Here is a 100,107-nt window from a genome sequence, read left to right on the forward strand (position 1 = left end):
TTCCGGGTTCGGCCGTAACTCCCGGAACGCTGCCCAAGATAACGTCGAGCCGAAGGAGCATCAGCAAGGTGTCGATCGCAGACTTCAACTCGTCGAGCTGCCGGTACTGTTCGATGATTCCGGCTCGATCCTCGGCCTGACGAAAGTCCCGGAGCGTGCGGGCGCAGAACGCGAGCAGGTCCCGGAATTCATCGCCAGCCCGCCCTGCTACTGATGGAGCCACGTCGGGCCCCTGATTGCCGTCCATGATTCAAGTTTCCTGCGGAGGTCCGACATTTAACGGACAGCCAGAGGAGGGGGGGCGGACAGGCGGCGGCGGTGACTGACCCGGGCGGCGGTCTGTGGCCGTCGCATCAGCGGCGATACTGCTCTCTCGGGCACCGCCCGCCGCGACGGAGCTCAACCTCGCCGTGTGCTGCCGGGACCACGTCTGGCCCTGGTTGCCCTCCATGATTCAAGACTCCGCGCGACCTACGACATTTGGATCTACGCGGGCATGGGTGGACAACAAAGGCAGAGTTAGCTGGTCAAATTCCTCTGCCATCTCCAGATGAACCTGAGCCCACGCTGGGGCCAGCGGGCCAGCGAGCTGGCGCAGCGTCAGGTCGTCGTCGTCGTGGGGAAGTGGCCGCCGCGCCGCCGGGCGGTTCTCCCGGCAAGACTCTTGCTCGAAATCTGACTTCGGAGGAGGATGATCGGCACACTGGAGGAGGCCGTCGTGACGCAGCTTGGCAAGTTTGAAAAGTACCTGATCGAGGAATTTTTCGACGATTACCGTTCCGGCGCCATGAGCCAGCGCACGTTCACGCGCCGGGTGGCGTTCATCACGGGCAGCATGGCTTCGGCCTCGGCAGCGATGCTCCTGGTTAGCTGCGCGGCCGACGAGGTTCCCCGCAGCACGGACCCCATGCCGACGCCGGCACAATCCTCGCCGGGGACCGGCAGCGCGTCCGCGGGCGCCGTGCCAGGGGCCAAGAGCCCGCTGTCCGTCCCGGAGGGGGCGGCCGGACTCACCACGGCGACCGTGCAGTTCGCTGCGGGCGGCACCCACATCAGCGGCTATCTCGCCCGGCCCGAAAGTGGGACCGCCGGGCCGGCCGTGCTGATTTGCCACGAGAACCGCGGGCTGACGGCCCATATCCAGGATGTGGCCCGCCGCTACGCCAAGGCCGGGTACGCGGCGCTGGCCCTGGATCTGCTGAGCAGGGAAGGCGGCACCGCGGGCATGGACCCCGACGCGGTCCCGGGAGCTCTGACTCAGGCCGGGGCCCGGCGTCACGTCTCCGATTTCGCCGCCGGATTCGAGTATTTGAACACCCAAAAGTTCGTTGACAAGGGGCGGATCGCCATGAACGGCTTCTGCTTCGGCGGCGGTATCACGTGGCAGGCGGCGACTGCGATCCCTGGCCTTAAGGCGACCTCAGCGTTTTATGGACCCGCACCTGATCTGGACAAGCTCACGGCCATCAAGGCGGCTGTCTTTGGCGTTTACGCCGAACAGGACCAGCGGATCACCGGAGCCATGCCGACCCTCCGGGATGCCTTGGCCAAGACCGACGTCCGGCACGAGCTCAAGATCTATCCCGGCGTGGACCACGCCTTCCACAATGACACTGGGCCTCGCTACAACCAGGAGCAGGCCACCGCCGCGTGGAACGATACCCTCGCTTGGTTCGGCAAGTACGTGTGAGTGGCGTGGTCCCCCGGAACACGTCCCAGCCAGCGTGGGGCTGCTTACTCGCCCGAGGCAAACTCTGGCAGAACCCGGCCGCCCGCGTCCGGCGTCCCTTCGTGGGGGCCGCCCAACGCCTTTAACGCCAAGAGGTGTTCCATGAGGGCACGTTCTGGGTGGCCGGGATGTGCAGCAATCTGCTGGCGAAGCAACTCCCGGGCCCGGCGGTGTTCCGGAGCGGTGTCGTCCAGCACCGCGTCAATGATTCTGCTGGCCTGATGCTGGATGGCATCGGCAGATGCGGCTTGTTCCGCACCGGATACCAGGTCGTGCTGATCCCCTTCTTTGGGGCGTTCTGAAGTGGACGAGGGCTCCACCGACATGGCTATTCCTTCGATCATCGTCCCGGCTGAGTCCGGAACCGGCTTGCCGCCTTCCCCCCATCCCGGGCATGGTACCCGGACCCGAAGGCGGGCCACCGTGACAAACCATACAACGGCGCCGGGCCCGTCGACGCTAATTGAAGCGAAGTTTTCGTCAAGGTGATGCACAGGTTGCTGTGTCGCGTACCTCAAAAAGAGGCCGGCCACCGGCGGCACGGCATGAATCCACGGCATGTACTTGTGGTTGTCACCTGCCCGAAAAGACGTGGAAATACTGGCCGTGTAGCTTCGCACCAAGGAATCCGTTCGAAAGGTAGTACGCCATGCGTGTTGGATTGATCCGGGTGATGACGACGTCGGACCGACGCCTGCTCCACGCCCACGGGAAACTTCTGCAGGAAGCATTCGGATTTACCGTCACCTCCCGCTGTATTCCGGACCAGCCGTCCGGCGTCTACAACCAGGCGTCGCTCGATTCTGCAGCACCCAAGGTAGTCCAGCTGGCCCGGGAAATGGCCGGTGACGCCGACGCCCTGATTATCAGCTGCGCGTCCGACCCCGGGCTGGCCGGCGCCCGGGCTGCCGTGGACATCCCCGTCATCGGGGCAGGCTCCGCAGCCGCGGCCGCCGCACTGACCTTTGGTGGACGGATTGGGGTCCTTGGACTCGGCGCCCACGTACCGGGTCCGATCTCGGAAGCGCTAGGGGAGCGCATGCTGCTTATTGATGGGGAGGGGCGGGTCGAAACGCCCGACGCGTTCCTCATGCCTGCCGGGATCTTCGATGCCCTCGCCGCGGCGCACATGCTGGTTGACGCCGGCGCCGACGTGATCGTCCAGGCCAGCACCGGCCTGAGCAGCATCGGCATGGCGGACGTGCTCCGCCGTCGGCTCGGGGTTCCGGTCATCGACGCCGTGACGGCGGCCGGCTCCATGCTCGTCTCCGCGGTGGTGGCCCGGGAACTTCAGGAGGTTTGAGTCCCGCCGCCGGTGGCTGAGCGCCACCGGTCAACGACAAGACAGCCCCGCGCCCTGTTGGGCCGCGGGGCTGTGGGGTGCTGAGCCGGTCCTACTTGTAGACGCGGACCCAGTCGACCTGCATCTGCGAAGGTTTGGTGGCCGACCCGTCAGGGAACCAATCCAGCTGCAACGTCTGATGCATGCCCACGGAGGGCATGTGCGCGCGGTTCGTGTCGGAGAAGGTCTTCACGCCGTCGATGTAGCCCGTGATTCCGGTCGGAGTCCATTCCACGGCGTAGTTGTGCCACTGGGTTGTGTCGATCGTCTTGGCCGCCGTGGTTTGGAAGCTCGAGCCGCCGCAGGCGTAGTGCAGGAAGAATTTGATCTGCGTGGTGTTGGTGCTGCCCTCGGCGTAGTCGATCTCGGCGCAGTTGGGGGAGGTGTTGTTGTTGGGCCACAGGATCAACACGGGGTGGTACTTCGGGTCCCGGGCGCTGGTCCGCATGCGCGTCTCCCATTTGCCGTACTTCTGCTGTGCAAATTTTGCCGACATGCCGCCCGTAGTGCCGGCCGAGTTGCCGCTGACCGTGGCCACGCCATTGGCGACCGACCATGCCTGCGGGCTCCGCACACCCTTGCCGGCATGTCCGGTTCCCTTGAAGACGCTCCACTTGGTGGAGTCGGGGGCGCCGGCCTTGGAGAATTCGTCGCCTGCAACAACCGCACCCCAGCGCCGGGCGGTGGCGGCTTGCGACCCGCCGCCGGGCGCGGCGACGGCGGCCTTGGCCGCGGCGGGCGCGGCGGCCGGCGTCGAGCCCGTAGTGGCTGCCGCTTGTGCGGCGCCCGATGCTGGCGCGGCGCTGGGCGTGGAGGAAGGTGCGACGGCGGCTGCCGGTGCCGCTTCGACCCTGGGATCCGCCGTTGCAGCGGCGGTGCCGCCGACGGGTTTGGGTGCAGTGGGCTTCGCCGTCTTAGCCGCTGCGGCCGCTGCTGACGTGGAAGCCGCGGCAGGGCGCAGGGCCTGGGTGGCCGCTGCTGACGTGGAAGCCGCGGCAGGCCGCGGGGCCTGGGTGGCGCCGGAGGGTGCTGCCGCGCCGTCCGTGGGAGCGACGCTGCAACCGGTCAGGGTCAGTGCGCCCAAGCTCAACGCAATCGCTATTTTGTGGAACTGCGGTGTCATGAAGCGTGGTGGCTTCGACTCTGCGTGATTGAACTGTGCGTGATTGAACTGTGCGTGTTTGGACGGTGTTTTCTGGAACAACGGACCCCTCCGGGCTTTGTGGCGGGCGCTCACTACCGTCGCTGCCAGGGCGGCGAGTACGGGAAGCAACATCGGGCCCCTGCTGCCAGAGCATGGGCGAGCAGGCGCCGAACGGCGCAACCGGGCCCTGAGAAGGGGCGGTCCGGGGCCCTGCATTCGGGCCAGGCCTTCGCGGCCGGTGGCCTACGTTACCGGAACGTTACCTTGACCCGCAAACCTTCCGGGAAGGGTTCACGGCATTTTCCGGCGCCCAGGCGAAAGAATGGACGGGTGAGTGATGCTGGCAAATTCATCGACCTCTCGCTGCAGCGGGAAAGTTCCTGGCGCCGTGCGGACGGGCTGGCTTCGCGGCTGGAGATGGAGCCAGGAGGCAACGGCCTCCGGTTCTACGGCACGTCCATGGGTGCCGTGCGCGGGACCGTCCGGGACGCCGGCCGCCGCTATCCCGGGCTGTCACACGATGAAATCACTGCGCTGAGTTCCGAACTGTGGGGCTCGAAACCGGGGACAATGCCGGTTTTCGAGCGCAGGCAGGCCGCGGTGATCCTGCTACAGGCCAATGTGAAGCTGCTGACCAACTCCGACCTCACCCGGCTGGAGGGCTTCATCCGGGAGGCGCACGTGCGGGAGCTCGTGGATCCGCTCGCCGTCGACGTTGTCGGCCCGTTGGTGGGCGGGCTTGACCTTTTGGCCAGGGTGCGGGCTGACAGCGTGCTGGACCGGTGGATGCGCGAGCCCGATGCCTGGCTGCGCCGGGCCGCGCTGCTTTCGCCGCTGCAGGCTCTGCGCGCAGGTACGGGGGACTGGGACAGATTTGTCCGCCACGCCAATGCTGTGCTGGGCGAGCCTCAAGGGCCGTTCGACTCCCACGCCGACCTCCACGCCGACGCCGACCTCCACGCCGAGGGCGACGGCGCTGTGGTCCGGGATGCGGTTTCCCGCGTCCTGGCCGAGATGGCTAAGACAAGGCCGGAGCTGCAATTCACCGCCGCTGGAGAGTGACGACTCGAGTGCTGGCGCCAGCCCGGCCCGGCCCGGCCCGGCCCGGACCGTGTTCTGACTTGCGGACCTTCGGGCTTCCCGTCGTCCGGACTTTCAGACTTTCGGATCTCCCGGACCGCCGGGATCACCCGGTCCGACGGCGCTGCCGGCATCGCCGGATCTGCCGCCGGCATTTGCGGGCAGCGCGAATGTCCTCGCCGCCCGCGAGCCGGCGACGGCGCTCGCGGCTATGGTGACCAGCGCGCCGACCAGCAGGGCCGCAGCCTCGCCCGGGAGCAGGACCTGCAGCTGAGTGCCGATGCTCGCCGCCGCCACCGGCACGCCCAGTTGGGCCGCCGACAACACCCCGAGTGGCAACGGAAGCCCCAGGAACGCCAGGCCGGCGTGCGTCAGCAGGGTCCCGGCTCCGAGGGCCAGTCCGAGGGCAATCATCTCCGGATGCCCGGCAAGGTCTTTGAGTGTCAGTGACGCGCCCAGCCACACGAAGAACACCGGGCCAAGGAAGCCGTCACTGAGGGCGAACAGTTGCCGGGCCAGGCGCCTCGGTTCGCCGACGGCGGCCACCACCAGGCCGAATGAAAACCCTGCCAACATCACGGACACATTGCTCCACGTCGCGACTGCGGCCAAGGCGAAGAGGACGGCCAGTTGGCTCCTCAGCTCCAGGGCAAACTTGCGGCTTTCCGAGAGTCGGTGCATGCGCCCGTTGATTCCCCTGCGATCGAGCCAGCGCAGGACGAAGTAGAGCACCACCGCGCAGCCGGTCACTGCGAGCACGCCCAGTGCCGCGCGGCCTGCGTGGGGCGGGTCCACGAGGAGCGGCAACGCCACAATGCAGGCTAAGTCGGCGATGGCCACCTGCGCGGTCATGGCGATGACATGGGGTCCGCCGAGGCGCAGGGAATCGATGATCGGAAGGACCAAGGCGGCCGACGAGGACGCCAGCAGCACTGCGTAGAGGGGAGCATGTCCAGTTCCGAAGAGCAGGCCGATGCCGGTGGCGACCGCCACCGCTGCCGCTGCGGCCGCAATGGCCCGGCGGGAGCCATGGCCAAGGGCGGAGCGGATCTGCGGATCCCTCACGGGAACATGGGTTCCGGCCACAAACATCATCAGCGCGAATCCGATGTTGGCCAGCAGGGTAAACGTCGGGTCTGTGGGGTCCACGAGGGCCAGGCCTGAACGTCCGATCGCGATGCCGGCCAGCAGTTCGCCCAGCACCACCGGCAGCCGCCAGCGCACCGGCAGAGCCAGCAGGGGGCCAGCGAGGGCGACGACGGCAATCAGCGCCAGGGACAGGAATGTCACGGCTCGCCGCTGCTCTCCTGCGCCGGGCCTGACCGCCGCTCCACCACCGCGTAGGCCTTGCCGTCCAGGAAGGACCAGTCGTTGACAACCATGTACCCGAGCGCATCCACCCGATCATTGAGGACGTGCTCGTCGAAGCCGCCGTCGCGCGGTTCCGCGTCCCACGTCGTCACGCGGACGTCCTGGCCGTCCAGGATCAGCAGCTCGGTGTTGACGTCGAAATCTTCCTGGGGCTGAGTGCTCAGCTGGCAGATGGCGACACAGTGGCTGTTCATTTCGGGCCTCCGCTCAGGCGTGGTGCTGGTGGCATCATCCTACGTTCGGATGCGGCGCCGCCCCATGGGCAATTGCGGGACCGTACTGTGGCCGCCGTTACCTGAATGTGACATTTACATCCGGTTCGGGTTACGGTGGATAGGCGCCTGTTGTCTCCGATACGGGCGCTCCCCAGCCGATTGCCTAACTCTGCCGCGGCCCGGGGATAACTCGCATCAACTACCGGCAGAGACGGGGAAACCACATTTGGCCTGCTGATGACGCAGGTCTTGGGGTGAAGCCGCACAGTGCCCGCAGTGACGGGCCCGGGAGTGCGGCCGGGTGACTCCCATCCGAATCCGACAGCTCACCTCGCAGGCACTGGGAGAGGCTACACTCATGTCTTCAATCAATACTTTTGCGCGCCATGCCGCCGTCTTCGCCGCCGCATCCGGCCTGGTCCTCACCAGCGGAATGGCAGCCAACGCAGCTGCAGCACCTGCGCAGCGCGACTCCGCTCCGGCGTCCAAAGTGGACGTCAACGCGCTGGTCAGTGCGCCCGTCAACGCTGATTCAAGCGTCAAAATCAGCTTTGACCGCCCGGCGGTAGCTACCGTCGCAGCACCGGTGATCGAAAAGCCCGTTGCCGTGGCGACGGCTCCCGCCGCAGCCCCCGCCGCAGCCCACGCCGTTGCCCCTGCTGCAGCGCCTGCAGCAGCACCGGCCGCAGCACCCAAGGCAACCATCAAGGTGCAGTCCGCTCCGGCCGCAGGGCATGCCGCGGCGCCGGCTGCCGGCGGACGCAACGCCATCATGCTCTCGGCCGCCTACAGCCAGGTGGGCATCACCCAGGACTGCACCGCCATGGTGGAAAAGGCCCTTGGCGCCGCGGGCAAGCCCGTCGGTGACATCGGTCCCCGGGCCTTCCTTGGCCTCGGAACCGTCGTTTCGACCCCGAAGCCCGGCGACATGGTGGTCCAGTCCGGTCACGTTGGCATCTACGCCGGCAACGGCCAGGTGGTCAGTGGCGGGATGAACGGGAAGAACCAGACGATGGTCCACCCGCTGTCCTGGCTGACCGCGACCGGCGGCGTGACCTTCGTCCGCGCCTAAGCCGCACGGCCCCTTCCAGGGCTATACAGTCCGGAAAGACCGGCGATCGATTCCCTTGGGGGCAAATCGATCGCCGGTCTTTTCTGTGCATATGGTTCTCAGGGATTCACGCGCCCGGCCAACGGAAGCGTCAATTTCATGACCGTGCCCTCGGCACCCGTCGCGGCCACCTCGACGGTCCCCCCGGCAGCGACGGCGATCTCCCGGACCAAGGCCAGGCCGATCCCAAAGCTCCGCTGTCCCTGTGAACCGTCAGTGCTGGCGGTCCGCACGAAGCGGTCAAAGATTCGGGCCTGATCGACGCCGGTGATGCCGGTCCCGGTGTCCGCCACCGTGATGACGGCGCGGCTCTGCTCGATCGACGTCGTGATGGACACGCGGCCGCCCTCAGGGGTGTGGGCAAGGGCGTTGTCCGCCAGGGCCAGTACGGCACGGCGCAGTGCATTCTTCTCGATCCGGGCCAGCGGCCGGGCATCGGCCACGAAATCCAGGCGCACTCTGCGCTGGTCCGCGACCTGCTGGAGGCTCCCTGCGACGCTGGCGGCGGCGTCGGCAAGGTCGGCAGGCGGTGCGGAGCGGTCCGGGGCTTCCGTGGTTGCTGCGAGGAGGAGTTCGTTGACAATCCCGGTCAGCGTTGCTGCGTCCTCTCGGATCCTGGCAAGGTCTTGGCCTTGCCTGGAGCCGGGCACGGTGTTGCGCTGGGCAAGCTGGATCCTGGTGTCCAGGATGGTTAAGGGTGTGCGCAATTCGTGGCTCGCATCCTGGACGAAGCGCCGTTGCCTGGCCAGGGCATCACCGAGGGGGCGGATGGCGCTGCGCGCGCTGAGCCACCCGACGATGCCGGCCAGCAAGATTCCCGCCACCCCGGCGATGACCATGGCTTCGAGCACATCTTTGGAATCCAAGTATGCGTAGGCCATCCCGGCCGCCGCAGAGCCTGGCACTTCGGGATGGGCCAGTTGATTCAGGAGGTAAAGCGCCGTGGCGGCGAGCAGCCCGATGACCATGACCGCGCACGCGCCGCTGATCCGCAACGCGACCTTGAGCGAGGCCTTGCGCAGGATGGAGTAGTCCGGATTTCCGCCGGTTCCGCCGTTACTCATCAGCCTCGCCGATCTGGTAGCCGAGGCCGTGCACCGTGCGGATGACGGCCTTGGAGATCTTCCGGCGCAGGTGGTGAACATACGTATCGATCACGCCGGGCTGATCCGAGGCGTGGAAGTACGCCGTGAGGAGTTCGTCCCGGGTGAAGACGCGGTCCGGTTCTGCGGCCAGGGCTGCGAGTAGTTGGCCTTCTTTCGCCGTCAGCGACACCGTCTGCCCGTAGACGGAGCGGACTGTGCGCTGCGTCGGATCCAGTTCCCAGTTCCCGATCATCACCCGTGCCGGGGCCGGAGAAGTGAAGGTGCGCGTCAGTGCGCGCAGGCGTGCTGCCAGTTCGCCGGCGTCGAACGGCTTGGTCACGTAATCGTTGGCGCCGGCGTCCAGGCCCCTGACCTTTTCGTCGGCATCGCCCAGCGCGGTCAGGATCAGGATGGGAGTGACAATGCCCTTCGACCGCAGCGCCGCGATCAGGGCGATGCCGTCCATTACCGGCAGCCCGCGGTCGATCACCATGACGTCCCATGTCCCGGTGAGCCCGTGGTGGAGGCCATCACGGCCGTTGGTGACCAGCTGGATCCGGTAATCCGGGTCCAGGAGCTCGGCGATGAGCGGTCCCAGGACGGCGTCGTCCTCGACGAGCAGCAGGGACGGGCGGTCAGCGATAGTCATGTCAGCTATTCTTTCGCGGCCATTTCCTCAGTCCGCAGTCCATCCTCGGATTCCTGCGCCGTGTCGCCGGCGGCTGTGCCCGTGGTGACGTCGGAGACCCGACTGTTGCGGCGGCGCTTGAGTAACTGCACGGCCGCCGGCAAGACGGAGACCAGAACCATGGCCACCGCAATGACGTCGATATTCTTGGCGATGATCTCAAAATGTCCCAACCAGGTGCCAAGCAACGTCACGGAGCTGGCCCAAGCCACCGCGCCGATGACGTTCCAGAGGGTGAAGTACTTGTACTCGTAGCGCGCAATCCCAGCGGTGAGAGGCGCGAACGTCCTGACCATGGGGACGAAGCGGGCCAGCACGATTGCCGCCCCGCCGTGGCGGCGGAAGAAGTCCTCTGTGGTGGTCAGGTGCGCTGTCTTCAGGATCCTGGCGTCATCCTTGAACCACCGCCTGCCAAATTTCCGTCCCAGCAAGTAGCCGACCTGGTCACCGGCGACGGCGGCCGCGGTGACGACGCCGATCAGCACTGGCAGCGTCAGTTGTAGCTGCTGGTGCAGAAGGCCTGCGGTGAACAACAGCGAGTCACCGGGGAGGAAGGGAAAGAGCACGCCCGATTCGATGAAGACCATGAGTGCGATGACGCCCAAAGCGGCCGGACCCAGCCCGGCGAGCAGGCTTGCCGGGTCCAGCAGTGACGGTGTACCGGCGGCGTCGGCGGCCGGTAATAAGGAATAGACGTCCAAGGCGTGCATTCTCATTTCCTCTCAGGGTCAGGGGAGGGGATGGCAGACGGGCCACGGAGCCGCTCCGCCACCCTGGGTATGACAACGTTCCAGAGTCCCGTCAGCAGGACCACTGCGGCGCTCGCGGCCAGGAATGAAGCTGCGACATCGGTGGGGTAGTGGACGCCGATATACAACCGCGACCAGGCGACGACCAGTGCCATCGCCGCCGCCCCCACGGCGGTGACCTTGGCCCAGCGGGTTCCACGGGCCAGGAAGTACAGTGCGAAACCGACCGCCACCGCACAGGCCACATGGCCGCTCGGGAAACTGTCGGAGCCGTTTTCCGGAGCCAGGGGATCGAAGAGCAGGGCGGGGTTGGGCCGCTGGCGGGCAATGATGATCTTGAAGATTTCGCTGGCCACCCAACCGGAAGTTGCCACCAGGCCAAAAGCTACCGCCTTGAGGAGGCCGCCGCGGAACAGCCAGATGTAGAGGGCAGCGGCTCCAATCAGCGCGAGACCTGCCACCGGGCCAAAGATCACATTCAGGGCCATCGCGACGGCGGTCAGGGCGGCGAGGTGATGGTGGCTGAGGTCCTGGTCCACGCCGAGCTCGGTGGCGCTGAAGCCCGGGGTCAGCTGCGCGGCCAGGCCCAGTGCGACGACGGCGGCGGAGAGCAGGACACCCAGCAACAACCAGTGGCGGATCTGGGGGAGGGACCACAGGCGCGGCCCCGCGGCAGGACGGCCGGCGTCGGGACGGCCGCTGTCGGGACGGCGCTGCGCCATATCGCGGCTTGGTGCTGCATCGCGATTCACTGCTTCGCGTCTAACAGGGACGGGTCCAGTCATGGGTTCCTCCGGCTCGGGGCAAGGGGCGCCCGGTGAGGCACCACCTCCCACTCTCCCGCCCGGCGATTAAGAAACGCTTAAGAAGCGCAGCGGAATGTCGGCGAGATCCGCCCCGGCGTTGCGTCGCTGACTGGGGCGGAATAGGGGGCCCTGCCCTTGCGCGGGCAGCCGCCAGCGGGAAGAATGCTGGGAGTCCATGGCCCCACCGCGGTCAGTTACTTTCGGGGGAAGAACAAATGCCTGCGAACCATTTCAAGCAAATGCCCGGGGCCGGTCTGGATGTCTGAGCCCACGCCGCGCCACTACCGCTACGGCGCGCACCGGGCTGGAGGCGGATCCCACTCCGGCGCGCGGCCCCTCACCAGGCGTGCGGGATGGATCCGGCCGCAGCATCTGACCGCGGGCGCCGTCGCACTCGCCCTTGTAACCGCCGGTGGCGTCTACGCAGGCGTCCAGGCAGGGTTACCGGATCCGCCGGCCGCTGCTGCAACCGCTGTCGCCACCTCGACTGGGACCGCGGTCGCGCCCGCGCCAGTTACCGTCGCCAGCCGCACAGCTCCGGGAGCTGTGCCGCCGGCCACCGCCGCCGCCAGCCGGACAGCTCCCGCATCTGCCCCGACAGCTAAAGCCCCCGCCGTGCCCGCTGCCCCGGTCCGGGCCATCGGCCCCGGACTGGACGGCCAGATCAACGACATTATCGAGGACAACAGCGCTTACGCGGTGGGGGTGTCGCTGATCGATCTTTCGGACGGTGTGGTCCACGGCTACGGAGTCCAAGGCAATTTTGTGGCCGCCAGTACGGCCAAGATCCTTGCCGCGTCGGCGTATTACCACCTCGTGGAGACCGGCCGCGCCTCGCTGACTGCCCGGATGGGGGCCTCGACGGCCGGGGCCCAGATCCGCCAGATGGTCCAGCAAAGCAACAACGACTCGTGGGCGCTGATCCTCTCGGCGGTCGGCTATGGGCGCATTGCCGACTACGCCGCCTCGATCGGGATCACCTATGACTGCACGGTGAACCTGCTGGCCCCGGCAGAAATGGCCCGGACCCTCCAGCTGCTCTACACGGGACGGTTGCTCAATGCCGGCCACACCGCCCAGCTGCTGTCCTACATGCAGAACACCAATTTCGAGACGCTGATCCCTCCTGCGGTTCCACCGGGCGTCGGGGTCTTCCATAAGTACGGGCTGCTGTCCGGATACCTGCACGATGCCAGCATCCTGGTCAAGGACGGCCGGGCCTTCGTGTTCGTTGTGTACACCCGTGGCCTGAACTATTCGGACACGGGTCCCCGGACCCGGATCATTCAACAGCTCACCCGGACCGTGACCGCCGCCCTGTTCTGAGAGTACCGGTGGTTTTCAGGACCCGGCGCAGGACCTTTCGGTGGCCCTTTCGGTGGTGCCGTAGACGTCAGGGCTGACTTTATAGCCGTGGCGGTCCTGCGCCAACGCGCGCTTGTTGACGGCGGCCAAGGCGGCCGCATCCAGCGTCGTGGTGGAGTGGAGGTCCAGGAATTCCTGGCTGTCCCCACCGGAGGCCGTTACTTTGAAACTCCCCTCTCCGGCGCGGTAGTACTTCTGCTGATGGCCGGACGACGCCCCCTCGAGGGGGTTGAACTCGTCGACCTTCAGAATTTTGGCTTTCATGCTGACCACCTGGCCGCAGTCCAGGAAATCAATCGATGGTGCTGACCCCTCTGTATAGGGACCAAATTTTCTCGTGGGGTGCGCCGGCATGGCAATGCCGGCCCGCGCATTGTCTACTCCGGCGATGAACGTGCTGGGGGCGCCGGCAAATTTTCCGGATTCAAGCTCCTCCGGGTACTCGCCCAATAGCCAGACCGTCCCCTTCCTGGTCTGGGCAAAGAAGGCCAGTTCGGATTCTTCGAGGACGCCGTCGGAGTAGTCACGGTCCCACAGGACAACCGTGCGAACTCCATCCACCACCTTTGTCAGGTCCGTCACGATTGACACCACACGGTGCGTGTGGACCTCCGGCGGACTCGTGGTGAGGTCGGTGACCCTGCCAATGAAGTCGGATCGGGTTCCCGGATTCATGGGAAGCCAGATGTTATCAACCTTCGGCTCGTCCGGGAAAAAACCCGCCCTTAAGTCAGGGAGCGTGCCTGGGCCGCAGTCGGTCGCGGCGCCGGTGCTGGACTGGGCGGCCCCGACTGTGAAGAGTGACAGCGGCAACGCCAGAAGGCAACTGACTATGGCCATGCTTTTGCGGAGCATCGGATTTCCTTTGAGGCGTTACGGCGCTGTCTCTGTCCGCGGTCAGGCCGTGACCGGCCCGGCGGCAGCCTGTTCCCGCTCGCGTGTCTTCCTGGATTTGGCGAACCGGAGGTAGAGCGAGGGCACGATAAACAGATTGAGCAGGGTGGAGGTGATCAGGCCGCCCAGAATCACGACGGCCATGGGGTGTTCGATTTCGTGGCCGGGGATGTTGCCCATGACAACCAGGGGCACCAGGGCCAGCCCGGTGGCCAGAGTGGTCATGAGAATCGGCGACAACCGCTCGGCGGCCCCGCGCAGTACCAGCTCGCGGCCGAAGGTCTCGCCTTCATAGGTTTCCAGGTGCTGGCAGTGGTTGATGAGCAGGATGCCGTTGCGGGCGGCGATGCCCATCACCGTGAGGAAGCCAACGAGGGACCCAAGGGACAGGACTCCGCCGGTTATGTAGGCGGCAATGACCCCGCCGACCAGGGCCACCGGCAGCGTGAGCAGCGACAGGACTGCCAGCCGCCAGCTCCGGAAGGACGCCTGCAGCAGCAGAAGGATCAGGGCAAGTGCCGCCGTGGAGTAGATCATCAGGCGGTTCGTTGCCGCCTCGCGTTCGGTGTATTCGCCGAGCAGCTGCACGCTGTAGCCGGCCGGGAGATCCAGGCTGGCCAGGCGCGACTTCAGTTCGTTGGCCACCTTTCCCAAGTCCGCTCCCCGGGCCAGGAAGGATCCCACCTCCACGCGGCGGGATCCGTTAGTGCGGTCGATCTGGTTCGGCGTCGCCTGCAGGCTCACGTCGGCGACGTCGGCAAGCCGGACCCGCGTTCCACTTGGCGTATCGATGGGCAGGTCCTCGATGCTGGTGACGGACGAGCGGGTGGCCGGCGTGCTCCATACCTGGACGTCGTAGGCCCGGCCGTCCCGGAAGACGTCGCCGACTTCCTCGCCGGCTACGAGTGTCGCGGCCGCGCGCCGGACGTCCCCTGGTTTGAGTCCGTACTTCTGAGCCGCGGCCAGGTTAACCGTGACGGCGATCTGGGGGACTTCCACCTCCAGGGAGACATGCGGGTCCTCGGTGCCCTCAATCGAGTCCATGACGGCCTTGACCCGTTGCGCCTGTTCCCGGAGCGTCTTGAGATCGTCTCCGTAAACCCGGACCAGGATCGGCTCGCTGGCGCCGGTGATGACCTCTTCAATCCGCTCCTTCAGATAGGTCTGGACGTCACGGTGCAGCCCGGGGTAGCCGTTGACCACTTCCTCCACCGCGGCCACCGTCTTGTCGTAGTCGGCGTGGCGGTCGATGCTGATCCAGTGTTCGCCGGCGTTGACACCGACGATCTCGTCCGCGGCGAATGCCTGCCCGATGTGCGTGCCACAGTTCAGGACACCGGGGACCTTGAGAAATTCCTCGCAGCCGCGCTGGGAGATCCTGAACTCTTCCGCGGCAGAGGTTCCCGGTTCCGAGATCCAGTGCATCAGGAAGTCCCTTTCCTTGAACGTGGGGAACAGGGACGAGCCCATCAGCGGAGCGAGGACCAGGCCCACTACCGCCAGCACGCCAAAGCCTGCGTAGCCGATCCGGGGCCGGTTCATGGTCTTGGACAGGGCAGTGTGATAGCCGCGTTTGAGCACACGGACCAGCGGCGCGTCGCGTTCTTCCAGTTTGGCGTTGCCCAGCAAAATCAGGGCAAGGGCCGGCGTCACTGTCAGCGCCACAAGCATGGAGGCAAGGACAGCAAGGGTGTAGGAGACGGCCAGCGGCCGGAAGAAGACCCCGGTCAGCCCGTCCAGGAAGAAGATCGGTACGGCTGCGACCACAATGATCAGGGTCGCGTAGACGATCGGGCTACGCATTTCCAGCGAGGCTTTCAAAACCACCGATGCCGCAGATTCGTCACTGCCAGAGCCCTTAGCGGCCCCGGCACGCCGCTGCCGGAGCCGGCGCATGATGTTCTCGACGTCGATGATCGCGTCATCCACCACGACTCCCACGGCGATGACCAGACCCGCAAGCACCATCGTGTTGATTGCACTGGAGGTGAAATAGAGCACGAGTGCGGCTGTGAGCAGGGACAAAGGAATCGCGACGATGCTGATCAGGGCCGTGCGCCACTGGAACAGGAACGCGACGAGGATCATGACCACGAGCAGGCAGCCCAGCAGCAGCGCAATACTGAGGTTGGAGATCGCCTCCTCAACGAAGCTGGCGGGCCGGAAGATCGTGGTGTCGAAGTTGATGCCGCTCAGGCCCGGCTGCATCTCGCGGAGGGCCTCCTCTACCCCCTTGGTCACGTCCAGTGTGTTGCCCCACGGCAACTTCTCGACGATCAGCATGAGCCCGTGCCCGTTGTTGATCACCGCATCACCAATCAGCGGCTGGTGGTCCTCGACAACCTGGGCCACATCGCCCAGATGCAGCGCCACCCCGTCCTTTTCCCGAATGGTTACCTGGGCCAGATCAGCGGGAGTCTGGATCGGCTGGACGTGGCGGATCCCCATTCTCTGGGTCGGGCTGTCAATGAACCCACCGGTTCCGATGAACCGTCCGGGGGAGTATTTCAGCAGCCCGGCGTCGAGGGCGCCGGCGGTGACTTCCATGACCTGGTTGAGAGAGACGTTCTGGGCCTTGAGCTTGTCAGGTTCCACTTGGACCTGAAGCATCTGGAGCCGCTCGCCCCAGATGGCTACATTTGCCACCCCGGGGACCCGCAGCAGCCGGGCCCGGATGGTCCAGTAGGACAGCATGGACATTTCGATGAGCGAATGTTCCGAGGACGTCATGCCGATCTTCATCACGCGGCTGGTCGCAGACAGCGGCTGGAGCATCACCGGCGGGGCCGCCCAAGTGGGCAGCGCCGCAGTCACCGCAGCCATCCGTTCCGATACGAGCTGACGGGCGTTGAGCAGGTCAGTGCCCTGATGGAAGAGCAGCACGATCGAGGAGAGCTGGGGTACGGACTTGGACCGGATCTCGTCCAGGCCCGGCATGCCGCTCACGGCGGCCTCGATCGGCACACTGACGAGCTCTTCGACTTCCTGGGCGGTCAACCCCAGGCACGCTGTCTGGATTTCCACCCGTGGCGGGGCGAATTCCGGGAAGACATCCACGGACGCGGAACTCAACTGCAGGGAACCGAGAAGCATCACGGCGCACGCGAGGGTGACAACAACCGTCTTGAAACGGAGGCTGATCCCGATGAGCCAGCGCATGTCACTCAGCCGTATCGAATTCAGTGCCGAGAAGTTCCTCCGCACCCGTCGTGACCACCACGGTCCCTGCCGGCGGCCCGTCCGTCAGGACGGCAACGTCGCCGTTGATGCGCTGGACCGTGATGGATTGGCGGACGTAGACCCTAGGTTCAGGGTTGGTGTACACCCACGCCTTGCCCGAGCTGTCGTACAATATGGCCCCGTAGGGGACAGTGAGCTTCTTGGTCTGGGGATCGGCGGCAATCACGGCTGTCGCGATCCCGACCCGTTCGACGGCGTGCTCCGTGAGGGTGAGCCGGTGAAGGTCCGTGCCGGGGACTTCGGCGATCTGCGCCGGTTCGCCTTCGGACGGTGCGGCCTCCGGCGCCTGCGCGCAACCTGTGGCGGAGAACGCCAGGAAGACCGTTACGAACACCGCCACGATGAAAGTGGCCACCTTGTTGCCCCGCGACGATAGTGGGGAGTTCATGGTGCATCCTGGCTTTCAGTTGGTGCAGCGGTGCCCTCTCCGGTCCGGGTGCTTGGCGCTGGCTTCGGTTCGAAGCGCAGCAGCATAGCGGGCACAACAAACAGGGTGAAGAAGGTTGTTGTCAGCAGGCCGCCCCAGATGATCACGGCAAGCGGCAGGATAATTTCCGTTCCGACGACGCCGCCGAGGAGGACCAAGGGCACGAGCGCCAGGGCCGTTATCACGATCGACATCAGGACGGGCCCCAGCCTCTCCTTGGTTCCGCGGACCACCAGCGCGGGCCAGGGCGCCGAAGCATCTGTTGCCTGCAGGCTCCGGACCTGGCCTGTCAGCAGGAGGGCACCGCGGACGGCTATTCCCAGCACTGCGGCGAATGCGACAAGGGCCACCAGCGAGTTGACGCCGCCCGTGGCCTGGGCGGCCAGCACGCCGCCGGACAGTGCCAAGATCAGGCCGAGGAAGAGCGGGGCGGCGAGCCGCCAGCTCCCCGTCGCCGTCTGCAGTAACACCAGGATGCCGGCGGTGGCAACGGCAGCGAGCAGCCAGAGCCACTGGTAACTGTTTTGCTGCTGGGCGTATTGGGTGAGGATCTCGGCATGGTAGGAAATCGGGAACTGCATCTGCTGCAGCGCCGTGTCGATGTCCCGCTGGATGTCGCCCAGCGGACGGCCCTGGATCTCGGCCTTGACATCGACGCGCCGCGAGGTGTCGTCGTGCAGGATCACGGACTCGTTCCCGACCATGGTCACCTGCGCGACGTCGCCGAGGCGGGCGTGGCCGCCGTTGGGGGTGTCAATGATCAGGTTGCGGACGCTGTCAAGGCTGCTGCGGGTGGCCGCATTCCCCTTCACGATGACCGAGAAGACCTTCTGCTGTTCATAGAGGTTGCCGACTTCGATGCCTTGGAGCAAGGCGGCAGCCGCCCGCCGTACATCACCAGGGACGACGCCGGCCTTTTGGGCCGCGGCCAGGTTCACTTTGACCTCGGCGATCGGCTGTTCAGCGGGCAGGTCGACATGCGGATTGACCACACCGGCCGTGTGCTCAAGAATCTGTTGCACCTCCGCCGCCTTCTGCCGCAGAATCGTCGGGTCCAGTCCGAAGACCCGGACGGCAAAGCCGCTGTCCGCTTCTTCCCGGATCTGGTCGATGCGTTCCTGCGGATAGGTGGAGACTTTGCTGGTCAGGCCCGGATAGCCTGCGATCACCTGGTCGACGGCGGCGGCCGTGTCGGGGTAGGACGCGTCCGGGGCCACGGTCACCCACAGCTCGCCGGAGCTGACGTCGCCGACCTGATCCGAGGTGATTGCACGCCCGACGTGTCCTCCGACGTTTGCCACGCCCTGCACTTTGCGCAGTTCTCCGGCGGCCGCTTCGGTGATCCGGCTCATTTCCTGGTCCGACGTGCCGGCTATCGCGCTCCAGTGCACCACCAGGGTCTTGTCCGCCAGCACCGGAACTACGGGACGAGTCCCGGCCAACTGGGGTGCGAGCGCCAGACCTGCCACCGCCACCACTGCCGCGGCGGCAAATACCCACCGCGTCTTTTGCGTTAGGCGCGTTACCGTGCGGCCGTAAGCGCCTTGCAACCGCGCCAGCGAACGGCGTTCCGGCGCCTTGGAACCGCCAGGAAGGACGAATGCCAGGGCCGCCGTGACCGTCAGCGCAACAACCATCGAGACCACCAGCGCGAGCAGATAGCTCTGCACCAGGGGGCCGAACAGGGCGCCGTTCTCACCAGGGATAAAGAGCGCAGGCATGAGGGCCAGCGCCATGATCAGCAATGCGTAGAGGATTGGCGTCCGGGCTGCCCGCAGGGCGCCCGGGATCACCGAGTCGCGTCGGTCCTGGTCCTGTTCCGGGCCCTGAACCGGGACGTGGTCCTGGCCGGTGCCGGGACCGGCATCGGCGGATGCTGAATCTGCCCCGGCGGCAGCCCTGGCGGCGGCGCTGCGTGCCCGTGCGATTCCGTTCAGGTCCTCCGCAACGTCTCCCACGATGACTGCCAAAGCAAGCACCAGGCCGGCCAGGACCATGGTGTTCATCCCGGTGCCGCGCAGATCGAGCACCAGCGCTGCCGCGGTCAGCGACACGGGAATCGTGATCAGACTGATCAGGGCCGTGCGCCAGGAACGGAAGAAAGCACCGAACAAGGCAACGATCAGCAGCAGCGCGATCAGCGCAGCAACGCCGAGCGTACCGACCTCTTCGTCGATGAAGGAGGCCTGCCGGTAGACGCTGGTATCGATCGTGACCCCTGGCAAACCGGGTTGGAGCTCGCGGAGGACCTCGTCGACGCCCCGGGTCACGTCCATCGTGTTGGTCTCCGGGAACTTCTCGATGACCAGCAATAGCTCGGCCTCGTTGCTAAGCAGGGCGTCGCCGATCAGGGGCTGGTGGTCGGTTGCCACCGTGGCCACGTCCTTAAGCAGGAGCTTGCCGGCCGGACCCTGGAGGGGAACCTGGCCCAGGTCCTCCGGGGTGGTAATCGGCAGGACATGCTGGACGCCGATCCGCTGATGGCCCGTCTCGAAGAAACCGCCGGTGCCCGGTGTGGATGCTTCCAAGTAGCTCAGGGGCGACACCCACACGGAGTTGCCGGTGGTCTTGATGATCTCGTCAAGGGTGACTCCCTTGGCCTCGAGCCGCGCCGGGTCCACCAGGACTTGAAGTTGTTGGTCGCGCTGGCCCCAGATGGCCACGTTCGCGACCCCGGGCACGGCCAATAGCCCGGGCTTCATGGTCCAGCGGGCCAGGACGGACATGTCGATGGCGGACATGTTTTTGGAGGTCAGCCGGACCATCATGACCCGGCTGGTCGAGGACAGCGGCTGCATGAGCACGGGAGCTGCCGAAACATTGGGCAGTGCGCGCGCCTGGGTCAGCCGTTCCGAGACGAGCTGGCGTGCGCGCAAGATGTCGGTCCCCGGTTTGAAGACCATCTGGATCGACGAAAGGCCGGGCACGGATTTGGATCGTATTGCCTCAACCCAGGCCACCCCGTTCAGCAGGTCGGCCTCCATGGGGGAAGTGATGAGTTGCTCCACCTCGGCGGCCGAGAGTCCCAGCGCTTCCGTCTGGATCTCAACCTGCGGCGGGGCGAACTCCGGAAAGGCGTCCACGGACATGCTCGGCAGGTTGGTGAGCCCGAGGGCAAGGATTCCTGCCGTAGCGGCCAGGACCAAGAGCCTGAACTGCAGAGTCCAGCGCACGATTGCACTCATCATGGCCGTTACCCCGCATGCCGCACAGGGGTGCCGGGACCACGGAATTGACTCCGGCGTCGTCGGTAGCGTGGGCCGGTGGGGTGGGCCTGGGGAGTGGCCGGACCGTGCAGTCGCCCTGCCGCGGAAGCGGCTTCTGTAAATACGATGCTGACTGCTATTCCTGTGTGGCGAACTGCCAATATTCCATTCACGGCGCGGCTCCTCAACCTAAAGCCATAGCGCCCCCCAGCCGTCAAGAGCAATAATGATCTTCGGGCACACAGGCGTCAATAGAGATACAGGTGATCGCCATGAAAGCAGTCGCAGGGGACCGCATCATCATTCGGGGGCACACGGTCGAGTCCACAGACCGGCACGGCCAGATCCTTGAAGTGAGAGGGGACGATGGTGCGCCGCCGTACCTCGTCAAGTTTGACGACGGCCACGAGACGATCATATTTCCCGGCGGTGATTTCGTCGTCGAACGGCCCGGAAGCGGGCCCTAGAAACTCGACGAGCTCCCGGACCCGGAGAAGCTGCCGCCGCTGGACCCGTACCCGGTGGTGGTGGCGCCGCCGCCGCGCGCGCTGCTGACGCTGCTCACGCCGCTGGTGAAGCCGCTGTTGAAGCTCGGGACCGAGAAGAAGTAGTAGGACGGGTACACCGTTCCGAGGATGCTCGGCTCGTACGTGCGGCCGTATCTGGCCTTGGTCCCCGACTGCGCGCTGTCCATTTCCTGGCGCATGAGTCCGGCTTCTTTGTCATTGCGGGCATAGGCGTCGATCAAGGTGTCCGCGTGGTTCTTCAGGAGCTCCGAGAGGTGGGTCCGGGCGTCACGCAGCCGGTCCAACGCCGTCTCGGGTGTGATTGAGCCGTCCGCCAGTTCCGCCGACCAGCGCTCCACATCACGCCGGCTTTCATCGCGGAAGGACCGCAATGCCGCAGCCGTCGCCGAGGTTCCTTCGGCACGGCGCTGGCTGAGCAGGTTTTCCAGATCGTCCAGGTCACTGCAGAACGGTTCGAGCTGACGGTCCCATGCGGCGGGCCACGCTGAGCCGCGGTTGAGCAAGGCATTGGTATCGGCGATCACGTCGTCCAGTGCGTCGAGTTCGGCCGCGGCGTCGGCGTAGCTCCGGACCAGTTTGAGGTTGGGCCGGCGGCCCAGGTCCCCGCTGCCGAGGGCATGTACCTGGTTGGAAAGCTTGGTGGCAGCGTTGTACCGGTTCACAAATGTGCGGTGCTTCTCCAGGACGGTGCTTCCGTACCGGGACGACTCGGGAATGGTGCTGGCGTTGAGCTCGGTGACCTGCAGGTCCATGCTGACGTTGGCGTAGCTGGCGTCACCCCGTGCCAGTTCCTTCCGGCTGGACACCCGCGTCCGCCACCGCACGATCAGCCACGCCGCAGCCCCGCAGACCGCGGCGGCCACCACCGTCCAGGCCGTGACCAGGAAAGCCGTGGAACGGTACCACGGCTGGTTGATGAGTCCGGCGCCGCGGCGGATCCCGGCAATGGTGCCGTCGGTCCACTGCGCATCGCGGAGCAGCTCCTTGGAGGCGTTCTGGATGTCCTCGCGCTGTTCGGGGGAGACCTTCCGGTCCTCACCCATGTACGTCCCCACATGCCGGCCCACCGGATCGAGGGCGAAGATAAACAGCCCGTCCGCCCACTTCTGCCCGTCGGCGCTGATCCATTCTGGATGTTCGGTGCGGGCGAACCGCAGGACTTCCGCGTTCAGGTTGTCCGCGGCCGTGCCGTTGTACGTGTAGATCGCAACTTTGGTGGGCTCGTAAAAGTCGGTGGACCGCACCGCGGGCAGCAGCGTTCTTTGGTCCAACACGCCGGCGCGGTCTTCAACCATGACGGCGGTCGGCGTCACGGCGAGCGCCACGGAGGCTCCGCCGAGAAGGCCGGCCATCAGCACTACCAGGGCGGCGAGGGCCTTGCGCGTGATTCCCATTTTCCGAGCGTAGTGGCTGGCTCCAGCGGCGTCGACGCACACGCCGCCGCAACGGGGAGCTCGCCGTTGCATTAGCCGTCCTGCGAAGCCGACGCGCGGCAAACCGATGGCCTCTGGTCAGGCGATAGCGGCAGCGCTACTCTATTCCGTGCCGGCTCCCCGGCCGGCCACACCGATGGAGAAATCAGGGATGCACCATGGCTGGCAAATTTGAGGTCTACAAGGATAAATCCGGCGGATTCCGGTTCCGGCTCAAGGCCTCCAACGGCGAGGTGATCGCCTCCTCGCAGAGCTACAAGACCAAGGCGAGCGCCATGGGCGGCGTTGAGTCGGTTAAGAAGAACGCGGCCTCGCCAGTGGTCGATATGACGGAAGCGGCCGCCGAGACGGGATGAAACCGCAGGTCAGGTGTCCCGTTGGGCCGGCCACCGCCTAGGATTGCGGCATGTCTACCTATGAAGTTACCCGCAGCGCAGTCATTCCCGCACCGGCCCGGGACATCTATCCGCTGGTGAACAGCTTCCACGAGTGGACCAAGTGGTCCCCTTGGGAGGCCGTAGATCCCGCCATGGAACGGAGCTACTCCGGCAGCGAATCCGGCGTCGGCGCCAAGTACGCCTGGAGCGGGAACCGCAAAGCCGGCTCCGGCACGATGGAGATTGTCGATACCGCCGAGCCGCGCAACATCAAGATCCGCCTGGAGTTCACCAAGCCCTTCAAGGCGGTCAACCCCACGTCATTCACGTTCGTGCCCTCAGGCGACGGCACCCAGGTCACGTGGACCATGACCGGGGAGAACAAAGGCATCGGCAAGGTCTTCGCGCTGTTCATGAACATGGACAAGATGGTCGGCTCGGACTTCGAAAAGGGCCTGGCCTCGCTCGCGGGCGCCGTCGCACAGCGACAAGTCTGAAAAGGGATTCGCCGGACCGCCCGGTGACGGGTTCGTTATACCGGGACGGCTCGTAATACCGGGTGGTGCTGGCGGTTGGGGCCGTCAGGGTTGCCAGGCGGTCCGGACGAGTCCGGGGTGATGAATCCGGGCGACTTCCGGGTGGGCCCGCAGCCAGCCCTTGAGCACGTTGGCGCCGTAGGACGCGAGCATTGGATTGTCCGGATCATCCGTGATCCCCCGGGACCGGGCCGCAAGCGCGGGCGGAAGCGGCACCGGCTCAATGACGGCGTCGAGCCGGGGCGAGAAGAAGAAGGGGACCGTGTAGCGGTCGACTCCGGGCGGCGGCGCCTCGACGCGGTGAATGGTGGCCGCCAGGTAGCCCTGGGTGGCGACTTCGAGCATTTCCCCGAGGTTGACCACCAAAGCCCCCAGAGTCGGCTGTACCGGAATCCAGCTGTCGCTGCCCGGTGGGAGTACCTGCAGGCCGCCGACTTGGTCCTGGAGCAGCAAGGTGACGAAGCCGTAGTCCGCATGGGCGCCAACTCCTTGGGGCCCGGCGTCCGCGACGACGCCGCCGACGTAATGGACCAGCTTGGCCATCCAGGCCGGTGAGTCCCGGAACGGTTCATCGAAGTAGCCTTCCGGCAGTTCGAGGGACACGGCAATGGCGCTCAGCAATTCTGCGCCGACGCGGGACATGCGGTCCGCCCAGGCCATGCACACGGTGCGCAGTTCAGGCAGCGCCCGGTCCGGCAGCAGGTTCGGTCCCTGGACCAGCCAGTACGGCTGATCCGGCGGGTAGTCCTCGACGGCGGGGCGCTCGGGCCCGAAGTCGAGCTGCTCGCGGGCGTCCGGCCGTCCCTGGGTGATTTCGTGGCCCAGCCGCGTGTAGCCGCGGAAGTGGGGAGAAAGCCTGTTGTCCAGTTCGAGTCTTGACTCCAGCGGGAGCTCGAAGAACCGCCGGGTGACATCGAAGAGTTCGTCCACCTCGGCCGCAGAGGCTCCATAACCCGTCAACTGGAAGAAGCCAACTCGATGGGTAGCGTCGCGCAGGGCATCGATAAACGCCGGGTCAAACGTGCCGTCCTCCCGCCTGGCGGTACTCAGGTCCAGGAGCGGAATTGAATCCGATGGTGCGTCCATGAGTGCAAAGTACCACCGGCCATGCTCTCCCAGCCACAAGTCAGGGTCCTCCCGGGTTTTGTGGACCGCGGTGTGAGAGAGTGCAACTGCTGGAGCCGCCAATGCACACTGATCGGTCAATCAGAAAGCCGGAATCCATGAGCCGGAATGCCACGCAAAGTCATCGACGATTGGCCGTGCGGCTGCTTGTCGCAGCAGTCCTCATGGTGTCGGCTGCGGCGTGCGAGCCGTCGCCGCCGGCCGGCAGCCCGGGTCCCAGTGCCGGAGGCACAGCTCCCACCGCCGGGGGCACAGCTCCCAGTGCCAAGGGCACGGCCACCGCGGGGACGGGGTCGAAGCCCGGGCACGTGTTCGTGATCAATCTCGAGAACAAAGGCTACAACAAGGTGTGGGGCGCGGGCTCTGAGGCTCCCTACCTGTCGCAGACGCTTCGCAGCCAGGGTGTCCTGCTCTCCAAGTACTACGGGATCGCCCACAATTCGAACCCAAACTATTTGGCCCAGATCTCCGGCCAGGCATCCAACGCCATGACCCGCGACGACTGCCCCACCTACGCCGCGTTCGAGCTGACTGGGACCGACTCGCTGGGCCGGGCGGACGGCACCGGCTGCGTCTATCCGGCCTCGGTCCCCACGGTAGCGGGGCAGCTCAGCGCCGCCGGCAAGACCTGGAAGGGCTATATGGAGGACATGGGCACGCCGTGCCGTCATCCTGAACTTGGCGGGAAGGACAGCAGCCAGGGGGCCAAGGTGGGCGACCAGTACGCAACGCGGCACAACCCGTTCGTGTACTTCCAGTCCATCACGTCGTCACCGGAGTGCCAGAGCAATGTGGTGGACTTTAGCGAACTGCGCGGCGACCTCCAGTCCGTGTCCACCACGCCCAACCTGTCCTACATCTCGCCCAATCTTTGCAATGACGGCCACGACAACCCCTGCGTCGATGGCACCCCGGGCGGACTAGCCGCCGCCGACAGCTGGCTGAGCCAGCAGGTCCCGGCAATCCTGGACTCCCCGGCCTTCCGGCAGGACGGGATGCTGGTCATCACCTTCGACGAGTCCGAGGGCAAGACAGTTGGACCGTCAGGGCTGCTACCCGGAGGGACGGACGGCGGCAGGATTGGGGCACTGGTCCTCTCGCCGTTGATTACGGGCGGCACGACGTCGGACCGGGCCTACAACCACTTCAGCCTCCTGGCGAGCATCGAAGATGCATTCTCCCTCCCGCGCCTCGGATACGCCGGAGAGCCGGGCCTGAACAGCTTCGGCGGTGACGTCTTCAACGCGGGCTCCTAGCCGCCGAGCCTCCCGGGCATGACCGAACGGGCAGAACCGACCCGGCCGGAGCGGCTGCTAGCTCGCTGCCGGGGCCGCGCCGTTGCCGTTGGAGTCCTGGCCGTATTCGGCCGAGATCAGGATGGGAAGGTGGTCCGAGGCGCCGCGGGGCAGCGTTTCCACGCTTTCGATCTCGAGCCCCTGCGAGGTGGCAAAGTCGAAATGGCCCTTGAAGACTCTGTACCGGGTGTAGGTCCGGCGGTCACTCATTGTGAGGTCGTAACCGGCGTCCTTCATCTGCGCCGTCAGGGACTTGGTGAAGAACGGATAGTTGAAGTCACCCACCATCAGCGACATCAGACCGCCGCCCATGCTGAGCAGCTCCGCATGGGCGGCATGGATCTGGTTCCGCCGCAGGGAGTTCGACGCCGTCAACGGCGCCGCATGGAAGGAAGCGATGACGAGGCCGTGGTCGGTCTCGTTGTCGGTCACGCGCGTGCCGATGAGCCGCTCGTGCGCGGGGGCCAGGACCCTGTCGTGGAGGGACTTCTTCAAGGCAAACGTCTGCGTCTCGTAAGCAGTGAAGCGGTCCTTACGATAGTAGATGGCCAGGCCCAGCCGGTTGCCCCGGGTGGAGTCGGCAAGGTGGAGATCTCCGATGGTGTCCGGCAGATCCTCCGTGTCGCACTCTTGGAGGCACAAAGCATCAATCTCGAAATCGCGGGCCAGATCGACCAGCTCGCCGCTGGCCGCGTGCTTGCGGAGGTTGTAGCTGATGACTCTAAGCAGGGGGAGCACCTCTTCGGTGGATAGTGGTTGAAACCTCACCCGAGTCTACCCAGTCAGAGCGGATCGAGGGGGAATAAACGCCGCGCGCGTCCGGATCAGGGCCTCAAACACGGCGGCCCGTGCGGCCGCGGGCGCGGTGGTGTGGCAGGGGGCCGCCGGTCCGAAAGGATAGTGTGTTCTGGAATCACCAGCCACGCGAAAGGGCGGACGTTGACTGCTGCACAACCGGAACTTGCCGAGGGCGATTTCTATTACGAGACGTTGGGCGGCGGGCGGTTCCGCTCCACGATCCATGCCCAGGGTGCCTGGAACGAACACGAGCAGCACATGGCCCCCGCGTCCGGCATCATGGCAGACGCGCTGGCCAGGCATGAGCCCCGCGGGGACATGCGCATGGCGCGGCTCAGCTATGAAATCCTCGGACTGATCCCGGGCGGTGAGTTCGAGGTGGTGACCTCCACCCTCCGCCCTGGCCGGACCATCGAGCTGGTGCAAGCCGAGTTAGTAGCCGGCGGCCGCACGGCCATCCGCGCCACGGCCTGGCGGATGATCACCTCGGACACGTCCGCCATCGCGGCTTTCGAGGATCCCCGGATCCCCGCGCCGGAGGACTGCGAACCGTATGACGCCGCACGCATTTGGCCCGGCGGCTACATCGCCTCACTCCATATGCGGATCGCCGAGGGCCACCGGGCGGGCTCGGGGACTGTCTGGCTCCGCACCGACTACCCGCTGACCGACCAGGCGGACAGCGGCGACCTCGCCCGGCTGGTCGGCCTGGTGGACACGGCCAACGGAATCGCCGCCCGGGTCCCGCCGGGCAAGGGCAGCTATGCCTTCCCCAACCTCGATCTGCAGATCCACATGTACCGGCAGCCGGAGGGGGAGTGGCTGGGGCTGGACAACGAGGTCTCGTTCGGCACGGACGGGATCGGGCTGACCTCCACGGTGCTGCATGACCTCACGGGCCCGTTCGGCCGCGCCGAACAGATCCTGACGCTGCGCAAATCCTGACGCTGTGCAAGTCCCAGGCGGGTGCGAAGGTCCCTAGCTGGTGTGGAAGACGAGCCAGCCGGCCAGCGTGGCCAGTGCCGTCAGGGCGGCACCCCAGAGGATGTCGACAACAACCAGCCGCCAGGGCCACGTCTTGAGCGTGGCGGCATTGGTGAGGTCGTACGTGGCATACGCAAACGCGCCGAGGGCGGCACCGTAGCCGACGGCGCTGAGCCAGCTGCCGCCGTCGAGCGCTGGCCGAAGGGCAAAGAACACGATCCCGGCAATGTAGATCACGTAGAACACCACCGCGTACCCTAGATTGGGCTTGCTGGCCATCAGCTCACCAATCTGGCGGCGGTAGAACGGGTTCATCGTCTTGAGCCAGATGGCGTCGATGACGGCGAACGCGGCGGCTACGACGAGGAATTGCAGAATGACCATAAGGGAGCATAACAACATGCCGCAGGCGCCAGCCGGGCCCCGGACCCTGACGGTGGTCCGGCAGCAGGAATCACTCGGTGCCGCCGCCGACCTCGACTTCGCGCTCGAGCTCCTGCAGAAGATCAAATCCGGTTCGTTGGGCCCTACCCTGCGGCTTTACCGTCCCGTTCCCACGGTCGCTTTCGGGCAGCGCGACACCCACCTGCCCGGGTTCGAGGCAGCCGCCGAGGCCTGCAGGCAGCTCGGGTTCGAGCCCCTGGTCCGGAAGGCCGGGGGCCGGGCGGCGGCGTACCACCAGCGGACGCTCGTCATCGATCACCTGGAGCCAGATACAGACGCGATTGCCGGGGCCAAGGGACGGTTTTCGCGCTTTGGCGAACTGCTCGCCCGGGCGCTGCGCGACGCTGGGGTGGATGCCGGCGTCGGTGAAATTCCGGGGGAATATTGCCCCGGCGAGTTCAGCGTGCACGGCAGCGACCCGGAATTGCCGGAGCGCAGGATCAAGCTTGTCGGCACCGCCCAGCGGGTGGTCGCCGGCGGCTGGCTCTTCAGCTCCGTGATCGTGGTGGCGGACTCCGCCCCGATCCGCGCGGTCCTGGAGGCCAGTTACGCCGACCTCGGCCTCGAGTGGGATCCGGCGACGGCGGGCGCGGCCGACGACCTCGTGCCGGGCCTGGACGTCGACGCTGTTGAGGCTGCGGTGATCGCCGCCTACGGACGCTACGCCCCGCTCAGCCACGCGGAGTTCCCGAGCCTGCTTTGACTCCAGGGACGGCTCCTAACCGGACGGCGTTCCGCCGGTGCTGGCAAGGATGCTGCCCAGATTGCGGTATTTCGCCAGGCGCCGGGGGACCAGTTCGTCCACCCCGGTGCTGGCGAGCGTGGCGAGTTCGTATTCGATGGCCCGGCCAAGGCGCCGGCAGAAGGCCTGGGCTTCCTCGGCCGCATCGGGGCGTTCGTCCACGATGTGGTCCACGAGCCCGTTGGCGTGCAGCGATGCGACGTTGACGCCTTGGGCCTCGGACATGGCGGGGGCGAAATCAGTGCTCCGGTGGACGATGGCGCTGGCGCCTTCGGGCGGGAGCGGGGACAGCCAGGCGTGCTGGGCCGCGATGGTGCGGTCCGCGGGCAGAAGGGCCAGTGCCCCGCCGCCCGCACCTTGACCCAGCATCACGGACACCGTGGGCGCATTGAGCCCGATGAGGTCGTGCAGGGAGCGGGCGATCTCGCCGGCCAGGCCGCCCTCCTCGGCCTCTTGGGACAGGGCGGCACCGGCGGTGTCGATGATGGTAAGCAGCGGGAGCCCGAGTTCCTCGGCGAGGCGCATACCGCGACGGGCCTCCCTGAGGGACGCGGGCCCCATCGCCGACTGTGCCAATACGCTCTGTCCCATGCGCGTCGGCCGCGTCGGCCTGGGCCGGGTGTGGCCGATGACCACGCAGGATTGGTGGCCGAAACGGGCCAGGGCAAGTTGAAGGCCGGGGTCCTTTTCGCCCTGTCCGGTGCCGTTGAGCGGGAGCACGTCCCGGGCGCCGTGCGCCAGCAACTGCCGCACATCCGGCCGCCGGGGATCGCGGGAGATGCCGATCGATTCCCAGGCGCCGGCGCCGGACGGCTGCACGGACAGCGTCGCGGGTGCAGCGATCGGGGCCTGCGGGCCGGTGACCAGGATGCTCAAGGCGCGGTCGACGACGTCGGACAGCTGCCAGGGCGGGACCACCGCGTCAATCAGCCCTTTATCGAAGAGGTTCTCGGCGGTCTGGACGTTCTCCGGGAACGGGGCGCCGTGGACGGCCTCGTAGACCCGGGGTCCGAGGAAGCCGAGCAGGGCGCCGGGCTCGGCGGCGGTGATGTGGCCGAGGGATCCCCACGAGGCCATGACCCCTCCTGTGGTGGGATGGCGCAGGTAGACCAGGTAGGGCAGCCCGGCCATCCGGTGGGAGCGGACGGCGGCGCTGATCTTCACCATGGAAAGGAACGCGATGGTGCCTTCCTGCATGCGGGTGCCGCCCGAGGCAGGTCCGGCGAGGAGGGGCAGGCCTTCGCTGGTGGCGCGTTCGACGGTGTTGACGATCCGTTCCGCCGCGGCCTGGCCGATGGAGCCGGCGAGGAACCGGAACTCGCTGATGATGACGGCGACCCGGCGGCCGCGGATGAGGCCTTCGCCGGTGAGGACTGATTCGTCCACGCCGCTCTTGGCCCGCGCGGCGGCCAGTTCCTGCCGGTACTCGGGGCCGGGATCAGGGTCCGTGACGGGCGCATCCCAGCTCCGGTAGGACCCGGGATCGAGCACCGCGGCGATGAGTTCGGTGGCGCCCAGGTGCCGGACCTTCTGCTGGGTCAGCATGCCCGGTCACCGACCGTGCCGCTGGCCCTTGTCAGCCCGAGCCACCGGCGGATCTGGTCCCCGTCCTGGTCCAGCAGCGGCGGCGCAGTGTGGGCCTTCAACGTGGTTTCTGCGGTGTCGGCGGCGCTGAAGAACCGTAGCGGCGGGCCCGGCAGGCTCACGGTACCGAGAATTTTGTGGTCGACGTCGATCACGAGACCCTGCGAGTGGACCTGCTCCCATGCGTAGACTTCGTCCAGGCTTCTGACCTTGCCGGCGGGGATGCCGGCGTCGTTGAGTTTGGTCAGCAGCGGCTCCGCCTCGAACTCGGAGAACACCCGCTCCACTTCCTCGATGACCTTCTCGCGGTTGCGCACCCGGTCCGCGTTGGTGGCGAACTCCGGCCGCGCGGCGTCGATCCCGAACGTCGAAGCGAACCTGTTCCAAAGCTTCTCGCTTCCCACGCTGATCTGTACCCTGCCCTGCCGGCAGTGGAACAGGCCGTAGGGGGCAATTGAGGGGTGGTGGTTGCCCTGGGCCTTCGGGGTTTCCCCCGCGACCGTGGCCCTGGTGCCCTGGAAGGCGTGGACCCCGATCAGCGCAGCGAGCAGTGATGTGCGGACGATCTGGCCCTGGCCGGTACGCTCACGCTGCAGCAGCGCCGCGAGGGTGCCGAATGCCCCGTACATGCCGGAGAGGAGGTCGGCGATGGGGACGCCGACGCGCTGCGGATCGTCCGGGCCGGAGCCGGTCAGGGACATCAGTCCGGCCTCGCCCTGGAGGATCTGGTCGTACCCGCTGCGCCGGGATTCCGGGCCGTCGTGCCCGAACCCGGTGATGGAGAGGACCACCAGCGCCGGATTCAGGTCATGCATTTGTGCAGCGGAGAACCCGAGCCGGTCCAGGACGCCGGGGCGGAAGTTCTCGATGACCACATCGGCGCGCTCCAGCAGTTCACGCAGCACTGCCCGCCCGTCGTCGCCCTTCAAGTCCAGGGCAATGGATTCCTTGTTGCGGTTGCAGGACAGGAAGTACGTGGCCTGCGGATCATCCTCCGGGCCCACAAATGGCGGGCCCCAGCCGCGGGTGTCATCTCCGGTGCCAGGGTTCTCCACCTTGATCACGCGCGCTCCGAGGTCAGCCAGCATCATCCCGGCATGCGGGCCGGCCAGGGCACGGCTCAGGTCCACCACGAGATAGCCGGTCAGGGGGCCTTCGGCGTCGGGCAGGGGTTCGGTGCTCATTGGTGTGTTCCTTCTCTGGTCGGGTCTTTGCGGGTGCGCGCGGCGACCTCGGTGTGTCTGCGCGGTTGGTTGACGTGCCGGCGAGCTACACCCAGCGGTCACATCCAGTCGTCACATCCAACCGGGCACCACCATGACCAGCCAGGCGATTGCCGGCCCGACGGCGACGACGATGCCGCTGTACGCCAGGATCTGCTTGTAGAACCTGTCCTTGTCCACGTCCTCCGGCGCGTTGGCCAGGACCAGGGCGCCGTTGGTGGAGAACGGGGACACATCCACGATCGTGGAGGCCACAGCCAGGGCCGCGATCACGCCGACGGCGCCGACCTCGCCGGTGGCCAGGAACGGCACCGCCAGTGGGATGAGGGCCGCGAGGATGGCGGTGGAGGACGCGAAGGCCGACACGATGGCGCCGATGTAGCAGATCAGCAGGGCGGCGAGCAGGGGCATGCCAAGCTCCGCCACCCCGCCGGACACGAAGGCGATGGTGCCGGCTTCTTCGAGGACCCCTACGAAGGTGAGCATGCCGCAGATGAGCAGGACGGTGGACCAGCTGATCTTGTTGACGGCGCCCTTCTGCGCTGCGGGGGACACGAGGGCAAGGACGATCGCGATGGTGATCGAAACGAAGCCGACGTCCACCTTGAATCCGAGCGAGATGACGGCCAGGGCGATCAGACCCAGGATGGTGATCAGCTGGGGCATGGAAGCACGGGCGCCGCCGGCCGGAGGTGCGCCGGCCCCGGCGGGATTGGCCGGCGAAGATGCACCGGAGCCGCCTGAGGTGCCTTTGGCCGCGACGCCGTCGGCGGAGATGTCGGAGCCGGAGCCCTGCAGCGTGACGCCGGCCGCTCGGGCACCCACACTGACGGACATGCGCTTTTCTGCGGCTTGTTCCACGAATCGCCCGCCCGGGGTGGACAGCAGTTTGCCGCCGCCGAGGACGACAAACAGCACCAGCGCGATGGCCAGGTTGAACAGGAAACTGGCCAGGAAGATTGCCATCGGGTTGGCATCCAGCTCCGTCTTGGCAATGATGCTGTTGACGGTGACGCCATAGACGGCGATGGGGGAGAAGCCGCCGGCCTGCGCGCCGTGGACCACCATCATGCCCATCATGAGCGGATTGATCTTGTGCTTGGCGGCGAAGCTCAGGGCGATCGGCGCGATGATGGCCACCGCGGCCGGGGAGAGGGCGCCGACGGCGGTGATCACCGCGGTGATGGCGAACATGACCCACGGGATCAGGGCCACCTTGCTGCCGACCAACCGAACCGCGCCCCGGACCAGCAGGTCGATGGTGCCGTTGTTCTGCGCGATGGCGAACAGGTACGTGACCCCGACGATGGTCAGGAAGAGGCCGCCGGGGAAGTTGGCCAGGATGTCGTTGGTGGACATCCCCAGCACCACAGAGCCGAGCAGGAAGGCACCTACGAAGGCCAAGGCACCCATGTTGAGCGGCAGCACCGTGGCCAGTAGGAACATCACCGCCAGGATGATGATGGACAGGACGGGAGCGGACATCGTTGTTCCTCCGGATCGAAATGGTTCATTGACTGGCTTAGTGGCCTAGCCTCCTAGACACTAGGTGTCTTTGTCAATAGTTCTCCGGTAGTCTTAGGGCCAGGACAGGCTGGAAGGACGCGCATGGCAAAGCAGGCGGCAACGCATCAGATTTCCCGCGTTTCGCGGCCCCGGCTCTACGAGCAGTTGGTGGAGCAGATCATGGACTTCATCGAGTCCGCCGAGCTGGGTCCCGGCGACACGCTGCCGGCTGAACGGGAGCTCGCCGAGCGGCTGGGGGTTTCGCGGGCAACCCTGGCGCAGGCCCTGGTGGCCCTTGAAGTGCTCGGCGTGATCGACGTCCAGCACGGCACCGGAGCAGTGCTGGTCTACCGGCCCAACGTTCCGTCCGTGATCAAGGGCCTCCGCGAGCATCGCAGCCGTCTGCCCGAGATCGTTGAAGCGCGGAGCACGCTCGAGGTCAAGCTGGCCGAGCTGGCCGCCGCCCGGCGCACCGAGCAGGACATGAACGCCATCGACCACGCCCTCGAAGCCATGGCCGCGGAAGTCGCCTCGGGAGAACGGGGTGCGCGGGGCGACGAGCTGTTCCACCAGGCCGTCACTGCCGCGGCCCACTCGGCAGTCCTGGCCCAGTTGATGACCTTCATCGCCGGAATGGTCCTGGAAACGCGCCTCGAATCCCTTGGACAGCCCGGCCGGCCGGAGCAGTCACTTGCGTCCCACCGCAAGATCGCCGACGCGATCAGGTCCCGGGACTCGGCGGCCGCCGCGGCGGCGATGCTCGAGCACATCGACCTCGTCTCCGACGTTGCCCTGCTGAAGAACAGCTAAGCCGGGATGAATGTGAACCTTTCCTTCGATCCGCCGTGTGGCCCCGTCACCGGATGGCGCGACGGCGCCGTCGTGCGTGCCACCGGCATTCCCTACGCCACCGCGGAGCGGTTCCAGCCGCCCGCGCCGGCCACCGACTGGTCCGAGACGCTCGAGGCAACATCCCTGTCTCCGGCGTGCCCGCAGGCCCCGGTGCCCTTCCTGGACGACGTGCTGGGCACCCGCTACGGCGAACTGCCAGGCAGCGAGGATTGCCAGCGGCTGTCCATCACCCTGCCCGCCGATCTCGACGACGATGAGCGGCTGCCGGTGATGGTGTGGCTGCACGGCGGGTCCTACACCTCCGGATCGGGGGATCTGGCGATCTTCGACCCGGCGGCGCTGGTTGCCGAAACCCGGGTGATCGTTGTCTCGGTAACCTACCGGTTGGGCCTCTTCGGCTATTTGTCCACCAGTACCGGCCGGCCCGCCAATCTGGGCCTGCTGGACCAGATCGAGGCGTTCCAGTGGGTGCAGCGCAACATCGCATCCTTCGGCGGTGATCCGCGCAGGGTCACCGCGTTCGGGCAATCCGCAGGGGGCGACGCCGTCGCGCACCTCATGGCGACGCCGGGCGCAGCCTCGCTCTTCCAGCGTGCCATCATCCAAAGTGCCCCGCTGGGAATTACCCGGGGGCGGGAAAAGATGAACGCCGCCATGGGTGTCGCCGCGGAAGCGATCACCGCCGGCACTCCGGCGATGGACGTCGTCGCCCTCGAAGACGACGTTGCGCGGGCGGCGCGGAAGTTCGGGCTGATGGCTGCCATGCCGTTCGGGATCCAGTACGGGCATGCACCCCTGCCGGCGGAATCCGCGCTTGACGGGGCCTGGAATGCGGCTGCGCCAGGGATCGATATCCTGATCGGCCACACCGCGGAGGAGGCCCGGCTGTTTCTGCCGCGAAGCCCACACCTGGGCAGGGTAGCGAGGATTCCCGTGGTGGGCAGCGCGGTGCTCAAGGCAGTCACGTGGGTGGTTACAGAAATGGTGTACGGCAAAGCGGCCAGGCAGTTTGCCAGGCGGCATGTGCGCGCAGGCGGGCGGGCCCACCGCTACGTGCTGTCCTGGCGCGCACCAGGGAATCTGTACGGCGCCGCGCACACGGTCGACCTGCCGCTGCTTTTCGGGCACCAACGGACCTGGGAGGGTGCCGGGCTGCTGGCGGGCGCCACCTGGGAGGAGATCAATGCGCACGGCCGGGCGATGCGGGCGCTGTGGGCACGGTTCGCCTACGGGGAAGGCCTGGGGACCCGGGGCGAGATTCCCGGCTCGCTCCGGTACCGCTCGGTCTAGAACAGCTGGGCAGCGATCACCCAAAGGAGCACTACGACGCCGAAGGCGATCAACGGGCGGTTCCAGGTGGTGGTTACGGTTTCGCCGGAGGAGCGGAGTCCGGTGGCGCGGGCGTCCTGCCACGCCTGGGCGATCTCGTCACGGCCGGTGGTCACCGCGGGCTGTTGGTGGCTGAACCGTTCATTGCCCGGCAGGATGCTGTACGGCCGGCTCTTCAGGTCGCTGACGTGCTCAAAGCCGGATTCGAACGAGCCCGGCGGGGTGGGAGCACCCCAGCTCACATACTTCTTGCCGGCGGCCCTGACAGTGACGGCGTAGCGGACCTCGACGTCCTGGACCGTTTCGAAAGGTATCCGGTGGTCGCGGAGGCCGTTGATCAGCGTAAAGCCGCCGCCATCGGCGCGCAGGCACGGCCGCCACTGGGCCGCATAGACCAACCAGGACACCAGTACCAGCCAAGGTGCGGCGTCTATCGCGGCCCGGGTTTCTCCGCTCGCCATCAGCCACCACAGGGTGCCCGCAGCGGCGGCCCAAACGGCCGCGGCCACAGGGCGGCCCGACGCCGAGCGGTGCGTTTTGGCTCGACGGCCGGAGTCCGGACGGCCCGCCTGCGGCGGGTGGTGCTGCTCCTGTGATGCTTTCAATGGTCCCCCTCCATTGCCCGCGTCGTCGTCGGGATGAGTGCAATCTACCGCACGCGGTGTCCGACTCGATGGTCAAGGGTGAAACCCGGGCACCCGGGAAAGTCGCCGACACGATCGGCCGTGAACCCAAGTGCCTCATAGAAGCCGATGGCTGACGGACTTGCCTGCCAGTCCAGGATCATCGGCTGTGGCCGGGTCCGCGACCAGTCGAAGATGAAGTCCATGAGGGCCCTGCCGGTGCCGCCCAGACGTGTGTCAGGTTCGACAAAGAGGTCGTGGACACCCTGAAATTAGTGCGGAAGCTCTGCCGCCTCGGCGGTCAGGGCCTCTGCGCGGAGCTGCGCGATCCGTAACTTCAGGTAAGTGTTCAGCCGGAACACGGTTCGCGCCAGAACGAAGAACGTTGCCACGGGAAAAGCCCAGTAAAGGGCCGCAACGAGCAAGCCCAGAGCCAATTTCAAACCCCCAGTGTCGATGCCGCGGTTGCGACTGAACGCAGCATAGATGCTCCGGCGGGTATTGCCGTAGTCAATTTCGGCTGGGGAGATCCTGCCGAAGCACGGGAGGGTCTACTCAGTGAGTTCGGCCAGCAGGTCGGCTGCGTCCGTATTTCCGGCGGATGCCAGACGCCGCAGCTCTGCGAAATCTTCCTTCTCAGCTGCGAGTTCAACAAGCTGATCCTCAGCGTCTTTGCTGCCGCCGTCGGCAAGGCGCCGCAGTTCGTCGAAGTCTTCCCGCTCCGCGGCAAGCTCGATGAGCTCAGCTATGGCGTCGTTGTCACCAAGGGCGGCCCGCTCCCGGAGAGCTGAAAGTTCAGGGTCTGACATAGCGCGGACCTTCCAAGAAGAATTCTGCTGGACACTTCCTGGCCGCGGTGGTCGATGCGCTTCATCGTGGCCGGGAGTGGCAAACGGGGTGTCAGTGAAGGGTACCTCGCTGAAGGAATCGGCCGAAAGACTCTCTTGCTTCTCAGCGGCGGCTGAGTGATCCGATATGGTCAGCGATATGCGGAAACCGGTGATCGAACCCGCGACGGTCGCTGATGCGGACCGCTTCGCAGCCGACCTGCCATGGGCCCGGGCCGACGAATGGCGTGTCGGGGGATCATCGCTCGTGGCAAAGATCAAGGGGGAGCCGGCGGGCATCGCCGTCTCGGCCGCCAACCGCGTCCATCCGACTCGGGACCCGGTGTTCGTGTTCGTCGCCGAGCAATTCCGGCGACAGGGCATGGGCTCGGCGCTGGTGAAATCCATCCAAACCCGTCGTCGGATGCCGCTATCGGTTAAAGCCCACCCCGGCACGATTGCGCACGAGTTCTACAAATCGCTCGGCGCCGTGCGCTACCAAGTGTGCCCGCCCGAGCGGGTCGACACCTCAAACATCGAGGTACGGCGCTGGGCACTCGAAAACCGCCGGGACGACATCCGCGCCGGCGACCGGCTACCGCTGGAACAACTGACTGAAGCCTGGACGAAAATGTATGAAAACGTTCACGCATCATGGTCGCCCACTGGGACGCGCAATGGCCTCCTCGCCGAATTCGGACCCATGATCCAGAACGAACTGGATCCATCCCGAAGCATGTTCGTCATCAGCAACGACAGGATTACCGCTGCATGCTTTGTCTTCGGTACAGGCAGGGATCCGGAAGTCGAGGCAATATGCGAATCCCTGCAGCCGAACAACCGTTTGGCGCGCACCGACGTCGCCGCCTGCATGGCAGAAGTGCTGGTGAACGCCGGCGGCACCCCGGTGCTGTTTGACGGACACATCACCGACCCACACTTCTTTCCGACCCTCCAACGCATTCCGGACGTTGCAGGCAGGACGCTGGAGCTCCTCGAGATTGGGTCTCGCCACAGCACCCGATTCGTGCTGTGATGGCTGCCAGGTGTTCTACGGGCTGGCTCCATTGCGGAGCTGCGGAAGGGGAGTCGTGGAGGAGACGCCTCAACTGCGCCGGCGTCCAAGATGGCCCTGGGCATTAGCCATCCTTCTGGTGATCGCCGTCGACGCGTTGCTGATCGGTTTTGGGACTGGCGAGTGCTTCGACTACACGGCGGAGTCGGGCGCCGGCAGCACGTGCACGAGTGGCCCGGTCTTGGGGCCGGCAGGCATGTGGCTCCTTGCCGTAATCAGCGTCATCCTCATCCTCTACCTTGCCCGCCTCTGGTGCGCGCCGCGCGGCACCGCTGAGCTGGGTTGATAGATTCGAGACCATGACCACTCCGGATATCCGCGTCAGGGCAGCGACCGAAGACGACGCCGCCCGGCTGGCAGAGATCCACGTTGCGGCCTGGCGGGCCGCTTACCGTGGAGTCATGACCGATGAGTATCTTGACGGTCTCGACGTCGGCCGGGCGGCAACTGCGTGGCGTCGGAACATCCTGGAGCCCAGGGAAGGGACTATTCACCTCGTCGTCCAGAGCGGCAATGAGGTTGTGGGTTTCGCCATCCTCGGTACTGCTTCCGGGGACTCGGACCCGGAAACCGGCCAGCTCCACGCGATCAATGTGCATCCGGACTGCTGGGCGCGGGGAGCGGGCTCCAGCCTGTTCGCGGCCGCAGAACAAAAGCTCGTCGAACTCGGCTACCGCCGGGCATTTCTCTGGGTGGAAAAAAGCAACACTCGGGCCATCAGCTTTTACAGCAACCGCCGCTGGCTCGACGACGGCGGGACCCTGGAAGACACCAGATTCGATCCGCCCGTGGCTGAGAACCGCCACAGCCGGACATTCCCGCCCGGAAGGGTCCCGCCCGACACGCTGTGAGCGCACCGTGCGCAGGCAATCGGCATTGCTCCGAGCCGAGTACCGGCTTCATGCGCCGGCCCAGCGCCGCAGTGTGCTGTTGAGCAGTCCGACCAGCACACTCGTCCACCAGCAGGTTTGCGAGATGCACAAAGTCGCGAGCAACCGGGCCCGCAGCCCGGCTGCCATTGCCGTGAACAAGGTTCCCGGCGGTGTTGCCCGAGCGCAGCGAGGCCCTTTTCGCTCCTGCTGCGGAACCCTGACCGGCTTTCGAGGAAGGACCGAAAGGCGCGACTGACTATGCGCCAGCTTGCCGGTGCCGGACGGCAGGTCGGACGAAACGCGCTGTGGCAGTAAGCCGAATCTCTCCTCAAGCCGTCTCGCCAGCCATTGGAGTACTGTTCGATCATGACGACATCCGGGCGGGAATCCGGTAGTCCACAGCCCAACGTCAGGGTGACGACGAACCGTGTCAGGTCGGAAGGCGATGACCTGTATTTTGAAGTACGAGGTCACGGGCCGGCGTTGTTGTTGATCCCTGGAGCCGGTGGGAACGCGGACTTGTACGCCGCTGTCGCGGACCTCCTCTCGGATGAATTCAAGGTCATCACCTACGACCGCCGCGCGAACGCCCGCAGTACTTCCAACAGTCCCCAGAATTTCGAGATCAGCCAGCAAAGCCGGGATGCGGTAGCAGTAATCCACGCCGCCGGTGAGCAGGCGGCCTTCATCTTCGGGAGCAGCAGCGGGGCTGTAATTGCCCTTGATGTGGCGAAGACCCAACCCCATGCCGTGCGGGCCGCCATCGCTCATGAGCCGCCGTGTGCGAGGGTATCCCCCAACGCTGCCAAGTGGCAACGTTTCTTCGCCAACGTATACCGAATGGCCTACCACTTCAGCCCTTCGCTGGCAGGGCTTCGTTTCATCTTCGGAATTCAGGTTCCCGTGAGGAAGCTTGTCAAGGGACATGCTCAAGCCGCGGAGTATGCCCGCGGCCATAGCGAGTCCCGGCAACGCGAGCCCCGCATCAGCTCGCTCGACACGAACGAGGTCCTGATGAAGCTCGAGCTCCTGCCGGTGACGAACTATCTGCCGGATGTTCTACTGGTTCATCGCAACGGGGTGACGATCATTATGGCCGTGGGCGAGTGGGCCCAGGACCGGAAGACCTGGCTTGGCGAGGTGTCACACATCTTGGCAGAGCGGCTGGGCTGTGAGCTGGTGACATTCCCCGGCCACCATGGCTCGTACACCGACATGCCACACGAATGGGCGGCAACCCTGCGCAGGGTTTTGCGCAAAGCCGGCGGAACAGAGCAAACCGCCAGCTGACGAAATGACACCCTGCTCAGACGCATCCCTGCCTTGGACCGCCGCGTTGGCGCTCGAGGCTCGGCGCTCGCGGCCAGCGTCAAGCCAAGTTCTTGCCCAGGAACGCGAGGACATCCGGGAGGATGGAGCGCCAGTAGCCGCCGTCGTGGCCGCCGGCCTGGAAGCCTCCCTCATGTGCGCCCGGAAGGTCCTTCACATAGTCCCTCACGCTGAAGAGCAGGTTGTCCGCCGTGCCGCAGTCAATGCGCTTCGGCAGCGGCTCCAGCTCCGAGCGCAGGGCAAAGATGTCGTTGGCCGCAAAGTCCGCGGCGCTGTCGAAGTTGTCGGACCGGCCGGCGTCGTACAGGCTCCAGACGGCGGGACTCATCGCGGCGACGGCCCGGAGACCTGGGACGCGGTGCTGGGAGGCCAGGAGCAGGGCGCCGAAGCCGCCCATCGACAGGCCGAACACGGCGAGCCTGCCGGTGTCGACTCCCTGGCGGGTCAGCAGGGGGACGAATTCCTCCACCAGCATGGACTGCGTATCGGTTCCGGATTCCCGGCGATGCCACCACGTCTCGCCGCCGTCGATGGCGGCGATCGCAAATGGCGTCCCTCCGCCGGCCACATGCCCGGCCAGGACGCCGCCGGCGTCCAGCTCGTCGAAGACCATGCGGTGGTCCGCGCCCGTGCCATGCAGGAACAGGGCAACGGGCAACGGGCCGGTACGGCCGTCGGTGGATCCCGGCACTGCCAGTGACCAGCCCGTGGGTTTCTGGGGCCGGTACCTCGAGGTGAAGCTGCCGCTGCGCACGCCGATCGGCGGGGCTGCTGCTGCCGCCTGGCTGGACGTGCCCCGGCCAGCGCACCCCGCGACCGACGCCGCCGCGACGGCGCCGGCTCCGAGCCCCAGCAGGCGCCGTCGGGAAAATCCGGGTGATCCCATGGCCCGATCATAGGCCCGATGCCTCGGTCTGGGAGTTGCCATGCGGGCGGCGGCTCCATGCAGTCGCGGCACACTCCGGCAACAGTTCGGGTACGAATCCGCGGCAACCGTGGGCTTCTGCTGCTGCACCGGAGACACTGACGGCATGGCATTCCACCTGAAGGACCGTGACCGGCGCTCCGCGATCTGCGCCACGATTGGCGTGCTGATGCTGGTTGCCTCGATATCGGGGTGCTCGCCCGGCACGGGCGGGGAGCCTCCGTGTTTCCCTCCCGCCTATACGCTGACCCCGAACCAAGCCAAACCAGGGCAAAGGGTCACAGTGGCTGCATCGGACGCTGACTGCAATCCCCGCTACGGCAACAACGCGCGAATCCAAGTGAGCGTCACCGACGCAACAGGGGCGGAGGTTGTCAACACCACCTCCGCCATGAACGACGCCGGTGGGTTCACCTACACGTTTGTCGTGCCCGCTCAGACAGCCGCCGGGGATGCCGCGGTAACCGCAGCGCCTTACAGCATTGACTGGTGCGATGACACCGGCAGGAACAACCGTGTGTCGGGGGCACGGGAGGTCACTCTCGTGCGGGAGTCGTGTGTGCTGCCTGTGAGGCCGCTGACCATCACCCGCTAAAGCGTATGCACGGCCGGTGGAGCGGCACTGAACGCTTCGACGCGCCAGCACGAACGTGCAGGGCCAGGATCCACCAGAACTTGTACCGGTAGCCGGTGGTCCTCCTCAAGGGTGGGCGAGGCCGAATCTCTGGAAGAGCATCGGAAGTCCGGTCTTGAGGCCGTAGGCCAGAGCGTCCCCGCGGTGTCCGATCCCTTCCCCGACGAACAGGTGCGTTGTCATGCCGGCGGCCTTCGCATCCTTCTCAGCTTCGGCGCTCTGGGGCCCGTACCTTGCGTCAAGGGTGCCGCTGGTGAAGATGGCGAGCTCATCAGAATACGTGTGGGCTTTGAGGATTGTTGCGGGCTTCTCCGCAGTGAACGCGGACTCACTTCCGCCGAAAATGGTCTTGACCGTGTTCTCCTTGGAGCCATTCACGGGTTCCAGCTCTCCGGAGATATCAAGAAGTGAGCCGAATATATCCGGCCTCTTGGCCGCGAACGAGAGTGCGCATTCGCCGCCGTTCGAGTAGCCAGCCACCGCCCATTGGGTCCGGGCACTGGCCACGTTGAGGTTCGTGCGGATGTAGTTGACGACGTCGGTGGTGACATACGTGTAGACGTTGCCCTCCGCGGAGTCGACGCAGACAGGGTTCCTGTAGGGATTGCCCAATTGATCGACGGTGAGGAGCAGTGGGGCCAGGCCGTGGTTTTGCCGCGCCAGGGCATTGAGCTGATGTACCGCAGACCTGCTCTGTTCGGGGCCGCCCGGCTGGCCCATCATCATGACGATGATCGGCAGGGCTGGCGGATTAGCCACCAGCGCAGCGGGCGGGAGGTAGAGGAATGCGTCGCGGGCACGGAATCCTGACGCGCTGGCCGGAATCGTCACTGCGCCGCTTCGCCCGACAGACGGCATTCCCGCAGGCGGCTTCCAGTGCTGCCGTAAGGCGGACCCAGTCAATGACGGGTGCGCGGGGTTTAGTTCGGGCAATGTCAGATGCTTCGTCACGCTCATGCCCAACATGGCTCCCAATGTCGGGTTGAGCCCGTAGCCGGCGTTGATGCCGAGTGCCGCCGTCGCAACGAACAACAGGCAGGCGAGGATGGCGACCGCCTTCCGCCACCAGCGGGACCGCCACAGGTTCACGGCAGCCAGGCCGAGGCCTCCGAACGCGCAAATCACCCAGACGCGGGTGTCCGCATCCAGCGGCAAGCCGAAGACGTTCAGCACGACATCCGAGACGAACAGGACCACGGCTCCGGTCAGGGCGCCGCCGGCAACGGCCGCGGCCGCCGTGACGAGCCATTTCCGCCACCTCGGCAGCTGTAAGGCGCGCGGGGGCGAGCCGTCGTCGTCCCCGGCCGAAGGCCCGACGCGGATGGTCGGGCCCGGACGAAGTCCAGCGCGCAAGACCAGGACGAGGGCTGCCAGAGCCGACAGGGCATAGACCGAGTACAGCAACGGGCTAGCGATGACGCTGAGGTTAAGAAGTTGCTCCATCTCGTCTCCTCCTGTCCGTCATTTTGCGCCATGGCCAGCGGCCGGCCACCGGGTCCGGCTCCGGAGCGCACTGCAGGCTCCCCTAAGAGGCTTTATAGCACGTCCGTCGTCGGCGAAGCTGGGAGCGTTCCGGGCCCTCGCCGCAGACCGGACGGGAGCCTGTCGATGCTTCAGCGGAACCGTCCTATGCTGGCTTGTACGTCAGTGATCAAATGGACGCTACAGGATGGGCCTGTCGGATTGTCCCTAAAATCCTGAAAGGATTCACCGTGCTAGAGTCGCCGGCCGTCACCAAGCCAGGGCGATTCCGCCGCGGCGGGCCCGTGCGCTGGCTGCTCGCGGTGGTGCGCGGGTCTCCCGTCACGGTGTCCTTCGTCGTTGTCTACTGGATCTTGGGTCTCCTGTCCTCGAGTCTCCTCTTCGGCCCTGCAGCGCAGTGGCGGGCGGAAGTGGCGGCATCGGCACAATCGTTGCCGAATCATTGGTGGGCGGTGGTGTCTGCCGCATTCTGGGCAAGAAACCTGCTCGGCTACGTGGTGGGAACGGCGCTTGTGCTGCTGGCCTGCTTGCCGCTGGAACGGCAGATGGGGAGCAAGAACTTCTCTGTCGCGGCCGTTCTGACGCAGATCGCGGGCATCCTGGCCGCCGCTGGATTTTGGGAGGCTACCCGACTACTGACGGGGAACTGGGCCCGGGAAATGCGCGGACTGTACTTCTTCGGCCCGACTGCTTTCATTTGCGGAACGGCCATGGCAGCGACCGCGTCCATGGGGGCCTTGTGGAGGCGGCGGATCCGCCTCGGACTCTTCGGGCTGCTAATACTCCTCGCCCTTTACAGCGGGGGTTTCGCCGATCTAAGTCGACTTGGGGCCGGCGCTGCGGGCGCGCTCTTGGGCCCGTTCCTTCTGGGCCGTCGCCCCCGGCTGGTGCGCCCGGTCAGTTCAAGGCACGAGGGCAGGGTGCTCGTGGCCCTCCTCGTGGCTGTATCGGCCGTCGGGCCGGTGGTTGCCGGCCTGGTCCCGCACGCAGTGGGGCCGCTCGCCGTCCTGCGCTTCCTGTTCACAGACATTCGGCCCGTGGACCCCCAGACAGTACAGGCCATCTGCGCTGTTCCGGCCCAGCATCGGGACTGTGAGGCCGCGCATCTGCAGTTGCGGGCGGGTGCTGGCGCAATCTTCATGGCGATTGTTCCGTCATTTATGCTGCTGCTGCTCGCTGAGGGGCTCCGACGCGGACGACGCTTCGCCTGGGCAGGAGTGCTCGTGGTCCAGGCCGGGTTGTCACTGCTGGCGCTCACTACACTGGTGGCAGTTCTGCAGGCGGCCGGCCCAGACACAGTCGCGGGGGAGTTGGTGGACGCAAGCCAGCCGGGTCACAGTACCCAACCGCTGGCACTCGTGGTCCCGCTGCTTGTCCCGGTGTTGCTACTCGTTGTCCTGATGGGGTGCGGGAGGTTGTTTCCCGTGACCGCACCCCGCGGCACGTACACCCGGCTGGCACTGCAGCTGCTAGTCCTTGCCGGCGCCCTTAGCCTGGTCTACATCGCGGTCGGGTTGGCCCTCGCGACTGAGTTCACCCCTGTCCCCGCCGCAGCCGATCTCCTGGCGGACACCCCGGACAGGTTCTTGCCGCTGGGCTTCATTGCAGACGTTCCGCCTGCCTTCTTACCCCAGGGCACGCTGGCAGTTCTGCTTTACGAAGGAGTCGGCATCGTGTTCTGGGCCGTCACCGGTGTGCTGGTCTTTAAATCGTTTGTGCGGCCAAGTCAACCCCGGCATGGCGATGGCAAGGAGCGGGCCTTGGCCATCCTGAAATCACAGGACGGCAGTTCCATATCCTGGATGACCACCTGGGCCGGGAACACCTACTGGTTCTCGGCCACCGGCCAGAGCTACATCGCATACCGCGTTATCGCCGGCATCGCGCTCACGGTGGACGGCCCAGTCGGACCCAAGAACCTGAACGCCGCGGCAGTCGATGGATTCTGGGACTACTGCCGGTCAAATGGGTGGACACCCTGTTTCTATTCCGTATCCGCGGAGGTCCGGGATGCGGCAACCGGCCTTGGCTGGGACACCGTTCAGGTTGCTCAGGAAACTGTCCTGTCACTGGAGTCCTTGTCATTCAAGGGGAAGAGATTCCAAGATGTACGCACCTCTTTAAACAACGCGGCCAAGGCGGGAATCCATGCAGAATGGGTTAGCTACCCCACGGCAGGCTTGAACATCCAGACCCAGATTCTGGCTATCTCCGAAGAATGGGTTGCGGACCGGACGATGCCCGAAATGGGGTTCACCCTTGGCGGGCTCGACGAACTGAACGACCCTGAAGTCCGCTGCCTGCTCGCAATAGACGCCGACCAACAAGTGCACGCCGTCACCTCCTGGCTTCCGGTCTACCGCAACGGAAGGATCGTGGGCTGGACGCTGGATTTCATGAGAAGGCGCAGAACCGGCTTCCGGGCGGCCGTCGAGTTCCTCATTGCTTCCGCAGCGATGAGCCTCAAGGATGAAGGGTGCGATTTCATCAGTCTTTCGGGTGCACCATTGGCCCGGACTGCGCCGGTCCTCCGTCCGGACGTGACCCCAGCGGGTCCCTCAGCGACCGCCGGCCTGGACCGACTGCTGGATCGCCTTGGATCCGCTCTTGAACCCGTCTACGGGTTTAGGTCCCTTTTGGCCTTCAAGAGCAAGTTCTACCCCAGCTATGTCCCCCTCTTCATGGCATATCCCGACTCGGCGGCCCTGCCCGGAATCGGGAACGCCCTTACCCGCGCCTATCTGCCCGATCTGTCACTCGGCGAGGGGTTCAGGCTGCTGCGGAACTTACTGAGCGAACGCGTCAGCGGTGTTGGACGCTCTGGTCGCCAGCCGACGGAAAGCTAGCCGGGACACACATCAAACCGAATCCGGACGATGTACCGTGGAGGCCGATGACTCTTTCTGAAGAACTTCTTCTGGCATACGACCAGCAACTCCGAACGGATGCCGAGACGCCCAGTGCCATCGGCGTTGAACGGCTGGGTCCCCTACGTCTGGTGACCTTCGCAGGCGGCAGAGGCTTTGTGACCTACCAAGACCTCGACGGGGCCAGCGCCCGAACAATCGCGCGTTGGGTGGTCGAGGCGCTCGCGGTATACCGCAGCGATCCGGCAATCGTGCGAATTGAGTGGAAAACCCGTGGCCACGATCACGCGCCCGGACTCCATGACGCACTGCTCGAGAACGGATTTGAGCCGGACGAAATCGAGTCGGTCATGATTGGGCCGGCCAGCGCGTTGAATGTGGAGGTGCAGCTCCCGCCCGGCATCAGCCTGCGGCGCGTGACTGAAGAACGGGACATTCGCGCCATGAGCGCCATGCAGGACGAGGTTTTCGGTACTGACGCGTCCGAGGGCAATGCCGACGCCATCCTGCGTCGTGTGGCCCTGGACGACGGTATGGAACTGTGGGTTGCCGAACACGACGGGGTGATTGTGAGTGCGGGCCGCCTCGAGCCGGTACGGGACACCGACTTCGCGGGCATCTGGGGCGGGGCAACGCGTGCAGAATGGCGTAGCCTGGGTATTTATCGGGCCCTCACGGCGGCCCGGGCTCGAGCCGCGCTAACGCTCGGCAAGCAACTCATCCACAGCGACTCGACAGAATATTCGCGACCGATTCTGGAACGCTACGGCCTGCACCGGGTGTCAACAACCACTCCGTACCGCTGGCGGCGCTAACGGCCCAGGCGCGTCCGCCGGGATTGTTGTCCAGGTCCGCAACGGCGAGAACACGATAGGGACTGCGGAGGCGCCGGCGAGCAGTGCCCAGATCCAGAGCACGGGCTCAACGCCTGCCCATGCGGCGAGGGCGCCGCCGGCCAGGCTGGCGACGGGCATGACTCCGAGGACAAAGAGTCTGTTGCTGGCCAGGACTGTCCCGAGCCTGTGGGGCGGAGCGAGGCGCGGGATGATCCCGGCGCCCGCCACGGCCATAACCACAACAAGAAAAGCCCACCCGAACGTGGACGCGCTCAGCCAGAGAGCCGGGAACCACGGCAGGACCGCGGACAGGGGAGTCAGCGCCACGGCCGGGACGCAGGCGATGCCGGCGAGGATTCTGGTCTTTCCGATGCCGAGTTGGCCCAGGATGGCCGGCGCGGCGAAGGACGCGGCAAGGCCGCCCACGGCGGCGAAGGTGCTCAGAAGCGCGAAGACGGCCGGGCTCAGTCCCAGGACGTTGAGGGCGTAGACCGCGGTGGCGGCGCTGCCAAACATGGTGGCTGCGTTGAGAATCATCCCGGACAGGAACAGAGCCCGGAGTGCCCGGTGGTGAATGGTGAACGACAGTCCTGCCCGGGCCGCAGTCCAAAATGCCTCGTGACTCCGGGGTGGCTTGACGTCATCATTTACCTGAATTCTCGTGAGGACCAGGGCGGACAGGGCGTAGGCGAACCCGGCCGCCACTAAGACGAACGGCGCGGCGACGGCGCTGAGCAGCGCCCCGGTCAGGGACGGAGAGCCGACGGCGACCGCGCTGGCGGCCGTTTGCAGCCGGGCATGCGCGTCGCTCATCTCTTCCCGCCCCACCACGGAGGGCACGAAAGCTCCGTGGGCGGTGGTGAACACGACGTCGGCAATGCTGATCAGCGCTACGCAGGCCAGCAGCTGCCCCAGCGTCATGACGCCGCAAACAAAGGCTGCCGGTACGCTCAGGACCACCAAGGCCCGAGCCGCGTCCGCTGCAATCATCAGCCGGCGCCGGCGGAACCGGTCCACCCAGACGCCGATCGGCACGCCCAGGACAAGGAACGCACTCATGCCCAGGGCGTTGATGACTCCCACCTCCAGGGCGCCGGCACCGAGCAGGGAAACGGCAATGATCGGGATCACCACCCGGCTTGCTTCGTCCCCCACACCCTCGAACGCGGCGGCTATCCACAACCGCCGGAAGGCAACCAGCTGCAAAATTGGTTTTTTGGCCGTCTTCACCGTCCTTACAATCGGCCGGGCGCCAGTGCTGACAACTCGCTGTAAGGCCATACCTGACAATTTGTCAGGAACTGCCTGACAAATCAACTATTCTGGCAGTGTCAGGCGATAAGTCTTAAGGAGAATGCCGTGGAACTGGAACCGCCGCTGGCCGGCCCGCTGATGTGCAGCTTCTGCGCGAGACCGGCCAACACCTCCCGACGCCTCGTGGCAGGTCCCGGCGTAGCCATCTGTAAGGACTGTGCCCGGGCGTCCATGGCGCTGTTCAGCAACTCGGAAGTTTCTCCGGCGGCGGCCCCGTGGGCGAGAATGACCGACGATGAACTGCTGGCCCACCTGCCGGAAATCGCCGCCGTCGCCTCACAAGTCGAAGACCGGTTGAGGGCCTGGGTGGGGACCACGCGTCAAAGGCGCATCAGCTGGGCGCGCATTGGCGCGGCGCTGGGTATGACGCGGCAGTCAGCGTGGGAACGATTTTCCTAGCTGCCGGAATAGAAGGTTGCCGGCGGCCCGGGGAACGGTCCTCCACTGCCCTCAGTGTCGCTACCCGCGCCGCTGCCAAGGAGGCTCCGGGTGAGGGCGGCGCTGTCGGCCATCAGGTCTTCCACAGCCTTCGCCAAATGGTTGTCCGCGACCGGTACGCCTTCCAATGCGCCTGCGACGACCGCCCGGCGGACGAGTTCACGTGCGAACGAGGCCGTGGTGCCTTCGGTGCGGGCGGCGGCATCTTCAACCGCGTGAGGGCTGAAGGGGATGCCGCGGGCATACAGCCTGACCAGCGAAACCCGCTCCGGCTGGGCCGGCAGGGGAATTTCCACGGCCAGGTCCACACGTCCGGGACGCTGGGCCAGGGCGCGTTCAAGCATGTCCACCCGGTTGGTGGTGAGGACGAACGCGACGTCGGCGTCGCTGGCCAACCCGTCCATGGCGTCCAGCACCTCGAAAAGCAGCGGCTGGGGTCCGTGCCCGAAGCTGCGGTCCTCGGCGATGAGATCGCAGTCCTCAAGAACGACGATGGAGGGCTGCAGCGCCCTGGCCATGGCGGCGGCTTCTGAGATCCTGGCGAGCGATCCCCCCGAAAGAAGGATTGCTGTGACACCGTCGCTCCGACTCAACAGGTACCGCACCGTGTGGGTCTTGCCGGTCCCCGGCCTGCCATAGAGCAGGACGCCGCGTTTGAGGTGCTGGCCGTACTTGTTGAGGGATTCCCGGTGCTCGGCGATGCCTAAGGTGTGGTCCGACACTTTCTCCAGCAGGCCATCCGGCAGGATGACATCGGACGCGGCAAGGGCCGGCCGGGCGTGAAAGGTCACCCCGGCCGCGCTGGGACCATATTCGCCCATCACCAAGGAAATGACCTGCCCCTTGAGCACGCTGCGGTGCTGCATCCGCCGGCGGAACTCCGAGAGGAAGTGTGCGGCCTTATCCGTCGCACCGGCCAAAACTTCAAGTGAAGCGGACTGCCGGCCATACCGGGGGTTAGCGTCCCGCTGCAGCACTGCGATTGGACTGCCGCCGTGGCTGAATAGCCACAGTCCCAGTGCCACGGCCTGCCGCTGTTGGTCCGGACCGACCGCGAGGTTGGCGTAGTCCGGCTGGGACAGAGGATACTGGGGAAACATTTGGGACTGCTGCAACATGTCGCTCAGCGAATGATGGTGCCTTTGGTCTCCGCCGCCGATGCCCACGAGCCGGAACCCGGGGTCCTCTGCAGCGAGTTCCTCCATCAGGATGTCCGCGTCCACGAACCGGTGCGGCGGAATCTCCTCAACCACCACAGCCACTGATTCCGCCTGGACCGCCAAGTGGTCTGTAAGCGTGGTCAGCAGCTGGGTTCCCGGTTGCACCCGGTGCTGCCCGGACTGTGCAAGCTCCACCAGCTGCGCGAAATTGTCGATGAACTTCCCCAAATTTTCATCCATGGGCTGACCCTACCAGCGCCGCATTCCCGTATTGACGCTTAAAGATGTTTCCGTCCTGGCGCATTCGAGCAGGACCGTATTGGCGTCTGCAGAGTTCCCGAAAGGTTTCACAAAGGGGAAGAAAATATCTTCCTCGGAGGGCCGGCCCTGTTTGGTATGCTCGCAAAATATTCTGGCTATTTGGGGGGGACCATGAATAAGGGAATGAAATCTGCAATTGCAGTCGTAGCTCTCACTCCGCTTCTCGCACTGGGGCTGTCAGCCGCTTTCGGAACGTCGAAGTCCGGTCCTGCTGGCATGCCAGCTGGTGCATCGGACCACCCAGAGTGCTACAACCGGGCCAGGCTGAACGATCCGAATGACTTCTGCTACCGGACCATGGGTGCTTGGAATAGCACCAAATCCTCTGACGAGGAAGTCCGGAGCATGATGTCCATCGAGCGAATGGTGAAGGCCCGCAAGACCGTTCAAGAGATCCAGCGCTACTACCCGGAGTATTCGCCGCCCACGAAATGACGCTGCCACGCATATCAACCCCGTGACTGTATTAGCGGCCGGAACGGGTCTACCAGTGTGCATTTGCGCCTCCCACTCCGGGATTCCGGCAGCCGGTTAGCTCGTGGGCCGATTCGGCTCATCGGCATCCCGCGTCAGATCGGCGCCCTCGGGTATCTGGAGGGCCTCGATTCCCGGATCGGCGACGATTTCCGAAATGAGGTTTTGGCTACCCCCGATGATTGTTGAGTCAAAGTCGATCTCCGTCACCAGCGTCCAGGCGCGGTCGGCGGGCCACATGAGGCTCGGGGACTGTGGCGAGTGTGCATCACGTGTCCACAGTGCGGTGCGGACCCAGCCGGGGCTGGCGAACGCTATCGGAGCTTCGGAGAAGAGGAAATGCGTTCGTCCGGGCAACTCGAGCCGGGGTCCGTGCACTACCGCGGCGGGCAGTAGTCCCGACCCGCCGTCGGCCCCGGATGACGGTGCAGCGGAGGTGCTGTCGGCGGCGACGAGCAACGGCCACGCGGGACCAAGGGACGGATTCGACGTCGATCTCCGTAGCAGTTGGCCTGCTGTGTCCGCGCCAGGTGCCGGTATCGGCTGGCCTGTCGCGCGTCGCGGGATGGAACACGCGGGCATAGGCCTGGTATCCGTACGGCACCACGCAGTGCATGTCCCTCGCGGAGCGGTCCAGAAGAGGACGCAGCCAGTCGGCGAATGCAACATCACTGAAAGGTTCCATGGGCCCAGCCTAGAATCTCGGAGCCGAACACAAACCGCATTGGATGAATGTCCGGGGTTCGGACAACGCAAGCGGAGAACCACAGACCCGCGTCACTTAAAGTCGCATCTGAATTGTTACTCTCTTTTCCTTTTGTGCGGCAAATGCAATTGATATTCTGAATTTGGTCAGGAAGAGGCCGCTCACCTCGTTGCGGGAGTCCTTGCCTCATGCCCACCAGACTCGATGTCACCGTCACTGCCGACGCGGACGTTCTGGCTGTCGCCATGAATCCACTCGAGTACTTGACCGCCCACAGTTTCACCGCCCCAGAGCATGGTTGGGGCGTTGCGGCATGATCGGCACAGGGTCACAGCGGCGCCCCGGCAGCAGGATCTTTTACACGTTCCAGCACTTGCCGCAGGTGCCCACTGGCGACCTCCTGCAGCTCCGGCAGGCGCTGGCGAATAGCCAGGAACCAGCTGAAAACCCTGCTGCGTCCGAGCTCCTGCAGATCATCAACGCGGAACTGCGCGGGCGCGGCCGGCGGCGCGAGTGGCGTCCGAGCCTGGTCGGGGCGCGATCACGCCGCCGGCACGCGGGCCGACGGTCCGGCAAGCAGGATCAGAAGCCTGATCCAGGCTTCCCTTAGACCAGCGCGGATGCGGCCCTTATGAAACGTATCGGGGGTGGCCGCATCCGCGCTAATACGCACATAGTGCACGGCGTGCCGTGTACCCGGCTGGCGCCGGAGAGCGCGGGCCCAGGTGCCGCCCTCGAACCGGCGACATCACGGGCGCTGGTCCGGTTCGGTGTCCTCGTCTGCCGTGCCCGTAGCGGGTCTGCTGTAGGGAGCCCGCGGAGCGGGGGAGTCCAGCGCATTCAAACGTTCGTTGACCGCATGGGCCAGAATGTCGCGCTGGAGGTCCGGCAGCGACATTGCTCCGTGCAGGTACGCCTCCACCTCTAACTCGCCGGCTTGTCCACCCAGAGTGAAGTATTTCAGCCAAAGTTCATCGAGGTTGAGCCCGGTGTAAGGAAGCGAAGCAGCAATCCCGCGTCGTTGCTCGCTTTCTTCATTGCTCAAGGCCATTGTTCCGCCTTGTGTTTACGTGCCGGACGACGCAGAGAAGCGGACCAAAGCCGCTGCAGTCTCATGCAAAGTTTCCCCTGACCGGCGGGACATGGCGATCAGGGTTCGGAAGGCGTCGTCCTCTCCGGTGTTGTCCCGTGCCATCAGCATGCCTTTGGCCACGCTGATGGTGTCGCGCTGAAACAGGGCGTGCTGGAGTTGCTGGCTTAGGACCGCGGCAGCTTCACGGGCCTGCGCGTTAACGACAAACAACACTGCCTGTTGCGCAAATAGGGCAAGCAGCCGGACGGTGTGATCGTCGAACCGGTCCGATTCGCCGGCATAGACCTTAACCGCCCCCACTGCCGTGCTTCCGGTCAAGAGCGGGCTGCTGGCGACCGAACCGATGCCCATGGGTGCCACGGCCGCACTCCAGGCGGGCCAGCGGTGATCGGTAGAGGCATCGCTGACCAGCACGGGCTCGCCAGTTGCCCACGCCGTCAGGCACGGACCTTCGCCCAGTTCAAACTGCAGCGTGTCCGCCCGGGAAACGACGTCGCCGCCCGAAGACGCAGCCGTGAGGCGCTGGCCCCCGGGGTTCATCAGGCTGACCCCGGCTCCCACCGCTCCGGGAATGGCAGCCACGGCGGCGTCCGTGATCACCTGCAGGGCATGCGCGACAGTTTCCTCGGTCAGTAACATCCGGGACGCGCGGGCGAAGACCGCGGTGAGTTCCTCTGCCAAGGGCAGGTCGATTTCCATGTTCTACCTCGACAGGTTGCACGGTGCCGTGTTCAATGTGCTGTGTTCACTGTGCCGTGTTCACTGTGCCGTGTTCACTGTGCCGTGGCGGGGCGCTGCGGCTGCGTCTTCCAGCATAACCGGCCTCGCACCGTAGGACACCTGTTCACCACACCGCAGCGCGCGTAGTGTGGAAAGAGGAGATACCCCCGGGAGAGTTCGACCGGCCGACGTTCTTCGCACTAGGTTGCGTACGAACTAGAGCGCGCACCCGCAATCAGGGCTCCTGCAAGGGCGACCCACAGGAAGAAGACACCGTCACTTCACAATCAGGGGCTGCGCCGACCGCGGAACAGCTCCAAGATATGCTGCTGGAGAGCCCGGGCTTCATCGATTTCCTCCTCAGCCTTTCCACACTGGCGGCTACCGCGTTAGGCGGCAAGAACACCAGGATGTGTGCCATCACCGTGGAACGCGACGGAAGTCCAGCCACCGTCGCCAGTAGCGGACCCGAAGCGCAACGTTTGGATGAAATCCAGTACAGCCTTCACAACGGCCCGTGCCTGACCGCATTGCGGACCTCTCAGACCATCTTGGTGACCGATGCGGGCACGGATCCGCGCTGGACTGCCTACGCCCGCGCCATGTCCGCGGAAAACGTCCGATCGGTACTAGCAGTGCCCATAACCTCTGACGCCGGATCGGCGGCGGCGCTCAACTGTTACTCCTCCGAATCGGGGGAGTTTGAACCGGGCACCGTCGAACAGGTGCAGGAATACGCGGCGTCGATCTCCAACATTCTCCGTCTTGCCCTCAGGGTTCATCCGGCCCCTCCCTACCCGGAACATCTGCGGTCGGCTCTGCAATCGCGTGCCGTGATTGATGCCGCCGTCGCACTCGTCATGGCCCAGAATCGATGCAGCCACGACCAAGCCTTGGCGTTGATAAGCCGTGCAGCAACTATCCAGGGCACGCGGATGCATGACATCGCGGCCGACATCATCGCCGGGTCCGCGCCGCGGGCCGGTCCTGCCGATCGCGGGGGTGACGACCCAACCGGCCGGTAACGTTGCCCGCGATGTAGCATGATTTGGGGGCATGCGGCCGGAAGGAGCCGGGGTGGAACTTGCAGAGCAGCGCTTGGTTGACGGGACCGCGGAGCAGCTACAGGACCTTGTGCTGTCCAGCGAGGACCTGGAAGAATTTTTGGGCCAACTGGCCCATCACTTAGCCACGGGGCTATCCCACGCAGATCGGGAAATCGTCTGCGCCGTAACTGTCGCGAGGCCTAAGAAACCCGCCGCAACCGGCGCCGGCAGCGCCAGGGCAGTCGAACTCGAAGAGCTTCAAGCCGAGGCCGGCGAGGGGCCCTGCATCACGGCCATGAGCGGAGCACGCCCGGTATACGTCAGGGACGTGAGGCGGGAGAGCCGGTGGCCAGTATTCGGTCAAGCGGCTGCGGAGCGGGGATATGCTGCCGTCCTGGTGGTCCCCATCGATCTGGACGACGAATGCCGGGCCGCCCTGAGCTTCTACGCCACGCACCATTCCGGATTTACGGACGGCGAGATCCTCACGGCAGAAAACGTTGCCCGGCAGGTCTCCCGGCCCCTGGGCCTGAGCCTGCGGATCGGCCGCCTCCAGGACGCCCGCGACGACCTCGCGTCCGCCATGAAATCGCGTACGGTCATCGACATGGCTATTGGCGTGGTCATGGCCCAGAACAGGTGTCCGCCAGATGAGGCATTCACGTTGCTCCGCAAAGCCTCCAACGCCCGGAACATCAAGCTGCGCGAAGTTGCGGTATCCATCGTTGCTGCTATTGCCGGCACCACGGACATCCGGTCACGCTTCGACTTGTAGCCTTGACTCGAGCGGCCGGCGCCGTCAGGAGCGTGCAGCGAGGATCTGCTCGCGCAGAATGTCCGCGTGACCGCAATGCTGGGCGAGTTCCCTGAGCATGTGCAGGTAGATCCACCGCAGGGGCAGCGGACCGCGCCGGTTGCCCGTGACGACGTTGTCAAGGTCGAGGGGAGCGGCCATGCGGCGTGAATCCGCACAGGCCTGGCTGTAGGCGGCTTGGAGGCCCGCGATGGTGTCGTCGTCGGCCAGGATGAACGATTCATCCGGAGTGGCGGGGATGCCGATCTCCTCCCGGCTCCTACCGGTGATGGCCTCGTCGAACCACACCTTTTCCACAAAGGTGGCGTGCTTGACCAGGCCCAGGAGGGTGGTCCGCGAGGGCACAAGCGACGCCCGGGCCTCCTGCTCCGAGAGCCCGTCCAAGCAGCTGTTCAGCGCCTTCCGATGCTCATCGAGGAATGCATCGAGCTGGGTCCGGGTGTCCGCTGTGAATGTTGCAGGATCCATGCTGGGGTTTGGTCTCATGGCCTCACAGCCTAGTACCGGCCGCCGCGTTCCGGGGGACCCGGACCCGCCAGCGGGGTCCAGGTCCCCAAGAATCCGACACGTGAGGCTGGATCGCGGTCAGTGCCCGCGCGCGATCCATTCCTCAAGCTGCGGGGCCTCGTCACCGATGGTCGTCGGATCCCCGTGACCGGTCCGGACCACAGTGCCCGCCGGAAGCGGCAGGAGCCGGTTCCGGATGGACTCGATGATGGTCGGGAAGTCGCTGAAGGAACGGCCGGTCGCTCCCGGTCCACCCTTGAACAGCGTGTCGCCGCTAAACACAGTGTGTTCAGGAACTGGGTTTCCAAATTCTGGGCCTTCGCCCTCGAGGAGGAAGCACACGGATCCGGGCGAGTGGCCGGGGGTGTGCAGTGCCGCCAGCCTGGCCCCTGCGACATCGAACGTGTCGCCGTCGGCAATGGCGTGGTCCGGCTCGGTGCCGGGGAACACTTGCTCCCACAGCATCCAGTCTTCCCGGTTCAAGTACACGGGCGCGTCCACGAGGGTCCGGACCTCGCCCACGGCCCGGATGTGGTCATCGTGGCCGTGCGTGAGCAGGATTGCCGTGACCTTCCTGCCCGCGACAGCGGCGGCTACCGCAGCGGGATCGTGGGCAGGGTCGATGATGACGCATTCGGCATCATCCCCGATGATCCAGACGTTGTTGTCAACCTCCCACGTCCCGCCGTCGAGCGAAAACGTCCCCGAGGTGACCAGCCGGTCGATGCGGACGCTCACAGCTCCACCACCGAGCGCAGCACCGCGCCGGCGTGCATCTTATTGAAGGCTTCCTCGATCTGGTCGATGGTGATCCGCTCTGTCACGAACGCGTCCAGGTCCAGCTTGCCCTGCTGATAGAGGCTGATCAGGGTGGGGAAGTCGCGCGAGGGCAGGCAGTCGCCGTACCAGGAGGACTTCAGCGAGCCGCCGCGGCCGAACACGTCCAGCAGCGGTAGTTCCAGGGTCATCTCGGGGCTCGGCACGCCCACCAGGACCACGGTGCCGGCCAGGTCCCGGGCGTAGAAGGCCTGCTTGTACGTTTCCGGGCGGCCGACGGCGTCGATCACCACATCGGCGCCGAAACCGCCGGTCAGTTCGCGGATTGCCTCCACGGGGTCGACGGCGGAGGAGTCCACCGTGTGGGTGGCGCCGAGCTCCTTGGCCCGCTGGAGCTTCTTGGCCTCGATGTCGACGGCGATCACGGTGGTGGCGCCGGCGAGCGCCGCCCCAGCGACCGCCGCCACGCCCACTCCGCCGCAGCCGATCACTGCGACCGAATCGCCGCGCTGGACGTTTCCGGTGTTGATCGCCGCGCCGATGCCGGCCATGACGCCGCAGCCGAGCAGGCCGATGGCGGCGGGATCGGCGTCGGGGTCCACCTTGGTGCACTGGCCGGCGGCCACGAGGGTCTTTTCGGCGAAGGCTCCGATGCCCAGCGCGGCGGTCAGCTCCGTGCCGTCCTCCAGAGTCATCTTCTGGGTGGCGTTGTGGGTGTTGAAGCAGTACTGGGGCTGACCCCGCCGGCAGGCACGGCATTCGCCGCAGACGGCGCGCCAGTTCAGCACCACGCGGTCACCGGGGGCGACGTCGGTGACGTCCGGTCCCACAGCGCTGACAACGCCGGTGGCCTCGTGGCCGAGCAGGAACGGGAAGTCGTCGTTGATGGCGCCCTGCTTGTAGTGCAGATCGGTGTGGCAGACGCCGCAGGTCAGGATGTCCACGAGGGCCTCGCCGGGCCCCGGGTCCGGAACCAGGATCGTTTCGAGGGTGACGTCGGCATTCTTGGACCGGACAACGGCTGCCTTGACTTTATGGACCATGAAACAAGCTCCTCTGCTCTGAACGCGGATTTCTCGAATAAATACTGGCACAACGGGCGACGGCGCGGCCCTTGGGAGGCCGCGCCGTCGTGGTTTGGTTTTGTCCTTGGATACAGGAAGAGACTAGGCGGCGAGCCGGCTCTTGACCTCTGCCGCGGAGGGATTGGTGGCGGCGGTGCCGTCCGGGAACAGCACCGTGGGGACGGTGCGGTTGCCTCCGTTGAGTTGCTCGACGAGATCGGCCGTGCCTTCGACTTCCTCGATGTTGATCTCGGTGTACCCGATGCCCTGCGCGTCCAGCTGCTTCTTCAACCGGTTGCAGTAGCCGCACCACGTGGTCGAAAACATGGTGATGGTGCCGGATTCGGGGGTGAAATCCACGAAGTTCTCCTCAAACATATGGGTGGGGTCGGCGTTTAGGCCGGCCCCACTGAAGTCGTACGTCACTACCAACAACCGTACCCCGGAGCCCGCTATTCCCGCAGAGTGTGCTGCCTCGCTACGCCGTCGGTCGCGAATTCGCGGGAAAGCTGCGAAGTCGCCGGAAAGTTCCGGCGACTTCGCATGTTTCCGGCGACCCCGGCGGGCCGGCCTGCTGCCAGGGGCGGATGACATGGCCTGGGCGCGGTGGCATGCTGGTGCCATGTGTGGACGCTACGTGATGGCCCGGGCCGTCGGAGACCTGCTGGCCGAATTCGACGCCGGGCTGGAGGACGAGATCGCGATTCCGCCGTCGTGGAACGTGGCCCCGACGGCGGATGTGCCGATCCTGCTCGAACGGCTGGTGGACGGGGAACCGGTCCGCCAACTGCACATTGCGCGCTGGGGTCTGGTGCCCTCCTGGGCCAAGGATCCGGGAATCGGCTCCAAGATGATCAACGCCCGCAGCGAGACGGTGCTGGAGAAGCCCGCCTTCAGGAAGGCAACCCGGTCCCGTCGCTGTGCCGTCCCCGCGGACGGCTACTACGAGTGGAAGGGCGAGGGCCGCAGCAAGCAGCCCTACTACGTCCATCCTCAGGACGGGAGCCCCATTGTCTTCGCCGGACTCTATGAATGGTGGCGGGATCCGTCCAAGGAGGAGGGCGACCCGGAGCGCTGGATGCTCTCGACCTCGATCATGACCACAGACTCTCCGCCGGAGGGGTACGCGGGGGGAATGCTGGCCGAGCTGACCGCGCTGCATGACAGGGTGCCGCTGCCCATGAACCGCGAGACCATGCAGACGTGGCTGGACCCGGAGGCCGATGACGCGGCCGGACTCGTGGACCTGGTCCGGGCCGGGGCGCACGATGTCGCGGAAGGCTGGAGGATCGACGCCGTCGGCACCGCCGTCGGGAACGTCAAGAATGACTCACCGGAACTCATCCAGCCGGTGGGGAGCCTGTTCTAGGGAAACTCCCGGTGGGCTGGCACGGGTCCTGAACCGTTGCCAGACTTTCCGCCTCAGAGCGCCACTTTCCCGCCGCCGTCGACCGCCCAGCCGGGATTGAAGGCGACCTCCCAGCGGTAGCCGTCGGGATCGGCAAAGTAGCCGGTGTAGCCGCCCCAGGGCTGTGCCTTCGGAGCCACGACGATGACGGCTCCCGCCGCCTCGGCCTCGGCCAGCACCAAGTCGACTTCCGCCGTGCTGGCCAGATTGTGGCTGAGCGTGATGCACGCAATGCCGGCAGGGGGATCGGTGGCCGCCTCGGATTGCATTTGGCCCACGTCCCAGAGCGAGAGGATCAGGCCGTGGTTGACCTGGATGAAGAGCACCTCGCCGGCGACCTCCCGGTGGACCGGCCATGCTAGGCCATCGACGTAGAAGCTGCGTGAGGCGTCAACACTGCGGACACCCAGCGAAATTAAGTCGACTCGTGGCTGCATCTTTCGATACTGTCATGCACATGCCCACAAATCACGCAGACGACAAGACCGCCCAGGCCGACCGGGAACAGCTCGCCGCCGTACGGGTGGCTGTTGACGAGGTGGACGAGCAGATCGTGGCCTTGATCGGGCGCCGCGAGCGGCTGATCCGGATCGCCGGGACCCTCAAGGCGGACAGTGCCGAAGTCCGTGCACCCGGACGCGTGGAGCGGGTTATCGAACACGTCCGCGCCACGGCCGAACAGAAAGACATCGACATCGAACTCGTCGAAAAGACCTACCGGGCGATGATCGACGCCTTCATCACCCTCGAGCTGGAAGTGTACAAGTCCACTTCCTAGCAGGGGCTTAGAGCGCCTCTTCGACAGGCACGTTGGCCTGGTATTCCCGGCCGTCACAATCGCTGAAAGCGGTCATGAGGTGGCCCTTGGGCAGACCCAGCACAGTTGTCATGGGGAAGTTTCCGGTGATGGTGTTTCCTGAGTGTTCCACGCCTTTGAGGTCGAAATTCTCTTCCGTGCCGTCATGGTTGAAGTAGAAGAAGGACACGGCCTCGCCGTTCATGAACTCAATGCCCAGTCTGCGCTGATGGGAGTAGTCCGGCCCAGCTGCCAGTAGGCCCACCACGTAGGCGCCCTGCCCCGGGATATTTCCGTCTATATCAAAGGTCGCCACCAAGGTTGAATTCTTGGCGGCGATCTTTACGTGCTTCAGGAGTGCGATATGGGAGCTCATGGCTCAATCCTGCTACCTGTGCCATCGTCCGTCCACCCCCGATCTGGGTTTTGTCGCCTCTCCGACGTAGACTGATTTTATTCGAAGATATGTTCGAATAAAGTTTAGTCTTGGATTGTAGGGCTAGCAGAAGCAGGGACTGGACCGGCTCCAGCCCGGACTGGGTCGGGAGGCAACGTGGGCATCTTCAGCGAGTCTGTGGATGTCGTCTGCACGCCCGCCGGCCAGCCCCTGCATCTCGATTGGGCCGGGCGGCGCTACACGGTCTGCGCTGAACCCGTCCGCTGGTATGAGCGCCGCCAGTGGTGGGCAGAGGAAAGCCGGGCGCCGCTCGGCAGCGGACCGGGCCTGGTGGACCACGAGATCTGGCGGGTCCAGGTGCGAGCCGCTGGGGACCGCGCCGCGGAACCCACCCTCACCCTTGACCTGACCCGGCATGTCGGCAGCGGCCGGTGGCGGCTCCTGAGGATCCACGACGCCCTGCAGCCCCTCCGGAAGCCTAAAACAGCATGAACATCACCCACCTACACGTCTCCACGGCCTTCAGCGCCCACTATGGCGTCTCCTGGCCGGATGAACTGGCCGCCGCGGCCGCCGCAGACGGCGCCACCGCGCTCGCCTGCACGGACCGGGATGGGCTGTACGGCACCGTCAAACACTTGAAGGCGTGCATGGCCGCCGGGCTGGATGCAATCGTCGGGGTGGACCTTGCCGTCTTCGACGACGACGGCGACCTCCGCACCCAGCTAGGGGGACGCGTCGTCGTGCTGGCGCACGGACACAACAACGGGGCCGGCTACCGGGCGTTGTGCCGGCTGATCTCCGACGCCCATGCCCGCACCACGGGTAAGGCCGGGGGAGCGGTGCCGGTGGCCGTCACCCGGGCGGAACTTGCCTCCCGCACTTTGGACCCGGAAACCCTCCAACCGGTCCTGACGGTTCTGATCGGCCCGGACTCCGACGTCAGCCGCTCCATGGGCGGCCGGCGCTACCTGCGGCCCCGCACCCTGTTCAAACGCTGGCTTGATGCCATGCCCCCCGGGACCCTGGTGGCCGAGGTCGTGTCCCAGCTCAGTCCGCCCGGGGAACCGCTGAGCACCGCGCACGCCGTGCGCATGCTCAAGCTGGCGGCTGAGCGCGGGGTGCCCGCAGTGCTCAGCAACGCCGTGCGGTATGTGGCCGAGGACGGCGCGGCCACCGCCGATGTGCTGGACTCGGCCCGGACGCTTAAATCCCTCCCCGAGCTCTCCGCAGCCCCGCTGCTGCAGCCCAATGGGCAGGGCTGGCTCAAATCAGCGGCCCAGATGCTGCAGCTGGGCAAGGAGATCATCCACGCCGCCGGCTACGGCACGGCGGACCTCAAACGGCTCCTGGCCCAGACCGAGGCGCTCGCGGACCGCTGCCGCATGGATCCCGTGGCCGACATGGGCTGGAAGCAGCCCGTGGTCCCCGAAGGATCCGTGATCGGGATCGACGGCGACGCGCTTGTCGAACTGACCCTGCGCTGCGAGGCCGGGATCGGCCGCCGTTTCCCGGGAATCTCCGGGCAGCAGGAACAGCAGATGCGAAACCGGCTGCAGCACGAGCTCCGGATCATCGACTCGCTGGGCTTCGCCTCCTACTTCCTGACCGTCGCAGAGGTCTCCCGGATGATCCTGGACATGGGGGTCAGGGCCGCCGCCCGCGGATCCGGGGCCTCCAGCCTGGTCAACTACCTGATCGATGTCAGCCAGGTGAACCCGCTCCAACATGACCTCATCTTCGAACGCTTCCTCTCCCGAGACCGCGCCACACTGCCCGACATCGACATCGACGTCGAAAGCGCAGAAAGGCACAACGTCTACCGGAAGATCTTTGAGCGCTTCGGAGCCGAACGCGTCACGCTGATGAGCATGCAGAACGGCTACCGCGCTCGCGGTGCCGTCCGGGACGCCGGCCTGGCGCTGGGCATGGACGACGGCGAAATCGGCGACATCGCCAAGCAGCTGTGGCGGTTCTCGGCCCGGCACTTCCGCGAAGCCCTCGAGGAGAAGCCGGAGCTGAAGGAATTCGCCGAGCGGATGGAACAGCGGGACTCCACCGGAAACCAGCAGCTGGACCTCCTGGTGGACCTCACGGAGCGGCTGGACCGGCTGCCCCGCCACATCTCCATGCACCCATGCGGCGTCATCCTCGGCGATGCCACCTTGCTGGACCGGACCCCCGTGCAGCCCAGCGGCCTGGGCCTGCCCATGAGCCAGTTCGACAAGCACGACATGGACCCCATGGGCATGCTCAAACTCGATGTCCTGGGCGTCCGGATGCAGAGCGCCATGGCCTTCGCCGTCCGGGAAGTGATCCGGCTTCACCCCTCCAAGGCCGAGGTGGTGGCCGCCGGCGCGCATCCGGCCGGCGATGACGGGACGGGTCCGGATTACATCGCCGAGGACGGGCACATCGACCTCAACGCGGTCCCGCTCGATGACGAGCCAACCTTTGAACTGATCCGCAGCACCCACACCCTGGGGTGCTTCCAGATCGAATCCCCGGGCCAGCGCGAACTGATCGGCAAGATGGCCCCCAGGGAATTCAACGATCTCATCATTGACATCTCGCTGTTCCGCCCCGGGCCGATGAAATCCGACATGGTCCGGCCCTTCCTGGAGCACCGGCACGGGTTCGCCCCCGAGATCTATCCGCATCCCGATCTCAAACCGGTCCTGCAGGAGACCCACGGAGTCACGGTTTTCCACGAACAAATCCTCAAGACCTTCGATGTCATGACTGGGTGCGGGCTGGCGCGCGCCGACGAGTTCCGCCGGGCGCTGGGCAACGAGGTGCTGGAAGCCAAGGTGGAGGAATTCTTTAGGAAGGAGGCGCGTGCCCGGAACTACAGTCCCGAGGTGGTGGACAAGGTCTGGGGCACGCTGAAGGCCTTTGGCAGCTTCGGGTTCTGCAAGGCCCACGGAGCCGCCTTCGCCGTGCCCACCTACCAGTCGGCCTGGCTCAAGGCGCACCACCCTGAGGCTTTCCTCGCCGGGCTCTGGGAACACGACCCTGGCATGTACCCCAAACGCCTGCTCGTGGCCGAGGCCCGGCGGTTGGGGATCCCCATCCTTCCCCTAGACATCAACCGGAGCCAGGCCGAGTACCGGGTGGAGCGGGTGGAATCCGGGAAGGACGGGGGCAGGCTGGGCATCCGGCTGAGCTTGAATGGCATCTTCGGGCTCTCCGGTGCCGAGCTGAAACGGATAGTTGCAGGCCAGCCCTACGACTCCCTGGCGGACCTGCGCGCCAGGTCACGGCTGAGCAGGCCCAGCATCCAGCGCCTGGCCCAGCTGGGCGCCTTCGACTCGCTGCACCGGGCGTCCGGGGGAGCCGCCAACCGGGCGGACCTGGTCCAGCACCTGCAGAAACTCCAGGCCCGGCCCCTGCGGAAGGGCGTGGACGTCATTGAAGGCCAGCTGGCGTTGCCGCTGGGGGACGTGGAACTGAAGAATCTGAAGGCGGTGCTGCCCGCGCCCAGCATGGTGGACAACGTCAGGGCGGAACTGGACCTGATGGCCGTGGACGTCAGCGAGCACCTCATGACCAGCCACCGCCCGCTGCTGGACCGGCTCGGGGTCACCACCGCGGACAAGCTGCTGGGACTGCGCAACGGCACGGAGGTGCTGGTTGCCGGGGTCCGGGTGGCCACCCAGACCCCGCCCATGCGGGGCGGCCGGCGGGTGGTGTTCATCAGCATCGACGACGGCACGGGCTGCGTGGATTCGGTCTTCTTCCACGAGGCGCAGGAGCAGTCCGGATCCTTGCTGTTTGGCACTCGCCTGCTGCTGATCCGCGGCACCACGCGGCGGACCGGGCCGCGGGGGATCAGCATCAGCGCCAGCATGGCCTGGGACCTCAGCCGCCCGGAGACCCTGCCGTTCCCGGAATCCGTTGCCGGCGCCGCCGGCGAGTATGAGCCCTGCCTGTCCGGCCCCCTGTCCGGCCCCCTGGACGGGATCGGCAGGAACCTCGCCATCACCGGGCTGGGCGGCTGACCTCCCGTACGCCGCGGGAGCCGCCGCGTTCGGGGCGGCCGCCGTCGGAGACGCCGCTGGGTTGCGCCTGGGTTGCGCCCGGGCTTCGGCCGGGCGGCGGATGCGCTGGCTGTAGTGCCCGGCGCGTTGGTTGGCCTCTGGAGAAACCGATAGCATGGACGAGGCTGGCTGTGGTCCCCGTACGCCACAAGCTACGAAGCCTTAACCTTGAATAGGAGACACCCGTGTCAGATGCCCAGCAGATCACCCTTCTGGTCGACGGCGAAGAGACCAAGGTGACTACCGGGACCACCGGCGCGGAACTCTTCTTTGAGCGCCGCGATGTCGTCGTGGCCCGCGTTAACGGCGAGTTGAAGGACCTGGACCAGGCCCTTCCCGAGGACGCCACGGTCGAGGCCGTCACCATTGACTCCCCTGACGGGCTCAACGTCCTGCGCCACTCCACCGCCCACGTCATGGCCCAGGCCGTGCAGCAGCTGCGTCCCGACGCGAAGCTCGGCATCGGCCCCTACATCACGGACGGCTTCTACTTCGACTTCGACGTCGCGGAACCGTTCACTCCGGAAGACCTCCGCCAGCTTGAAAAGATGATGCAGAAGATCATCAACCAGAACCAGAAGTTCGTCCGCCGCGTGGTGACCGAGGACGAGGCCCGCGAGGCGATGAAGAACGAGCCCTACAAGCTCGAACTGCTGGGCAAGAAAAACGACGCCGCCGAGGCCGGAGAGGGCGTCAACGTCGAGGTCGGCGCCGGCGACATCACCATCTACGACAACGTGGACCGCAAGAGCGGAGACAGCATCTGGTGCGATCTGTGCCGCGGCCCGCACCTGCCGAACACCAAGCTGATCTCGAACGCCTTCGCGCTGACCCGGTCCTCGGCCGCCTACTGGCTGGGCAACCAGAGCAACCAGCAGCTGCAGCGCATCTATGGCACCGCCTGGCCCACCAAGGACGCCCTCAAGGCCTACCAAGAGCGCATCGCCGAGGCAGAGCGCCGCGACCACCGCAAACTCGGCGCGGAACTGGACCTGTTCTCCTTTCCGGATGAGCTCGGCTCAGGCCTGCCGGTGTTCCACCCCAAGGGCGGCATTATCCGCAAGGCCATGGAGGACTACTCCCGCCAGCGCCACGTGGACGCCGGCTACGACTTCGTGTACACCCCGCACATCACCAAGGGCCACCTCTACGAAGTCTCCGGCCACCTGGACTGGTACAAGGAGGGCATGTTCCCGGCGATGCACATCGACGCGGAGCTGAACGAGGACGGCACGGTCCGCAAGCCCGGCCAGGACTACTACCTCAAGCCGATGAACTGCCCCATGCACAACCTGATCTTCCGGTCCCGCGGACGCTCCTATCGCGAACTGCCGCTGCGGCTTTTCGAATTCGGTTCGGTCTACCGCTACGAGAAGTCCGGCGTGGTGCACGGCCTGACCCGGGTCCGGGGCATGACCCAGGATGACGCGCACATCTACTGCACCCGCGAGCAGATGAAGGACGAGCTGACCACGACGCTGAACTTTGTCCTCGGCCTGCTCAAGGACTACGGCCTGGACGACTTCTACCTCGAGCTCTCCACCAAGAACGAAGACAAGTTCGTGGGCGACGACGCCACGTGGGAGGAAGCCACCCGCACCCTTGCCGAGGTGGCAGAAGCCTCCGGTCTTGAACTCATCCCGGATCCAGGCGGAGCCGCGTTCTATGGCCCCAAGATTTCCGTCCAGACCAAGGACGCGCTTGGCCGCACATGGCAGATGTCCACCATCCAGCTGGACTTCAACCTGCCCGAACGCTTCGAGCTTGAGTTCCAGGCCGCCGACGGCACCCGGCAGCGCCCCGTGATGATCCACCGCGCCTTGTTCGGCTCGGTGGAGCGCTTCATGGGCGTGCTGACCGAACACTACGCCGGTGCCTTCCCGGCCTGGCTGGCCCCCGTGCAGGTGGTGGGCATCCCGGTGGCGGAGGCGTTCAACGACTACATGTTCGACGTCGTGGACCAGCTCAAGGCGGCCGGCATCCGCGCCGAGGTGGACATCTCCTCGGACCGATTCCCGAAGAAGATCCGCACGGCAAGCAAGGACAAGATCCCGTTCGTGCTGATCGCCGGCGGGGACGACGCCGAGGCAGGTGCCGTGTCCTTCCGCTTCCGCGACGGCAGCCAGGACAACGGCGTACCCGTTGCCGAGGCTGTCCAGAGGATCGTCGACGCTGTCCGAAACCGGACCAGCTAGGCAGACGGAGGGGCAGCGCGTGCAGGAAACGACAGGGGCCGGGCCGGAATATCCGGGCGACCACGCCGTGACGGACGACTTCGGCCTGGCCGGGGTACCGGACGCCTTCCAGCGCCTGTGGACCCCGCACCGGATGGCGTACATCAAGGGCGGCCAGCACCAGTTCAAGAACCAGGACGACTGCCCGTTCTGCGTCGCCCCCGGGCGGGGGGACGAGGACTCCCTGATCGTGTACCGGGGAAGGACCAGTTACGTGGTGCTGAACCTCTTTCCGTACAATCCGGGTCATCTGCTGATCTGCCCCTACCGGCACATCCCCGACTACACGGATCTCACGGTCGAGGAAACGGCGGAATTCGCCGAGCTGACGCAGACGGCCATGCGGGTGCTGCGCAAAGTCGCCAACCCCTCCGGTTTCAATCTGGGCATGAACCAGGGCGTCGCCGGCGGGGCAGGCATCGCGGGCCACCTGCACCAGCACGTGGTGCCGCGCTGGGGCGGGGACGGGAATTTCTTCCCCATCATTGCCCAGACCAAGGCGATCACGCAGACCCTCGGCGAGGTGCGCCAGCAGGTGGCTGACGCGTGGCCGCAGGAAATGCCAGCCCCGCAGGATATGCCCGCGCAGCAGCAAACTACTGGGGAGAAGGATGCTTAACAGGCACGCCCGGGGATTTTTCACCGCCCTGTTTTCTCCGGTTGCCCGCTGGTTGCTGCGGATCGGTGTGTCGCCCGACGCCGTGACCGTGGTCGGCACGCTCGGTGTGGTGATCGGCGCCCTCGTGTTCTACCCGCTCGGGCAGCTCCTGTGGGGGACCGTGTTCATCACGGCGTTCATTTTCTCGGACGTTATTGACGGCATCATGGCCCGGATGCAGCACCGCGGCGGCCGGTGGGGCAATTTCCTGGATTCCACCCTTGACCGTGTGGCCGACGGCGCCCTCTTCGCCGGCCTCGCCGTCTGGTTCTTCACCGGCGGCGCCAACCCGCCGATCGCCGTCGCCGCCATCGTTTGCCTCGTGCTCGGCATGGTGGTCTCTTACGCACGGGCCAAGGCTGAAGCCCTGGGCTTTCACGCCAACGTCGGCCTCGCCGAGCGCGCCGAGCGCCTCGTCTCTGTGCTGGTGGTCACGGGACTTACGGGCCTGGGCCTGCCCGTCGTCGTGCTGTTCGTGACGCTCTGCCTCCTCGCGGTGGCAAGCCTGGTGACCGTGATCCAGCGCATCGTGACGGTGCACCGCCAGTCGCTGGAGGAACCCGAAGGCACCGCCACGGAACGGTCCGCCTAAGGGCACCACACGGCGCCGCGGCGGGCTGGCCGAATGCCCGGCCTCGGGCGTAATTCGACTGCTGTAACTCGAATTCTGCCGTGCCCCGGCCGGGGGATAGTATTAGTTTTACCGGCCAATGGATCCGGTAATCCGGTGTGTGCGAGACACGGCATTTACGTGCCGTCCGCGCCCCGGCGAGGTCATCTATCTACCCATAGGGGTTTTTGTGTCTACACCTGATGTAAGCAGCGAAGCCGGCGCGTCCGCGAAGAACGTCACGGGCAGCAGCCGCGTCAAGCGCGGCATGGCTGAGATGCTCAAGGGCGGCGTCATCATGGACGTCGTCAACGCCGAGCAGGCCCGCATCGCCGAAGACGCCGGTGCCGTGGCCGTGATGGCGCTGGAACGCGTTCCGGCCGATATCCGCGCCCAGGGCGGCGTGTCCCGCATGTCCGATCCCGACATGATCGATCAGATCATCGCGGCCGTCTCCGTGCCCGTCATGGCCAAGGCCCGGATCGGCCACTTCGTCGAGGCGCAGGTCCTGCAGTCCCTCGGGGTGGACTACATCGACGAGTCCGAGGTCCTGACCCCGGCCGACTACACCAACCACATCGACAAGTGGAACTTCACCGTTCCGTTCGTTTGCGGTGCCACCAACCTCGGTGAGGCCCTGCGCCGCATCAACGAGGGCGCGGCGATGATCCGGTCCAAGGGCGAGGCCGGCACCGGGGACGTCTCCAACGCCACCACGCACATGCGCCAGATCCGCGCCGAGATCAAGAAGCTCGCCGGCATGGCCGAGGACGAGCTCTACGTCGCGGCCAAGGAGCTGCAGGCACCGTACGAACTGGTCAAGGAAGTTGCCGCGACCGGCAAGCTCCCGGTGGTGCTGTTCACCGCCGGCGGCATCGCCACCCCGGCCGACGCCGCGATGATGATGCAGCTCGGCGCCGACGGCGTGTTCGTCGGCTCGGGCATCTTCAAGTCCGGCAACCCGGCCCAGCGTGCCGCCGCCGTCGTGAAGGCCACCACCTTCTTCGATGACCCGGACGAGATCGCCAAGGCCTCCCGCGGCCTGGGCGAGGCCATGGTCGGCATCAACGTCGACGAGATCCCGCAGCCGCACCGCCTCGCCGAGCGCGGCTGGTAGCGTTCGCCTGCTTCTCCACAGACTCGGCGCCAAGGCGCCTCGTCCATGGAGCCTCTGCAGTCTCTCTTATTAAGCCAAGAGAGTCGGGCGGAAATGTCGCCTGAGTATTAACCCCGACGGCGGCCGGTCACCTTCTTAGGTGGCCGGCCGCCGTCGTTTTCCCCAACTGACTCGCAGCAGGGGCCGTTTTGACCGCTCAAAACGGCCCCTGCTGCGAGCTAGTTGGGCGGAACGGTGGGGTGGGGCGTCAGTCGAGGCCGCGGCGCTTCAGCAGCGGGCCGAGGTTCGCGTCCCGGCCGCGGAAGGCGCGGAATGACTCCAGCGGATCCCGGCTGTTGCCACGGGAAAGCAGCTCGGCCCGGATGAAATCGCCGTTGGCGCGGCTGAGGCCGCCGTTTTCCTTGAACCACTCCACGGTGTCGGCGTCCAGGACTTCGCTCCAGATGTAGGAGTAGTAGCCCGCGGCGTACCAGCCGCCGGCGAAGATGTGCTGGAAGTAGCCTGTCCGGTAGCGCGGCGGGATCAGGCTGTGGGCGATGCCGGCCGCGGCCAGTGCCTTCGCTTCGAACTCGAGGACGTCGTCCGGGACATCGGAACCGTCCAAGACATGCCACGCCAGGTCCAGCAGGGCCGCGCCGAGGTATTCCGTGGTGGCGAAGCCTTCGCCCCAGAGCTGCGCGGCGTTGAGCTTGTCCACGGTTTCCTGCGGCAGGGGCTCGCCGGTTGCATGGTGCCGGGCATAGTTGGCCAGGACCTCGGGCCACATGATCCACATCTCGTTGACCTGAGACGGGTATTCCACGAAGTCCCGCGGCACGTTGGTACCGGAGAACCGCGGATACGTGACGGCGGAAAACAAGCCGTGCAGGGCATGGCCGAACTCGTGGAAGGTGGTGCGGAGCTCGTCCAGCGTCAGCAGGGTGGGCTCGCCTGCAGGCGGCTTGGAGATGTTGAGGTTGTTGATCACCACAGGACGGGTGTTCAGCAGTCCGGACTGCTCCACGAGGGAATTCATCCAAGCGCCGCCGCGCTTCGTGTCACGGGTGTAGTAGTCGCCCAGGAACAGGCCCAGGTCCGTGCCGTCGGAATTCTTCACCTCCCAGACCCGCACGTCCGGGTGGTAGCCGACGAGGTCGGCACGTTCGTGGAAGGTGACGCCGTACAGGGCGTTCGCAGCGAAGAATACGCCGTCGTTCAGCACCCGGTCCAGCTCAAAGTAGGGGCGCAGCGCCTGCTCGTCAACGGCGTACCGCTCCCGCTTGACCTTGGCCGAGTAATACGCCCAGTCCCAGGCCTCGAGGGGGTGGCCGGCGGCCTCGGCAAGCGCCTCCGCCTCGGCGTCGGCGTTGCGGATGGCGGCCGGGGCGAGCCGGCTCATCATGGCCTGGACGGCTTGAAAGTCCGGTGCCGTCTGCCGGTCCACACTGAGTTCCGCGAAGTTCGCGAACCCCAGAAGGCTGGCCTTCTCGGCGCGGAGCCGCACCATGTCTTTGACCAGATCGAGCACATCGAAGCTGCCACCGCCGCTGCCTCGGCCGATCGAGGCCTCGTAGAGACGCCGGCGGATGTCCCGGTTCGCCAGGGCGGCCATGGCGGGCTGGTTGCTGGGCTGGATCAGGGTCAGCAGGAACTTTCCCTCGTGCCCTGCGGTCCGGGCAGCCTCAGCGGCGCTGGCGATGTCGTCGGCGGGCAGCCCGGTGAGGTCGCCGGCGTCGTCCAGCAGCAGTGCAGCGGACTTCATGCCTTCCTTGACGCGCTGGCCGAACTCGGTGCCGAGCCGGGCGAGCTCGGCGTTGACCTCCTTGAGGCGCTCTTGGCCGGCGTCGTCAAGCTGGATGCCCGAGGCCCGGAAGTCCTTGAGGTATTCCTCCACGAGCCGGGCTGACTCCCCGTCCAGGACGTCAGTGTCCAGCGACGCGAAGCGCTCGTAGAGCCCGCGGTTGAGGTAGACGGCGTCCTCGTGGGCGGAGAACAGCGGGGACAGGCGAGTCTCGAGGTCGCGGATGGTGTCCGAGGCATCTGCGGAAACCAGGGTGAAGAACGAGGCGGACGCCCGTTCCAGGAGCCGGCCGGAGCGTTCCATGGCCAGGGCGGTGTTCTCGAAGGACGGCGCCGCCGGGTCGGACACGATGGCCTGGATTTCGGCAAGATGCGCGGCCAGGCCCGCCTCGACGGCCTCGGCGTAGTGCGCGTCTTCGATGTCCGAGAACGGCGGCAGGCCGTAGGGCAGGGTGCTGGGGCTCAGGAGGGGATTGGTCATGAAGCGACTCTTTCATGCAGCACGCGGGTTCTCAATGACCATTTCAGTGTGTTGTGATTGCGCCCACCGTAGGATGGGGCCCGGTGGGAGTGGCCGATCCGCGCGGCCGACGCCGGATGGCGGCCGCCGGGGCGGGGAGCCCATGGCGGCCAGGGCTACTGAATTCCGGGGGACCGCTGATGTAGGAACCATAGGGAGAACATGTGGAAAAGTTGAACGAGCGGCACCGGACGGTCGCCGTGTCCGGTGCGGTGCTGGCCGTGTTCGAGTTTGGCCCGGAACCTGGCCCGGACGTGCCCAGCCTGCTGCTGGTGCACGGCTATCCCGATGACCACCGGGTGTTCCTTCCGGCCATCCGCGAACTCGCACGGACGCATCACGTGGTGGCCTACGACACGCGGAACGCGGGCGCCTCCGCCGTCCAGGGCCCGGGCGGGGACTATTCGCTAAAGGCCCTCGTGGACGATGCCTTCGCCGTGCTCACTGGGGTGGGCGTCCGGGCTGTCCATCTGGTGGGGCACGACTGGGGCTCGATCCAGGGCTGGGCCGCCGTCCAGGACCCCCGGGCGGAAGGCCTCATCGTCCGCTACACGAGTATTTCCGGCCCGGACCTGGGGCACTTCTCCGGCTGGATCCGTGGACGCGTCCGGACACCGGAGGCCTGGCCGCAGTTGGGCGCGCAACTGCTGCGCAGCTGGTATATCGGGGCGTTCCTCGTCCCGGTCCTGCCAGAGGCCGTCTGGCGGCTGTTCCTGACCCGGCGGTACGAAAAGATGGCCAGGCGCGACGTCGGCAACGATCCGCTCCGCGGCTTGGCCCTGTACCGCAGCAACTTCCGCGGCCGGCGGCCCCCGGCCGCCCCGACCCGGGTGACCGTCCCCGTCCACGTCGTGGTGCCGCTGAAGGATCCTTTCCTCACGCCGGCCCTCGTGGAGGGGCTTGAGTCGTGGGTGGACGATGTCACCGTGACGCGCGTCGACAGCGGCCATTGGTGGCCCGCGACCCGGCCGGCCGAATTCGCGGCACTGCTGCGGCAGCCCGTGACAACGCCGTAAGCCGGCGACGTGACAGCGCAGACAGACTGGCGGGATCAGGCACCGCGGACCGGGGAGTTCCGCAACGGGATGGAATACCTGACGTGGGGCCGGGGCACCAAATCCCTGATCTTCGTCCAGGGCGGACCGGGAAGCATTGTGCCCCAAGGGGTGATGCGCGGACTGTTCCGGCGGAGGTTTGCTGCCTACCAGGACGCCGGGTACGCGATCTGGATTGTCACCCGACGGCGGAACATGCCGGCGGCGCACACCAGTGCAGACATGGCGGACGACTACGCGGAGCTGATCGCCGAGGAGTTCGGCGGCCAGGTGGACCTGGTGGTCGCCGAGTCCTTCGGCGGGACGATCGGGCAATACCTGGCCGTCCGCCATCCGCAGTCCTTCGGGCACATTGCCATGGTGGCCACGGCGGCCAAGGTGAGCACGTGGGGAAAGGACATGGACAAACGGATGGCCGCCGCCGTCGCCGCCGGGGACCGGGAACGCGCCGGAACGGTCCTGGCCGAGTCCGTACTCCCAGACCCACGGACCCGCTGGCTGCGGGAACTGCTGGGACCCGTTGTCGGCAGGCGCATGCTGGCCCGCTCGGGATGCCCCGCCGCGGACGTCTTGACAGAGGCGCGGGCCGAGTCGGTGTTCGATGCGCGGGCGGTGCTGCCGCTCATCCGTCCGCCCGTGCTGCTGCTCTGTGGGGGGCGGGACGCGTTCTTCCCGAGGGCGGTGGTGGAGGAGACCGCGCGGTTAATTCCAGACTGCACCCTGATCGTCTACGAGCGGTGGGGCCACTTGCGGGTGGGATCGAGCAGGCGGGTGCCACGTGACGTCCTGGCCTTTGTCCGGTCCCGCTGACGGCACACCTGGCCCAGGGAAGCATTGTTGGCCGCACAGGGTGAGCCGGCCTACTATTGCGAATCGAACCCGTAGGGGGTGTGCATGACGAACCAGCCCAAACCATTCGAAGTCCACGAGTCGGGGGCCCTGTTTCACGGGACGAAGGCGGACCTGGCGGTGGGGGACCTGTTGATGCCCGGACACGGCTCGAACTTTGAAGAAGGAAGGACAGCGAATCACGTGTACGTGACGGCAACCTTGGATGCCGCAACGTGGGCGGCTGAGCTCGCCGCCGGGATCGGTCGTGGACGGATCTACATCGTGGAACCTACGGGCACCCTCGAGGACGACCCCAATGTGACGGATAAGAAGTTCCCCGGCAATCCGACCCGGTCTTACCGGACCCGGGAACCGGTGGAGGTCGTCGGTGAACTCGTGGATTGGATAGGACACTCGCCCGATCAGTTGCAGGCCATGCGAGACGGCCTTGCACAGCTGAAACGCCGGGGTCTCGCGGTCATTGACGACTAGTAGGGTCCTCGAAATCTCTGAGAGCTCTGACTCCTCGACACTTTAGGAATCCAGCAGCGCACCGTGTCGCGGTACTGCTGAAATTCTTCGCCAAACCGTTCCTTGAGGTCAGATTCCTCAATTGGCCTGACGGCGTAGTTCCACACCAGCGAGCCCACGACCGCGTAGGCGATGACAAGCCATGACGACATAATGAGGCCAATCGCCGCGCCCTGGACAATGAAACGCTATGGCCAGGGGAAGCACCGCGAGGAAGAACCCCCAGAAGAAGACAATTTGCCCGAATGTTGAAGCGACGTGGATGGTAGCGGTCGGGCGGGTGACGGCGGGACGGAAAGCGAACGGACCGCGGATGATCCAAGTGATTGGTACGCGACCTAGCAATACGAGGCAGAGGGCGATCAGGGAACCCGCGGTTGCCGCACCCATGCTCAGGACACCCCAGCCCGCTTCGGTCGTGATTGTGGCGTACACCGCCAGCGCAACCGCGACGAAGCTCGTCCAGCCGGTACTAATTACCGCGGCACCCCTGACGCCAAATGCCGCCACGGCCGAGGCCATGACGAACAGTGGAATGTCCAAGATCGCGACCGCGATTGGGTCGAGAATACCGAGGGTCCCCACGCGCACCATTGGCGAAACGAAAACCGCGATCCACCAGCAGAGACCGACGACCGCCTGCATGGCGAAATAAGCCCGACCCAAGGAACCAAGGGCTTCACGGCCTCAACCTGGTCATCAATAGTCCTTGCCTGCTTTTCGATGGAATTCTTTGCGACAGGGGAGTGCTCTGAGAGTATCGCGGTCGGGGACGCTCTAACTGGACAGGGGGCGTGCTGAGGGCGTGGCAGATCGGACCATTCGCAGCTCGGGGAGTTCATGCCACTCGGGCGGCAGCAGGGTGTGTTTCCCGTCGGGATGAAACCCGTGTTTGCCATAAAAGGTTCGAGCCCGCGGGTTTGCCCCAAGGACCCAGAGGTAGGCCGGGGAGTCTCCTAAGGCGGCCGCCATTAGGGCGGCGCCTAGTCCGGTGCCATAGGTGCGGCTCAGGGTGTAGAGGGAGTACAGCTCCAATGCCTGGGGCCGCTCCTCGTCACGCCCCGGGCCGGCATCGGCAAATCCGACGATTTCGTTGTTTGCATCCAGGGCTATGATCCGGGGTTGATCGCTGTCCAGATAAGGTCGGCGTCGTTCCACGCGTGCGGAGATGCTGGCGCGGCGGGCCTCGAAGAATGCCGGAGGCAGGAGGTGGCCGTAGCACTCCTCATGGGCCAGGGTGTGCATCCGGACCACAGCTTCGGCGTCCTCCGCAGAGGCCTGGCGGATCTGGTACTCCATGTCCCCAGCCTAACCTCCGTGGGGATGCGCCAGCGGCCAATATGTTAGCGTCACCTGGAATATGTGGGCAGCGGATAATTGGGGGAAATGACTCTGGACGTTGGTCTCTTGGTAGGTATTGTCTGGGTTCTTGGACAGATAGGGCTGGTTCTGTTGTTGCTCTACGTCGTCGTGCGACTGGCAGTTGCCCACTCGCTCAAGGCTCATCGCAAGAGCGAGATGATCCGATCCGAGGGTCGCGGAAGGTCCTGAATTAGGCCGTCTCAGGGGTCCTGGATCAGATTGTCGTATTCATACCGTCCGTTTGTAGGACCTTAGCGAGCGCCGGAACTCCGCGCTGGCTGGAAGTAATCGGTTAGAAATCCGGCCAGGATACCGGCGAGGATCAGCACAAGACCCGGCAGGAGCGTGATCGGGCCGACGTACTGGCGAATGTCGACCCTGAAGAAGATCGCGAGGAGGACCGCGAAGAGGACATAGGCGATCGCCAATAATCCCCCGATGGCCACGATGGTGCTTCCCCGCGTCCGCCGCTTCTTCCTTGGGAACTGCTTCGCGTACCCCTCGGCCGTGCCGAACTCGGCTTTCGCGGGAGTTCCTGCGGAGGCCTCATGCTCCCGCACCTCGCCGAGTACTTCGCCGATCTCGGCTTCGGACAACCCGCGCATTCTGAGGTTGAAGGTCAGGTTTCGTTTATAACTCATGCGTGTGCTGCTTGTGTGACTTTGGCCCGCCGGCGTGTGACCAGCACGCCACAGAACGCCGTTACGACGAGGACAAACGTTGCGAGAACGGACGCGTTGACGGCGAGCGAGAGTTCCAGTTGGTGAGGTAGGAGCATAGTCTCGTCCCACCCCGCAGAGTCGGCGCGATTGATGAAGTCTTCGTCGATCGGATTCCACAGGATGGCCGCAGTGCTTGTTGCCGCCAATGCGCAGAGGCTGAGGACAAGTTGGATGACGGACGGTACTGTCGGATTTCCCATTCGTTGTGTCGGATGGTTGTTCATTGCTTCCCCAGTTTTGTCTCGATGGTGGCGGTTCCGGCAGCTGTCATGACACTGCCCGTTTGCCCGTGGCCCGGCGCGAAATCAGCCGGGATGCCCGCCTCGATAGGCTTCGAGTGCGTCTTCTCTGATCCACTTTCTGGTCAGGTAAGCGTCCAGAACGTAAGAAACGGCGAAGGTCACCCAAGAAATCCATACGGGTGCGAGGCCCGCAATAACCAATGCCATGACGGCAACCACGAAGCCGGCAGAGACAAAGCCATAGATCCGTCGTGCGGAGGTCGCAAATCGTGCCTCTTGCGTCTCGCGAAAGTAGTTCAGCATTAATCCCCCAAGGTTCGAATCGGAGCCTACAGCAAAGGACACGTTAAATAGCCCCATTAGACGTGAGCCAGATGCCGCCAGCATTCACAGAAAAGCAACCGGAATGTCCCAATAGGGGTGGACGGAACTGGTTTCCGAAATGAAATCCGGTCAAAACATCGGATTGTTGGTTTCGAGCTAGAAACAGGCAAACGGCGGGCAATCCGTGAAGCCCTGGTCCTGGCCTTCAGACGGCACTCCCGGCCCGCCCATGGCAGCCTGGACGAATGGATGCTGCGGCTCCACCCCGGAGTCCACTTCGCAGCCGCGGAGTACGGTGACCTTGCCGGGTCCTGCAAATTCCTGATCTGGGATACCGCGCGGCAAGTACTGCATTCCGGCACGGATGTTTTCTGGACTGGAACCAGTGGAGCCGCGATCGGCGCGCGGTCTGGCGGGAGGGGCTGGATATTCGCCCGGCCTCCGGGCGCTACGCAGTGCCCATGGGCCAGCGGAAAGCTCCCGGGCAGCTACCCGGCGTCGAGCTGGAGGGTCATGAAGACGCTATTGGGATCGAGCTCGTAAGCGGCGAATGGCGGGCATTCAGTGAAGCCATGCCGCTCATACAGCCGCCGCGCGGGCGCGAAAAACTCCTGGCTTCCCGTCTCCAGGTACAACCGACGGTAGCCGCCGTGCCGGGCCTCCGCCAGGACGTGGCGGAGCAGTGCCGAGGCAACGCCGCGCCCGCGGGCTGCATTCGCGGTGCGCATCGACTTGATCTCAGCGTCGCCGGGCGCTAGGTGCTTCAGCGCCGCGCAGCCCAACAGCCGTGAGTCCTCCCGCGCGGTCCAGAAGCTGACGCCGGGTCCGGCCAACGCAGCGGGATCAAGGGTATGGACGCTTTCCGGCGGGGAGGTCGCGTACATGTCGGCGAGGTGTTCGCCCAGAAGCTGCAGGACGTCATCCCGCTCGGGGATGTCACGCCCAATCAGGAGTGTGCCGTCAGGACTGCCTGCCATCTGGGTCAGCGCGGCCGGCGGGCGGCGTGTTCACGCGCCAGCACCGCGTAGGAGTCGTCCGGAGTGCCCGGCGTGAAGCTGCCGTATTTTCGTTCGACGGCGGTCCGGATCAGGAAGTCGGCAAGGGCCGGGTTCTTGGGCAACAGTGAGCCGTGCAGGTAGCTCGCCACGATGTTGCGGTAGCGGGCGCCCTCCTGGCCGTCGGTGCTGTTGTTGCCGGTGCCCTTGGCGGTGGTTCCGAGCGGTTCGACGCCGGGCCCCAGTGTGGTCTGGCCGCTGTGGTTCTCATAGCCCAGGATGTTGCCGAACTCGGGGGAGGAGACGGTGACGTTGCCGATCAAGCGTTCGTCGGTGCCGTGGGTCTCCACGTCCAGGATGCCGATGCCCGGGAGGACCGTGCCGAGCCGGGTCTTGAAGAATTTCCCGAAGAGCTGGTACAGCCCGCAGATTACGAGCATTGGCGTGCCGTCGTCGGCCAGTTGCTTCAGCGCGGACTCGCGCGAAAGGAGGTCGTCCTGGATCACGAGCTGTCCGCTGTCCTGTCCGCCGCCGCCGACAATCAGGTCCACGTCTGCCGGGAACGGGTCACCGACGTTGTATTCGAGCAGCTCCGGCGTGTAGCCGTGCCAGCGCAGGCGCTGCGCGAGGACCAGGGCGTTGCCCCAGTCGCCGTAGATGTTCATGTCCCGCGGGTAGAGCTGCAGCACCCGGATGGTTCCCTTGCTCGGGGCGGCGGAATCTTCGGGCGGAAGTTCGTGCCCAAACGAGAGCTCGTGCGGCGTTTCGGGGGACCGGGGGGTCATGAGACCACCTCCACTGTGGTGATTTTGGACAGCTCGCGGCGGATGGCCAGCATGGCCGTGTAGGTGCAGAAGATCCGCTTCGGCTTGCCCTCGCCGCCGCGGATGAACGCTGCCAGCGCCGCCGCGATCTCCGTGTCGACGGCGCCGATGGCGACGTCGTCGTACTGCAGCCGCAGCGCCATGTCGTAGGCGCGGGAGCCCGTGAGCTGGTCCACGCCGCTGTCGCGGAGGGTGTCGAATTCGACGTCCCAAAGCCAGGACATGTCCCGGCCGTCCGCGTAATTGTCATTGATCGCGATCATCGTGGCGTACCCGGCGGCCGGGAACGATTTCAGGCCCAGCCGGAATCCGCTGGGGTTCTTGACCAGTACCAGCTCCAGCGGCAGGCCGTCGACCACAAGGCTCTCGCCGCGGCCGAACGCCGGCGCCACCTTGGCCAGGGCCGTGAGCAGGGTGGCCTGGTTCGTGCCGGTGCCGCGGGCGCCCGAGATGCCTCGGGCCAGGGTCAGCGCGGCGGCGGCATTGAAGATGTTGTAGACGCCGCGGAGCAGCATCGGCGTGGTGACCGTCGCGCCGTCGTACTCGAAATCGGCGTCGTCGGGTCCCACGCGGCGCAGCACGACGTCGGCAACCGGCCGGGCGGGGGCGGGCGGCACCGGGCTCCCCGGGGCCGCGCGCATCTCGTCGTCGTTGGGGAAGGTGCTGAGCAGGGAATCGTCCAGCCCGAAGTAGAGCACCGCCGGCCCGTCCAGGGTCTGGGCGATCCGGGCCACACGGGGGTCCTCGCGGTTAAGGACTACGGTCCCGGTGGTCTTGGACGCGATGTGCTGGAGCAGTTCGGCGGTCTTGTCGATCTCGCCGAAGCGGTCCAACTGGTCGCGGAGGACGTTCAGCAGGAGGCTGTACCGCGGCGGGACCTTGTTGACGAAGTGCACGGCATGCGCCTCATCCAGTTCCAGGACCGCGACGTCGGCATCGAGCCGGCCACGCCAGTCCACCTCGCCCAAGAGCGCCGCGGCCACGCCGCGGGTGAAGTTGCTGCCGGTGCGGTTCGTGAAAACCTTCAGTCCCTGGCTCTCCAGCAGTTCCACCACCATCTTCGTGGTGGTGGTTTTCCCGTTCGTGCCACTGACGACGGCGACGCCCAGCGGCAGCGTGGACAGTGTCCGGCGCATGAAATCGGGGTCGATTTTTTCGACAACAAGCCCGGGAAGGGCCGAGCCTCCGCCCCTGAGCCGGGAGACCCGGCGGACGAGTTTGCCGAGCGGAACGCTGAAGTAAAGCATGCTCTGTAATATATCCCAGCAGCGGCATGGAACCCGGACGCCCGGGGCTGGTGCATGCGTCCCCGCGCATGCCAGCCCATTATGCTGTGGGGATGACCACCCCCTCTTTTTCCCCTGAATCCCGCGTGGGAACAGGGCTCCGGATCGGCGTCCTGGCGCTGCAGGGCGATTTCCGTGAGCATCTTCACGCCGTGGAAACCGCCGGTGCCACCGGCGTCGGGATCCGCCGCCCCGCCGAGCTTGACGGCCTGGACGGCCTGATCATCCCCGGCGGCGAATCGACCACGATTGACAAGCTCTCCAGGATTTTCGGGCTCCGGGATCCGCTGCGCGAAGCCATCCAGTCCGGCCTTCCCGTCTACGGCTCGTGTGCCGGGATGATCCTGCTGGCGGACGAGATCGCGGACCCCGCGACGGACCTCGCCGGGAACCCACAGCAGACCTTCGGTGGGCTCGACATCACCGTGCGCCGCAACGCCTTTGGCCGGCAGCGCGAGTCCTTCGAGACGGATCTCGACTTCAGGGGGCTCGAGTTCAGCGCCGTCACCGGGGCTGTGGCTCCGGTCCACGCCGTCTTCATCCGCGGGCCCTGGGTGGAGCGCGTCGGCGACGGCGTCGAAGTCCTCGCCCAGGTGGAACCGTCCAAAGCCGGCCACCCCGAATCTCTGGACGGGACGGCTAGAATTGTTGCAGTGCGTTCCGGCAAGCTGCTGGCCACCTCCTTCCACCCGGAAGTGACGGGGGAGAAGCGCGTGCATGAACTGTTTATTCGAATGATCAGAGGGGAAGCGTAAAGCATGTCAGGCCACTCCAAATGGGCGACGACCAAGCATAAGAAGGCCATCCTTGATAGCCGCCGGGCCAAGTCGTTCGCCAAGCTGATCAAGAACATCGAAGTCGCCGCGCGCATGGGCGGCCCTGACCTGTCCGGCAACCCGAGCCTGGAACTGGCCGTGACCAAGGCCAAGAAGACTTCGGTTCCCGCTGACAATATCGACCGCGCCATCAAGCGCGGCGCCGGTCTCACCGGCGAGGTCGTGGACTACACCGAGATCATGTACGAGTGCCGAGGCCCGCAGGGCTCTGCTCTGCTGATCGAGTGCCTCACGGACAACAAGAACCGCGCCGCCTCCGAGGTCCGGCTCGCGATCTCCCGCAACGGCGGCACGATCGCCGATCCCGGGTCGGTCAGCTACCTCTTCAGCCGCAAGGGCGTGGTCTCGCTGCCGAAGAACGGCCTCACCGAGGACGACGTGCTGATGGCAGTCCTCGACGCCGGGGCCGAGGAAGTCAAGGACAACGGCGAGACCTTCGAGATCCATTCCGAGCCGACCGACCTCCAGGCCATCCGCGATGCCCTCAAGGAAGCCGGAATCGAGTACGACACCGATGAGGCGGAGTTCGTGCCGTCGATGCAGGTGCCGCTGGACCTCGAGGCCGCGAAGAAGTTCATGAAGCTCGTGGACGCATTGGAAGAACTCGACGACGTCCAGAACGTCTACAGCAACGCCGACCTCAGCGACGAAGTGCAGGCCGCACTGGAAGCCGAGTGACACGCTCACACAATGACTTTGAGGCCCGGTCTTGACCCTGCGCGTCCTGGGGGTTGACCCGGGCCTCACCCGTTGCGGGATCGGCGTCGTCGACGTCGAAAGGAACCGGAGGGCCACAATGGTGGCCTTCGGTGTGGTGGGAACCTCGCCTGAGGAGAGCCTGGACCAGCGGCTGCTGGTCATCGCCACGTCCATCGACGAGTGGCTGGACAAGTACGAACCGCACGTCCTCGCCGTCGAGCGGGTCTTTTCCCAGCTCAACGTCAGCACGGTCATGGGCGTGGCGCAGGCCTCCGGCGTGGTCATTGCGGCCGCCGCGCGCCGCGGCATCCCGGTGGCGCTTCACACCCCGTCCGAGGTCAAGGCCGCCGTGACGGGAAGCGGAACCTCGAACAAGGACGCCGTCACGAAGCTGGTGACCAAGATCCTCCGGCTGGACGCGCCCCCGCGCCCGGCCGACGCAGCCGACGCCCTGGCACTGGCCATTACCCACGCCTGGCGGGCCGGCAGCGGCGCCGCCGTGGCGACGACGGGGCCGGGCAGCCAGTCCCTCACACCGGCCCAGCGGGCGTGGGCCGACGCGGAGGCAAAAGCGCGCCGTGCGCGCTGAATGTCCGCCTGTCCCTCCATGGAACTTGGTAGGGTATTCGTAGATATGTTCGGATAGCCGGGTTTCCCGGCTTTGGTTTTACTGTTATCCCAGGAGCCCGGCCTTGATCAGTTTTCTTCGCGGAACCGTTGCGCATGTTGGCCTGTCCTCCGCCGTTATCGACCTCAACGGCGCCGGCATGAGCGTCAACGCCACGCCGCAGACCCTCAGCAGCCTGCGGGTGGGGGATGAGGGGAAACTCTTCACGTCCCTGATCGTGCGGGAAGACTCGCTGACCCTGTTCGGTTTCGCCAGCGATGACGAGCGCGAAGTGTTCGACATCCTGCTCAGCGTCAGCGGCGTCGGTCCCCGTCTGGCCTTGGCCGTTCTGGCCGTCCACGAGCCGGAAGCCATCCGGGTGGCCGCCCACTCCGGCGACGGCAAGGCCTTCACGAAGGTCCCCGGAATTGGACCGAAGGTGGCCGGCCGGATCGTGCTGGAACTCGCCGGTAAGCTCGTGCCGCACGGCACCGCCGGCGCGCCGGCCTCCGCAGCGGTTTCCGCGGAATCCGTCTGGAAGCCGCAGGTCGTCGCCGCAATGATCAGCCTGGGCTGGTCCGAAAAGGATGCCACGGCCAGCATCGACAAATCCCTGGCCGATTCCCCTGAACTGGCCGCGAAGGGCAATGTGGCGGAGATCCTCCGCGCGACGCTGCGCTGGCTGGGACAGGACGGCGCCCGCGCCGGAAACCGGGTAGGCGCGCGTGGCTGAGCCATCGATTACCGCCGGGGGAGAGGAACCGGAGGAGCGGGTCATCGAAGCCGCCCTGCGGCCCAAGAACCTGCACGACTTCGTGGGCCAGCACCGGGTCCGCAAGCAACTGTCTCTCGTCCTGGAGGCCTCGCGGATGCGCGGCCGCAGCGCGGACCATGTACTCCTCTCCGGCCCTCCCGGCCTGGGCAAGACCACGCTGTCCATGATCATCGCCGCCGAAATGAACGTCCCGCTGCGGATCAGCAGCGGCCCGGCCATCCAGCACGCGGGCGACCTCGCGGCCATCCTGTCCTCCCTCTCTGAAGGCGAGGTACTGTTCCTGGACGAAATCCACCGGATGTCCCGGCCGGCCGAGGAAATGCTGTATATGGCGATGGAAGATTTCCGCGTCGACATCGTCGTCGGAAAAGGCGCGGGCGCCACTGCCATCCCGCTTGAACTGCCGCCCTTCACTCTGGTGGGCGCCACCACGCGCGCCGGCCTGCTTCCCGGGCCGCTCCGGGACCGCTTCGGTTTCACCGGCCACCTTGAGTTTTACTCCGTCGAAGAGCTGGAACTGGTCCTGCGCCGCTCCGCCGGCCTGCTGGACCTGAAGGTCAACTCGGCCGGTTTCAGCGAGATCGCCGGCCGGTCACGGGGCACACCGCGCATCGCCAACCGGCTCCTGCGCCGGGTCCGGGACTGGGCACTCGTTCACGGCATCGAACAAATTGATGCCCGGGCGGCATCCGCGGCCCTGGACATGTACGAGGTAGACAAGCGTGGCCTGGACCGGCTGGACCGTGCCGTTCTCGAGGCGCTCATTACCAAGTTCGGCGGTGGGCCGGTGGGGCTGTCCACGCTCGCGATCGCCGTCGGCGAGGAAACGGAGACCGTGGAGACGGTCGCCGAACCCTACCTGGTGCGGGAGGGGCTGCTGGGCCGGACCCCGCGCGGCCGCATTGCCTTGGCGCCTGCCTGGACGCACCTGGGCTTCGCTGTCCCTGCCGGCGTCTTCGGCCAGGATCCGCTGGAGCTGTTCCAGGCCCAAGAGCTGGCGGACGAGCCTGGCGATGAACCGGGCGAGGGCGCGCAGGGCGAATCCGGCGTGGGCCTTGCTGAAGAAACCGGTCCCCAGCGGATCAGAAATAGCCGCTAGCACCGTACTTTCAGCTTTTCCCTTTAGACTGGTATGACGCTCGGCACGTTCGGGTTTTGTTTCCGTGGGCGGAGAGCAGGTAGCCGCCGGCGGTTTGGGGATGGTCTCTCTGCCAGCTTGCTGCGCAGACCCTTGCCCGCGCCGCCCGGAGCAAACGGACGTTGCTGAAAAACAGCTATGCAAGTACAGAACGGAACAATCTCTGTGTTCGGACTTATTTCTGCCCAGACCCAGCCGCAGGCCGGCGGCGGCATCGACATCATGACGATTCTCCTCTTCGTCCTGCTCGGACTTTTCGTCTTCATGATGTTCCGCCGCAACAAGAAGACCCAGCAGCAGCAGGCCAAGCTTCAGTCCAAGTTTGAGCCCGGTGTGGAGGTTATGACGAGCTTCGGGCTGTTCGGCCGGATCGTCAACATCGATGAGGCTGAGAACAAGGTCACTCTGGAGCTGTCCCCGGGCAACACCGCCACCGTGCACCGCCAGGCTGTCACCAAGATTGTGGAGCCGGTTGTTGCGGCCGAGGAGCCGTCGGTTGTTCCCGATGACGCCTCCTCGCTGACCACTGACAAGCTGGGCGCTGAGGGCACGGACGCCACCGCCCCTGTCCAGGACGCACCGCGCAATGAAACTCCCGAGGAATCCCTGCGCCGCCTCAACGACGAAGGCAAAAAAGACAGCTAGTCTGCCTAACTGAGCTATCCCGCGAAGCAACGGTTGCGGGCATCCGTCGGTGGGGGCCAAGAGCCCGCGCCGGCGGATCCGCCGTAAATAATAGAAAGATCGACAATGGCACGTACTGGCCCCAAATATTCAGCCATCAGGATGCTGGTCTGGCTTGGCGTAATCATCGCCGCCATGACCGCTGTCCTGGCAGGCGGCACGATTGCCGGCCAGGCGGGCTGGGCTCCAAAGCTCGCTCTGGACCTTGAAGGCGGCACCCAGATGATCCTGGCGCCCAAGGTTGAGGGCGGTTCGGGTATTACCGAAGACCAGCTCAACCAGGCCGTGGCGATCATCCGCCAGCGCGTGGACGGCTCGGGCGTCGCGGAAGCGGAAATCAGCACGCAGTCCGGACGCAACGTCGTCGTCAGCCTCCCGGGAACTCCTGCCAAGGAAACCCGTGCGCTGATCCAGGCCTCCGCCGACATGAACTTCCGCCCGGTTATCCAGACGGGGCCCGGCGCAGCCGTGCCTGTGGCGTCCCGGACCCCTGAGGCCCAGCTGCCGAAGCCGACGGCGGCACCCGCCAACAGCAGCGACGAGAACTGGGTTACCCCCGAGATTTACAAGCAGTTTGAGGCGCTCGACTGCGACAACCCCTCCCAGGACAAGCAGCAGCGTTCCGACCCGACCAAGCCGCTGGTGACCTGTGAGCCGGCTTCGGCCAAATCGCCGGCCATCAAGTACATCCTTGGCCCGGTTGAGGTGAAGGGCTCGAACATCAAGTCCTCCTCGTTCCAGTTGCAGCGCGGCGCCCAGGGCGCCGTGACCAACGAATGGGCCGTCAACATCCAGTTCGACGACCAGGGCACCACCAAGTTCAAGGAAGTCACCGAGCGCCTGTACAAGTTCTACGCCGCCGGCAGCGGCCAGACAGGCTCGGATCCGAAGGCCCAGTTCGCAATCGTCCTGGACGACCAGGTCATCTCCGCACCGCGTTCCCTCGCCGTCATCACCGACGGCCGGCCGCAGATCACCGGCGGTTTCACCGAGGAATCGGCCAAGGCCCTCTCCGACCAGCTCCGGTTCGGTGCCCTGCCGATCAGCTTCGAAATTCAGAGCGAGCAGCAGATCTCGGCAACCCTTGGCGGGGAGCAGCTCCGCATGGGGATGCTCGCCGGCGTGATCGGCCTCCTACTGGTGTTTGTCTACTCGCTGTTCCAGTACCGGGCCCTTGGCCTCGTGACCGTGGCCTCCCTCGTGATCGCCGGGGTGCTGACGTTCCTGGCCATCGCCATCCTCGGCTGGACCGAAAACTACCGGCTTTCGCTCGCCGGTGTCGCAGGCCTGATCGTGGCGATTGGCCAGACAGCGGACTCGTTCATCGTCTACTTCGAACGCATCCGTGATGAGCTCCGTGAGGGCCGCGGCCTGGTCTCGGCCGTGGAAAACGGCTGGAAGCGGGCCAAGCGCACCATCCTCGCCTCCAAGGCCGTGAACCTCCTCGCCGCCGTCGTGCTGTTCTTCGTGGCAGTGGGCAACGTCCGCGGCTTCGCATTCACCCTCGGCCTCACCGCGATCGCCGACCTCATCGTCGTCTTCATGTTCACCCATCCCACCCTGCAGCTGCTGGCCCGGACCAAGTTCTTTGGCGAAGGCCACAGGTTCTCGGGTCTGGACCCGAAGCGCCTCGGTGCCGTCCCGCTGTACCGCGGTGCCGGCCGGGTCCGCACCCCGGAAGACAAGCCCGTGGCAGTGGTGCGCGCGAAGAACACCGGCGCCGCCGCCGAGGCAGAACGCCGGATGACCATCGCAGAACGCCGTCTCGCCGAAAAGCAGGACCAGGCACAACAGGCACAGCTCGCCGGTACCTCCAAGAGCGCGTCCAAGGAGGGCAAGTAAATGGTCAACTTCTCAACATTCGGCAATGAGCTCTACACGGGCAAGCGCTCGTACAACTTCGTCGGTTACAGGAAGCTGTGGTTCCTGATTGCAGGGATCGCCGTCGCCCTCTCAATCCTGATCCCGGTGGCCAAGGGTGGTTTCAACCTCGGCATCGAGTTCCGCGGCGGCTCCGAATTCACCGTCTCCAACGTCAAGACAACCGATGCGTCCCTCGGCGAGAAGGCCGTCAAGGACGTCGTGGCGGGATCTGTGCCCCGCGTGGCTAACGTTGCCGGCACCACCATGCGCATCCAGACGGACAAGCTCTCCGACGACGAGACGCTGCAGATCAAGGACGGCCTCACCAAGGCCTACGGCGTGACGGATAACGAGGTCACCTCAACCTTCGTCGGCCCCACCTGGGGTGCGGACGTCACGAAGCAGGCACTGATGGGCCTGGCAATCTTTGTGGGCCTGGCCGCCGTGCTGATGGCGCTCTACTTCCGGACCTGGAAGATGTCGCTCTCGGCACTGGTGGGCATGGCGGTCACGATGTTCATGACCGCCGGTATTTACGGCCTCAGTGACTTCGAGGTGACGCCGTCGGCCATCATCGGCTTCCTCACTGTGCTCAGCTATTCGCTGTACGACACCGTGGTGGTCTTCGACAAGATCCGGGAGAACACCTCGGACTTGCAGGCGTCCACCCGGCGCACCTTCGCCGAAGAGGTCAACCTCGCCATCAACCAGACCTTGGTCCGGTCCATCAACACCATGGTGGTGGCCATCCTGCCGGTCGGCGCGATCCTCTTCATCGGTGCCGGGCTGCTCGGTGCCGGAACGCTGCGGGACCTGTCCTTGGCGCTGTTCGTGGGCATCCTGGTGGGCACAGCCGCGACCATCTTCATTGCGGCGCCGCTGTACGCCGCGTTGCGGCAGGGCGAACCTGAGCTGGTCAAGCAGGCCAAGCGGGTGGAACAGAGGCGCGCAGAAGCGGCAGCCAAAGCTACGTCGACGGCATCGCCCGCTACGGCCTGAGCTCCGCCACTTTCGTAAGCCAGTCCAGCAGACGGGCCGGAGACCGTCCATGTCGACGGCCGCCGGCCCGTCGCCGTACCCCGGCCGGTTACAAAAGTATCCTGCTGCGGGAATACACTTGAATAATTAACCGGTCGCGAGAGGTGTTCCATTGGAAGAACGTTCGACGCCGGTGCCGGAGGCACCTGCGGGCAAGGGCCAAGGCCAGGGTTCTCAGACTGACCTGGTGGTTCCCGGACGTCCCGATGTTCCCGTGCCGGTCGACAACTCGCACGCCCGCCCGACGTTTCCTGGCCGGCGCGAACGTACGAGGTCGCGCCTTGCCCGGCTGACTGGCCGCGGTGCCCCCGCGTACTCCCCGATCCTGGAGCCGTTGCTGCGCACGGTCCGTGCCAACAACCCCAAAGAGGACTTCGACCTCATCCAGCGCGCCTTCGTGGTGGCTGAGCGCTGCCACCGAGGCCAAAAGCGCAAGAGCGGCGACCCGTACATTACGCACCCGGTGGCGGTGGCGACCATCCTTGCCGAACTCGGCCTCAGCGGCACCACGCTGGCCGCGGCCCTGCTGCACGACACCGTCGAGGACACCTCCTACACGCTGGCCGACCTGAAGACCGAGTTCGGACCCGAAGTGGCCATGCTGGTGGACGGCGTCACCAAGCTGGACAAGGTCAGCTTCGGTGAGGCGGCCCAGTCCGAGACCGTGCGCAAGATGGTCGTGGCCATGGCCAAGGACATCCGCGTCCTGATGATCAAACTCGCCGACCGGCTCCACAACGCCCGCACATGGCGCTTCGTCTCCGCTGAGTCCTCGGCCCGCAAGGCGCGCGAAACCCTGGAAATCTTCGCGCCCCTGGCCCACCGGCTCGGCATGAACACCATCAAATGGGAGCTGGAGGACCTGTCCTTCGCTGCGCTGTATCCCAAGGTGTACGAGGAAATCGTGCGGATGGTAGGGGACCGGACCCCGGAGCGGGAAAAGAACCTGTCGGTCATCCGCAACCAGATCACCGAGGACCTCCGGGCGGCGAAGATCAAGGCCACGATTACCGGACGGCCAAAGCACTACTACTCGATCTACCAGAAGATGATCGTCCGCGACAAAGACTTTGATGACATCAACGACCTCATGGGCGTCCGCGTCCTGGTCGATTCAGTCCGGGACTGTTATGCCGCCCTGGGCGCGATGCACTCGCGCTGGAACCCCCTGCCCGGGCGGTTCAAGGACTACATCGCGATGCCCAAGTTCAACATGTACCAGTCGCTGCACACGACCGTGATCGGTCCCGGCGGCAAGCCGGTGGAAATCCAGATCCGCACCCATGAAATGCACCGGCGGGCCGAGTACGGCGTCGCCGCGCACTGGAAGTACAAGGACCAGCCGAACCGGACGGCCGCCGGCCCCGGCAGCCCGCGCGACGGCGACATGGGCTGGCTGCGCTCCCTCGTGGACTGGCAGCAGGAGACGTCGGACCCCGGCGAGTTCCTCGACTCCCTGCGCTTTGAAATCAACGCCCGCGAAGTGTTCGTCTTCACCCCCAAGGGCGAGGTCATGGCCCTGCCTGCCGGGTCCACTCCCGTAGACTTCGCCTATGCCGTGCACACCGAGGTGGGCCACCGGACCATCGGCGCGCGCGTCAACGGCAAGCTCGTTCCGCTCAACAGCGAACTGAACCACGGCGACTGGGTGGAGATCTTCACCTCCAAAGCTGAAGGCGCCGGTCCCAGCCAGGACTGGCAGCACTTCGTCAAGAGCGCCCGGGCCCGGAACAAGATCAGGCAATGGTTCAGCAAGGAACGCCGCGAGGAAGCGATTGACCGCGGCAAGGACCTGCTGACCAAGGCGATGCGGAAGCAAAACCTCCCGCTGCAGCGGCTCATGACCCACGACGCCCTCGCTGCGATCGCGGAGGACTTCAAGTATGCCGACATCTCCGGGCTCTACGCCGGCGTGGGCGACGGCCATACTTCTGCGCAGTCCGTTATGGAACGCCTGGTGGAGAGCCTCGGCGGAAACGAGCACCCGGACGACGCCCTCACCGAAGTCTCCATTCCCACCCAGGTCAGCAAAGCGCGCTTCTCCGATTCCGGCGTTGTTGTGCGCGGCGTGGACGACGTCTGGGTGAAGCTGGCCCGGTGCTGCACGCCGGTGCCGCCGGACCCGATCCTTGGCTTCGTCACACGCGGCTCCGGCGTCTCCGTGCACCGGACCGACTGCACGAACGTGAGCGGTCTGATGGGTCAGCCGGACAGGATCGTTGAAGTGGACTGGGCGCCCACACAGGCGAGCGTGTTCCTCGTGGAGATCCAGGTCGAAGCCCTCGACCGCAAATCGTTGCTTTCCGACGTCACCCGCATACTGTCGGAAAACCACGTCAACATCCTGGCGGCGAGCGTCCACACGTCCACGGACCGCGTGGCGATCTCGAAGTTTGCGTTCGAGATGGGCGATCCCAAGTACCTCAGCCATGTGCTCAGCGCGGTCCGCAGGATCGACGGAGTCTTCGACGTTTACCGCACCACAGGGAACCGCCGCCGCAGCTAGCCGGCGGCATCGGGCGGCGACGGCTGTGCAGCGAGGGCGGCGAGCTTCGCCAGCGCCGCCCGTTTGTGCGGGACGCGCGGGCTTGCTTCGACGGCAACCCTGATCAGCCGAAGACGCACGCCCAGCTCGGGACGGGCCAGTAGCGCCCTCAGAGCCGGCACCGCCCGGTCCGCTTCCACGTGCAACGCCACGTCCACAGCCGTGCGCAGCGGGCTGGACACCATCAGGCCTCCCATGCTCACGACGTCGAACGGCCCCAGCCGAACTTCGTGGAAGGTGCAGCCGCGCACGGATCTCAAACTGGAAATCCGCCGGTTCGCGTCAACCAGCAGCGCCAGGCGGTCCGGCTCGGCGGCGCAACCGTAGATCCAGGCTGCGGTCATTCGCCCCGCCACGACCCGCTGCCGGATCGCCGGCGCCACAGCCAGGGATGCGGCACGGGCCCGCAGCTGCGGACTGGCATGGGCGCCGGGTGGCAGGTAACCCCGCTGATACAGCTGCGTCAGCACGCCGTCGGCCGCCATCGACTGCAGCTCCGGCCAGGAGAACAATGCGCCAGGGGAGTAGAGCTCACAGTGCTCTGGGCCCGGTGCCGGCCCCGGAGCGCGCTGGCCCGAAGCAGTCTGGCCCGAACCAGGCGGCCCTGAAGGTGCGGCGGGAGCGCGGGGCATGTGTACCATTCCGCCATCGTTCCCGGTTCCCCGGACATGGAACAGGCCCCGTTCCGGTCATGTGGATAACCGGAACGGGGCCTGGACTGACTTCCTGGTGTGCCGCGTGCCTAGGAGAGCTCGCTCGCCGAGCGCTCGAGCTGCTCGAGCCAGGCCTGGCGTGCCTCAAGGGCCTCCCGGGCTGCCTTGATCTTGCGTTCGTCGCCGGCCTTCTCCGCCTTGGCCAGGTCTTCCTTGAGACCGGAAATGGCGGCTTCGAGCTGGGTCAGGGCGCTGTTGGTGCGCGCCTTCGTCTCAGGGTTGGAGCGCTTCCAGTTTTCGTCCTCGGCCTGGCGTACGGCGTCCTCTACCTTCCGCAGGCCAGCTTCGACACGGCCCATGTCGGCGCGCGGAACCTTACCGGCTTCTTCCCAGCGGTCCCGGATGGACTGCAGCGCCTTCTTGGCCGCCGAAAGATCCTTGATCGGCAGGAGCTCGTTGGCCTCCACCAGGAGCGCTTCCTTCACCACCAGGTTCGCACCGTATTCCTGGTCGATCTCGTCGTTGGCTGCCTGCCGGTTGGTGAAGAAGACGTCCTGGGCGGCGCGGAAGCGGGCCCACAGAGCGTCATCGTCCTTGCGGCTGGCGCGCGGGGAAGCCTTCCACTCATCCATCAGGCGGCGGTACTCGCCAGCGGCAAAACCCCAGTCCGTTGAGGAGGAAAGGGCCTCGGCTTCGGCGATCAGCTTCTCTTTTGCTGCCTTGGCTGCCGAATTGGTGCTGTCCAGCTGGGAGAAGTAGGCGCGGCGGTGCCGGTCAAAAACGGTGCGGGCGGCGCGGAACCGCTTCCACAGCGCGTCCTCGTTGCTGCGGCCCAGCCGTACGCCACTCTTCTGTGCGGTCTTCCAGCTCTCGAACAGTTCGTTCATCCGTGCGCTGGAGGTCTTCCACTGGATCTGCGCGGGATCGTGGCCAGCGATTTCCTCGGCTTCGGCCACGATGGCCTCGCGGGCGGCAAGCTCGGCGGCGCGAACGGCGTCGTGCTCGGCCTTCTCGGCCTTTTCGAGCTCGCCGATCTGTGTCACCAGCACGTCCAGCCGGGCCTCGGCGGAGCGGAAGTCGCCCACCATGTTCCGCTCGGCGAGCTGCTCGCGCAGGTGGGTGACGGTCTTCTGCATGTCCGCAGTGGGGGCCTTGGAGCTCACGCGCTGTTCCAGCAGGACGATCTGGGCCACGACGTCGTCGAACTTCCGGGCAAAGTAGCCCAGGGCCTCGTCGGCGCTGACTCCCGGGTACTGCCCGACGGGGTATTCCGTGCCGTCAACGGTCAGGAAGACATGGCCGTCGCCTTCAACACGGCCCCAGCGGGATGCTTCCGCCAGTGAGGCTGCGGAGGACACTGCCACCGGAGCGGGAGCCGGGGCGGCCGGAGACGGTTTGGCCTTCGGCCGGGCAGCGAACGCTGCCGGGCTCGGCGCGGGACGCGCGGGCGGCGAGGGGGCCGGGGCCGGAGCAGCAGTGGCCCCGGCTTCAGCAACAGGCTCGGCGGCCGGTTCAGCCGGCGTCTCCGCCGCGGCGGGCTCTGCAGGTTCCGCAGCCGCGGCGGGCTCTGCTACTGCTGACTCGGTGGGCTCTGCGGGTTCCGCCGCTTCTGCGGGCTCGTCTGCTGCGGCCGGGGCTGCGGTTGCCGCAGTCTCGCCGGCAGCGTCTACCGCAGCGCCTGCATTCTCGGCAGGGGTTGCCTCGGCTTCGGTTTCGTTGGCAGCTGCTGTTGCCAATGTTTCGTCGGATTTCTGACTGTCTGTCACCGCTAGAAGTCTTTCGCTTGGAGGGAAATACCGGGACCACGGCCGTGTGGGCCGCAGCTGGTTACTTCAGTGAGAACGAGTCTATCGTGACTGGTTCCGCAGGTGCGCCGTCGGTGGCGCTAGCGCCGGGCTTCAGTCCGGCGGCGGCAATCCCGCTTACCACGTCGAGCCCCGAGGTCACCTTGCCCACCACCGTGTAGCCGCCGGCGGCATCGGCCGGAATGACGGTGTCCTTGTACACAACGAAGAACTGGGTGCCGTTGCTGTTCGCGTTTCCGCCGGTCCGGGCCACGGCGATCGTTCCGGCAGGGTACTTGTTGTCCTGCGGGGTGTTTTCCAGTGGGCCCCACATATAGCTAGGGTCGCTGCTGCCGTCTCCAGCCTTGGAACCGCACTGCAGGACGCCAAAGTTCGGCGCCGTGGTTAGCCGGTGGCAGCTGAGGCCCTTGTAGAAGTTTTGGTCGGCGAGGGATTTGAAGACCGCCGCCGCCTGCGGGGCTTTTGTGCCATCAAGCTCGACGCCGAGCGAGCCCCGGTTCAGCTTGAGCTCGCCCTTGAAGGTCTTGCCTGCTGCGGTTTCCGGCTTGGGGATGTTCGCGGCATTGGTGGGGGCAGCCGTCGGCGTGGCGGACGCTGACGGGCTCTGGAGCCCCTCCTGCACGGCCGCGAACTCTTCCTCGGTGGGGTTGGAGGCGAAGACGGTGAGTTGCAGGACCAGGGCCAGGCCGATCGCCGCTGTGCCGACGCTGATGGCCAGGACGTTGTCGCGCCTGCGGCGCTTGTCCTGGTCCCGGCGGAGGCCGCGCCTGGCCTCCATCTGCTGGACGCGCCGCTTCGCCTCGCGTGCGCTGCGTGAACTGGCCGCCAAAGGTCCTCCTGATTGTATGGCCGCTACCGTGCAGGGCCGTAGGCGCCGTCGCGGTAGCAGCAGCAAGCTGCCGGCAGCCCGCCGGGGCCGGCTCCGTTGGAAGAAGCGGGCGCCGAACGCATAAACTGACTGCCGCACACAGTTTATGCACGACTGGCCGGTCTGCCGCTTATCTTCGTTACGTTTCGACAGATGAATACCGCGTGAGGACCGCGCCCGAAGATACTGCAGTAGCAACGAGATACCGCAGTGGTAACCAGAGGAGAAAATTTCACCATGGCACGCACAGCCTCCCTGTCAGGATTCCCCGAGTGGCTTCCCGAGGAGCGGCTGGTGGAACTCCATGTGCTGGACACCCTGCGCCGGACATTCGAGCTCCATGGTTTCTCCTCGATCGAGACCCGCGCCGTGGAAACGGTGGGCCAGTTGCTGCGCAAGGGCGAAATCGATAAAGAGGTCTACGGCCTGAGCCGGCTCCAGGACGAGGAAGCGGACACGGTGCCCCGGACCGACCCGCATGCACTTGCACTGCACTTCGACCTCACCGTGCCCTTCGCCCGGTACGTCGTGGAAAACGCCGGCTACCTGGCCTTCCCGTTCCGCCGCTACCAGATCCAGAAGGTCTGGCGCGGCGAACGTCCCCAGGAGGGCCGGGCCCGGGAGTTCACCCAGGCGGACATCGACGTCGTCGGCGACGGCGAGCTGCCGTTCCGCTATGACGTTGAAATCGCGCTCGTGATCGCCGAGGCGCTCAATGCGCTGCCCATCCCCGACTTCCTGCTGCGGATCAACAACCGCAAACTGGCCGAGGGCTTCTACACCGGGATCGGACTCACGGACACCCCGGGCGTTCTCCGCAGCATCGACAAACTCGAGAAGGTCGGTCCCGCAAAGGTGGCCGAATTGCTCAAGGAGGAACTCGGCGCCACTGACGATCAGGCGCAGGCCGCCCTGAAGCTCGCCAGCATCCGCACCCAGGACACGTCCTTCGTGGAGCAGGTCCGGGCGTTGGGCGTCACTAATGAGCTGCTGGAGGAAGGCCTGAACGAGCTGGAGCAGGTCATTGCGGCGGCCGTCCAGCACGCCCCGGGACGAGTGGTAGCCGATCTCAGCATCGCCCGCGGCCTGGACTATTACACGGGCACCGTGGTGGAAACCGTCCTGGTAGGACACGAGCAGCTGGGATCGATCTGCTCCGGCGGCCGCTACGACGCGCTGGCCAGCAAGGGCAACCGCAAATTCCCCGGCGTCGGCCTCTCAATCGGCGTGACGCGCCTGGTGTCGCGGATCCTCAGCCAGGACCTGGCCAAGGCCACGCGCTCCGTGCCGACCGCCGTGCTGGTGACGCTCAACAACGACGACAGCTGGGGTGCGGCGCAGGATGTCGCGGCGCAGCTGCGCGGCCGGGGCATCGCCACGGAGGTCGCCGCGAAGGCCGAGAAGTTCGGCAAGCAGATCAAGTTCGCCGACCGTCGCGGCATTCCGTTTGTCTGGTTCACGGACGATGACGGCAAGCACCAGGTTAAGGACATCCGCACGGGCGAGCAGTACGACGCCGACCCGGCAGCGTGGATACCCTCCGCGGAGGACCTGCACGTGCGCGTAACCGCCGCACGCTAGTTATTCCCGGGAGTCCTGCCCATTCGGGAAGGCCTGGTGTTTTCTCGGGTCCTGCGCACCCGCACGACGAGGAACCGCCCGGCCAGCCCGGCGGCCAGCACCGCCGCCATGACCACCATGGAGGCCGGCGGCAGGGTGACGGCCAGGACCAGGCAGCCGAGGAAGCCCAGCACATTGAGCCAGCGCGGCGCATGCCAGGGCCGTCCGGAGAGGGTGAAGGCCGCGGCGTTGGTCACGGCGTAATAGATCAGCACCCCGAAGCTGGAAAATCCGACGACGGTCATCACGTCGGTGCTCAGCAGCAGGACGACGACGGCGGCGGCGACGGCCAGTTCCGCGACCACCGGGACGGTGTGGGTGCCGCCCAGCCTGGCCAACGGGGCGGGCAGGTCACGTTCCCGGGCCATCGCCAGGGTAGTCCTGCCGACCCCGGTGATCAGGGCCAGCAGAGCGCCCAGGCAGCCGGCCGCGGCCCCGGCCTGGACGAAGGGAACACCGGCTCTGAGCTGCGAGACCGCTACCGCGTCCAGCAGCGGCGCCGTCGAACCCGCCAGTTGCTGCGGCGGCAGGTGCCACTGCAGGAGGGCGGCCAGACCAATGTAGATCATGAACGCGCCGGCCAGCGCGGCCAGGATGGCGCGCGGGATGGTGCGCGCGGGGTCCTTGACCTCCTCACCCAGGGTGGCGATCCGCGCATAGCCCGCGAAGGCGAAGAACATCAGCCCGGCCGCGGAAAGGACGCCCCAGCCGCCGGCGGCCGCAGCAGGGTAGGCCGGTGCCGCCGACACCGCGGGGGCGCCCTCCGGGTGCGGACCCAGCAGCGACGCCACAGCGACGAAGACGAGAGTGGCCAGCACCACGGCCAGCAGGACCCTGGTCAGCAGCGCGGTCCGGGTGATCCCGAGGAGGTTCACCCCTGTGAGCACCACGACGGCGGCCACCGCCAGCGGCGTGGCGTAGGCCGGCGCGACGTAGTGCCCGAACGTCAGCGCCATCGCCGCGCAGGACGCGGTTTTTCCCGTCACAAATCCCCAGCCCGCAATGAAGCCGGGCCACTCGCCGAGCTGCCGGCGCCCATACACATAAGTGCCGCCGCTGGCCGGGTATTTGGCCGCCAGTTGGGCCGACGCGATGGCGTTGCAGTAGGCGATGACGCCGGCGACCGCCACGGCGAGGGTCAGCAGCTGCCCGGCCAGGGCGGCGGCGGGGGAGAACACGACGAACACGCCGGCGCCGAGCATGGAACCCAGGCCGATTGCCGTGGAATCGAACACGCCGAGCCGGCGCTGCAGCCGCTGGTGCGGCAGCTGCGGGGCGGACGGGTCACCGGGCTGGTCGCCGTGCTGGGTTGCCATGGCGGGAGGGACCTTTCCAACGGGTAAACTCGAACGGGATCGTTACTGAAGCGATCCTATTGAGTTTTGAACATCGCTTTTTTGAATCCGGTTTCTTTGACATCGTTTTCAACGTCACTTTTGATTTTCCGCTGAAAGGAATGCTGTGCTGCGCACACATGACCTCGGATCGCTTCGCTCCGAGCACATTGGACAAACCGTAACCCTCGCCGGCTGGGTCGGCCGGCGTCGTGACCACGGTGGTGTCGCATTCGTTGACCTGCGCGACGCGTCCGGCGTCGCCCAGGTTGTGGTCCGCGAAGAAGAGGTCTTCCACGGCCTGCGCAACGAGTACGTGCTGCAGATTGTCGGCACGGTCTCCCAGCGCCCCGCGGGCAACGAGAACCCCGCGCTTCCCACCGGTGAGATCGAGGTCATGGCCGAGAAGGTCACCATCCTCAACACCTCCGATCCGCTGCCGTTCCAGATCGACGAGCACGTTGAGGTGGGTGAGGAAGCGCGCCTGAAGCACCGTTACTTGGACCTGCGCCGCCCCGGCCCCGCCCGCAACCTGCGCCTGCGTTCGGAAGCCAACCGCGTGGCCCGCGAGCTGCTCCACCAGGACGGCTACGTGGAGATCGAAACCCCCACACTGACCCGTTCGACGCCCGAGGGCGCCCGCGACTTTGTGGTCCCCGCACGCCTCGCCCCCGGTTCCTGGTACGCGCTGCCGCAGTCCCCGCAGCTGTTCAAGCAGCTCCTGCAGGTGGGCGGCTTCGAAAAGTACTACCAGATTGCCCGCTGCTACCGCGATGAGGACTTCCGCGCGGACCGCCAGCCGGAATTCACGCAGCTGGACATCGAGGCCAGCTTCGTGGATCAGGACGACATCATCAGCCTGGGCGAGAACATCGTCAAGGCACTGTGGAAGCTGATCGACGTCGAGATTCCGACGCCGATCCAGCGCATCACCTACCACGACGCTATGGCCCGCTACGGCTCGGACAAGCCGGACCTGCGCTTCGGCCAGGAGCTCACCGAGCTGACCGAATTCTTCAAGGACACCAACTTCGGTGTCTTCAAGGCGCCCTACGTAGGTGCCGTCGTCATGCCCGGCGGCGCCTCCCAGGCCCGCCGAGCCCTCGACGCCTGGCAGGAATGGGCCAAGCAGCGCGGCGCCAAGGGCCTGGCGTACGTCCTGTACAAGGAAGATGGCGAGCTCGCCGGTCCTGTCGCCAAGAACCTCACCGACACCGAGCGCGCGGGCCTCGCCGACGCCGTCGGAGCCAAGCCCGGTGACTGCATCTTCTTCGCAGCTGGCGAGAAGACCCCGTCCCGTGCGCTGCTCGGCGCTGCTCGCGTGGAGATCGGCCACCGGACCGGCCTCATCAACCCGGCTGACTGGGCCTTCTGCTGGGTCGTTGACGCGCCGATGTTCGAACCGGCCGCCGCGGCGGTCGCCTCCGGCGACGTCGCCGTCGGCGCCGGGCAGTGGACCGCCGTGCACCACGCGTTCACGTCGCCCAAGCCCGAGTTCATGGACTCCTTCGACACGGATCCCGAGTCGGCACTGTCCTATGCCTACGACATCGTCTGCAACGGCAACGAAATCGGCGGCGGCTCGATCCGTATCCACGAGCGTGACGTCCAGGAACGCGTCTTCGAGCTCATGGGCCTGGACAAGGCAGACGCGCAGACCAAGTTTGGTTTCCTCCTGGAGGGCTTCAAGTTTGGCGCCCCTCCGCACGGCGGCATCGCGTTCGGCTGGGACCGTGTGGTTGCCCTGCTGGCCGGCGTGGATTCCATCCGCGACGTCATCGCGTTCCCGAAGTCCGGCGGCGGCTACGACCCCCTGACCCAGGCTCCCGCTCCCATCACGGCGCAGCAGCGCAAGGAGGCCGGCGTCGATTTCAAGCCGGAGACTGCCAAGAAGAAGCCCGAGGACGGCAAAAACTAAGCCAGCAGCATCAGCATGAGCAGCAGGGGCTCTCCGGGCAACCGGAGAGCCCCTGCTGCTTTCATCATTGGCGGCATTTGTTCGGATGGAGAGAACCTCGATGGCACTGACCCCGCACCCCGCAACAGACGCCGAATCGAGCCCTGACGTTAGTGCCGAAGCGAGTCCGGAAGCCGACGCCGAAACCATCCCGGGGCTGGAGGCCCTGATGGACGCCGCCTGGCCGGCCGCGGAACGGGAGGAGTCCGGCGGCTGGGTGTTCCGCGCGGCCTCCGGCGTGACACAGCGGGCAAACTCGGTCTGGCCGCGGGATCTTGGCAGTGACGACCCGCACCGGCAGCTCGCCGCACTCCGGGAGGCGCGGGTTTGGTACCGGAAGCGCCGGCTTCCGCTGATCTTCCAGATCTTTGACGGCCCGCGCCAGGCGGCCTTGCAGGCGGTGCTCGATGACGAGGGCTTCACCCGGCAGTCCGAAACCCTGGTCCTGGTCCGTGAGTCTTGGGCGGAGCCCTTGGCAGATTCCGGCGCAGATTCCAACGCTGCTTCCGGGGCTGATTACGGTGTCCCGGACGCAGCCGTGGAAATCTCCTCCGAGCCGTCGGCGGAATGGCTGGACCTATGGTGGAGCATCGACGGGCGCGGGGGAGTCGACGAGCTCGCTGTGGCGCGCCGTATCCTGGCCGCGTGCCCGGCCCTTTACGCCCTGGTGCGGGACGACGGCGGTGCCCCCGCCGCCGTCGCGCGGCTCGCTTTGCCCGGCACCGGGCCCGCTGGACCAACGGGGCCGACATGGGGTGGCCTGTACTGCATGGCCACGCGTCCGGATGCGCGGCGGCTGGGCTATGGCGGCCGGATTGTCCGGGCACTGCTGCGTGAGGGCGGGGCCCGCGGCGTGGCCGGGTACTGGCTTTTGGTGATGGCATCCAACGCCGGTGCGCGGAGCTTGTACGCCCACGCCGGTTTCCGCGAAGCCGGCCGGTACCTCTACCGGCAGGAAAGACCGAAGCGGCACCTGACCGGCTGCTAGCCTGTCCGTCCGGAAGGCGTCACGTTCCCGGGCCACACGGTGCCCAGCGGCGGCTACACCGTTCTCGAGCTGCCCTCGCAGGCGGCGGCACTTGAGTGGGCCGCGAAGATCGCCGTCGCCTGCCGCTGCTTGCAAGAGGTCCGGCAGTTCCAGTATGACCCGGCCAGCTGACCGGGGCGACGTCAGTGAGCGTAGGTCGTGCGGGGTCGGGCACAACATGAAAGGCCGACCAGGCCTTCACCCTCTAGTGTGAAGAGCCGGGCCGGGCACAACATGAAAGGCCGACCAGGCCTTCACCCTCTAGTGTGAAGAGCCGGTAAACACCTCTCAGCCGTGGGTGAGGACGGCGTTCTGAAGTCAGGGCCGGCATCGCGCTGCACCGCGTCCGTTCCGCCAATATTGTCGGTGCCTCGTGATTTGCTGGGGGTATGGAAAGCCGGGCGGGGTGGAGTGCGGAATGCAGGGAGGCCGTGGAGGCCGTCGCCGCGTCCGCTGCCGAGCTTGTTGCTTTAATGGGCGGCGGCGTTGGCAGGTCCGATGCGCCCGGTGCCGATCCGCTGTGTAATGCGGATCCGTTGCGGAGCCGGGCGGACGGGTGCCTGGACGGGCTCGCCGAGGTGGCCCGGATGGAGGCCCGGGCCGCGGCGCTGAAGGTGCGGCTGGCCGCCGACTACGCGCGGGCGACCGTGGCCCTGGCGCCGCCGGCGCCGTCCCCGCAGGACCGCACCGTGCAGGCGATGGCGCTGGTCGCCGAGCTCGCCTGTGTGCTGACCGTGAGCGAACGAACCGCCGGCGCCCTGCTGTCCGATTCCCGGGCACTGACGGCGGGGCTGCCGCTGACCCTGGCCGCCCTGCAGGCCGGGACGATCTCCTGGCAGCACGCCCGGATCATCGCCGACGAAACCAGCGGCCTGGATCCCGCCGCGGCGGCCGGCCTGGAAGCGCATTTCCTGGACCCCGAAGCACCCAACCCGGCCCGCGGCTGCGAGGCCGGGGACCTCGTGGCGGCCCGGTTCCGGGCCAAGGCCCGCGCCTGGCGCGAACGCCACCACCCGGTCAGCATCGAAGAACGCCACAGCAAGAGCGCCGAGGACCGGCGGGTCGACTACGCCCCGGACCGGGACGGCATGGCCTGGCTCTCCGCCCACCTCCCGGCCGACACCGCCGCGGGGATCTGGGACCGGACCACCGCGGCCGCCCGCGCCCTTCAAGGCCCGGACGAGGCCCGGACCCTCAGCCAGCTCCGCGCCGACATCACCGCCACCTGGCTGCTCACCAGCCATGGCGCCAGTAGTGGCAACAGCTGCGGCACGGGCTGCGGAAGCGCCGGTGGAACGGCCAGCGGCGGGAGCCCCGGCGGGGGCACAGCCGGCGCCGGCTGTGGAAGCGCCAGTGGCGGACTGGCGGCAGGCGGAACGGGCTTGGGTGCGAGTTTCGTCGGGGGTGTTCCGTCGCCGCGGGCGCAGGTCCTGGTCACCGTCCCGGTCCTGTCCCTGCTGGGCGTCACCGAGGAACCGGCGACCCTGGACGGGTACGGGCCGATCCCGCCGTCCATGGCCCGCCGGCTGATCACCGAGGGCGCCGGCTCTTTCTACCGGGTCCTGACCGACCCCCGGGACGGAGCCCCGCTGGAAATCGGCCGGACCAGCTACCGTCTCACGAGGGCCCAGCGGCACTGGCTCCGGCTCCGCGACGGCAGGTGCCCGTTCCCCGGCTGCAGCAACCACTCCCTGGACAACGACGCAGACCACCTGCTGGCCTGGGCCGACGGCGGCACCACCGGCATCTCCAACCTCGGCCAGCCCTGCCCCAAACACCACCGCCTCAAACACGGCTCCGCCTGGACACCGGCCGG

The 100,107-nt window shown here is 66.1% G+C and carries 99 protein-coding genes, 2 pseudogenes and 1 riboswitch; of the genes and pseudogenes, 51 read left to right on the forward strand and 50 right to left on the reverse strand.

What is annotated here, in order from left to right:
* On the reverse strand, positions 1-247 hold a 247-nt coding region (locus tag AC1DEM_RS18040), incomplete at its 3' end, for a hypothetical protein (protein ID WP_476885672.1).
* A 303-nt stretch (positions 248-550) separates the two neighbouring features.
* Between AC1DEM_RS18040 and AC1DEM_RS18045 the strand changes: the two genes are divergently transcribed.
* Both AC1DEM_RS18045 and AC1DEM_RS18050 read left to right on the forward strand, forming a co-directional pair.
* The gene (locus AC1DEM_RS18045; protein WP_476885673.1) at positions 551-679 is read left to right on the forward strand and encodes a hypothetical protein; all 129 of its coding nucleotides are present in this window, start codon (positions 551-553) and stop codon (positions 677-679) included.
* Between the two features lie 12 nt (positions 680-691).
* Positions 692-1,690, forward strand: coding sequence for a dienelactone hydrolase family protein (locus AC1DEM_RS18050; RefSeq protein ID WP_476885674.1), 999 nt, complete (start codon positions 692-694; stop codon positions 1,688-1,690).
* A 44-nt stretch (positions 1,691-1,734) separates the two neighbouring features.
* On the opposite strand, the gene AC1DEM_RS18055 is transcribed toward AC1DEM_RS18050, so the two are convergent.
* Complete coding sequence (locus tag AC1DEM_RS18055) at positions 1,735-2,055, reverse strand: hypothetical protein (RefSeq protein WP_476885675.1); 321 nt, start codon at positions 2,053-2,055, stop codon at positions 1,735-1,737.
* 323 nt (positions 2,056-2,378) lie between these two features.
* On the opposite strand from AC1DEM_RS18055, the gene AC1DEM_RS18060 reads away from it, so the two are divergent.
* Complete coding sequence (locus AC1DEM_RS18060) at positions 2,379-3,032, forward strand: aspartate/glutamate racemase family protein (protein ID WP_476885676.1); 654 nt, start codon at positions 2,379-2,381, stop codon at positions 3,030-3,032.
* A gap of 91 nt (positions 3,033-3,123) precedes the next feature.
* Here AC1DEM_RS18060 and AC1DEM_RS18065 read toward each other — a convergent pair whose 3' ends face one another.
* Positions 3,124-4,194, reverse strand: coding sequence for a glycoside hydrolase family 16 protein (locus AC1DEM_RS18065; RefSeq protein WP_476885677.1), 1,071 nt, complete (start codon positions 4,192-4,194; stop codon positions 3,124-3,126).
* 351 nt (positions 4,195-4,545) lie between these two features.
* Between AC1DEM_RS18065 and AC1DEM_RS18070 the strand changes: the two genes are divergently transcribed.
* Positions 4,546-5,277, forward strand: a complete 732-nt coding sequence (locus AC1DEM_RS18070; RefSeq protein WP_476885678.1) for a DNA alkylation repair protein — start codon at positions 4,546-4,548, stop codon at positions 5,275-5,277.
* Between the two features lie 93 nt (positions 5,278-5,370).
* Here the strand turns inward: AC1DEM_RS18070 and AC1DEM_RS18075 are convergent, their stop codons facing one another.
* Positions 5,371-6,585: a cation:proton antiporter gene (locus AC1DEM_RS18075; protein WP_476885679.1), complete on the reverse strand. Its 1,215-nt coding sequence runs from the start codon at positions 6,583-6,585 to the stop codon at positions 5,371-5,373.
* Entirely contained in the window at positions 6,582-6,860 is a 279-nt protein-coding gene (locus AC1DEM_RS18080) for a hypothetical protein (protein WP_476885680.1), read from the reverse strand. The genes AC1DEM_RS18075 and AC1DEM_RS18080 overlap by 4 nt, the downstream gene beginning before the upstream one ends.
* A gap of 181 nt (positions 6,861-7,041) precedes the next feature.
* A riboswitch (cyclic di-AMP (ydaO/yuaA leader) is annotated at positions 7,042-7,231 on the forward strand.
* An 8-nt stretch (positions 7,232-7,239) separates the two neighbouring features.
* On the opposite strand from AC1DEM_RS18080, the gene AC1DEM_RS18085 reads away from it, so the two are divergent.
* Complete coding sequence (locus AC1DEM_RS18085) at positions 7,240-7,953, forward strand: hypothetical protein (RefSeq protein WP_476885681.1); 714 nt, start codon at positions 7,240-7,242, stop codon at positions 7,951-7,953.
* Between the two features lie 98 nt (positions 7,954-8,051).
* On the opposite strand, the gene AC1DEM_RS18090 is transcribed toward AC1DEM_RS18085, so the two are convergent.
* The 4 genes from AC1DEM_RS18090 to AC1DEM_RS18105 are packed head-to-tail and all read right to left on the reverse strand — an operon-like array spanning position 8,052 to position 11,266.
* Complete coding sequence (locus AC1DEM_RS18090; protein WP_476885682.1) at positions 8,052-9,056, reverse strand: sensor histidine kinase; 1,005 nt, start codon at positions 9,054-9,056, stop codon at positions 8,052-8,054.
* Positions 9,049-9,726, reverse strand: coding sequence for a response regulator transcription factor (locus AC1DEM_RS18095; protein ID WP_476885683.1), 678 nt, complete (start codon positions 9,724-9,726; stop codon positions 9,049-9,051). Before AC1DEM_RS18095 ends, AC1DEM_RS18090 begins: the two co-directional genes overlap by 8 nt.
* Before the next feature lie 5 nt (positions 9,727-9,731).
* Positions 9,732-10,475, reverse strand: coding sequence for a DedA family protein (locus AC1DEM_RS18100; protein ID WP_476885684.1), 744 nt, complete (start codon positions 10,473-10,475; stop codon positions 9,732-9,734).
* Positions 10,476-10,477: 2 nt separating this feature from the next.
* Entirely contained in the window at positions 10,478-11,266 is a 789-nt protein-coding gene (locus AC1DEM_RS18105) for a phosphatase PAP2 family protein (protein WP_476885685.1), read from the reverse strand.
* A gap of 669 nt (positions 11,267-11,935) precedes the next feature.
* On the opposite strand from AC1DEM_RS18105, the gene AC1DEM_RS18110 reads away from it, so the two are divergent.
* Entirely contained in the window at positions 11,936-12,646 is a 711-nt protein-coding gene (locus tag AC1DEM_RS18110) for a serine hydrolase (RefSeq protein ID WP_476885686.1), read from the forward strand.
* Positions 12,647-12,661: 15 nt separating this feature from the next.
* Here the strand turns inward: AC1DEM_RS18110 and AC1DEM_RS18115 are convergent, their stop codons facing one another.
* From AC1DEM_RS18115 to AC1DEM_RS18130, 4 genes are all read right to left on the reverse strand, one after another.
* Positions 12,662-13,360 (reverse strand): hypothetical protein, encoded by a 699-nt coding sequence (locus AC1DEM_RS18115; protein WP_476885687.1) that lies wholly within the window; start codon positions 13,358-13,360, stop codon positions 12,662-12,664.
* Positions 13,361-13,582: 222 nt separating this feature from the next.
* Complete coding sequence (locus AC1DEM_RS18120) at positions 13,583-16,738, reverse strand: efflux RND transporter permease subunit (protein WP_476885688.1); 3,156 nt, start codon at positions 16,736-16,738, stop codon at positions 13,583-13,585.
* 1 nt (position 16,739) lies between these two features.
* Complete coding sequence (locus AC1DEM_RS18125; protein ID WP_476885689.1) at positions 16,740-17,207, reverse strand: hypothetical protein; 468 nt, start codon at positions 17,205-17,207, stop codon at positions 16,740-16,742.
* The gene (locus tag AC1DEM_RS18130) at positions 17,204-20,434 is read right to left on the reverse strand and encodes an efflux RND transporter permease subunit (protein ID WP_476885690.1); all 3,231 of its coding nucleotides are present in this window, start codon (positions 20,432-20,434) and stop codon (positions 17,204-17,206) included. Before AC1DEM_RS18130 ends, AC1DEM_RS18125 begins: the two co-directional genes overlap by 4 nt.
* A gap of 290 nt (positions 20,435-20,724) precedes the next feature.
* On the opposite strand from AC1DEM_RS18130, the gene AC1DEM_RS18135 reads away from it, so the two are divergent.
* Entirely contained in the window at positions 20,725-20,919 is a 195-nt protein-coding gene (locus AC1DEM_RS18135; RefSeq protein ID WP_476885691.1) for a DUF1918 domain-containing protein, read from the forward strand.
* Here AC1DEM_RS18135 and AC1DEM_RS18140 read toward each other — a convergent pair.
* The gene (locus AC1DEM_RS18140; RefSeq protein WP_476885692.1) at positions 20,916-22,373 is read right to left on the reverse strand and encodes a DUF5129 domain-containing protein; all 1,458 of its coding nucleotides are present in this window, start codon (positions 22,371-22,373) and stop codon (positions 20,916-20,918) included. The two genes, AC1DEM_RS18135 and AC1DEM_RS18140, sit on opposite strands and share 4 nt — an antisense overlap.
* A 197-nt stretch (positions 22,374-22,570) precedes the next feature.
* On the opposite strand from AC1DEM_RS18140, the gene AC1DEM_RS18145 reads away from it, so the two are divergent.
* On the forward strand, positions 22,571-22,768 hold the full coding sequence (locus AC1DEM_RS18145; RefSeq protein WP_476885693.1) for a YegP family protein: 198 nt from the start codon (positions 22,571-22,573) through the stop codon (positions 22,766-22,768).
* Between the two features lie 50 nt (positions 22,769-22,818).
* A complete protein-coding gene (locus AC1DEM_RS18150) occupies positions 22,819-23,286 on the forward strand; it encodes an SRPBCC family protein (RefSeq protein WP_476885694.1) in 468 nt (155 codons plus the stop codon).
* Between the two features lie 84 nt (positions 23,287-23,370).
* Here AC1DEM_RS18150 and AC1DEM_RS18155 read toward each other — a convergent pair whose 3' ends face one another.
* Positions 23,371-24,411, reverse strand: coding sequence for an isopenicillin N synthase family dioxygenase (locus tag AC1DEM_RS18155; RefSeq protein WP_476885695.1), 1,041 nt, complete (start codon positions 24,409-24,411; stop codon positions 23,371-23,373).
* A 176-nt stretch (positions 24,412-24,587) separates the two neighbouring features.
* Between AC1DEM_RS18155 and AC1DEM_RS18160 the strand changes: the two genes are divergently transcribed.
* Complete coding sequence (locus AC1DEM_RS18160) at positions 24,588-25,706, forward strand: alkaline phosphatase family protein (RefSeq protein WP_476885696.1); 1,119 nt, start codon at positions 24,588-24,590, stop codon at positions 25,704-25,706.
* Between the two features lie 57 nt (positions 25,707-25,763).
* Here the strand turns inward: AC1DEM_RS18160 and AC1DEM_RS18165 are convergent, their stop codons facing one another.
* On the reverse strand, positions 25,764-26,474 hold the full coding sequence (locus tag AC1DEM_RS18165) for an endonuclease/exonuclease/phosphatase family protein (RefSeq protein ID WP_476885765.1): 711 nt from the start codon (positions 26,472-26,474) through the stop codon (positions 25,764-25,766).
* A 210-nt stretch (positions 26,475-26,684) separates the two neighbouring features.
* Here AC1DEM_RS18165 and AC1DEM_RS18170 point away from each other — a divergent pair, with 210 nt between their 5' ends.
* Entirely contained in the window at positions 26,685-27,488 is an 804-nt protein-coding gene (locus tag AC1DEM_RS18170) for a thioesterase family protein (RefSeq protein WP_476885697.1), read from the forward strand.
* Between the two features lie 33 nt (positions 27,489-27,521).
* Here AC1DEM_RS18170 and AC1DEM_RS18175 read toward each other — a convergent pair whose 3' ends face one another.
* Entirely contained in the window at positions 27,522-27,911 is a 390-nt protein-coding gene (locus AC1DEM_RS18175; RefSeq protein WP_476885698.1) for a DUF2177 family protein, read from the reverse strand.
* A 16-nt stretch (positions 27,912-27,927) separates the two neighbouring features.
* Here AC1DEM_RS18175 and AC1DEM_RS18180 point away from each other — a divergent pair, with 16 nt between their 5' ends.
* Entirely contained in the window at positions 27,928-28,674 is a 747-nt protein-coding gene (locus AC1DEM_RS18180; protein WP_476885699.1) for a lipoate--protein ligase family protein, read from the forward strand.
* Between the two features lie 15 nt (positions 28,675-28,689).
* Here the strand turns inward: AC1DEM_RS18180 and AC1DEM_RS18185 are convergent, their stop codons facing one another.
* From AC1DEM_RS18185 to AC1DEM_RS18195, 3 genes are all read right to left on the reverse strand, one after another.
* Positions 28,690-30,258 (reverse strand): carboxyl transferase domain-containing protein, encoded by a 1,569-nt coding sequence (locus AC1DEM_RS18185; RefSeq protein ID WP_476885700.1) that lies wholly within the window; start codon positions 30,256-30,258, stop codon positions 28,690-28,692.
* Positions 30,252-31,481, reverse strand: coding sequence for a CaiB/BaiF CoA transferase family protein (locus AC1DEM_RS18190; protein ID WP_476885701.1), 1,230 nt, complete (start codon positions 31,479-31,481; stop codon positions 30,252-30,254). Before AC1DEM_RS18190 ends, AC1DEM_RS18185 begins: the two co-directional genes overlap by 7 nt.
* Before the next feature lie 111 nt (positions 31,482-31,592).
* Entirely contained in the window at positions 31,593-33,005 is a 1,413-nt protein-coding gene (locus AC1DEM_RS18195; protein WP_476885702.1) for an SLC13 family permease, read from the reverse strand.
* A 123-nt stretch (positions 33,006-33,128) separates the two neighbouring features.
* Here AC1DEM_RS18195 and AC1DEM_RS18200 point away from each other — a divergent pair, with 123 nt between their 5' ends.
* The gene (locus tag AC1DEM_RS18200; protein ID WP_476885703.1) at positions 33,129-33,836 is read left to right on the forward strand and encodes a FadR/GntR family transcriptional regulator; all 708 of its coding nucleotides are present in this window, start codon (positions 33,129-33,131) and stop codon (positions 33,834-33,836) included.
* A gap of 6 nt (positions 33,837-33,842) precedes the next feature.
* Positions 33,843-35,168 (forward strand): carboxylesterase family protein, encoded by a 1,326-nt coding sequence (locus AC1DEM_RS18205; RefSeq protein ID WP_476885704.1) that lies wholly within the window; start codon positions 33,843-33,845, stop codon positions 35,166-35,168.
* Here the strand turns inward: AC1DEM_RS18205 and AC1DEM_RS18210 are convergent.
* The 4 genes and pseudogenes from AC1DEM_RS18210 to AC1DEM_RS18225 all read right to left on the reverse strand — a co-directional run bounded on the left by AC1DEM_RS18210 (position 35,165) and on the right by AC1DEM_RS18225 (position 36,639).
* The gene (locus AC1DEM_RS18210; protein ID WP_476885705.1) at positions 35,165-35,812 is read right to left on the reverse strand and encodes a hypothetical protein; all 648 of its coding nucleotides are present in this window, start codon (positions 35,810-35,812) and stop codon (positions 35,165-35,167) included. The two genes, AC1DEM_RS18205 and AC1DEM_RS18210, sit on opposite strands and share 4 nt — an antisense overlap.
* Before the next feature lie 44 nt (positions 35,813-35,856).
* Positions 35,857-36,081 (reverse strand): annotated as a pseudogene (locus AC1DEM_RS18215) (GNAT family N-acetyltransferase); the annotation flags it as partial.
* A gap of 21 nt (positions 36,082-36,102) precedes the next feature.
* On the reverse strand, positions 36,103-36,273 hold the full coding sequence (locus tag AC1DEM_RS18220) for a hypothetical protein (RefSeq protein ID WP_476885706.1): 171 nt from the start codon (positions 36,271-36,273) through the stop codon (positions 36,103-36,105).
* A gap of 108 nt (positions 36,274-36,381) precedes the next feature.
* A complete protein-coding gene (locus AC1DEM_RS18225) occupies positions 36,382-36,639 on the reverse strand; it encodes a hypothetical protein (protein WP_476885707.1) in 258 nt (85 codons plus the stop codon).
* Between the two features lie 166 nt (positions 36,640-36,805).
* Here AC1DEM_RS18225 and AC1DEM_RS18230 point away from each other — a divergent pair, with 166 nt between their 5' ends.
* The 4 genes from AC1DEM_RS18230 to AC1DEM_RS18245 all read left to right on the forward strand — a co-directional run bounded on the left by AC1DEM_RS18230 (position 36,806) and on the right by AC1DEM_RS18245 (position 39,894).
* Complete coding sequence (locus AC1DEM_RS18230; protein WP_476885708.1) at positions 36,806-37,693, forward strand: GNAT family N-acetyltransferase; 888 nt, start codon at positions 36,806-36,808, stop codon at positions 37,691-37,693.
* A 55-nt stretch (positions 37,694-37,748) separates the two neighbouring features.
* Positions 37,749-38,018, forward strand: a complete 270-nt coding sequence (locus AC1DEM_RS18235) for a hypothetical protein (protein WP_476885709.1) — start codon at positions 37,749-37,751, stop codon at positions 38,016-38,018.
* 13 nt (positions 38,019-38,031) lie between these two features.
* Positions 38,032-38,583: an N-acetyltransferase family protein gene (locus tag AC1DEM_RS18240; RefSeq protein WP_476885710.1), complete on the forward strand. Its 552-nt coding sequence runs from the start codon at positions 38,032-38,034 to the stop codon at positions 38,581-38,583.
* A 387-nt stretch (positions 38,584-38,970) separates the two neighbouring features.
* Complete coding sequence (locus AC1DEM_RS18245; protein WP_476885711.1) at positions 38,971-39,894, forward strand: alpha/beta fold hydrolase; 924 nt, start codon at positions 38,971-38,973, stop codon at positions 39,892-39,894.
* A 79-nt stretch (positions 39,895-39,973) separates the two neighbouring features.
* Here AC1DEM_RS18245 and AC1DEM_RS18250 read toward each other — a convergent pair whose 3' ends face one another.
* Entirely contained in the window at positions 39,974-40,819 is an 846-nt protein-coding gene (locus AC1DEM_RS18250; protein WP_476885712.1) for an alpha/beta hydrolase, read from the reverse strand.
* A gap of 145 nt (positions 40,820-40,964) precedes the next feature.
* On the opposite strand from AC1DEM_RS18250, the gene AC1DEM_RS18255 reads away from it, so the two are divergent.
* A complete protein-coding gene (locus AC1DEM_RS18255; RefSeq protein ID WP_476885713.1) occupies positions 40,965-41,453 on the forward strand; it encodes a hypothetical protein in 489 nt (162 codons plus the stop codon).
* 105 nt (positions 41,454-41,558) lie between these two features.
* Here AC1DEM_RS18255 and AC1DEM_RS18260 read toward each other — a convergent pair whose 3' ends face one another.
* Positions 41,559-42,935 carry an alpha/beta hydrolase gene (locus tag AC1DEM_RS18260; RefSeq protein ID WP_476885714.1) on the reverse strand — a complete coding sequence of 459 codons (1,377 nt, stop codon included), beginning with the start codon at positions 42,933-42,935 and terminating at the stop codon, positions 41,559-41,561.
* A 269-nt stretch (positions 42,936-43,204) separates the two neighbouring features.
* Here AC1DEM_RS18260 and AC1DEM_RS18265 point away from each other — a divergent pair, with 269 nt between their 5' ends.
* Both AC1DEM_RS18265 and AC1DEM_RS18270 read left to right on the forward strand, forming a co-directional pair.
* Positions 43,205-45,820: a bifunctional lysylphosphatidylglycerol flippase/synthetase MprF gene (locus AC1DEM_RS18265; protein WP_476885715.1), complete on the forward strand. Its 2,616-nt coding sequence runs from the start codon at positions 43,205-43,207 to the stop codon at positions 45,818-45,820.
* Positions 45,821-45,867: 47 nt separating this feature from the next.
* Entirely contained in the window at positions 45,868-46,656 is a 789-nt protein-coding gene (locus AC1DEM_RS18270) for a GNAT family N-acetyltransferase (RefSeq protein ID WP_476885716.1), read from the forward strand.
* Here the strand turns inward: AC1DEM_RS18270 and AC1DEM_RS18275 are convergent.
* Positions 46,624-47,883: an MFS transporter gene (locus tag AC1DEM_RS18275; protein ID WP_476885717.1), complete on the reverse strand. Its 1,260-nt coding sequence runs from the start codon at positions 47,881-47,883 to the stop codon at positions 46,624-46,626. The two genes, AC1DEM_RS18270 and AC1DEM_RS18275, sit on opposite strands and share 33 nt — an antisense overlap.
* Positions 47,884-48,036: 153 nt before the next feature.
* On the opposite strand from AC1DEM_RS18275, the gene AC1DEM_RS18280 reads away from it, so the two are divergent.
* Positions 48,037-48,390 (forward strand): ClpX C4-type zinc finger protein, encoded by a 354-nt coding sequence (locus AC1DEM_RS18280; protein ID WP_476885718.1) that lies wholly within the window; start codon positions 48,037-48,039, stop codon positions 48,388-48,390.
* On the opposite strand, the gene AC1DEM_RS18285 is transcribed toward AC1DEM_RS18280, so the two are convergent.
* Complete coding sequence (locus AC1DEM_RS18285; RefSeq protein WP_476885719.1) at positions 48,387-49,829, reverse strand: AAA family ATPase; 1,443 nt, start codon at positions 49,827-49,829, stop codon at positions 48,387-48,389. The two genes, AC1DEM_RS18280 and AC1DEM_RS18285, sit on opposite strands and share 4 nt — an antisense overlap.
* Positions 49,830-50,126: 297 nt before the next feature.
* On the opposite strand from AC1DEM_RS18285, the gene AC1DEM_RS18290 reads away from it, so the two are divergent.
* Positions 50,127-50,345, forward strand: a complete 219-nt coding sequence (locus tag AC1DEM_RS18290; RefSeq protein WP_476885720.1) for a hypothetical protein — start codon at positions 50,127-50,129, stop codon at positions 50,343-50,345.
* 96 nt (positions 50,346-50,441) lie between these two features.
* Here the strand turns inward: AC1DEM_RS18290 and AC1DEM_RS18295 are convergent, their stop codons facing one another.
* Complete coding sequence (locus AC1DEM_RS18295) at positions 50,442-50,843, reverse strand: hypothetical protein (RefSeq protein WP_476885721.1); 402 nt, start codon at positions 50,841-50,843, stop codon at positions 50,442-50,444.
* A gap of 435 nt (positions 50,844-51,278) precedes the next feature.
* Between AC1DEM_RS18295 and AC1DEM_RS18300 the strand changes: the two genes are divergently transcribed.
* Complete coding sequence (locus tag AC1DEM_RS18300) at positions 51,279-51,407, forward strand: hypothetical protein (RefSeq protein WP_476885722.1); 129 nt, start codon at positions 51,279-51,281, stop codon at positions 51,405-51,407.
* 431 nt (positions 51,408-51,838) lie between these two features.
* Here the strand turns inward: AC1DEM_RS18300 and AC1DEM_RS18305 are convergent, their stop codons facing one another.
* Together AC1DEM_RS18305 and AC1DEM_RS18310 are read right to left on the reverse strand one after the other, a co-directional pair.
* The gene (locus AC1DEM_RS18305; protein ID WP_476885723.1) at positions 51,839-52,141 is read right to left on the reverse strand and encodes a hypothetical protein; all 303 of its coding nucleotides are present in this window, start codon (positions 52,139-52,141) and stop codon (positions 51,839-51,841) included.
* 15 nt (positions 52,142-52,156) lie between these two features.
* Entirely contained in the window at positions 52,157-52,882 is a 726-nt protein-coding gene (locus tag AC1DEM_RS18310; RefSeq protein WP_476885724.1) for a GAF and ANTAR domain-containing protein, read from the reverse strand.
* A 344-nt stretch (positions 52,883-53,226) separates the two neighbouring features.
* On the opposite strand from AC1DEM_RS18310, the gene AC1DEM_RS18315 reads away from it, so the two are divergent.
* Complete coding sequence (locus tag AC1DEM_RS18315; RefSeq protein WP_476885725.1) at positions 53,227-53,928, forward strand: GAF and ANTAR domain-containing protein; 702 nt, start codon at positions 53,227-53,229, stop codon at positions 53,926-53,928.
* 52 nt (positions 53,929-53,980) lie between these two features.
* Complete coding sequence (locus tag AC1DEM_RS18320) at positions 53,981-54,724, forward strand: ANTAR domain-containing protein (protein WP_476885726.1); 744 nt, start codon at positions 53,981-53,983, stop codon at positions 54,722-54,724.
* Between the two features lie 24 nt (positions 54,725-54,748).
* On the opposite strand, the gene AC1DEM_RS18325 is transcribed toward AC1DEM_RS18320, so the two are convergent.
* From AC1DEM_RS18325 to AC1DEM_RS18340, 4 genes are all read right to left on the reverse strand, one after another.
* Complete coding sequence (locus AC1DEM_RS18325) at positions 54,749-55,231, reverse strand: DinB family protein (protein ID WP_476885727.1); 483 nt, start codon at positions 55,229-55,231, stop codon at positions 54,749-54,751.
* A 117-nt stretch (positions 55,232-55,348) separates the two neighbouring features.
* On the reverse strand, positions 55,349-56,008 hold the full coding sequence (locus AC1DEM_RS18330; RefSeq protein WP_476885728.1) for an MBL fold metallo-hydrolase: 660 nt from the start codon (positions 56,006-56,008) through the stop codon (positions 55,349-55,351).
* The gene (locus tag AC1DEM_RS18335; protein ID WP_476885729.1) at positions 56,005-57,090 is read right to left on the reverse strand and encodes an S-(hydroxymethyl)mycothiol dehydrogenase; all 1,086 of its coding nucleotides are present in this window, start codon (positions 57,088-57,090) and stop codon (positions 56,005-56,007) included. The genes AC1DEM_RS18330 and AC1DEM_RS18335 overlap by 4 nt, the downstream gene beginning before the upstream one ends.
* A gap of 123 nt (positions 57,091-57,213) precedes the next feature.
* Positions 57,214-57,471 carry a mycoredoxin gene (locus AC1DEM_RS18340; RefSeq protein WP_011692168.1) on the reverse strand — a complete coding sequence of 86 codons (258 nt, stop codon included), beginning with the start codon at positions 57,469-57,471 and terminating at the stop codon, positions 57,214-57,216.
* Between the two features lie 262 nt (positions 57,472-57,733).
* Between AC1DEM_RS18340 and AC1DEM_RS18345 the strand changes: the two genes are divergently transcribed.
* Positions 57,734-58,480: an SOS response-associated peptidase gene (locus tag AC1DEM_RS18345; protein ID WP_476885730.1), complete on the forward strand. Its 747-nt coding sequence runs from the start codon at positions 57,734-57,736 to the stop codon at positions 58,478-58,480.
* A 53-nt stretch (positions 58,481-58,533) separates the two neighbouring features.
* Here the strand turns inward: AC1DEM_RS18345 and AC1DEM_RS18350 are convergent, their stop codons facing one another.
* Positions 58,534-58,956, reverse strand: coding sequence for a VOC family protein (locus AC1DEM_RS18350; RefSeq protein ID WP_476885731.1), 423 nt, complete (start codon positions 58,954-58,956; stop codon positions 58,534-58,536).
* 14 nt (positions 58,957-58,970) lie between these two features.
* Here AC1DEM_RS18350 and AC1DEM_RS18355 point away from each other — a divergent pair, with 14 nt between their 5' ends.
* Complete coding sequence (locus AC1DEM_RS18355) at positions 58,971-59,297, forward strand: chorismate mutase (RefSeq protein ID WP_476885732.1); 327 nt, start codon at positions 58,971-58,973, stop codon at positions 59,295-59,297.
* A 7-nt stretch (positions 59,298-59,304) separates the two neighbouring features.
* Here AC1DEM_RS18355 and AC1DEM_RS18360 read toward each other — a convergent pair whose 3' ends face one another.
* The gene (locus AC1DEM_RS18360) at positions 59,305-59,691 is read right to left on the reverse strand and encodes a hypothetical protein (protein WP_476885733.1); all 387 of its coding nucleotides are present in this window, start codon (positions 59,689-59,691) and stop codon (positions 59,305-59,307) included.
* Between the two features lie 177 nt (positions 59,692-59,868).
* Here AC1DEM_RS18360 and AC1DEM_RS18365 point away from each other — a divergent pair, with 177 nt between their 5' ends.
* From AC1DEM_RS18365 to pdxS, 6 genes are all read left to right on the forward strand, one after another.
* Positions 59,869-60,204: a DUF6504 family protein gene (locus AC1DEM_RS18365; RefSeq protein ID WP_476885734.1), complete on the forward strand. Its 336-nt coding sequence runs from the start codon at positions 59,869-59,871 to the stop codon at positions 60,202-60,204.
* Complete coding sequence (locus AC1DEM_RS18370; protein ID WP_476885735.1) at positions 60,201-63,713, forward strand: DNA polymerase III subunit alpha; 3,513 nt, start codon at positions 60,201-60,203, stop codon at positions 63,711-63,713. Before AC1DEM_RS18365 ends, AC1DEM_RS18370 begins: the two co-directional genes overlap by 4 nt.
* Positions 63,714-63,937: 224 nt before the next feature.
* The gene (thrS, locus tag AC1DEM_RS18375) at positions 63,938-65,947 is read left to right on the forward strand and encodes a threonine--tRNA ligase (protein WP_476885736.1); all 2,010 of its coding nucleotides are present in this window, start codon (positions 63,938-63,940) and stop codon (positions 65,945-65,947) included.
* Positions 65,948-65,966: 19 nt separating this feature from the next.
* Positions 65,967-66,605 (forward strand): HIT family protein, encoded by a 639-nt coding sequence (locus tag AC1DEM_RS18380; RefSeq protein WP_476885737.1) that lies wholly within the window; start codon positions 65,967-65,969, stop codon positions 66,603-66,605.
* Positions 66,598-67,236, forward strand: a complete 639-nt coding sequence (gene pgsA / locus AC1DEM_RS18385) for a phosphatidylinositol phosphate synthase (protein ID WP_476885738.1) — start codon at positions 66,598-66,600, stop codon at positions 67,234-67,236. The genes AC1DEM_RS18380 and pgsA overlap by 8 nt, the downstream gene beginning before the upstream one ends.
* A 208-nt stretch (positions 67,237-67,444) precedes the next feature.
* The gene (gene pdxS, locus AC1DEM_RS18390) at positions 67,445-68,371 is read left to right on the forward strand and encodes a pyridoxal 5'-phosphate synthase lyase subunit PdxS (protein ID WP_277525827.1); all 927 of its coding nucleotides are present in this window, start codon (positions 67,445-67,447) and stop codon (positions 68,369-68,371) included.
* Between the two features lie 247 nt (positions 68,372-68,618).
* On the opposite strand, the gene AC1DEM_RS18395 is transcribed toward pdxS, so the two are convergent.
* Positions 68,619-70,631, reverse strand: coding sequence for a M3 family metallopeptidase (locus tag AC1DEM_RS18395; RefSeq protein ID WP_476885739.1), 2,013 nt, complete (start codon positions 70,629-70,631; stop codon positions 68,619-68,621).
* A 203-nt stretch (positions 70,632-70,834) separates the two neighbouring features.
* Between AC1DEM_RS18395 and AC1DEM_RS18400 the strand changes: the two genes are divergently transcribed.
* From AC1DEM_RS18400 to arr, 3 genes are all read left to right on the forward strand, one after another.
* Entirely contained in the window at positions 70,835-71,686 is an 852-nt protein-coding gene (locus AC1DEM_RS18400; protein WP_476885740.1) for an alpha/beta fold hydrolase, read from the forward strand.
* Between the two features lie 9 nt (positions 71,687-71,695).
* Positions 71,696-72,535, forward strand: coding sequence for an alpha/beta fold hydrolase (locus AC1DEM_RS18405; RefSeq protein WP_476885741.1), 840 nt, complete (start codon positions 71,696-71,698; stop codon positions 72,533-72,535).
* An 84-nt stretch (positions 72,536-72,619) separates the two neighbouring features.
* Positions 72,620-73,048, forward strand: coding sequence for an NAD(+)--rifampin ADP-ribosyltransferase (arr, locus tag AC1DEM_RS18410; protein WP_476885742.1), 429 nt, complete (start codon positions 72,620-72,622; stop codon positions 73,046-73,048).
* 117 nt (positions 73,049-73,165) lie between these two features.
* On the opposite strand, the gene AC1DEM_RS18415 is transcribed toward arr, so the two are convergent.
* The 8 genes from AC1DEM_RS18415 to AC1DEM_RS18450 form a co-directional block, all read right to left on the reverse strand.
* On the reverse strand, positions 73,166-73,732 hold the full coding sequence (locus AC1DEM_RS18415) for a hypothetical protein (protein WP_476885743.1): 567 nt from the start codon (positions 73,730-73,732) through the stop codon (positions 73,166-73,168).
* A gap of 132 nt (positions 73,733-73,864) precedes the next feature.
* Complete coding sequence (locus tag AC1DEM_RS18420) at positions 73,865-74,386, reverse strand: N-acetyltransferase family protein (protein ID WP_476885744.1); 522 nt, start codon at positions 74,384-74,386, stop codon at positions 73,865-73,867.
* 314 nt (positions 74,387-74,700) lie between these two features.
* Positions 74,701-75,090 carry a DUF1129 domain-containing protein gene (locus AC1DEM_RS18425; protein ID WP_476885745.1) on the reverse strand — a complete coding sequence of 130 codons (390 nt, stop codon included), beginning with the start codon at positions 75,088-75,090 and terminating at the stop codon, positions 74,701-74,703.
* The gene (locus AC1DEM_RS18430) at positions 75,087-75,371 is read right to left on the reverse strand and encodes a hypothetical protein (RefSeq protein ID WP_476885746.1); all 285 of its coding nucleotides are present in this window, start codon (positions 75,369-75,371) and stop codon (positions 75,087-75,089) included. The genes AC1DEM_RS18425 and AC1DEM_RS18430 overlap by 4 nt, the downstream gene beginning before the upstream one ends.
* A 105-nt stretch (positions 75,372-75,476) precedes the next feature.
* Positions 75,477-75,716 (reverse strand): hypothetical protein, encoded by a 240-nt coding sequence (locus AC1DEM_RS18435; RefSeq protein WP_476885747.1) that lies wholly within the window; start codon positions 75,714-75,716, stop codon positions 75,477-75,479.
* A gap of 509 nt (positions 75,717-76,225) precedes the next feature.
* A complete protein-coding gene (locus AC1DEM_RS18440) occupies positions 76,226-76,714 on the reverse strand; it encodes a GNAT family N-acetyltransferase (protein ID WP_476885748.1) in 489 nt (162 codons plus the stop codon).
* 5 nt (positions 76,715-76,719) lie between these two features.
* A complete protein-coding gene (locus AC1DEM_RS18445; protein ID WP_476885749.1) occupies positions 76,720-77,517 on the reverse strand; it encodes a type 1 glutamine amidotransferase in 798 nt (265 codons plus the stop codon).
* Positions 77,514-78,803, reverse strand: coding sequence for a MurT ligase domain-containing protein (locus AC1DEM_RS18450; protein WP_476885750.1), 1,290 nt, complete (start codon positions 78,801-78,803; stop codon positions 77,514-77,516). The genes AC1DEM_RS18445 and AC1DEM_RS18450 overlap by 4 nt, the downstream gene beginning before the upstream one ends.
* A gap of 92 nt (positions 78,804-78,895) precedes the next feature.
* Between AC1DEM_RS18450 and pdxT the strand changes: the two genes are divergently transcribed.
* The 9 genes from pdxT to AC1DEM_RS18495 all read left to right on the forward strand — a co-directional run bounded on the left by pdxT (position 78,896) and on the right by AC1DEM_RS18495 (position 88,988).
* Positions 78,896-79,597, forward strand: coding sequence for a pyridoxal 5'-phosphate synthase glutaminase subunit PdxT (gene pdxT / locus AC1DEM_RS18455; protein WP_476885751.1), 702 nt, complete (start codon positions 78,896-78,898; stop codon positions 79,595-79,597).
* Between the two features lie 3 nt (positions 79,598-79,600).
* Positions 79,601-80,356, forward strand: coding sequence for a YebC/PmpR family DNA-binding transcriptional regulator (locus AC1DEM_RS18460; RefSeq protein ID WP_476885752.1), 756 nt, complete (start codon positions 79,601-79,603; stop codon positions 80,354-80,356).
* A gap of 31 nt (positions 80,357-80,387) precedes the next feature.
* A complete protein-coding gene (gene ruvC, locus AC1DEM_RS18465; protein ID WP_090578046.1) occupies positions 80,388-80,966 on the forward strand; it encodes a crossover junction endodeoxyribonuclease RuvC in 579 nt (192 codons plus the stop codon).
* Between the two features lie 103 nt (positions 80,967-81,069).
* A complete protein-coding gene (ruvA, locus tag AC1DEM_RS18470) occupies positions 81,070-81,717 on the forward strand; it encodes a Holliday junction branch migration protein RuvA (protein ID WP_476885753.1) in 648 nt (215 codons plus the stop codon).
* Positions 81,710-82,858, forward strand: coding sequence for a Holliday junction branch migration DNA helicase RuvB (gene ruvB / locus AC1DEM_RS18475; protein WP_476885754.1), 1,149 nt, complete (start codon positions 81,710-81,712; stop codon positions 82,856-82,858). The genes ruvA and ruvB overlap by 8 nt, the downstream gene beginning before the upstream one ends.
* A 261-nt stretch (positions 82,859-83,119) precedes the next feature.
* Positions 83,120-83,542, forward strand: coding sequence for a preprotein translocase subunit YajC (gene yajC / locus AC1DEM_RS18480; protein WP_476885766.1), 423 nt, complete (start codon positions 83,120-83,122; stop codon positions 83,540-83,542).
* A gap of 105 nt (positions 83,543-83,647) precedes the next feature.
* Positions 83,648-85,423, forward strand: coding sequence for a protein translocase subunit SecD (gene secD, locus AC1DEM_RS18485; RefSeq protein ID WP_476885755.1), 1,776 nt, complete (start codon positions 83,648-83,650; stop codon positions 85,421-85,423).
* Positions 85,424-86,443 (forward strand): protein translocase subunit SecF, encoded by a 1,020-nt coding sequence (secF, locus tag AC1DEM_RS18490; RefSeq protein WP_476885756.1) that lies wholly within the window; start codon positions 85,424-85,426, stop codon positions 86,441-86,443.
* A gap of 226 nt (positions 86,444-86,669) precedes the next feature.
* On the forward strand, positions 86,670-88,988 hold the full coding sequence (locus AC1DEM_RS18495) for a RelA/SpoT family protein (protein ID WP_476885767.1): 2,319 nt from the start codon (positions 86,670-86,672) through the stop codon (positions 88,986-88,988).
* Here AC1DEM_RS18495 and AC1DEM_RS18500 read toward each other — a convergent pair.
* The 3 genes from AC1DEM_RS18500 to AC1DEM_RS18510 form a co-directional block, all read right to left on the reverse strand.
* Positions 88,985-89,539, reverse strand: a complete 555-nt coding sequence (locus AC1DEM_RS18500; RefSeq protein WP_476885757.1) for a hypothetical protein — start codon at positions 89,537-89,539, stop codon at positions 88,985-88,987. The two genes, AC1DEM_RS18495 and AC1DEM_RS18500, sit on opposite strands and share 4 nt — an antisense overlap.
* 230 nt (positions 89,540-89,769) lie before the next feature.
* On the reverse strand, positions 89,770-91,446 hold the full coding sequence (locus AC1DEM_RS18505; RefSeq protein WP_476885758.1) for a DUF349 domain-containing protein: 1,677 nt from the start codon (positions 91,444-91,446) through the stop codon (positions 89,770-89,772).
* 61 nt (positions 91,447-91,507) lie between these two features.
* Positions 91,508-92,314 carry a peptidylprolyl isomerase gene (locus AC1DEM_RS18510; protein WP_476885759.1) on the reverse strand — a complete coding sequence of 269 codons (807 nt, stop codon included), beginning with the start codon at positions 92,312-92,314 and terminating at the stop codon, positions 91,508-91,510.
* A 276-nt stretch (positions 92,315-92,590) separates the two neighbouring features.
* Here AC1DEM_RS18510 and hisS point away from each other — a divergent pair, with 276 nt between their 5' ends.
* Positions 92,591-93,934, forward strand: coding sequence for a histidine--tRNA ligase (gene hisS / locus AC1DEM_RS18515; RefSeq protein WP_476885760.1), 1,344 nt, complete (start codon positions 92,591-92,593; stop codon positions 93,932-93,934).
* Here the strand turns inward: hisS and AC1DEM_RS18520 are convergent.
* Entirely contained in the window at positions 93,931-95,289 is a 1,359-nt protein-coding gene (locus tag AC1DEM_RS18520) for an APC family permease (protein WP_476885761.1), read from the reverse strand. The genes hisS and AC1DEM_RS18520 overlap by 4 nt on opposite strands.
* Positions 95,290-95,434: 145 nt before the next feature.
* Between AC1DEM_RS18520 and aspS the strand changes: the two genes are divergently transcribed.
* The 4 genes and pseudogenes from aspS to AC1DEM_RS18540 form a co-directional block, all read left to right on the forward strand.
* Complete coding sequence (aspS, locus tag AC1DEM_RS18525) at positions 95,435-97,225, forward strand: aspartate--tRNA ligase (protein ID WP_476885762.1); 1,791 nt, start codon at positions 95,435-95,437, stop codon at positions 97,223-97,225.
* Positions 97,226-97,325: 100 nt separating this feature from the next.
* Positions 97,326-98,252 (forward strand): GNAT family N-acetyltransferase, encoded by a 927-nt coding sequence (locus AC1DEM_RS18530; protein ID WP_476885763.1) that lies wholly within the window; start codon positions 97,326-97,328, stop codon positions 98,250-98,252.
* A gap of 45 nt (positions 98,253-98,297) precedes the next feature.
* A pseudogene (locus tag AC1DEM_RS18535) lies at positions 98,298-98,423 on the forward strand (transcription initiation protein); the annotation flags it as partial.
* Positions 98,424-98,680: 257 nt separating this feature from the next.
* Positions 98,681-100,107, forward strand: a 1,427-nt coding sequence (locus tag AC1DEM_RS18540; protein WP_476885764.1) for an HNH endonuclease signature motif containing protein, incomplete at its 3' end; no start/stop codon positions are given.

This window comes from Arthrobacter sp. 05T420 (assembly GCF_056396305.1).

Excerpts from the sequence above, each read along its gene's own strand:
- AC1DEM_RS18045 (WP_476885673.1), top strand. The coding sequence starts at position 551 with ATGAACCTGAGCCCACGCTGGGGCCAGCGGGCCAGCGAGCTGGCGCAG.
- AC1DEM_RS18050 (WP_476885674.1), top strand. The coding sequence starts at position 692 with ATGATCGGCACACTGGAGGAGGCCGTCGTGACGCAGCTTGGCAAGTTT.
- AC1DEM_RS18055 (WP_476885675.1), bottom strand. The coding sequence starts at position 2,055 with ATGTCGGTGGAGCCCTCGTCCACTTCAGAACGCCCCAAAGAAGGGGAT.
- AC1DEM_RS18060 (WP_476885676.1), top strand. The coding sequence starts at position 2,379 with ATGCGTGTTGGATTGATCCGGGTGATGACGACGTCGGACCGACGCCTG.
- AC1DEM_RS18065 (WP_476885677.1), bottom strand. The coding sequence starts at position 4,194 with ATGACACCGCAGTTCCACAAAATAGCGATTGCGTTGAGCTTGGGCGCA.
- AC1DEM_RS18080 (WP_476885680.1), bottom strand. The coding sequence starts at position 6,860 with ATGAACAGCCACTGTGTCGCCATCTGCCAGCTGAGCACTCAGCCCCAG.
- AC1DEM_RS18085 (WP_476885681.1), top strand. The coding sequence starts at position 7,240 with ATGTCTTCAATCAATACTTTTGCGCGCCATGCCGCCGTCTTCGCCGCC.
- AC1DEM_RS18090 (WP_476885682.1), bottom strand. The coding sequence starts at position 9,056 with ATGAGTAACGGCGGAACCGGCGGAAATCCGGACTACTCCATCCTGCGC.
- AC1DEM_RS18095 (WP_476885683.1), bottom strand. The coding sequence starts at position 9,726 with ATGACTATCGCTGACCGCCCGTCCCTGCTGCTCGTCGAGGACGACGCC.
- AC1DEM_RS18100 (WP_476885684.1), bottom strand. The coding sequence starts at position 10,475 with ATGCACGCCTTGGACGTCTATTCCTTATTACCGGCCGCCGACGCCGCC.
- AC1DEM_RS18115 (WP_476885687.1), bottom strand. The coding sequence starts at position 13,360 with ATGAATCCGGGAACCCGATCCGACTTCATTGGCAGGGTCACCGACCTC.
- AC1DEM_RS18120 (WP_476885688.1), bottom strand. The coding sequence starts at position 16,738 with ATGCGCTGGCTCATCGGGATCAGCCTCCGTTTCAAGACGGTTGTTGTC.
- AC1DEM_RS18125 (WP_476885689.1), bottom strand. The coding sequence starts at position 17,207 with ATGAACTCCCCACTATCGTCGCGGGGCAACAAGGTGGCCACTTTCATC.
- AC1DEM_RS18130 (WP_476885690.1), bottom strand. The coding sequence starts at position 20,434 with ATGATGAGTGCAATCGTGCGCTGGACTCTGCAGTTCAGGCTCTTGGTC.
- AC1DEM_RS18135 (WP_476885691.1), top strand. The coding sequence starts at position 20,725 with ATGAAAGCAGTCGCAGGGGACCGCATCATCATTCGGGGGCACACGGTC.
- AC1DEM_RS18140 (WP_476885692.1), bottom strand. The coding sequence starts at position 22,373 with ATGGGAATCACGCGCAAGGCCCTCGCCGCCCTGGTAGTGCTGATGGCC.
- AC1DEM_RS18145 (WP_476885693.1), top strand. The coding sequence starts at position 22,571 with ATGGCTGGCAAATTTGAGGTCTACAAGGATAAATCCGGCGGATTCCGG.
- AC1DEM_RS18150 (WP_476885694.1), top strand. The coding sequence starts at position 22,819 with ATGTCTACCTATGAAGTTACCCGCAGCGCAGTCATTCCCGCACCGGCC.
- AC1DEM_RS18155 (WP_476885695.1), bottom strand. The coding sequence starts at position 24,411 with ATGGACGCACCATCGGATTCAATTCCGCTCCTGGACCTGAGTACCGCC.
- AC1DEM_RS18175 (WP_476885698.1), bottom strand. The coding sequence starts at position 27,911 with ATGGTCATTCTGCAATTCCTCGTCGTAGCCGCCGCGTTCGCCGTCATC.
- AC1DEM_RS18180 (WP_476885699.1), top strand. The coding sequence starts at position 27,928 with ATGCCGCAGGCGCCAGCCGGGCCCCGGACCCTGACGGTGGTCCGGCAG.
- AC1DEM_RS18185 (WP_476885700.1), bottom strand. The coding sequence starts at position 30,258 with ATGCTGACCCAGCAGAAGGTCCGGCACCTGGGCGCCACCGAACTCATC.
- AC1DEM_RS18190 (WP_476885701.1), bottom strand. The coding sequence starts at position 31,481 with ATGAGCACCGAACCCCTGCCCGACGCCGAAGGCCCCCTGACCGGCTAT.
- AC1DEM_RS18195 (WP_476885702.1), bottom strand. The coding sequence starts at position 33,005 with ATGTCCGCTCCCGTCCTGTCCATCATCATCCTGGCGGTGATGTTCCTA.
- AC1DEM_RS18200 (WP_476885703.1), top strand. The coding sequence starts at position 33,129 with ATGGCAAAGCAGGCGGCAACGCATCAGATTTCCCGCGTTTCGCGGCCC.
- AC1DEM_RS18205 (WP_476885704.1), top strand. The coding sequence starts at position 33,843 with ATGAATGTGAACCTTTCCTTCGATCCGCCGTGTGGCCCCGTCACCGGA.
- AC1DEM_RS18225 (WP_476885707.1), bottom strand. The coding sequence starts at position 36,639 with ATGTCAGACCCTGAACTTTCAGCTCTCCGGGAGCGGGCCGCCCTTGGT.
- AC1DEM_RS18230 (WP_476885708.1), top strand. The coding sequence starts at position 36,806 with ATGGTCAGCGATATGCGGAAACCGGTGATCGAACCCGCGACGGTCGCT.
- AC1DEM_RS18240 (WP_476885710.1), top strand. The coding sequence starts at position 38,032 with ATGACCACTCCGGATATCCGCGTCAGGGCAGCGACCGAAGACGACGCC.
- AC1DEM_RS18245 (WP_476885711.1), top strand. The coding sequence starts at position 38,971 with ATGACGACATCCGGGCGGGAATCCGGTAGTCCACAGCCCAACGTCAGG.
- AC1DEM_RS18250 (WP_476885712.1), bottom strand. The coding sequence starts at position 40,819 with ATGGGATCACCCGGATTTTCCCGACGGCGCCTGCTGGGGCTCGGAGCC.
- AC1DEM_RS18255 (WP_476885713.1), top strand. The coding sequence starts at position 40,965 with ATGGCATTCCACCTGAAGGACCGTGACCGGCGCTCCGCGATCTGCGCC.
- AC1DEM_RS18260 (WP_476885714.1), bottom strand. The coding sequence starts at position 42,935 with ATGGAGCAACTTCTTAACCTCAGCGTCATCGCTAGCCCGTTGCTGTAC.
- AC1DEM_RS18270 (WP_476885716.1), top strand. The coding sequence starts at position 45,868 with ATGACTCTTTCTGAAGAACTTCTTCTGGCATACGACCAGCAACTCCGA.
- AC1DEM_RS18285 (WP_476885719.1), bottom strand. The coding sequence starts at position 49,829 with ATGGATGAAAATTTGGGGAAGTTCATCGACAATTTCGCGCAGCTGGTG.
- AC1DEM_RS18290 (WP_476885720.1), top strand. The coding sequence starts at position 50,127 with ATGCCAGCTGGTGCATCGGACCACCCAGAGTGCTACAACCGGGCCAGG.
- AC1DEM_RS18300 (WP_476885722.1), top strand. The coding sequence starts at position 51,279 with ATGCCCACCAGACTCGATGTCACCGTCACTGCCGACGCGGACGTTCTG.
- AC1DEM_RS18305 (WP_476885723.1), bottom strand. The coding sequence starts at position 52,141 with ATGGCCTTGAGCAATGAAGAAAGCGAGCAACGACGCGGGATTGCTGCT.
- AC1DEM_RS18310 (WP_476885724.1), bottom strand. The coding sequence starts at position 52,882 with ATGGAAATCGACCTGCCCTTGGCAGAGGAACTCACCGCGGTCTTCGCC.
- AC1DEM_RS18315 (WP_476885725.1), top strand. The coding sequence starts at position 53,227 with ATGCTGCTGGAGAGCCCGGGCTTCATCGATTTCCTCCTCAGCCTTTCC.
- AC1DEM_RS18325 (WP_476885727.1), bottom strand. The coding sequence starts at position 55,231 with ATGGATCCTGCAACATTCACAGCGGACACCCGGACCCAGCTCGATGCA.
- AC1DEM_RS18335 (WP_476885729.1), bottom strand. The coding sequence starts at position 57,090 with ATGGTCCATAAAGTCAAGGCAGCCGTTGTCCGGTCCAAGAATGCCGAC.
- AC1DEM_RS18345 (WP_476885730.1), top strand. The coding sequence starts at position 57,734 with ATGTGTGGACGCTACGTGATGGCCCGGGCCGTCGGAGACCTGCTGGCC.
- AC1DEM_RS18350 (WP_476885731.1), bottom strand. The coding sequence starts at position 58,956 with ATGCAGCCACGAGTCGACTTAATTTCGCTGGGTGTCCGCAGTGTTGAC.
- AC1DEM_RS18355 (WP_476885732.1), top strand. The coding sequence starts at position 58,971 with ATGCACATGCCCACAAATCACGCAGACGACAAGACCGCCCAGGCCGAC.
- AC1DEM_RS18360 (WP_476885733.1), bottom strand. The coding sequence starts at position 59,691 with ATGAGCTCCCATATCGCACTCCTGAAGCACGTAAAGATCGCCGCCAAG.
- AC1DEM_RS18370 (WP_476885735.1), top strand. The coding sequence starts at position 60,201 with ATGAACATCACCCACCTACACGTCTCCACGGCCTTCAGCGCCCACTAT.
- pgsA (WP_476885738.1), top strand. The coding sequence starts at position 66,598 with ATGCTTAACAGGCACGCCCGGGGATTTTTCACCGCCCTGTTTTCTCCG.
- AC1DEM_RS18395 (WP_476885739.1), bottom strand. The coding sequence starts at position 70,631 with ATGACCAATCCCCTCCTGAGCCCCAGCACCCTGCCCTACGGCCTGCCG.
- arr (WP_476885742.1), top strand. The coding sequence starts at position 72,620 with ATGACGAACCAGCCCAAACCATTCGAAGTCCACGAGTCGGGGGCCCTG.
- AC1DEM_RS18415 (WP_476885743.1), bottom strand. The coding sequence starts at position 73,732 with ATGCAGGCGGTCGTCGGTCTCTGCTGGTGGATCGCGGTTTTCGTTTCG.
- AC1DEM_RS18420 (WP_476885744.1), bottom strand. The coding sequence starts at position 74,386 with ATGGAGTACCAGATCCGCCAGGCCTCTGCGGAGGACGCCGAAGCTGTG.
- AC1DEM_RS18425 (WP_476885745.1), bottom strand. The coding sequence starts at position 75,090 with ATGAGTTATAAACGAAACCTGACCTTCAACCTCAGAATGCGCGGGTTG.
- AC1DEM_RS18430 (WP_476885746.1), bottom strand. The coding sequence starts at position 75,371 with ATGGGAAATCCGACAGTACCGTCCGTCATCCAACTTGTCCTCAGCCTC.
- AC1DEM_RS18435 (WP_476885747.1), bottom strand. The coding sequence starts at position 75,716 with ATGCTGAACTACTTTCGCGAGACGCAAGAGGCACGATTTGCGACCTCC.
- AC1DEM_RS18440 (WP_476885748.1), bottom strand. The coding sequence starts at position 76,714 with ATGGCAGGCAGTCCTGACGGCACACTCCTGATTGGGCGTGACATCCCC.
- AC1DEM_RS18445 (WP_476885749.1), bottom strand. The coding sequence starts at position 77,517 with ATGACCCCCCGGTCCCCCGAAACGCCGCACGAGCTCTCGTTTGGGCAC.
- AC1DEM_RS18450 (WP_476885750.1), bottom strand. The coding sequence starts at position 78,803 with ATGCTTTACTTCAGCGTTCCGCTCGGCAAACTCGTCCGCCGGGTCTCC.
- pdxT (WP_476885751.1), top strand. The coding sequence starts at position 78,896 with ATGACCACCCCCTCTTTTTCCCCTGAATCCCGCGTGGGAACAGGGCTC.
- AC1DEM_RS18460 (WP_476885752.1), top strand. The coding sequence starts at position 79,601 with ATGTCAGGCCACTCCAAATGGGCGACGACCAAGCATAAGAAGGCCATC.
- yajC (WP_476885766.1), top strand. The coding sequence starts at position 83,120 with ATGACGATTCTCCTCTTCGTCCTGCTCGGACTTTTCGTCTTCATGATG.
- secD (WP_476885755.1), top strand. The coding sequence starts at position 83,648 with ATGGCACGTACTGGCCCCAAATATTCAGCCATCAGGATGCTGGTCTGG.
- secF (WP_476885756.1), top strand. The coding sequence starts at position 85,424 with ATGGTCAACTTCTCAACATTCGGCAATGAGCTCTACACGGGCAAGCGC.
- hisS (WP_476885760.1), top strand. The coding sequence starts at position 92,591 with ATGGCACGCACAGCCTCCCTGTCAGGATTCCCCGAGTGGCTTCCCGAG.
- AC1DEM_RS18520 (WP_476885761.1), bottom strand. The coding sequence starts at position 95,289 with ATGGCAACCCAGCACGGCGACCAGCCCGGTGACCCGTCCGCCCCGCAG.
- AC1DEM_RS18530 (WP_476885763.1), top strand. The coding sequence starts at position 97,326 with ATGGCACTGACCCCGCACCCCGCAACAGACGCCGAATCGAGCCCTGAC.